Annotated in this window: 90 protein-coding genes, 4 tRNA genes and 5 pseudogenes; 42 read left to right on the forward strand and 57 right to left on the reverse strand. The window is 38.3% G+C overall.

The genetic code is table 11. The features are described from left to right. Positions 1 to 165 precede the first annotated feature (165 nt). Positions 166 to 256: transfer RNA gene (locus QL998_RS04165), tRNA-Ser, on the reverse strand. 83 nt (positions 257 to 339) lie between these two features. Next, positions 340 to 430: transfer RNA gene (locus tag QL998_RS04170), tRNA-Ser, on the reverse strand. A 251-nt stretch (positions 431 to 681) separates the two neighbouring features. On the opposite strand from QL998_RS04170, the gene QL998_RS04175 reads away from it, so the two are divergent. The 7 genes from QL998_RS04175 to QL998_RS04205 are packed head-to-tail and all read left to right on the forward strand — an operon-like array spanning position 682 to position 3821. After that, positions 682 to 1347, forward strand: coding sequence for a Bax inhibitor-1/YccA family protein (locus QL998_RS04175; RefSeq protein ID WP_008133668.1), 666 nt, complete (start codon positions 682 to 684; stop codon positions 1345 to 1347). A gap of 55 nt (positions 1348 to 1402) precedes the next feature. Next, positions 1403 to 1756 (forward strand): sulfurtransferase complex subunit TusD, encoded by a 354-nt coding sequence (gene tusD / locus QL998_RS04180; protein ID WP_024596911.1) that lies wholly within the window; start codon positions 1403 to 1405, stop codon positions 1754 to 1756. After that, positions 1753 to 2109: a sulfurtransferase complex subunit TusC gene (tusC, locus tag QL998_RS04185; RefSeq protein ID WP_002962696.1), complete on the forward strand. Its 357-nt coding sequence runs from the start codon at positions 1753 to 1755 to the stop codon at positions 2107 to 2109. The genes tusD and tusC overlap by 4 nt, the downstream gene beginning before the upstream one ends. Continuing rightward, the gene (locus QL998_RS04190) at positions 2106 to 2372 is read left to right on the forward strand and encodes a DsrH/TusB family sulfur metabolism protein (protein WP_008133664.1); all 267 of its coding nucleotides are present in this window, start codon (positions 2106 to 2108) and stop codon (positions 2370 to 2372) included. Before tusC ends, QL998_RS04190 begins: the two co-directional genes overlap by 4 nt. 3 nt (positions 2373 to 2375) lie before the next feature. Then, on the forward strand, positions 2376 to 2705 hold the full coding sequence (locus QL998_RS04195) for a TusE/DsrC/DsvC family sulfur relay protein (protein WP_007375712.1): 330 nt from the start codon (positions 2376 to 2378) through the stop codon (positions 2703 to 2705). Then, entirely contained in the window at positions 2705 to 3391 is a 687-nt protein-coding gene (locus QL998_RS04200) for a pseudouridine synthase (RefSeq protein WP_024604803.1), read from the forward strand. The genes QL998_RS04195 and QL998_RS04200 overlap by 1 nt, the downstream gene beginning before the upstream one ends. Further along, the gene (locus QL998_RS04205; protein ID WP_024600509.1) at positions 3384 to 3821 is read left to right on the forward strand and encodes an NUDIX domain-containing protein; all 438 of its coding nucleotides are present in this window, start codon (positions 3384 to 3386) and stop codon (positions 3819 to 3821) included. The genes QL998_RS04200 and QL998_RS04205 overlap by 8 nt, the downstream gene beginning before the upstream one ends. 1 nt (position 3822) lies before the next feature. Here QL998_RS04205 and QL998_RS04210 read toward each other — a convergent pair whose 3' ends face one another. Beyond that, entirely contained in the window at positions 3823 to 5094 is a 1272-nt protein-coding gene (locus QL998_RS04210; protein WP_290192194.1) for a sensor domain-containing diguanylate cyclase, read from the reverse strand. Positions 5095 to 5456: 362 nt separating this feature from the next. Here QL998_RS04210 and mnmA point away from each other — a divergent pair, with 362 nt between their 5' ends. The 5 genes from mnmA (at position 5457) to QL998_RS04235 (ending at position 10420) form a co-directional block, all read left to right on the forward strand. Continuing rightward, complete coding sequence (gene mnmA / locus QL998_RS04215; RefSeq protein WP_002962705.1) at positions 5457 to 6557, forward strand: tRNA 2-thiouridine(34) synthase MnmA; 1101 nt, start codon at positions 5457 to 5459, stop codon at positions 6555 to 6557. Beyond that, positions 6557 to 7159 (forward strand): high frequency lysogenization protein HflD, encoded by a 603-nt coding sequence (hflD, locus tag QL998_RS04220; RefSeq protein ID WP_290192195.1) that lies wholly within the window; start codon positions 6557 to 6559, stop codon positions 7157 to 7159. The genes mnmA and hflD overlap by 1 nt, the downstream gene beginning before the upstream one ends. Positions 7160 to 7190: 31 nt before the next feature. After that, positions 7191 to 8561: an adenylosuccinate lyase gene (gene purB, locus QL998_RS04225; RefSeq protein WP_024594682.1), complete on the forward strand. Its 1371-nt coding sequence runs from the start codon at positions 7191 to 7193 to the stop codon at positions 8559 to 8561. An 88-nt stretch (positions 8562 to 8649) separates the two neighbouring features. Further along, entirely contained in the window at positions 8650 to 9807 is a 1158-nt protein-coding gene (locus tag QL998_RS04230; protein ID WP_290192196.1) for a cupin domain-containing protein, read from the forward strand. Positions 9808 to 9961: 154 nt separating this feature from the next. Then, the gene (locus QL998_RS04235; protein WP_024594684.1) at positions 9962 to 10420 is read left to right on the forward strand and encodes a GNAT family N-acetyltransferase; all 459 of its coding nucleotides are present in this window, start codon (positions 9962 to 9964) and stop codon (positions 10418 to 10420) included. Positions 10421 to 10481: 61 nt separating this feature from the next. Here the strand turns inward: QL998_RS04235 and QL998_RS04240 are convergent, their stop codons facing one another. The 3 genes from QL998_RS04240 to QL998_RS04250 all read right to left on the reverse strand — a co-directional run bounded on the left by QL998_RS04240 (position 10482) and on the right by QL998_RS04250 (position 13050). Further along, positions 10482 to 10928, reverse strand: coding sequence for a DUF4826 family protein (locus QL998_RS04240; RefSeq protein WP_024594685.1), 447 nt, complete (start codon positions 10926 to 10928; stop codon positions 10482 to 10484). A 117-nt stretch (positions 10929 to 11045) separates the two neighbouring features. Then, positions 11046 to 12449: a M28 family metallopeptidase gene (locus QL998_RS04245; protein ID WP_290192197.1), complete on the reverse strand. Its 1404-nt coding sequence runs from the start codon at positions 12447 to 12449 to the stop codon at positions 11046 to 11048. Between the two features lie 187 nt (positions 12450 to 12636). Next, the gene (locus QL998_RS04250; RefSeq protein WP_002962719.1) at positions 12637 to 13050 is read right to left on the reverse strand and encodes a hypothetical protein; all 414 of its coding nucleotides are present in this window, start codon (positions 13048 to 13050) and stop codon (positions 12637 to 12639) included. 150 nt (positions 13051 to 13200) lie between these two features. Between QL998_RS04250 and QL998_RS04255 the strand changes: the two genes are divergently transcribed. Beyond that, positions 13201 to 13998, forward strand: a complete 798-nt coding sequence (locus tag QL998_RS04255; protein ID WP_290192198.1) for a hypothetical protein — start codon at positions 13201 to 13203, stop codon at positions 13996 to 13998. A 6-nt stretch (positions 13999 to 14004) separates the two neighbouring features. Here the strand turns inward: QL998_RS04255 and QL998_RS04260 are convergent, their stop codons facing one another. Continuing rightward, positions 14005 to 14472: a GFA family protein gene (locus tag QL998_RS04260; protein WP_290192199.1), complete on the reverse strand. Its 468-nt coding sequence runs from the start codon at positions 14470 to 14472 to the stop codon at positions 14005 to 14007. 452 nt (positions 14473 to 14924) lie between these two features. Here QL998_RS04260 and QL998_RS04265 point away from each other — a divergent pair, with 452 nt between their 5' ends. Both QL998_RS04265 and QL998_RS04270 read left to right on the forward strand, forming a co-directional pair. Beyond that, the gene (locus QL998_RS04265) at positions 14925 to 15761 is read left to right on the forward strand and encodes a hypothetical protein (RefSeq protein ID WP_182197908.1); all 837 of its coding nucleotides are present in this window, start codon (positions 14925 to 14927) and stop codon (positions 15759 to 15761) included. A gap of 150 nt (positions 15762 to 15911) precedes the next feature. After that, positions 15912 to 17759 carry an ABC transporter ATP-binding protein gene (locus QL998_RS04270; protein WP_182724414.1) on the forward strand — a complete coding sequence of 616 codons (1848 nt, stop codon included), beginning with the start codon at positions 15912 to 15914 and terminating at the stop codon, positions 17757 to 17759. 127 nt (positions 17760 to 17886) lie between these two features. Here QL998_RS04270 and QL998_RS04275 read toward each other — a convergent pair whose 3' ends face one another. The 4 genes from QL998_RS04275 to QL998_RS04295 form a co-directional block, all read right to left on the reverse strand. Continuing rightward, positions 17887 to 18306, reverse strand: coding sequence for an MAPEG family protein (locus tag QL998_RS04275; RefSeq protein ID WP_290192200.1), 420 nt, complete (start codon positions 18304 to 18306; stop codon positions 17887 to 17889). Between the two features lie 189 nt (positions 18307 to 18495). Then, complete coding sequence (locus QL998_RS04280; protein ID WP_356948107.1) at positions 18496 to 20133, reverse strand: tetratricopeptide repeat-containing diguanylate cyclase; 1638 nt, start codon at positions 20131 to 20133, stop codon at positions 18496 to 18498. Between the two features lie 95 nt (positions 20134 to 20228). Then, positions 20229 to 20882: a hypothetical protein gene (locus QL998_RS04290; protein WP_290192201.1), complete on the reverse strand. Its 654-nt coding sequence runs from the start codon at positions 20880 to 20882 to the stop codon at positions 20229 to 20231. Between the two features lie 177 nt (positions 20883 to 21059). Next, positions 21060 to 22163 carry an endonuclease/exonuclease/phosphatase family protein gene (locus tag QL998_RS04295; protein WP_290192228.1) on the reverse strand — a complete coding sequence of 368 codons (1104 nt, stop codon included), beginning with the start codon at positions 22161 to 22163 and terminating at the stop codon, positions 21060 to 21062. A gap of 296 nt (positions 22164 to 22459) precedes the next feature. Here QL998_RS04295 and QL998_RS04300 point away from each other — a divergent pair, with 296 nt between their 5' ends. From QL998_RS04300 to QL998_RS04315, 4 genes are all read left to right on the forward strand, one after another. Beyond that, complete coding sequence (locus QL998_RS04300) at positions 22460 to 24751, forward strand: peptidase U32 family protein (RefSeq protein ID WP_290192202.1); 2292 nt, start codon at positions 22460 to 22462, stop codon at positions 24749 to 24751. 10 nt (positions 24752 to 24761) lie between these two features. After that, on the forward strand, positions 24762 to 25421 hold the full coding sequence (locus QL998_RS04305; RefSeq protein WP_290192203.1) for a glutathione S-transferase: 660 nt from the start codon (positions 24762 to 24764) through the stop codon (positions 25419 to 25421). Between the two features lie 136 nt (positions 25422 to 25557). Further along, complete coding sequence (locus QL998_RS04310) at positions 25558 to 26820, forward strand: valine--pyruvate transaminase (RefSeq protein WP_290192204.1); 1263 nt, start codon at positions 25558 to 25560, stop codon at positions 26818 to 26820. Between the two features lie 293 nt (positions 26821 to 27113). After that, positions 27114 to 28313, forward strand: coding sequence for an Nramp family divalent metal transporter (locus tag QL998_RS04315; protein WP_290192205.1), 1200 nt, complete (start codon positions 27114 to 27116; stop codon positions 28311 to 28313). Positions 28314 to 28415: 102 nt separating this feature from the next. Here QL998_RS04315 and QL998_RS04320 read toward each other — a convergent pair whose 3' ends face one another. After that, positions 28416 to 28868 (reverse strand): hypothetical protein, encoded by a 453-nt coding sequence (locus QL998_RS04320; protein ID WP_290192206.1) that lies wholly within the window; start codon positions 28866 to 28868, stop codon positions 28416 to 28418. On the opposite strand from QL998_RS04320, the gene QL998_RS04325 reads away from it, so the two are divergent. Both QL998_RS04325 and QL998_RS04330 read left to right on the forward strand, forming a co-directional pair. After that, the gene (locus QL998_RS04325) at positions 28853 to 30043 is read left to right on the forward strand and encodes a PQQ-dependent sugar dehydrogenase (RefSeq protein WP_290192207.1); all 1191 of its coding nucleotides are present in this window, start codon (positions 28853 to 28855) and stop codon (positions 30041 to 30043) included. The two genes, QL998_RS04320 and QL998_RS04325, sit on opposite strands and share 16 nt — an antisense overlap. A gap of 376 nt (positions 30044 to 30419) precedes the next feature. Next, on the forward strand, positions 30420 to 31472 hold the full coding sequence (locus QL998_RS04330; RefSeq protein WP_290192208.1) for a hypothetical protein: 1053 nt from the start codon (positions 30420 to 30422) through the stop codon (positions 31470 to 31472). 131 nt (positions 31473 to 31603) lie between these two features. On the opposite strand, the gene serS is transcribed toward QL998_RS04330, so the two are convergent. The 6 genes from serS to lrp form a co-directional block, all read right to left on the reverse strand. Next, a complete protein-coding gene (gene serS / locus QL998_RS04335) occupies positions 31604 to 32908 on the reverse strand; it encodes a serine--tRNA ligase (RefSeq protein WP_290192209.1) in 1305 nt (434 codons plus the stop codon). A gap of 9 nt (positions 32909 to 32917) precedes the next feature. Continuing rightward, a complete protein-coding gene (gene crcB / locus QL998_RS04340; RefSeq protein WP_021032117.1) occupies positions 32918 to 33298 on the reverse strand; it encodes a fluoride efflux transporter CrcB in 381 nt (126 codons plus the stop codon). After that, on the reverse strand, positions 33291 to 34634 hold the full coding sequence (locus QL998_RS04345; RefSeq protein ID WP_290192210.1) for a replication-associated recombination protein A: 1344 nt from the start codon (positions 34632 to 34634) through the stop codon (positions 33291 to 33293). Before QL998_RS04345 ends, crcB begins: the two co-directional genes overlap by 8 nt. Beyond that, a complete protein-coding gene (lolA, locus tag QL998_RS04350; protein WP_290192211.1) occupies positions 34627 to 35253 on the reverse strand; it encodes an outer membrane lipoprotein chaperone LolA in 627 nt (208 codons plus the stop codon). The genes QL998_RS04345 and lolA overlap by 8 nt, the downstream gene beginning before the upstream one ends. Continuing rightward, positions 35253 to 37748, reverse strand: a complete 2496-nt coding sequence (locus tag QL998_RS04355) for a DNA translocase FtsK 4TM domain-containing protein (protein ID WP_290192212.1) — start codon at positions 37746 to 37748, stop codon at positions 35253 to 35255. The genes lolA and QL998_RS04355 overlap by 1 nt, the downstream gene beginning before the upstream one ends. 174 nt (positions 37749 to 37922) lie before the next feature. Next, positions 37923 to 38402, reverse strand: a complete 480-nt coding sequence (gene lrp / locus QL998_RS04360) for a leucine-responsive transcriptional regulator Lrp (protein WP_007582985.1) — start codon at positions 38400 to 38402, stop codon at positions 37923 to 37925. A 142-nt stretch (positions 38403 to 38544) separates the two neighbouring features. On the opposite strand from lrp, the gene ald reads away from it, so the two are divergent. Then, the gene (ald, locus tag QL998_RS04365) at positions 38545 to 39666 is read left to right on the forward strand and encodes an alanine dehydrogenase (protein WP_024599039.1); all 1122 of its coding nucleotides are present in this window, start codon (positions 38545 to 38547) and stop codon (positions 39664 to 39666) included. Between the two features lie 119 nt (positions 39667 to 39785). On the opposite strand, the gene pssA is transcribed toward ald, so the two are convergent. Then, entirely contained in the window at positions 39786 to 41111 is a 1326-nt protein-coding gene (pssA, locus tag QL998_RS04370; RefSeq protein WP_101217386.1) for a CDP-diacylglycerol--serine O-phosphatidyltransferase, read from the reverse strand. A gap of 287 nt (positions 41112 to 41398) precedes the next feature. On the opposite strand from pssA, the gene trxB reads away from it, so the two are divergent. From trxB to infA, 4 genes are all read left to right on the forward strand, one after another. After that, positions 41399 to 42349, forward strand: a complete 951-nt coding sequence (gene trxB / locus QL998_RS04375; RefSeq protein ID WP_182196999.1) for a thioredoxin-disulfide reductase — start codon at positions 41399 to 41401, stop codon at positions 42347 to 42349. 97 nt (positions 42350 to 42446) lie between these two features. Then, positions 42447 to 43163, forward strand: a complete 717-nt coding sequence (aat, locus tag QL998_RS04380) for a leucyl/phenylalanyl-tRNA--protein transferase (protein WP_024595507.1) — start codon at positions 42447 to 42449, stop codon at positions 43161 to 43163. After that, entirely contained in the window at positions 43156 to 43860 is a 705-nt protein-coding gene (locus QL998_RS04385) for an arginyltransferase (protein WP_182197023.1), read from the forward strand. The genes aat and QL998_RS04385 overlap by 8 nt, the downstream gene beginning before the upstream one ends. A gap of 90 nt (positions 43861 to 43950) precedes the next feature. After that, a complete protein-coding gene (gene infA / locus QL998_RS04390) occupies positions 43951 to 44169 on the forward strand; it encodes a translation initiation factor IF-1 (protein WP_002962494.1) in 219 nt (72 codons plus the stop codon). 214 nt (positions 44170 to 44383) lie between these two features. Here infA and clpA read toward each other — a convergent pair whose 3' ends face one another. After that, on the reverse strand, positions 44384 to 46645 hold the full coding sequence (gene clpA, locus QL998_RS04395) for an ATP-dependent Clp protease ATP-binding subunit ClpA (RefSeq protein ID WP_007585108.1): 2262 nt from the start codon (positions 46643 to 46645) through the stop codon (positions 44384 to 44386). Between the two features lie 68 nt (positions 46646 to 46713). Further along, positions 46714 to 47022 (reverse strand): ATP-dependent Clp protease adapter ClpS, encoded by a 309-nt coding sequence (clpS, locus tag QL998_RS04400; protein ID WP_007585109.1) that lies wholly within the window; start codon positions 47020 to 47022, stop codon positions 46714 to 46716. 209 nt (positions 47023 to 47231) lie between these two features. Between clpS and cspD the strand changes: the two genes are divergently transcribed. Together cspD and QL998_RS04410 are read left to right on the forward strand one after the other, a co-directional pair. Next, entirely contained in the window at positions 47232 to 47450 is a 219-nt protein-coding gene (gene cspD / locus QL998_RS04405; protein ID WP_002962500.1) for a cold shock domain-containing protein CspD, read from the forward strand. Between the two features lie 525 nt (positions 47451 to 47975). Then, the gene (locus QL998_RS04410) at positions 47976 to 50198 is read left to right on the forward strand and encodes an NADP-dependent isocitrate dehydrogenase (RefSeq protein WP_290192213.1); all 2223 of its coding nucleotides are present in this window, start codon (positions 47976 to 47978) and stop codon (positions 50196 to 50198) included. 116 nt (positions 50199 to 50314) lie between these two features. Here the strand turns inward: QL998_RS04410 and QL998_RS04415 are convergent, their stop codons facing one another. From QL998_RS04415 to QL998_RS04430, 4 genes are all read right to left on the reverse strand, one after another. Beyond that, positions 50315 to 51556, reverse strand: a complete 1242-nt coding sequence (locus QL998_RS04415; RefSeq protein ID WP_290192214.1) for an amidohydrolase family protein — start codon at positions 51554 to 51556, stop codon at positions 50315 to 50317. Between the two features lie 12 nt (positions 51557 to 51568). After that, on the reverse strand, positions 51569 to 52951 hold the full coding sequence (locus QL998_RS04420) for an amidohydrolase (protein WP_010552614.1): 1383 nt from the start codon (positions 52949 to 52951) through the stop codon (positions 51569 to 51571). Positions 52952 to 53051: 100 nt separating this feature from the next. Next, positions 53052 to 53837, reverse strand: a complete 786-nt coding sequence (locus QL998_RS04425; RefSeq protein ID WP_182197004.1) for a hypothetical protein — start codon at positions 53835 to 53837, stop codon at positions 53052 to 53054. A gap of 279 nt (positions 53838 to 54116) precedes the next feature. Continuing rightward, on the reverse strand, positions 54117 to 54809 hold the full coding sequence (locus tag QL998_RS04430) for a DUF445 domain-containing protein (protein WP_182197006.1): 693 nt from the start codon (positions 54807 to 54809) through the stop codon (positions 54117 to 54119). A gap of 125 nt (positions 54810 to 54934) precedes the next feature. Between QL998_RS04430 and QL998_RS04435 the strand changes: the two genes are divergently transcribed. Both QL998_RS04435 and QL998_RS04440 read left to right on the forward strand, forming a co-directional pair. Continuing rightward, a complete protein-coding gene (locus QL998_RS04435; RefSeq protein WP_182197008.1) occupies positions 54935 to 55807 on the forward strand; it encodes a fructosamine kinase family protein in 873 nt (290 codons plus the stop codon). Between the two features lie 103 nt (positions 55808 to 55910). Then, the gene (locus QL998_RS04440; protein WP_008166246.1) at positions 55911 to 56114 is read left to right on the forward strand and encodes a CPXCG motif-containing cysteine-rich protein; all 204 of its coding nucleotides are present in this window, start codon (positions 55911 to 55913) and stop codon (positions 56112 to 56114) included. 1 nt (position 56115) lies between these two features. Here the strand turns inward: QL998_RS04440 and QL998_RS04445 are convergent, their stop codons facing one another. Beyond that, the gene (locus QL998_RS04445; protein ID WP_182197010.1) at positions 56116 to 56742 is read right to left on the reverse strand and encodes a riboflavin synthase subunit alpha; all 627 of its coding nucleotides are present in this window, start codon (positions 56740 to 56742) and stop codon (positions 56116 to 56118) included. 128 nt (positions 56743 to 56870) lie between these two features. Here QL998_RS04445 and QL998_RS04450 point away from each other — a divergent pair, with 128 nt between their 5' ends. The 10 genes and pseudogenes from QL998_RS04450 (at position 56871) to QL998_RS04495 (ending at position 64977) form a co-directional block, all read left to right on the forward strand. Beyond that, positions 56871 to 58241, forward strand: a complete 1371-nt coding sequence (locus QL998_RS04450) for an MATE family efflux transporter (protein WP_182197012.1) — start codon at positions 56871 to 56873, stop codon at positions 58239 to 58241. After that, positions 58204 to 59268: a DUF3080 domain-containing protein gene (locus QL998_RS04455; protein ID WP_259365666.1), complete on the forward strand. Its 1065-nt coding sequence runs from the start codon at positions 58204 to 58206 to the stop codon at positions 59266 to 59268. Before QL998_RS04450 ends, QL998_RS04455 begins: the two co-directional genes overlap by 38 nt. A gap of 113 nt (positions 59269 to 59381) precedes the next feature. Continuing rightward, positions 59382 to 59458: transfer RNA gene (locus QL998_RS04460), tRNA-Val, on the forward strand. 26 nt (positions 59459 to 59484) lie between these two features. After that, positions 59485 to 59561: transfer RNA gene (locus QL998_RS04465), tRNA-Val, on the forward strand. Positions 59562 to 60066: 505 nt separating this feature from the next. Then, positions 60067 to 60261 (forward strand): hypothetical protein, encoded by a 195-nt coding sequence (locus QL998_RS04470; protein ID WP_225913274.1) that lies wholly within the window; start codon positions 60067 to 60069, stop codon positions 60259 to 60261. A 491-nt stretch (positions 60262 to 60752) separates the two neighbouring features. After that, positions 60753 to 61280, forward strand: coding sequence for a hypothetical protein (locus QL998_RS04475; RefSeq protein ID WP_290192215.1), 528 nt, complete (start codon positions 60753 to 60755; stop codon positions 61278 to 61280). Positions 61281 to 61801: 521 nt separating this feature from the next. Continuing rightward, complete coding sequence (gene istA / locus QL998_RS04480; RefSeq protein WP_222714675.1) at positions 61802 to 63352, forward strand: IS21 family transposase; 1551 nt, start codon at positions 61802 to 61804, stop codon at positions 63350 to 63352. 11 nt (positions 63353 to 63363) lie between these two features. Then, positions 63364 to 64119: an IS21-like element helper ATPase IstB gene (istB, locus tag QL998_RS04485; RefSeq protein WP_222714676.1), complete on the forward strand. Its 756-nt coding sequence runs from the start codon at positions 63364 to 63366 to the stop codon at positions 64117 to 64119. 84 nt (positions 64120 to 64203) lie between these two features. Then, a pseudogene (locus QL998_RS04490) lies at positions 64204 to 64509 on the forward strand (transposase); the annotation flags it as partial. Between the two features lie 174 nt (positions 64510 to 64683). Next, the gene (locus QL998_RS04495) at positions 64684 to 64977 is read left to right on the forward strand and encodes a hypothetical protein (protein WP_222714678.1); all 294 of its coding nucleotides are present in this window, start codon (positions 64684 to 64686) and stop codon (positions 64975 to 64977) included. 149 nt (positions 64978 to 65126) lie between these two features. Here QL998_RS04495 and QL998_RS04500 read toward each other — a convergent pair whose 3' ends face one another. From QL998_RS04500 to QL998_RS04645, 30 genes and pseudogenes are all read right to left on the reverse strand, one after another. Continuing rightward, complete coding sequence (locus tag QL998_RS04500; protein WP_222714679.1) at positions 65127 to 65615, reverse strand: hypothetical protein; 489 nt, start codon at positions 65613 to 65615, stop codon at positions 65127 to 65129. 35 nt (positions 65616 to 65650) lie between these two features. Next, positions 65651 to 68494, reverse strand: a complete 2844-nt coding sequence (locus tag QL998_RS04505) for a UvrD-helicase domain-containing protein (RefSeq protein WP_222714680.1) — start codon at positions 68492 to 68494, stop codon at positions 65651 to 65653. 212 nt (positions 68495 to 68706) lie between these two features. Beyond that, positions 68707 to 68850, reverse strand: coding sequence for an SEC-C metal-binding domain-containing protein (locus QL998_RS20755; RefSeq protein WP_356948108.1), 144 nt, complete (start codon positions 68848 to 68850; stop codon positions 68707 to 68709). A gap of 349 nt (positions 68851 to 69199) precedes the next feature. Then, a pseudogene (locus QL998_RS04510) lies at positions 69200 to 70680 on the reverse strand (IS66 family transposase). A gap of 172 nt (positions 70681 to 70852) precedes the next feature. Further along, a complete protein-coding gene (tnpB, locus tag QL998_RS04515) occupies positions 70853 to 71116 on the reverse strand; it encodes an IS66 family insertion sequence element accessory protein TnpB (RefSeq protein ID WP_290192216.1) in 264 nt (87 codons plus the stop codon). After that, positions 71113 to 71454 (reverse strand): IS66 family insertion sequence element accessory protein TnpB, encoded by a 342-nt coding sequence (locus QL998_RS04520; protein WP_290192217.1) that lies wholly within the window; start codon positions 71452 to 71454, stop codon positions 71113 to 71115. Before QL998_RS04520 ends, tnpB begins: the two co-directional genes overlap by 4 nt. A gap of 335 nt (positions 71455 to 71789) precedes the next feature. Next, positions 71790 to 72095, reverse strand: coding sequence for a hypothetical protein (locus QL998_RS04525; protein ID WP_069439160.1), 306 nt, complete (start codon positions 72093 to 72095; stop codon positions 71790 to 71792). Positions 72096 to 72281: 186 nt separating this feature from the next. Beyond that, a complete protein-coding gene (locus QL998_RS04530) occupies positions 72282 to 72422 on the reverse strand; it encodes a hypothetical protein (RefSeq protein WP_222714584.1) in 141 nt (46 codons plus the stop codon). A 346-nt stretch (positions 72423 to 72768) separates the two neighbouring features. After that, a complete protein-coding gene (locus QL998_RS04535; protein ID WP_010555485.1) occupies positions 72769 to 73320 on the reverse strand; it encodes a cytochrome b in 552 nt (183 codons plus the stop codon). Between the two features lie 120 nt (positions 73321 to 73440). After that, the gene (locus QL998_RS04540; protein WP_069439162.1) at positions 73441 to 73926 is read right to left on the reverse strand and encodes a hypothetical protein; all 486 of its coding nucleotides are present in this window, start codon (positions 73924 to 73926) and stop codon (positions 73441 to 73443) included. A 741-nt stretch (positions 73927 to 74667) separates the two neighbouring features. Next, positions 74668 to 75756 carry an IS91 family transposase gene (locus tag QL998_RS04545; RefSeq protein ID WP_222714585.1) on the reverse strand — a complete coding sequence of 363 codons (1089 nt, stop codon included), beginning with the start codon at positions 75754 to 75756 and terminating at the stop codon, positions 74668 to 74670. Continuing rightward, positions 75753 to 76586 (reverse strand): tyrosine-type recombinase/integrase, encoded by an 834-nt coding sequence (locus tag QL998_RS04550; protein WP_222714586.1) that lies wholly within the window; start codon positions 76584 to 76586, stop codon positions 75753 to 75755. The genes QL998_RS04545 and QL998_RS04550 overlap by 4 nt, the downstream gene beginning before the upstream one ends. 655 nt (positions 76587 to 77241) lie before the next feature. Further along, positions 77242 to 77654 (reverse strand): annotated as a pseudogene (locus QL998_RS20760) (transposase). After that, complete coding sequence (locus tag QL998_RS04565; RefSeq protein WP_264083436.1) at positions 77611 to 77745, reverse strand: hypothetical protein; 135 nt, start codon at positions 77743 to 77745, stop codon at positions 77611 to 77613. The pseudogene QL998_RS20760 and the gene QL998_RS04565 overlap by 44 nt, the downstream one beginning before the upstream one ends. A 635-nt stretch (positions 77746 to 78380) precedes the next feature. Beyond that, on the reverse strand, positions 78381 to 79115 hold the full coding sequence (locus tag QL998_RS04570) for an endonuclease (protein WP_222714587.1): 735 nt from the start codon (positions 79113 to 79115) through the stop codon (positions 78381 to 78383). 798 nt (positions 79116 to 79913) lie between these two features. After that, positions 79914 to 81410, reverse strand: a complete 1497-nt coding sequence (locus QL998_RS04575) for a kinase (protein WP_222714588.1) — start codon at positions 81408 to 81410, stop codon at positions 79914 to 79916. A 3-nt stretch (positions 81411 to 81413) separates the two neighbouring features. Next, entirely contained in the window at positions 81414 to 82883 is a 1470-nt protein-coding gene (locus QL998_RS04580; RefSeq protein WP_222714589.1) for a PP2C family serine/threonine-protein phosphatase, read from the reverse strand. Then, entirely contained in the window at positions 82883 to 83932 is a 1050-nt protein-coding gene (locus QL998_RS04585; protein WP_222714590.1) for a TerY-C metal binding domain-containing protein, read from the reverse strand. The genes QL998_RS04580 and QL998_RS04585 overlap by 1 nt, the downstream gene beginning before the upstream one ends. 9 nt (positions 83933 to 83941) lie before the next feature. Beyond that, positions 83942 to 84586: a VWA domain-containing protein gene (locus tag QL998_RS04590; protein ID WP_290192219.1), complete on the reverse strand. Its 645-nt coding sequence runs from the start codon at positions 84584 to 84586 to the stop codon at positions 83942 to 83944. 9 nt (positions 84587 to 84595) lie between these two features. After that, positions 84596 to 85246 carry a VWA domain-containing protein gene (locus tag QL998_RS04595; RefSeq protein WP_290192220.1) on the reverse strand — a complete coding sequence of 217 codons (651 nt, stop codon included), beginning with the start codon at positions 85244 to 85246 and terminating at the stop codon, positions 84596 to 84598. Between the two features lie 134 nt (positions 85247 to 85380). Then, positions 85381 to 85836 (reverse strand): TerB family tellurite resistance protein, encoded by a 456-nt coding sequence (locus QL998_RS04600; protein WP_290192221.1) that lies wholly within the window; start codon positions 85834 to 85836, stop codon positions 85381 to 85383. Between the two features lies 1 nt (position 85837). After that, a complete protein-coding gene (locus QL998_RS04605; RefSeq protein ID WP_222714593.1) occupies positions 85838 to 86458 on the reverse strand; it encodes an HAD family hydrolase in 621 nt (206 codons plus the stop codon). A gap of 2 nt (positions 86459 to 86460) precedes the next feature. After that, positions 86461 to 87549 (reverse strand): cysteine protease StiP family protein, encoded by a 1089-nt coding sequence (locus QL998_RS04610; protein WP_222714594.1) that lies wholly within the window; start codon positions 87547 to 87549, stop codon positions 86461 to 86463. Positions 87550 to 87554: 5 nt separating this feature from the next. Then, the gene (locus tag QL998_RS04615; protein WP_290192222.1) at positions 87555 to 88316 is read right to left on the reverse strand and encodes an HAD hydrolase family protein; all 762 of its coding nucleotides are present in this window, start codon (positions 88314 to 88316) and stop codon (positions 87555 to 87557) included. Then, positions 88304 to 89377, reverse strand: coding sequence for a phosphoribosyltransferase domain-containing protein (locus QL998_RS04620; RefSeq protein WP_290192223.1), 1074 nt, complete (start codon positions 89375 to 89377; stop codon positions 88304 to 88306). Before QL998_RS04620 ends, QL998_RS04615 begins: the two co-directional genes overlap by 13 nt. A gap of 319 nt (positions 89378 to 89696) precedes the next feature. After that, complete coding sequence (locus tag QL998_RS04625) at positions 89697 to 90782, reverse strand: sodium:calcium antiporter (protein ID WP_290192224.1); 1086 nt, start codon at positions 90780 to 90782, stop codon at positions 89697 to 89699. Between the two features lie 12 nt (positions 90783 to 90794). After that, complete coding sequence (locus tag QL998_RS04630) at positions 90795 to 91376, reverse strand: TerD family protein (RefSeq protein WP_350595357.1); 582 nt, start codon at positions 91374 to 91376, stop codon at positions 90795 to 90797. A 26-nt stretch (positions 91377 to 91402) separates the two neighbouring features. Continuing rightward, positions 91403 to 92005 (reverse strand): TerD family protein, encoded by a 603-nt coding sequence (locus QL998_RS04635; protein ID WP_222714599.1) that lies wholly within the window; start codon positions 92003 to 92005, stop codon positions 91403 to 91405. A gap of 83 nt (positions 92006 to 92088) precedes the next feature. Further along, positions 92089 to 92664 (reverse strand): TerD family protein, encoded by a 576-nt coding sequence (locus QL998_RS04640; protein WP_222714600.1) that lies wholly within the window; start codon positions 92662 to 92664, stop codon positions 92089 to 92091. 171 nt (positions 92665 to 92835) lie between these two features. Further along, the gene (locus tag QL998_RS04645) at positions 92836 to 93942 is read right to left on the reverse strand and encodes a TerD family protein (protein ID WP_290192225.1); all 1107 of its coding nucleotides are present in this window, start codon (positions 93940 to 93942) and stop codon (positions 92836 to 92838) included. Between the two features lie 275 nt (positions 93943 to 94217). Between QL998_RS04645 and QL998_RS04650 the strand changes: the two genes are divergently transcribed. Continuing rightward, entirely contained in the window at positions 94218 to 94730 is a 513-nt protein-coding gene (locus QL998_RS04650) for a hypothetical protein (RefSeq protein ID WP_290192226.1), read from the forward strand. A 320-nt stretch (positions 94731 to 95050) separates the two neighbouring features. On the opposite strand, the pseudogene QL998_RS04655 reads toward QL998_RS04650, so the two are convergent. Continuing rightward, positions 95051 to 95273, reverse strand: a pseudogene (locus QL998_RS04655) (transposase); the annotation flags it as partial. A gap of 155 nt (positions 95274 to 95428) precedes the next feature. On the opposite strand from QL998_RS04655, the pseudogene QL998_RS04660 reads away from it, so the two are divergent. Beyond that, positions 95429 to 95555: pseudogene (locus QL998_RS04660) on the forward strand (IS5/IS1182 family transposase); the annotation flags it as partial.

Here is a 95555-nt window from a genome sequence, read left to right on the forward strand (position 1 = left end):
TTATGGCTTCCTTCAGACCCCACCGTTGGCCAGTGACGCCCTTGCCATTCAGATTATCTTCCCCTTAGTCAGGGTGATAAGGCATCTTTCAGCCTATCGGGTTTGCCAGCTTCGCTGGGCAAACAAACAAAAAAACCCGCTAAGTTAGCGGGCTATTCTGTTATATGGTGGAGAGATAGGGATTTGAACCCTAGATGGGCTATAAACCCATGCCGGTTTTCAAGACCGGTGCATTCGACCACTCTGCCATCTCTCCGATACTGCTAAGTTAAAAGTAAGAGTGTACTAATAACTATTTAAATGAATGATATTTTAATTACCACACACTTATTAAATAAGTGGTGGAGAGATAGGGATTTGAACCCTAGATGGGCTATAAACCCATGCCGGTTTTCAAGACCGGTGCATTCGACCACTCTGCCATCTCTCCGCACGGCCTGCATAATAGGGAAACCCATCCCTTTTGTGAAGCTTTTTTTTAAATTAATTGTTTAAGTGCCTAAAAAACAATTGATTTGTTTAAAGTTAAAACAAAATGTTTTTAATTTAGCCATCAATATACTTTTATTTAAATATTTAACTCTATTGATCTACAAAGGTTTGCCCAAACATATAAGAGTTGGTAATCTAATTTTAGTTAAATTATCGAAACACACACGTTTCACTTAAAGGAGCTCTACAATGGCGTTTAATCAATCGTACAATACCGCGAAACCGGTAATGTCTACCATTGAAACAAACAAGGTACTTAAAAACACCTACTTTTTACTAGCTATGACACTTGCATTTAGTGCAGTTACAGCCGGTATTTCAATGGCACTACAATTACCTTACTTTATGGGAATTGTGTTTACACTCGTTTCGTTCGGTTTATTATTTGTTGTAAATAAAAAAGCAGATACAGCATCTGGTGTATTTTGGGTTTTTGCTTTCACAGGTTTAATGGGGGCAGGCTTAGGTCCATTGCTTAACCATTATGCTGCATTACCTAATGGCCCAATGCTTATTATGCAAGCCTTAGGTTCTACAGCGCTTATCTTTTTTGGTTTATCTGCTTATGCACTAAATACTAAAAAAGACTTCTCATTTATGGGTGGCTTTTTAACTGTTGGCTTAATCGTTGTGATTGTAGCAAGCATCGTTAATATTTTTATTGGCAGTTCATTGATGTTTATGGTGCTTAATGCAGCAGTTGTACTGATTATGTCTGGTTTGATTTTATTTGATACAAGCCGAATCATAAACGGTGGTGAAACTAACTACATTCGCGCAACAGTGTCTTTATACCTAAGCGTATATAACTTATTTACTTCTTTACTTGCTCTACTTGGCGCAAGTGATGACTAATTAAATAGTTCTGTTAAAATAGCCCCTTTATTGGGGCTTTTTTATTGGAATTGTTTTGGCACGCTTTGTTCTTTCATTACATACACCACCATCCGATCACGATACCACGCAACGCATAGTTAAATTTGCGAATGCATGTTTAGCCCAAGGGCACACCATTGATGCTATTTTTTTATACCAGCAAGGTATTTATCATGCATCTACCCACTTTGATTTATCCTCAGACGAGCTTCAAATTTCAGCACTTTGGCAGCAACTTGCTGATCAAAAACTAAATTTAATGCTGTGTGTTACCGCCGCGCAAAAGCGCGGGTTAGATATTAAAAACACAGGTGTATTTAAAGTCGCAGGGTTAGCTGAATTTGCAATGCTTGCAAGCGACGCAGATAAATGGGTGCAATTTAAATGATAAACGTATTAGTAATGAGTCAGTGCAGCCCATTTGACGATTTAAATATTCGTGATGCACTTGATATGACATTGATATTTGCTGCTGTTGACCAAAATGTAAGTTGGTTGTTTAGCGGCCCCGCCGTTTTAGCTTTAAAAAAGCATCAACAACCAAACAATATTGGCTTAAAAGACTTTTTTAAAAATATTAAAACACTCGAAATATATGATGTTGAAAACATTTTCGTGTGTGAAAAATCATTGCTTGATTATGGTTTAAATAAACATGATTTACTCATAGAAGCAAAAGCTCTTAACTTTAGTCAACAACAAACACTAATTAAAGCGCAGCAACATGTGGTGAACCTATGAGTACGTTACATATATTTTCAAAGCCGCTTAACTATTACTCGGCAAATCAGCTAGAGAACTTAATTTTATCAGGCGATAAGGTACTACTTGTTGGTGATGCCTGCTTTGCAAAAAAACAATTTAGACAATTTGCAGATACACTGTTAATACTTGAACAAGACGCGCAAGTACGTGCAATAAAATTAGCAGATAACGATAAAGCAATTAGCTATGAAGACTTTGTGGCACTCACTTTATCAACTAATCAATCAATTACGTGGTAACTCATGCTTGAATTTAACAACCAACAGATTGAAACCGACAAACAAGGCTACTTGCTCGACCATACTTTATGGTCAAAGGAGCTGGCGCCTGTAATTGCTACTCAAGAAAACATCACACTTAGTGAGCAACACTGGGAAGTCATTAATTTTGTTCGTGATTTTTACATTGAATATAACACCAGCCCAGCAATTAGAATGCTTGTAAAAGCAATGGCTAAAGCACTCGGTGAAGATAAAGGTAATAGCCTTTATTTATATAAATTATTTCCTAAAGGCCCAGCCAAGCAAGCAACAAAAATTGCCGGATTACCAAAACCAGCTAGGTGCATATAATGAGAGCTAAATCAGACAATAATCAAGCAACACAAGCCAAGCCAAAAAGAAGTACTGGGCGTACTTATTCACGCAGTGCACTTAACAAAACGCCATCTGGTAAAAGAGAAATAAAGCCGCAAATAGCATCTAAAGACAGAAAAATTGTGTTATTCAACAAGCCGTTTGATGTGCTATGCCAATTTACAGATGACGCAGACAGAAAAACGCTTGCTGAATTTATCCCTATTAAAGAAGTTTACGCAGCAGGAAGGTTAGACAGAGACAGTGAAGGTTTATTGCTTTTAACAAACTGTGGAAAATTACAAAACACCTTAACTGCTCCTGATAAAAAAACGAATAAAACCTACTGGGCACAAGTTGAGGGTGAACCAACGAGTGAATCAATTAATGATTTATGTAATGGCGTAGAACTTAAAGACGGGCTTACACTCCCCGCTAACGTTAAAATAATTGATGAGCCAACAATTTGGGCGCGTACCCCGCCTGTACGCGAGCGAAAAGCAATCCCGACCACTTGGCTAAGTATTACTATTAATGAAGGTAGAAACAGACAAGTTCGTCGAATGACCGCGCATATTGGACACCCTACACTTCGCCTCATCCGCTATAGCATTGGCAACTATACGTTGGATGATATTAATTGTGGTGAATACAAAGTAATTAAGGGCGTAGTTGATGCATAAACCGCATGTCACGGTTGCAGCAATAGTAAAAAAGCAAAACGAGTTTTTACTTGTAAAAGAGCGAGATAAATTTACAAAGCAAATTTGTTACAATCAACCTGCGGGTCATTTAGAGCAAAATGAGACACTTGCACAAGCTGCAAGCAGAGAGCTACTAGAAGAAACAGGCTTAACGCTTGAGCCTATTGGGTTTTTAGGTGTTTATAATTTGCATGCCGATAACGCAGTGCACTATTTGCGATTCTGCTTTTTATTTGAAGCGCCTAATAATATAAAAGCACCAACACCAATGGATTCCGACATCATCAGCGCTAGCTGGTATACATTAGAGCAAATAAAATCATTACCTCTTAGAAGCCCTTTAGTGCTCAAGTGCATTAACGACAGCTTGAATCGACCACCGTTAAGCTTAGAAACTATTTATAATTGATTTACTCTGAGCTTAGCGCTATACAATTACGTCCTTGTTTTTTAGCATAATAAAGGGCGTTATCAGCGGCTTTAACAAAGCTGACTTCATTACTATTTGTATAGTCACTGATGGTATTAATACCCATACTTATAGATAAAAATCCGGTAAAGCTATCCTGATGTGCAATAGCTAAGTTTTCTACAGCCTTTTGTATTTGCTCAGCTATAAACAATGCCCCTTGCCTATCGGTTTGAGGTAATAAAACAACAAATTCCTCTCCGCCATATCGAGCCACAAAATCTTCTGGGCGACTAACAGTTGAAGCAATTTTTTGAGCCACATCATATAAACACGTATCGCCGGCTACATGCCCATACCGGTCATTAAATTGTTTAAAATAGTCAATATCGATAATAATTATCGATAGCATGCCTTCGCATTCTTTTGATTGTTCATACTCTTGTGTTAGTTTTTCATCAAACCGACGCCTGTTTGCAATTTTGGTTAATGCATCCAAAAAAGCCATATCCCTAAGTATATCCTCTGCTTCTAAACGCTCTGTAGCATCATTAAAAACAGCTAAAAACTCTTCACCTATATCAATTCCTGAAATTTCCATCATCACTTGTGAGCCATCACGACAAGAAACTCGATAGTTATTTGCAGGTATATCGTTATTATTATTCAGCGCCTTTTCAAGTGAATCTTGCCACAGCTTTTTTGCAAGCTCTCTATATTGTGGATCTGGGCACGCTTTTTCCCACCACAATTTAAGATTAGGTACATGCTCTACTGTATAACCAAAAACATCTACAAAGCGTTGATTAACTTTCAAAATATCACCCGTCTTAGAACACACATTACATACCGGCATTGGCAAAACGGTAAATAACCTAGCGTAGTGACTTATCTCATGTTTGCGCATAGGGTTGAGTGTACTTTGAGGTAAGTAACTCATTGGCATATCACTTTTTTCTATACTAAGCTTTTCGTCCATTTCTAAAGCGAAATACCATTCAAGCCACCAGTGCTCTACATGATCAAGTACCTTTAGCTCAATGTTCTTTTTAGCGGTTGAGCCCTTAATTAAGCTAAATAACTCATGTACATGATTTGGTTCTTGGTAAATATGGGGTTTTTTTAGTTTTATTAACTCATAAAAAAGATTATAGGCTGATTTTTTAAACTCTGTCGTCTTGCTAGAAAGTAATTCGCTATCCACAAAATCCGGTTTTTGTGTGTAATGCTCGACTAAAGAATTTATCTTGTTTATTTGATAGGCATAATTCATATATTCATTCCATTGACTATATTTCAAGCGGCTTTAAAATGGTTTACAACCATATACTCACCACTATTTTATTTTTATTAAGTGTATATTTACCCTAGTAGTTTTAAAAGAAAAATACTATTAATAAAACTCAATAACTACATGAATTATTCTATACTCTTAATTTATTAGTAAAGATCACTTTAATATTGCTAAAGTTACAGCCTGATAATGCGTTTAAGTCTAGTTTGCTATTTGTTATACAAATAAAATAGTGACAAATTATGTCCTTTGCCGCCCTACGCTCTTTAAGCACAAACAAAATACATGCTATAATCGCGGCCTTTCCAAGTTAACAGCAATCTGTATAAGCGAAATTATTCATGAGCGAAAATAGTCACATTAAAGTCATTGTTGGCATGTCCGGCGGTGTTGATTCTTCTGTATCTGCATATTTATTACAACAACAGGGCTACCAAGTAGAAGGCCTGTTTATGAAGAACTGGGAAGAAGACGACAATGATGAATACTGTGCCGCCGCTGATGACTTAAAAGATGCACAAGCCGTGTGCGACAAATTAGGTATTGAGCTTCACACAGTAAACTTTGCTGCTGAATACTGGGATAATGTATTCGAATACTTTTTAGCAGAGTACAAAGCCGGCCGTACACCAAACCCAGATATAATGTGTAATAAAGAAATTAAATTTAAAGCCTTTTTAGAATTTGCGGCTCAAGCACTCGGTGCTGACTTTATTGCAACTGGACACTACGTTCGCCGTGAACTTCGCGATGACAAATACGTAATGTGTCGCGGACTTGATAATAATAAAGATCAAAGCTACTTCTTATATACCCTAAGCCATGAACATATTGGCCAAACGTTATTCCCTGTAGGTGATATCGAAAAACCAGAAGTACGCCGCATAGCAGAAGAACAAGACCTAATCACGCACGATAAAAAAGACAGCACCGGAATTTGCTTTATCGGTGAGCGTAAATTTAAAGATTTTTTACAAAAGTTTTTACCAGCGCAACCTGGCGTTATCGAAGACACTGACGGTAACAACGTAGGCGAGCACGAAGGCTTAATGTACCACACGCTTGGACAACGCAAAGGCTTGTTAATTGGTGGTATGAAGGAAGGTTCTGGCGAACCATGGTACGTAGTTGATAAAGATTTAGAACGTAACGTACTTGTTGTTGGTCAAGGTAAAGATCACCCTCGCCTATACAGTAATGGTCTTAATGCAAACCAATTACATTGGGTAGACCGCGTTGGCCCTAAAGGCACCACTCGCTGCACAGTTAAAACACGTTACCGCCAAGAAGACTTAAGCTGTACCCTACTTGTAGGTGAAGACGGCATGGCTCGTGTATTATTCGACGAACCACAAAAAGCAGTTACGCCAGGTCAATCTGCTGTATTTTATGCAGAAGATGTGTGTTTAGGTGGTGGTATTATTGACTCGGTGATTAAGTAATGAATGAATACCAAGTCATGGCGCTTGCCGCCATGTGCCAGGTTGCTAAACAAGTTCAAAAAATTGCTCAATACGGCAGCAACAACGAACACGATTTAGAAATCTTACTTTCAAGTATTATTCAAACATCTCCTGAATCCCCAGAGGACGTTTATCAAGGTACAGATAACCTGCGTGATGGCTATAAAACATTAATGGCGCAGCTTACTGCAGGCGCTCAAAAAGATGTTGAAATAGTAAAGTACGTAGGTGGTTTAATGCAGCTTGAGCGTGCACTCAATGCAAACGACAAGAGCTTAAACGAATTAGGCAAACGAATTGATGATATTCATCGTCGTTTAGATCATTTTGCTATTACCGACGAGAGCGTTGTTGCCGGTTTAGCAGATATATACTCGTCGGTGCTGAGCCCCCTTGGGCACCGAATACAGGTTTATGGTAAACCCGAGTTATTAAAACAGCAGCTCACTCAAAATAAAATCCGTGCCCTATTACTAGCCGGCATTAGAAGTGCAGTATTATGGCGACAAATGGGCGGTAAACGCCGTCACTTTTTCTTTTCAAAAAGAAAAATACTCGCCATTGCTAAAACAAAAATTTAACTATCGTTCAAACTAAAATTTAGGAGTTATTATGGAGCTTTCAGCGTTAACGGCTATCTCTCCGGTGGATGGTCGCTACGGCAGCAAAACCACTGAACTACGCAGTATTTTCAGCGAATTTGGCTTAATTAAATACCGCGTAATTGTTGAAGTGCGTTGGTTGCAAGCGTTAGCTGCAGCAAGCGATATAAAAGAAGTACCTGCATTTAGCGAACAAGCAAATGCACTACTTAACGCTATTGTAGATAACTTCAGTGAAGCTGATGCACAGCGCGTTAAAGATATTGAACGCACTACAAACCACGATGTTAAAGCGGTTGAATACTTATTAAAAGAAAAAGTAGCCGATAACAGTGAGCTTCATGCAATCAATGAATTTATTCACTTTGCTTGTACTTCAGAAGATATTAACAATCTATCTCATGGTTTAATGCTTAGCGAAGCACGTAACAAGGTTTTACTCCCTTATTGCGATGAACTTTTAAGCGCAATTAAAGAAAAAGCGATTGAGTACAAAGCAATCCCAATGATGACTCGTACGCACGGGCAACCAGCTACACCATCAACGATGGGTAAAGAGTTTGCTAACGTATACATGCGTTTAAAGCGTCAACGCGGGCAAATTGCACAAGTAGAGATGCTAGGTAAAGTTAACGGTGCTGTAGGTAACTACAACGCACACCTTAGCGCATACCCAGATTACGACTGGCACACACATGCAGATAAATTTGTATCAAGTTTAGGCTTAACACTAAACCCATTTACTACACAAATTGAACCGCATGACTATATTGCAGAGTTGTTTGACGCAATTGCACGTTTTAACACTATATTGTTAGATTTTGACCGTGACATGTGGGGTTACATTGCCCTTAATCACTTTAAGCAAAAAACAATTGCAGGCGAAATTGGCTCATCAACAATGCCACATAAAGTTAACCCAATTGATTTTGAAAACTCAGAAGGTAACTTAGGTTTAGCAAACGCTATTTTTGCTCATCTTGCACAAAAATTACCCGTTTCTCGCTGGCAGCGTGACCTTACTGATTCAACCGTATTACGTAACCTAGGTGTAGGTATGGGTTATGCAATTATTGCATACCAATCAACACTTAAAGGTGTAAGTAAGCTTGAAGTAAACGAGCAACGTTTAGCTGACGAGCTTGATCAAAACTGGGAATTACTAGCCGAGCCGATTCAAACGGTTATGCGTAAATATGGCATTGAAAAACCATACGAAAAACTTAAAGATTTAACACGCGGCAAACGTGTAAATCAAGAAATAATGGCTGACTTCATCGATGGTTTAGACCTTCCAGAGCACGCTAAAGTAGAAATGAAAAAACTAACACCTGCTAATTACATTGGTCGTGCTGTTGAGTTTATTGATGATTTAGTTTAAAAACTAAATTGCTCTTTTAAAAAGCGAAAGGATCATCCTTTCGCTTTTTTTGTTTTAACCCCATTGCACTAACTAGTAGGTATAATGTATGGATCAATTAAAAATAAATAATTTGTCTGAGCAAGAGTTTTTAAGCCATTTTTGGCAAAAAAAGCCGCTTTTAATCAAACAAGGTTTTGCTAATTTTCAAGACCCGCTTGATGCTAATGAACTTGCCGGCCTAGCAATGGAAGAAAGCATAGAGTCACGTATTATCACCAATCATAAAAATGACTGGCAAACGCACCAAGGTCCATTTGAAGACTTTGAGCAGTTAACAGACGAAAATGCCACCTTATTAGTGCAAGCTGTTGATCATTGGCATCCTGAAGCTGCACAACTACTAGAGCCATTTAGGTTTATTCCAAACTGGCGCATAGATGATTTAATGATTAGCTATTCAACGCCTAATGGTGGTGTTGGCCCACATTTAGACCAATATGACGTATTTATTATTCAAGGCGAAGGTAAACGTCATTGGCGCGTAGGCCTGCCCGATCCAACACTTAAGCAGTTTGCTCAAAACAAAAAATTACTGCAAGTAGAAGCATTTGAAGCCGTAATCGATTGCATATTAGAGCCTGGCGATATTTTATATATTCCACCAGGGTGCCCTCACGAAGGTTACGCTGTAGAAAATGCACTAAATTATTCAGTTGGTTTTAGGGCGCCAAACCAACAAGATTTATTGTCGAGCTTTGCCGATCATATTATTGATACCGAAAGCGGACAAAAACGTTATACCGATCACAACATCACATTAAGAAAATCAAAGGGTGAACTTACAAACCTTGAAGTTGATAAAGTTAAAACATTGATGGCGGCACTTTTAGAAAATGACGATTTATTTAAACAATGGCTAGGCTCAACGCTTAGTCAGCCCAAACATGAAATGGATTTAGCGCCAGTAGAGCCTCCATTTACGTCAGAGCAAATAAGCGATGATTTAAGTAATGAAGAAGCAGTGTTTGAACGCTTAGGTGGCACACGCGCTATTTATCAGCAACTCGATACAGAAGTTTTACTAAGTGTAAATGGCGAAAATTACGCTATGCCGTTAACCGACTTAGCGGCGGTAAAACTACTTACCGATAATACTGAGTTTGAAAGTTCAGCATTAAATTTAATAAAGCCAAGTTTAGTTTTTACTCAAACTTTTACTACACTTGTTAATGAGGGGATCTGGTTTAATATAGACCACGAGTAATAATACCAATTTTATTAATAATGATGAGCACGTTACAGCGTAAAATATTATGTATACAGGTCAGTTAAAATTTTTAATTTTCATCTGATATTGGCTTAAATAATTTTGCTGTGATTGCTTACTCATTCTAATTTGGTATCAATAGGAGTTTGCAATGGGCTATCTGGTTGATAAGGTTGAATGGGATATAAAAAAAGATATGCTACAAAAAATTCGAGAGCGAGTTTTTGTTTACGAGTTACATATCCCCAAGCATATCGAATTTGATAGCCTAGATAAAATTGCATTACATGTACTTGTTACAGACGATGCAAACTGCCCAATAGCAACAGGTAGATTATGTAAAGATGGCTTGATCGGCAGAATAGCTGTATTACCTGAGCACCGTAATCGCAAAGTGTATAAATCGCTTCTCAACTTTATTGTTGAATTAGCCTCAAACCAAGGTATTGAAGAAGTAAGCATTAATTGTATTTTAAATGAGGTAGAACGTTTTAAGCGAAATGGCTTTATTCAGCAAGGGAATGTATTTATGGAGGCGGGAATTCCTAGGCAACGTATGCAATGCCCTGTTTCGGCGTTTAATACTACTCCCTTCACACTTGTGCATTAGATAAAGAAAAGGGCGATAAATAAGCTATCACCCTCCACTTTTTACTTAACCCAAACCGTCGTTACTTTGCCTCATTTGCCCATAGCGGCTCATTATCATACATTTCGTACAAGCCATGTGCTCTATTGATAAGTAAGTTAGCAAAGTCTACCTGTGTTTTATCACGCGCGCCTGTACTCATAATCTGATCCGCTTTTAATTGCCACTGCAAAGAAAAGTAACGCATTGCATCACGAGCATCTGTAGCTGCACTTACTTCAGCATGATCTGTAGGTAACCGCCCTGTTACTACCCAATATGTTTTACCGTTCTGTGCTTTAAATTTCCACATTGCACAAAGTGGTGCTAAAAATCGACTGTCTTTATCAACTACTGATTTTGGCATAATGCCCTTTTCGGCTAAATGCTTTTGCGCTGTTTGAAAACATTCGCGTTGCCACTGCATTCTTTGCTCATCGGTTATAACTTGTTCTTTTGCTGTTAACGGCTTTTTTTCTTGTTGCTGCATTTTTATTAACCTTTTACTTCTTTTTTAACACTCTAAGGGCTTAGTAAATAAGGTGCAAGTATAAAACGGTCATTTGCACCTTAAAGCGCTCTGTTTGCTGTGTTTTTAGCCAAACTATTATTTTATATTGTGATCAAACGAACCCACATCACCCGGAAATACTACTGGCGACTCAACACCGTCTTTACTAACAGAGGCTACACCAAAGTAATAATTATCAATCACTACGTTTTTAAGTGTGTACTGTGAAACCTTACCAACGTATTTACTAAACTGCCATTGCGGCTCGCTCGTGTAACGCCAATAAATTTTATAGCCAGCAATATTTTCATCATTGCTTTGTTGCCATGAAAACGATGTATCAGCTGTAACAGCTCCTTTTATTTTAACTTCTTTTGGCGGTGCGGGCGCCCACGCCATAGATGCCATCGTTACCGCATTAAGTGAAGTCAACTTAGCTGTATAATCAAAATCAACGCCTTCAATAGTATCGCCATACTCAACGCCATTTTCAGTGCGTAAATCTTGATGCTGACGATCGTAGTGCTCGTTAGTTTCCATAATACGCACTGCTGCAAAACCTGCATCATTAAATGGACGATGATGCCCACCACGGCCAAATCTATCTAATCGATATACAAGCATTGTATCTAGGTTAGGAATGTATCTGTCAGTAATAGTATCTATGTAGCGCGCTAAATTTCGACTCGCCGAATCAACTTCACCACCCGTAAAGCGGCGAGTATTAGCTTGCTCTTTTGTTTCTACAACACGGGTACCTTCTGAAAATATACGCGCAGTTGTATTATCAGTTACCCCATTAATACCGGTAATATTGCCAATCATATCGTTGTTTAAAACGCCATGAACTTGCCAGTCATGCTTTTGTGCATAAGCCGTTAATATTTTTCCACCAAACAAACCCTGCTCTTCGCCCGAAAGCGCCGCGTAAACTACCGAACCATTAAATTTGTATTTACTTAAAACACGAGCAGCTTCAATTACTCCCGCTACACCTGATGCGTTATCATTTGCCCCAGGTGAATCACTCGTAAAGTCCATAACATCACTTACACGAGAATCTATATCACCCGACATAATCACCATGCGATTAGGTTCGCTTGACCCTCGTTGAATAGCCACAATGTTAACCACTTCAACAGGGTTAGGAATGCGTTTTTCGCCCGATATAGTGTCCTTTACTTCAATGATTTCCAAACAACCGCCACACTGCGCGGATATTTTTTCAAATTCATTTTTTATCCAGCGCCTAGCCGCACCAATGCCTCGAGTATCCGATTTAGTTTCTGAAAGCGTATGGCGGGTACCGAAATCCACCAGCGTTTGAATGTCACTACCAATACGTTCGGCTGATACTTGAGCTGCTATGTCATGTAATTTTTGCTGTTCTGTGTATTGAAGTTGTGTTTTCCCATGTGCTGATAGTGCAAGTGTGCAGGCACCTGCAATTGCAGTAAATTTAAGTAACGTTGTTGTGATTTTCAAAGGTGTTTTAAGCATCTATTAGCTCCTAATTATTATAGTTTAACCATTACTTAACTAAGATTTTATGGCAATACATTTGAGGTAGATGCAGAAAGGAGCACGCTAAAGCGCATTTACTAGAGGTTACTAGGAAAGTAAAAAGCCCACTACCTTTAATAGGTACTGGGCCAAAATTTATTATGCATACTTTTAATGAGTGGTTTTAATGAGTGGTTTTAATATCAAATTCTTTCAAAAAGGCCTCATGTCCTCCTAAGCTTGCAAGCACACCAGCAGAAAACATAAATATTAATACAAATGCTAAACAGCTCAAAAACTCCGAACTATTTTCAGGCTTAATATAGTAGTTAAGTAAAAAACCACTCAATACACCTATAAAAGCTATTTTGCTAAATAAAAAGTAACTTGGGATCTCAAATGCCCAAACTGAGGTATTGTTTACAAACTGCCTATATCCATACGTCATAAAAGCCAACATACCAACAATACTAATTGCAAAAGTAGACACTGTGGTTAACACGCTCATATTTTTATAAATAAGCACATACCCTAATCGTAAAGAATAGATAAATACCGCAAACCACGCTAAAACAGCAGGCCCTAAAATCAATCCCATTTCCAATCCTTGAATAACGTCTAAGTAATTAACCTCTAAATACAATATTATATTTAGAGGTTAAATTACAAACCTTGTTACACAATAATCTATTTAAAAATGTGTTTTTCGTGGCACACTGTCATTGTTTATATATTAATAGTTTAAGTTATGCGTCAGCTAAAAGAAGATACAATTAAAAGTAACCTTATTGAGTCGCAGCAAAGTGCATACGGCCCCGTATGCGTGTATCAAAATAAAGAATATCGTTGGTTAACGCTTGCACAAAAAACCAATGAAGACATTACAATTCAGGGCGTTATGAACCTTATACACCCTGAGCAAGTAATAGTACCTGTAAACCAGTGTATGATGTTATTTTTACTTAAACCGGTAGATACACTAAATATATTAAATTTAGGCTTGGGCACTGCAGGGTTTGAGCGAATTATGTATCACTTACAAAGTAATACGCCTTACATAAACACCATCAATACATTTAACACGGTAGAAATAAACCCAAGCATTGCCTTAATTGCTGCCCAGCACTTTAAGTTACCAATTAAGCACAGCACCTATTTACAATGCGCCGAGCAATATATTACCCAATGCTCTGATCACTTTAACGTAATCACTATCGATATTTTTAGTGGTGAATATCATCAGCCTTTTTTAACCAGCGATAGCTTTTGCCAAAATATAAATCGCTGCAGTGAGCAAAATACGCAAGTAATCATTAATTTAAACCCACAAACAGGCCAAGAGCTGCAAATGCTTTTAGTACTTTTAAGGCAACATTTTAAGTGCTTAGGGATAATAGAGTTTAACGAATACAAAAATATAGTGATCATACTAAGCCAGCAAACATTAATGCATATAAACGTTGATGAAATACAAAACTCACCGGTGTTTATAAATTTTGCACCAAACCTTTATAAAAGTATTAACAGCATTTACCACATTGAATAAAACGCGTTACCGACCAGGTTCATGTTTTTCATAGCACGGTAAGCTTGTTTCTAACTTCTCCCAGTTAGCTTTAGACGTAACAAAATTATGCGATAAAACCTGCTCAGTAATATCGCTATCAAATATTCCTAAACGAATTCGTATTCTGCTTTTGTCATCATTATTGCTACTATAAACTGGCGAGCCACACCACTTACAAAAGTAACGAGTACGCCCTACTTTAAAACTATACTCGCTAAGTAGTGCCTGCCCTTTAGTTATTGTGAAGTCATCTGTATTTACAAAGCCATTGGTTGCAAATGCAGTCCCGCTGTTTTTTCTGCACAGTGAACAATGACAATGAATAATAGTAGGGCGTGTTGTTCTTTGGTGGTTGAATTTGCAGCAGTGTGTTTGGTATTTAGGCAAGGCAGAGCCTATGATATGTGGTTGTTCCCCATACATAGGCGATAACGTAGCATAAAGACCAAACATGCGCTGCCCTTTGGGTTCTTTCTAGGGACGATTGACTCTTTGTTGCTCGGTTTTTACTTAGCCCACTAGGTTACAAACCTTGCGCCGCGATTAAATCGCCCCTAGATTGAACAAATTTCAATCCATAAAGATCAACACGCCCTAGTTATACTGCCCGACACTTCAACGTTTACCTCACCACACAAACACGAACCCGTATACATATAACATCCTAACTATTAAATTATTTTTATACTCAGTTAAAATTTGCTGAGTTGATTTAATGGATAAGTTTACTGGTTAATTTTCTGAATGGAATAATAATTTTTATATCTTCGCAGTTCCCACGCCATTACGTATTGCTTTAATGATTGACATAAAAACATTAAATTGGTTACATAACCTTTACTTTAAAGTTATAGCCAAAACAATAATTGGTTAACCAAAAAACCTAAACTTACTGAGAGCCAATTATGCATTGTAAACACATGTCACTTTTATGTTTGTTAAGCGCGTTAGCGTCGTGTTCAACCATTTCTAAAAACACGTCAAGCGATTGGCTACTTATTGATGACTTTGAAAATTCACTTAGCAAGTGGCAAAGTGTCGATACGCAAAATGAAACTAAGCCACAGGTTAAAAACCCACAAATAACAGTTATACAATCAGAACAAGCAAACTCATCAACAAATCATTATTTACTAAAAAAGCCTGCGGCTGAGAGCATTGTAGGAAATCGTAAAGCGCTTTCTTATACAAAACTTCCACAAGCGGTTGAAGTTGGTCAAACCTACACATTTTATATGCGTATAAACGTGGCTGCTTTTCCTAATAACCATGCTTTTGGATTAAGCAACCTTACGCCAGAGCTAATTAATAAACATTCGTACGATGCGTTTGAGCCTACACTTCGCGTAACCGATAAAACAGAATCAAACGGGCTTGTAAACGATGGCGCATTAATGGTTAAAACCGACAGCGGGTATAGCAACATTCAAAACTACACTACCAAACAATCGGCCAAGCCACTGCAAACAAATACCTGGTACGACGTATGGTATGTTGTTAATAACGCAGCAGCCTTAGAGCAAGGTCAGCAATATGATGTTTACGTAAAAGGTGGTGAATTTAGCAAGCAAACACTGGTGTATAAAAATGCACAATTTAGAATGAAGCGCGAACAACCTCTTATATATTTTTTAGCAAACTGTAATACAGGCCCAATTAAAAAGCCTTACGGAAATGGTGGCCTCAGATATGACGATTTATACATGAGCAAAGGTACAAACCTAAATAACCCAATGCTATAAAAGTAAGTGAAGTGTTTTTAGGTGTTCTTTTATACATAAGTTTATATTAATAACGCTCTAGCATATTCACAATTAATACCCTACAAACCTGCATTTAAAAATACTTAAATGGTATGATACTCGTCATTATTTGCCATTTAAGTTTTTAAAATGTATCGATTATTTGAAAAAATGACAAAAGCATTTCCTGAGGACCAACCCACTCAGCCGCCTTCTACTTTATTTGCTTTTTGTCGCCACTACACCAAAGGAATGGAACTGTCGTTGCTGCTTATGTCAATCAGTGCCGCCATGCTCGCTATTTTAGAGGTTTCTTTATTTAGCTACATGGGCCAACTTGTTGATTGGTTAACCGCCTACACGCCCGAAACTTTGTTTATAGAGCAAAAGTCTGAACTTATTAAAATGGCTGTCATGCTGTTATTAGTATTGCCCATTGTTGTCTTTTTCCATTCTGCTATTTTGCACCAAGCATTGCTTGGCAATTATCCTATGTCAATTCGTTGGTTAGCACATCGTTATTTACTGCGCCAAAGTGTTAGCTTTTATCAAAATGAATTTGCAGGAAGAATAGCCACTAAAGTACTACAAACTTCTTTAGCCGTTCGCGAAACAGTGACCAAACTACTCGATGTATTAATGTATATCGTGGTTTATTTTGGCTCAATGGTATTTTTAGTTGCCGAAGCTGATTGGCGCTTAATGATCCCTTTATTAGTTTGGTTGGTTTTATACATTTGCGTGCAACTTTACTTTGTACCGCGCCTTAAAAAAATTGCCAGCTCACAAGCCGATGCGCGCTCAGAAATGACTGGTCGTATTGTTGATAGTTACACTAACATTTCAACTATTAAATTGTTTTCGTATACCCAGCGTGAAGAGCAATACGCAAAACAAAGCATGGATGTATTTTTACAGCCTGTGTACAAGCAAATGCGCTTAGTAACCAGCTTAAACTTTGTTATTCAAAGCTTAAATTACATATTAGTATTTTCGGTTGCCGCTGTATCACTTTATTTATGGTCGCTTAGCGTAATTAGCGCCGGAGCTATTGCTGTTGCTGTTAGCTTAGCGCTTAGATTAAACGGTATGGCGCAGTGGATCATGTGGGAAATAAGCAGCTTGTTCGAAAACATTGGCACCGTAGCCGATGGTATGAAAACACTGTCGAACCCTATCGAAGTTGCCGATAAACCAAATGCTGATACGCTTAACGTAAGCCAAGGTGCTATTGAGTTTAACAACGTACACTTTAACTACGGCAAAGCTGCAAAAGAGACTAATCGCAGCCCTGTAATGAACGGTTTAAACTTAAATATTAAACCTGGCGAAAAAATTGGTTTAGTCGGTCGCTCTGGCGCGGGTAAATCAACACTTGTTAACTTATTACTGCGCTTTTACGATACCGACTCTGGAACAATAAAAATTGATGGGCAAAACATCACAGACGTTAGCCAAGAAAGCCTACGCCGCTACATAGCAATGGTAACGCAAGATACCTCCTTGCTTCATCGCTCAGTAAAAGACAATATTTTGTACGGTCGCCCCGATGCAACCCACGATGAGATGATCAACGCGACCAAACAAGCTAAGGCGCTTGAGTTTATAAACGACTTGGTCGACAGCAAAGGCAATAAAGGCTTTGATGCACAAGTGGGCGAACGCGGTGTTACGCTTTCAGGCGGTCAACGCCAACGTATTGCTATTGCACGTGTACTACTTAAAAATGCACCCATACTTATACTCGACGAAGCCACCAGCGCACTCGACTCAGAAGTAGAAGCCGCAATTCAGGCAAGTCTTGATGATTTAATGACAGGTAAAACAGTTATTGCCATAGCGCACAGGCTATCAACCATTGCACAAATGGATAGATTAATTGTACTTGATGACGGCGGCGTAGTTGAGCAAGGCACTCATGAACAATTAATCGCTAAGGGTGGAATATACGCAGCCCTATGGACACACCAAACAGGCGGGTTTATAGGCGTCGATTAGCCATTAATATTACCTTACGGTAGAGGTAGTTTTATTCTGCTTCTACTTTAAACAAAAAAGCGAAGATGCCTTAGAGGCTCTTCGCTTTTTTTATCGTTATAAATAAATTTTATAACTTTTTTATAAATTAAGAGATTAGTCTTAACCCTATCATTATCAGCATAACCACATTAGCAAGTACGCCGATTAAAAAAAAGTAACTACGTGGGCTTGGGTTTTTCTCCGTTGCTATAGCGTAGTACAGCGCCATGTGAATTAAACGCGCAATTAAATACACCCAAATACACATTGCAAAAATCGGGCTTTGATAATTAATTACAAACGCAAATAACACCGTACCTATAAATAATGCGCTGTTTTCAAGCGTATTATGAAACGTACGATGCGCTCTAAATATAAAGCTGTCGTGCGATAAATCCTCGTCAATTTTACCTGGTACAGCATTTGGTTCTTTAGCTTTGCTAAACGTAGCCACAGCCCACTGTACAAGCAACATAATTAAATAGAGGTAAAATGCCAAATAGGCCGTAAGTGCAACTTCAGTCATTATTAAATCCCTTGCTTTGTTTTTAACTTAGTATTGATTGCAATTTTAAAGCCTAAGTTAATACACTGATATTAAAAGGGTTAATCTAATAAGCCTAATTACATATGTAAGTAACACACAGCATTGTATAAAATTTACTTGTTATAATTTAAAAAAATAACATCAAAACTAAACTGTATACTGCTGGATTTACTCCGATCTATAAAGTTTAAACTCTTCAAGTGAAGCATCCCATAACGCTACCTGATTACGCCCCAAAGACTTAGCCTCATAAAGAGCTAAATCAGCCTGTTCAATCAACTCAGAAGGTGTTCTTGCTTTAAATTTAATAGACGTAACCCCAAAGCTACACGTAACAGGAATATCATCAAATGTCGCTTTTTCAACTTTAATACGAATAGCCTCAGCTATACGTATTGCTTGCTCTTGAGTTGTGTTGGGCAAAATAATACAAAATTCTTCGCCACCAAAACGGGCCACGCTATCACTTTTACGTATATTAGCTTGTAAAAGCTCGGCTACGCCACAAAGTACTGTGTCGCCAATGCTATGCCCATAGGTGTCGTTAACGCTTTTAAAGTGATCAATATCGACCATTAAAATACAGTACTCTTCAATCTGAGGTAAATCCAAAAAGTCGCGATTCATAACCTCAAATAAAATACGACGGTTATAACAATTGGTTAAAGGGTCTCTTGCTGCCAAATAGTCTAACTCTTCATTACGTTTTTTAGAGGCAATAAAACTCCTATAAACCAGTAGTACAATAGTTAAACAAGCGGCTAATAAAAATGCGAGCGCAATGCTGGCGTATTTATTCTTTGATAGCTCTAGCTCTGATATAACTCTAGCTTGGGCGGCGATTTCAATTTGATTATTTTTCTTTTCAAGCTCAAGCTGATGGCGTTTTTCTTTTTCTCTTAACGTCTCAAGCTCTATTTCCATTTTGTACGAATGCAAATGTGCTTTTTCAAGCGCCAACTTATCTTCACTTCTTTCATTTTGAATAATATCGGTTAGGGCTATTTCTTCTTCTGCATGACGAAGTGACTCTTCTATACGACCACGCAATTTTTCTGCTATTCGAATTTCACGATAGGCATATAGCATATGTAATTTATCATCTATTTCGGTTGATAAAGCGAGTGACCTTTTCAGTAAAGAAATCGCCTCATTTGTATCAATACCAATTAAAATGCCCGCAAGCGCAGTAAGCGACTTTATCTCATAAAGTTTACCACCTGTTTCTCTGGCAAACGACAATGACTCTTTGTAATACTCTATAGCCTTGTTGTTATTTCCTTGGGCACGATAAATATTACCAATAATACGTGCTGTTGTAGAAATGTACGATGTAAGGTTTTTGTTTTTATAAGTGATATAAGCTTTTTTAGCATATTGCATTGCTGATGCTAAGTCGCCAGATTCGAGGTTAATAACAGCCATTTCTCTTAAAGCTGAAGCGAGCGTTTTTTCCTCGACCATACCTTTTGGCAAATCGATGGTTATTTGATAGAAAAATTCGGCCTGATCAAACTGCCTTAATCGTGTATATACCAGTCCCATTTGATTTGATGTTTTAGCAATCCCAAGCATGTTATTTACTTTTTTATAATATAAATATGCCTCATTTATATGTTCAAGTGATTTTTCATAAAGATTAATATGACGATAAATAATACCCGCCCCTAGTAATGCTTTAGCAAAGCCGGCAGGATCGTCAATGTCTTTATGTATTTCTAATGCGCGAGTGGAGTAATCAAGGGCTAAAACTAAGTTATCTAAATAACGGTGTGCTTCTGCTAGTGTATTTAAAGTACGCGCCATTAGCTTTAAATCACCTAAATTAGAATATACCTCTAAAGCTTTTGTATAAAAGTGAGCCGTTTGCTCTCTATTTTTGAGGCGTTTGTACGACTGAGCTAATTTTTATACGTTTCACCTAACTGTCTTTGTATTAATTCGTCTTCATCAACAAGGTATTTTAAAGCAGATGTGTATTGCGCGTTCGCGTTATTGTACTTTTTTTGTTCATAAAACGAATCCCCCTTAGTAAGGAGCACCTGCGCTATAATAAAGTCATCGCCATACACAAGGGTTGTTGGTAATAAAGTTTCAATGCGGGTAGTAAGTTCGTCATAACGTTTTTCTTCTAATAATATATTTATATAATTAATAGACGCCTTTATTTGGTTTCGTGAATCATTTAATTTGCTGTAGTAAACAGAGGATTGTAAAAAGTGCTCGAGCGATTCATTAATATTGTTATTTTTTTTATTCGCCCTACCTAGCAAGTTATGTAGCTTTGCGCTAAGTAACATGTCATCAGCACTTTGCGCTTGTGACAACAACGCCTTACTTAGTTCAATACTTGTTATAACGTCAGTATCTATAAGTAATTCAGCTCTTTTTAGCAGCCCTGCATTAGATTCATTAGTTAAACTGTATGAGGTGGTTTCTTGTGCGTAAGCGCTGTTTAAGCTAACAAACAAAGCAAAAAGCAAAGCTTTCACTAAAAATGTAAAATTATAAATTCGCTTTACAATGAAACTATGTATTTGCGAAGGTAAATCCATATTTCGCTTATGATTCAAGTAGGTATAAAATTCCATATTTACCATTTTAGTAATTTATTATTAATACAATTCAAAAGGCTGATAATAAAATATACAAACCGGCGCAATACATCAAGTATTGCTGCTATATGAATACTTTTAATTTATAATTTTAGCATAATTATGCATAGAGCAAGCCTAGCTTCTTAGTTTTAGTGTAACTAACACAATACCATGATCGGTACTTAAATCATCACGCGCAAATTCGGGGTTAATTAAGTGACGATCATAAGTATTATACTCAATCACCTCAAAAAAACTGCCAAGGTAGCTGGCATCAAACTCACATGATAATAAAATATAATCAAGCACGGAGCTGCTCGCGCCATAATAATGTGTTGGTGCTCTTAAAGGCATAAGCTTAGTTGCATTAACATTTTTTGCTTCGTTTTCATCAGCTAAATCAAAAATGCTATTGCTTTCACTATCGCTTATTTCATCGCTAGTCATTGCCCCGCCATTTAATAGGTCATCTTCGCTTAGCTGCGACTTAACAAACAAATCCCATGAATCATTTAAACAATATTTAGCGAGGTAGGTTTTAGCATCAAATGCAGGCGCAAAGCGTAGCGTACTTGTCAGTAAATGGCTTAATACGCCACCCACAAGTTCATTATTAAAGTCCCCCATTAATAGCATGGGTTGTTGCGTAGCTTCGCGACGAGCAATCATTTGTATCATCAGTAATGTAGCTTCACTGCCACGCTGAATAGTTGAGCCCCACCCACCCGCTACATTCGCTTTTAAAATTTCAATTATGTTTTGCTCGGGTGTAAGCTCTTTATTATGCTCATCGACATTAATCATTGGGCGCTTAGATTTAAAATGCACCACGTAACAATCGGTATTACCTATATGCGGCAGCGTTATAGTTGCTCTTAGTACTTTGCGACTAAAAGTAAACTCACTATTAAGGCCAAGCGCAATTGCAAGCTCACTATCGTGCTCAACCGCTGCTACTTCAACTATGGGGTATTTAGAGGCGATTGCCACTACGGGGCGTTTATAAATAAAGTCATCAATCACCTCTGGCGTATCAACTACAGCAAAGTAATTATAACCTTGCTCGCCTACTAGCTCTTTTAATGAGTCAATGCTAAACACTTCCTGAAAACCAATCACATCAGGGGCATGTTCTGTTAAGTAATCAACAATCCAACGCTGCTTTTTAGCCCACTGCTGCGCGGTATAAATTTTCTCAAACTCATAGTATGCATTGGGCGGCTCAAGATAGTTAAACAGGTTAAATGTGGCTATTTTTAGGTGGGTGTTAATAATTACAGATTCATCACTGTTTAAATCTGTATCTAACTGTTTAAGATCTTGATTGCTGATGGGGTTCGCCTAAGTAAAGTTGAAAGTGTTGCTGGCTTATAAACTATCATTTTATTACATGTTTACGTAATAAATCAGCCAGCTTAATTGTAATTTTATACACTCTTTTATTTTAGTCTTTATTATATCTCTCAATAAATAGCATTAACGTGCTTAACCATATAAAATTCGCGGTAATTAAATATGAGCGAAGCGACATTGTAATGAGTAGAAAGATTGAACTATTAGCCCCAGGCGGTGATGTAAACGCGGTAAAAGCCGCCATTGTAGCCGGTGCTAATGCGGTTTATTGTGGGTTAGATACCTTTAATGCACGTAACCGAGCGTCTAATCTTTCGTTTGATGAGCTTAACGGCGCACTTCGCCTAGCCCATGAATACGGCTGTGAAATATTTTTAACGCTAAATGTAGTTATATTAGAGCACGAAATGGGTGCGCTCTTTAAGCTACTTAATCAACTCGTAAATACCACGCTCGATGGCATTATTGTGCAAGATTTAGGGTTGTTCAATATAGTTAAAAAGCACTTTCCTACTTTGCATATTCACGCATCAACTCAGTTAACCACACATAACGAATCACAAGTTGAATTTTTAGCGCGTATTGGCGCTACACGTGTAAATTTATCGCGAGAGCTTAACTTAACTGAAATTAAAATATTGACCGACGTAGCGCATAAATGCAACGTATTAACCGAGGTGTTTGTACATGGTGCATTGTGTATTGCGTTTTCGGGGCAATGTTATTCAAGCTCAGTAAGTGTGGGTAACTCAGGTAACCGTGGTCGCTGCTCACAAGCATGTCGTGATGAATACGAGCCAACGGCGATGGGTAACAAACATCCGTTAAACTTAAAAGACAATTCAGCCTATTTTGATTTACCGGAGTTGGTAGCCGCAGGTGTTGACTCGTTAAAAGTAGAAGGTCGCATTAAAGGTGCTAACTACGTACATACCGTTATTGATAGCTGGCGCAAACAAATAGATACCTTTGTGCAAACAGGTAACTTAATTGAAGACGATTCAAGCTTATACAAAGTATTTAACCGTAATTTTACTAATAAGTTTTTGCAAGGTGACATGACAAAAAACATGTTTACCGACAACCCGCGCGACCATAGCTTTGATCACGCTAACGAAAAGAGTAACGCGATTTCGGTTGTGCAAATTTACGATGCACAGCAAGAGCTCGCCGCAGAAAAAAATGACATTGATACGTTAGTTAAAAAGAAGATTGAGTTTTTAGATATTTCAAAACGAGAACTACACTTTGAGTTTGGGGGCCAATTAAACCAGCCATTTACAGTAACACTGACAATAAACGATAAACACGACAACACCCTAGCAGAGCAAAGCGCCCTTCAACCTCTACGCTTTGAAGTTCAATCGCAAATGCCTATGCAAACCGCCGATAAATCAGTTGTTGATATTGCTGCCATTGATAAGCGCTTTAAAACCTTTAGTAATGCCAATTTTGAAATTAAAAATATGGATTACTCAAACTTAGGCAACAACTTAAGCATTCCGTTTAAAGAGCTTGCCCGTATTAAAAAGCAAGTCGCGTTTTTATTAAACGAAGGTAAAGACGTCCTCGCCCCTGTTGAACTGCCAAAACTAGTAAACCACCCTAAAGCCGATAACAAAACAACACTCTCTATTTTAATATCGGACATAAAAGACGTTCACCTATGTGATTTAACAGGTGGCGATGTTTACTTTAAATTACCAGAGAGCTTTAGAACCGATAACGATAAATACATTAATGTATTTTTAGAGCACCCACAGTTAATTCCGTGGTTTCCAGCCGTGTTAATTGGTAAAGATTTTGAAGAAGCGGTACGTTTGCTCGAGGTTGTAAAACCTAAGCTTATTATTAGTAACAACACAGGCGTTGCATTTAAAGCAGTACAAATGGGTATTGACTGGATTGCAGGCCCGTTGTTAAACACCACAAACTCTTATGCGTTACTAACACTACAAGAAGATTTAAACGCAAAAGGCGCGTTTATTTCAAACGAAATAAACAAACCACAAATGCGTAATATTAAACGCCCTAACAACTTTAAAATGATGTACAGCATTTATCATCCAATACTAATGATGACCAGCCGACAGTGTTTTTTCCAGCAAACAGTAGGATGTAAAAAACCACGTATTGACGCAAGCTGTATGCTGAGCTGTAAAAAAGAAACCACCGTTACCAATGTTAAAGGTATTAGCTTTGCTATTGATAAACAAAAAGGCGGCTACCCAAGTATTTATAACCATGAGCAATTTTTAAACATGGATATTGTGAGTGACTTTGCCGACAAATTTGACGAGTTTATGATTGATTTAACCGACATTGGTTCAGGCGATAAAGAAAAACTAGATAAAGCCGTGTTACTTGCGCATTTTCAGGATTTAATTAGCGGGCAAACACAAGCGGTTGAACACTTAAATAGCTTGGTTAAAGTACAAACCCGCCAGCAGTATGTTGAAGGCCTAAACAGCTAAGGTAGCTAACATGACATTGCCATTATTATATTCATTACAACACTGCCCATACGCAATGCGTGCACGAATGGGTATTTTAATGGCGGAGCAACACGTGCTACTACGCGCTATAAAAACTAAAAATAAACCGCCGCATCTTTTGCAAATATCGCCAAAAGGCACGGTGCCAGTTTTATTACTGCCTAATAACCAAGTTATAGATGAAAGCCTAGATATTATGCTGTGGGCTTTAAAGCAAAACGATCCGCATAATTTACTGCATACTCAAGACCCATTAGCACTTGAGCGCATGCTTGAGTTAATTAAGCTAAACGATACGCAATTTAAACCTGTGCTCGAAAAGTACAAATTTTATGCGCGTACAAAAGACATGGCACAAATTTATTACCAAAAAGCCTGCGAAGAGTTTATTAAGCAATTTGAAGTAAAACTAACCACGCATAAATACTCAATAGGCGATGAAAAAAGTCTAGCCGATTATGCCCTGCTGCCATTTATTAGACAGTTTGCCCGCGTAGATAAACATTGGTACTTACAAAGTGAATATACGCATGTTCGCGCATGGTTAAACGAGTTTTTACACGCCCCCATGTTTACCAAAGTTATGGCCAAATTTGATTTGTATATGGACTGCGGCGAAGAGTTTTTATACGGCGTTAAAAAGCCTTAACTTAGCCTTTGTTTTATAAGGAATTACATTACTTTAACTAGCTGTAAATCTTAGCATTGAATTATTCTCATCATCGAATTTAAGCCCTTTTTTTACGCTATACTGCCCTCCCCATTACTAACAAACGCTATGCATTATGAACTACTCAAACTTTGGCACTAAATTTACACAACCCAACGGCATTACTCAGTTAATGGAAGATTTAGGCGGGGCTAAAAACAGTAATAATCCTAATATTGTTATGCTGGGTGGCGGTAACCCCGCATTAGTACCACAAGTAAATGAGGTTTTTTTAAGTGAATTACAAAATCTTGTTGCCAGCAATAAAGTATCGCAAGTATTTGGCCTTTACGATGGCCCAACCGGTAACGACGAGTTTAGGGGGGCATTAGCTGGCCAGCTAAGTAAAGAGTACGCATGGGATATTAACGCCGATAACGTAGCACTTGGTAATGGCAGTCAAGCTAACTTTTTTGTGTTGTTTAATATGTTGGCAGGAGAAATGCCTGATGGCAGCCACAAAAAGATTTTATTTCCCCTTGCGCCAGAGTATATAGGTTATGCCGATCAAGGTTTATCGGCTGATATGTTTGTTGCCATAAAGCCTGATATCGAAATTTTAAATACAGGCAGCACATCAAAACAGTTTAAATACGTCATTGATTTTAAAGCAGTTGAAAACACATTAGCAAACGACAGCAGCATAAGCGCGCTGTGCGTATCACGCCCTACCAACCCAACAGGTAATGTAATTACTGACGATGAAGTAAAACACCTTGATTTGCTTGCTAAGCAATATGGTATTCCACTCATTATTGATAACGCATACGGCGATCCGTTTCCAGGTTGTATTTACACCGATGCAAACCTAACGTGGAACTCAAACATTATTTTATGTATGTCACTTTCAAAACTGGGCCTACCGGGTTTACGCAGCGGTATTGTGGTTGCCAATAATGAGATTATTAAAGCAATTGGCCGGGTAAATGGCAGCATGGTGTTATCGCCAAATAGTATTGGTCCAAGCTTAGTGACACGCTTAATTAACGACAACGAACTACTGCCACTGTGCCGTAATGTTGTACTGCCTTTTTATCGTAATAAAGCACACATAGCGATTGAGTTGTTTGACGAAGTGTTTGCCGAACTGCCTGTTTATTTGCACAAAGTTGAAGGTGCATTTTTTATGTGGCTGTGGTTTAAAGATGCAAAAATAACAAGCGAGGTGTTGTATCAAAAGCTTAAAGAGCTAGACGTTTATGTAATTCCTGGGCATAACTTTTTTATCGGCATTGACGACAGCTGGGCGCACAAGCACGAGTGTATTCGTATTAACTATGCTACCGATGCAGATACCCTAAAAAAAGGCTTAGAAGCGATTAAAAACCTAATAAAGTAAATATACTGATGCCTATATAAATATCGGCATCAGTTATTTAACTCGCTTATATATTCGTTTGAAATTTATGCAAACGCACTGTATCCCCTTTAAATTTATATACAAGTTGGTATCCTACGCGCCCTTTTTTAACATATGCTTATAAAAAAGAACTCGTCAAGGAGCGAATACTGCTGCAAGGCACTTACTGTAAGTGACAGCTTTAACTCAACAGGCATCGCGTATAATTATTGATTTTAAACGTAAGATGTAACTTTAAATAGCAACATGCATTAGCACTATTAAGGTCAATTATGCGATTAGGACCAGGACTACTCGTCACTGCAGCCTTCATTGGGCCAGGAACAATTACTACCGCAAGCGTGGCAGGTGCAAACTTTGGTTTTGCACTTATATGGACATTACTGTTTTCAGTAGTTGCCACTATATTATTACAATCTATGGCGGCGCGACTTGGCGTTGCTACCGGGCAAGATTTAGCCCAAGCGCTCAGAGCACATATTCAAACGCCCTTATTTAAATCTTTAGCTATATTTTTAGTCATTAGCGCCATTGGTGTGGGCAGTGCAGCTTATGAAGCGGGTAACTTAAGTGGCGCTAGCATGGGGTTAATTGAAATATTTCCTCAAGTTAACTCTCAACTATGGACACCACTTATTGCTTTTTTAAGTGCAGCTTTACTTTATAGCGGTAAACATAAAGTGGTTGAAAACGCGCTAATTTTACTCGTTATTTTAATGAGCTTAGTGTTTATCTCAACACTTGTAATGGCCGCGCCTTCACTGGATGATGTATTTGCTGGTTTTATTCCTAGTATGCCTGAGGGTTCGATTACAACCATACTCGCTTTAGTTGGTACTACCATTGTGCCGTATAACCTGTTTTTGCACTCCGGCGTACTCGCTGCTAGACACGATAGTAACAGCGATATGAAAAAAGTCATTAAACAAACAAATGTTGATACAGGCCTATCAATCACTTTAGGCGGTGTCATCACGTTAGCTATTTTATCTACTGCTTCCGTTGCATTTTATGGTACCGATGCGGGGCAAATTAGTGCGGCTAACATGGCCGTGCAACTAGAGCCATTACTTGGCGACGCCGCTCATTACTTTTTTGCTATTGGCTTGTTTGCAGCAGGTTTAACAAGCGCTATTACAGCGCCACTTGCCGGTGCTTACGCCGTATGTGGCATGTTAGGTTGGTCAAACGATATGGGTAACTTACGCTTTAAAGGCGTTGCTATTGTTATTTTATTGTTTGGTGCTGCGGTGGCCTCATTAGGTTTAGACCCAGTAGCGGTGATTATATTCGCACAAGCGGCTAACGGATTATTACTCCCTATTGTTAGCACCTACCTTGTATGGCTGGTTAATCAAAAAGGGGTTATGGGAAACTACACTAACTCTTTGGCTTTAAACCTAGTCACCCTACCCGTTTTAATCCTAATTTTTGGGCTAAGTAGCTACAAACTAATTAGTTTAATTTTTTAATTAAACTCTAAAAATCATATTTAAAGGCCGCTGTTTACAATAAACAGCGGCCTTTATTTGTTAATCATCAAATAACGTATCAACCGTACTTATATTCACACATCAACACGCTTTTTGGATTTTAGCTGCCTTAACTAATTGCGAAAACGCAAAACCACCTACCGCGCCAGCGAGCAGTTGAGCATAAAAACCCCAGCCTCTTGCGCCCGCTATAATATGAATATTCATAATTGATTCAATGGCAATTAACACAATAGCAAATGCCACAATGCCAGCAATAACAAATAGCTGAGTACTGTATTTTTGAACCTTTTTATTAAGCTTTGCGGTAACAAAAAAAGCGATGGCAAGTGCTACGGCAATAATAGCGCCGTAGGTAGGTAATAGGCCTAACCAATCATCAAGCGTTAAACTAACCCGATCACTAAAGCCCACCACTACACCTACATTAACTAATTGATTGACAACGTATTGGCTATGAAACAAGCTAGCAAGTGTGAATGTAAGTAACCAAGAAACTAAAAATGAAGGCAATATACGTGTTAAAAACGACATGGTTATCTCAACTTAAAATAAAGCTTTTCTCTTATACTAGTCATGCTAGCAAAGGCTTGCCCGGTAAACAATGTATCTCTATTTTTACTCTGCTTTCGCTTTTTTCGTTTTCTGTTAATGCACAAGCCGCATTACCAAAGGAGCAATACAGTACAAAAACACTGGCTACGCAATTACAGTCTCCGTGGAGCATGGTTGAACTACCAAACGGCACATGGTTAATTACAGAGCGTGATGGTCACGTAGTTATAGTAAAAAACAATCTGCAATCAAGAGTAAAATTAAATCTGAACGGTTTATACGTTGCAGGCCAAGGTGGCTTACTCGACATTGTATTATCACCAGATTATAACGACTCAAAAGAAATTATTTTTACCTATGCCCAAGGTGATGCAAGCGCAAACAGGCTTGTTGTTGCTAAAGCCACGTTTAATGGCAATAGCTTTTCAAAGCCTGACGTTATTTATAAAGTAGCAAGTGATAAAAATACACCACAACATTACGCTGGTCGCACGCTCGTATTACCCGATAGCACATTATTAATTTCAACGGGTGATGGCTTTGACTTTAGAGAGCAAGCACAGGTTATAACAAGCCAACTTGGTAAAATATTACGTATAAACCTAGATGGCACCATCCCAAAAGATAATCCATTTATTAATCACAAAAAGCCAAATGCACATGCTGTTTACTCACTTGGTCACCGTAACCCTCAAGGCTTAGTTTATGATTACGATACGCAGCAAATTGTTAGCAACGAACACGGCCCTGCAGGCGGTGACGAGCTAAACTACTTAACCGCTGGCACTAATTACGGATGGCCGGTAATCACCTACGGTAAAGATTACTCGCAAGCGCGTATTTCACCATTTACCGAATATAAAGGCATGCAAAAACCAAGTGTTAATTGGACGCCATCAATAGCGCCATCAGGCATGGCGTATTACGGCTCTAAACATGCAGCTTTTCCTTCATTGCAACAACATGTGCTTATCACTACTCTTGTTGATAAAAAGCTCTACAGCGTTAATCTGGTAAGTGGTCAATTTACGCAGTCTCACGTATTTCCAGAAGCCGCAGGCAGGTTAAGAGATGTGTTTATAACTGATAAAGGTAACGTCGCGGTATTAACAGACGGTAAAGAGGCAAAGCTAATGTTGTTTAAAGCAAATTAATTCACAGAGGGATAAGAGCCGCTGCGCTTTTAAAGTAAGTAGCGGCTTTAGTGCATCTAAGTTCTTATGTATGAAGTCTATATTAACCTTTAAGCTATAAAAAAATAATTCTCATAAATTTTAACGATTTTTAATAACTTTAATTTATCTACTAAGATTAATACTTTAAATTAGGTACATGCCTGTTGTCTGTATAGTAGTGCGAATGCGCACTTCTTAAGTCCATCATTATCTGTTCCTTTTATTATAAAGAAGCAGTTCGTAATTAAGCTCAAGTAATCGTTCCCAAAATAATCACAATTTTAACGCGCCATTTATTTACAAATAAATCAATTGGTTTACAATTCGTACAAATTTAATTAAGAAGGAACTGAAGATGAAACAATCATTTACACTCATCGTAGTGGCTTTAGCTGTTGCCGGATGTGCTAGTACCAAAGTAGAAGATACAACTCCACTAAATCCAACTTCTGTACTGAAGGCTGAGTATGCAATTAATGGTTTATATGCACCTGACTACACAGGAAAGCAAACTGTACTAACTCGTGAATCGAAGCGAGTTATCCATGAAATAAATACATTTGATAGCTGGCTAATGCGCTGGGCAAATTCTGATAAGTCTCGTGTTTTTGATTCCCCTAAAAATAAAAGCTATTACATTGACTATGATGACGAGACATATAGCGAATGCCCTATGGCAGGTTGTGATGAAGTAAGCTTTACTGATAGCATTTTTGAGAAAGATGAAGATGCTGAAGAATATCAAACATACGAAGAAGTTGGGTGTAGTGTTAACTTGAAAGAGAATTCATTTACTGTAGAAAAAACGGGAAAAAGCCGAATAATTAATGGGTTCGATACAGAGCAGTACGTTGTTAACTGGACTACCCGCTACCACGATACCACTGGCGCAGAAGATAAAAACATAGTGACTTTTGATTTTTGGACCACAGCACAAAATGCAAAAACTAAACGTGCATTACAAGTTCATGAGAAGTTTCAAGACAGCTACCTTAAAGCTATTGGCGATGACAATGCATTAATGAACTTATTAGGTGCGCAAGCCTATAAAGCTATTGCAGGATTTACAGGTGATATAAGTAACGAAGATAATCAGTTCGTTGGTGAGATTGGCCAAAAATTAGCAACTATTAAAGGCTACCCAATTTCAGTTAAACTTGAATGGAAACAACAATTGAAAGCCTGTAAAACCGCACGTAAACCTGTTGATTACAGCGCCGGATTAGATGAAGTTGGTTCACAACTGCTTGGTGGGCTAATGGATAAAGGTAAAGAAATGGTAATGGATCACTGGCGTAAAGATCCTGTAGTGCGCTATGTTTACGAAATAAAGTCTGTTGAAATGAAAGACGTTCGCGATAGTAAATTTGTGGTACCTAAAGATTTTAAATTAATAAATCGCTCTTAACCTCTTAGCCATTAAAAGTACCGGCACTTAAGTGTCGATAAAAATTAGTACCGATATAAATTTTTACTCAATAAAAAAGCCGCTGTTTTTTAAACAGCGGCTTTTCTTTTAAAGCTTAACTAAACTGATTTTTATTGTTTACCAATCACTTCAAGTCCACCCATGTATGGGCGTAATACTTCTGGTACTACTACTATGCCATCGGCTTGTTGGTAGTTTTCTAGTATGGCTACTAGTGTACGGCCAACGGCTAAGCCTGAACCATTTAGTGTATGTAGTAACTCTGGCTTTTTAACACCTTCACGACGAAAACGTGCTTGCATTCTACGCGCCTGAAAGTCAGCCATGTTTGAACATGATGAAATTTCGCGGTATGTGTCTTGCGCAGGTAGCCATACTTCTAAATCGTATGTTTTAGCTGAACCAAAGCCCATGTCGCCCATACATAAAATTACTTTACGGTACGGAAGTTCAAGGGCTTGTAGTATTTGCTCTGCATGACCTGTTAACTCTTCAAGCGTTGCCATTGAGTCTTCTGGTTTTACAAGTTGTACAAGTTCAACTTTATCGAACTGGTGTTGACGAATTAAGCCACGTGTATCGCGACCATAACTGCCTGCTTCACTTCTGAAACACGGAGTGTGGGCAACTAAGCGAATTGGTAAATCGCTTTCGTCGTAAATTTCGTCACGGGCGCTGTTTGTAAGTGGTACTTCAGCTGTAGGAATTAAGCTAAAGCCGGCTTGTTGTTCGCCGTCGTCATTTACAAGGCCTAATGTGTGGAATAAATCGCCTGCAAATTTAGGTAATTGGCTGGTGCCATAAAGGCTTGCGCTATTTACTAGGTACGGTACATACATTTCTGTGTAGCCGTTTTTATCAGCGTGCGTATCTAGCATAAATTGCGTTAGTGCACGGTGCATACGCGCTACTTGGCCGCGCATTACGGTAAAGCGTGCACCACTAATTTTAACGCCCATTTCAAAGTCTAAGCCGTTTAAGTCTTGGCCTACATCTACGTGGTCTTTAACTTCAAAATCGAATTTTTTAGGTGTGCCCCACGTTAAAATTTCAACGTTGTCGTCTTCGTCTTTACCTGCGGGTACCGACTCGTCTGGCAAGTTTGGAATTGCTAAAGCAATGTCGTTAATTGCGGCTAATACTTCATCTTGCTCTGTTTTAGCGGCGTCTAGCTCACTGCCTAAGCTAGCCACTGCATCAAGTAGTGGCTGTGCGTCTTCGCCTTTAGCTTTGGCTTGACCAATTGCTTTTGCGCTTGTATTACGTTGACTTTGAAGTTCTTGCGTTTTTACTTGTAATGTTTTGCGTTTTTCTTCAAGTGCCGTTACCGTCGCGACATCGAGTTCGTAACCGCGAGCTGCTAAACGTGCTGCAGTTTGTTCGATGTCTTGACGTAAAAATTTAGAATCTAACATGTTAGTTTTTTAACCTTTTTGCATTACTAGCTGAAGGCCCAGCCAAGCCATAAAAATACACACCATCACGTTTAAGATGATATTGAGGGCCATTTTAATAAAGTGACCTTGTTGTAATAACAACAACGAGTCCATTGAGAATGTTGAAAAGGTGGTTAATGCACCTAAAAAGCCAATACCGATAAGGGTTTTGGCGGGGCTTGCGGTGATAATTTCTTTATCTATCAAACCGTACAAAATGCCCATTAACAATGAACCCAGAATATTAACCGTCAACGTACCAAAAGGGAATCCCCTACCGAGGAGTTTTAGCATGCTTTCGCTAATAAAAAACCGTAAACACGCACCTGAGGCTCCGCCAAGGGCGATCATCATATAAAGTTTAATCATTTTCGTACCGTTTAAGTGGGCTTTGCGCATCGCGCTCTTTTAGGTAATCGAGTTTTTGTTTAATTTTTTGCTCAAGGCCGCGCTCGCTCGGTAAGTAATATTCTTTGCCGTCCATTTCAGGTGGTAAATATTTTTCACCTGCGGCAAATGCGCCTTCTTCGTTATGCGCATAACGGTACTCAGCGCCGTAGCCTAAGTCTTTCATTAAGTTGGTTGGCGCATTACGCAGGTGCTCTGGCACGGGGTAACTTGGCTCGTTTTGAGCATCTGCTTTGGCTTGATTAAACGCCATATACACCGCATTACTTTTAGGTGCGCTGGCTAAGTACAATGTAGCTTGTGCAATTGCACGTTCGCCCTCGCTTGGGCCAACACGTTGAAATATATCCCACGCGTTTAAGGCCACTTCCATCGCACGCGGATCGGCGTTACCAATATCTTCTGTTGCAATGGCAAGTAAACGCCTTGCTACATACAAAGGGTCGCCACCACCGGCTAAAATTCGGCAATACCAATACAGCGCACCGTCAGGGGAGCTACCACGTACTGATTTATGAAAGGCTGATATTAAATCGTAAAACTCATCGCCGCCTTTATCGTATTTGGCCAAATGTGTAGGTAATACTTGGCTAAGTACGTGCTCGTCTACGTTGTATTGCCCGTTTTGCTCGGTTGTTAAGTCAACTGCTTGTTCAAGTAAATTAAGTACTTTACGCGCATCGCCGCCACTTGCTTGGCACAGTGCCTTTTTAGCATTCTCGGCAATAGTGATATGCTTTTGGTTTAGCTGCTCGTCTTGTTTAAGAGCGCGCTCTATTACGGTGTATAAGTCGGTGTCGGCAAGCGATTTCAAAACATACACGCGTGCACGCGACAATATAGCGTTATTAAGGGCAAACGATGGGTTTTCGGTGGTTGCACCTACAAATATAAAGGTGCCATCTTCTATGTGCGGTAAAAACGCATCTTGCTGAGACTTATTAAAGCGGTGAACTTCGTCAACAAACATAAGCGTGCGTTGGCCACGGCTTTCTAGGTTATCGCGCGCTTTCGTCACGCTGTCACGTATATCTTTTACACCTGCAGTTACCGCCGACATTTGAATAAGTGAAGCATCAGCATGGTTGGCAATTATTTGCGCAAGTGTTGTTTTACCTACACCCGGCGGGCCCCATAAAATTAAACTATGGCATCGCCCTGCAACAATGGCTTGATGCAGTGGTTTATCAGCACTTAATAAGTGCTGCTGACCAATGTACTCGTCAAGCGTTGTAGGGCGCATACGCGCGGCAAGTGGCCGTACATCGGGCCCAAAGTTAAAACCTAAATTACTCACCGTTACTCTGATCGTCTATTTCAACACCTTCAGGAGGCGTAAATTCAAAAGTGCTTTTATCAAGCTGCGTATTAACTTGTGCATTGTTAAACGTAAATGACGATAGCTGCCCTGAGTTGTCGGTAACGACTAGTTTAGCAAGGCCTTGCTCGTTACCTGCAAACGCTATATCAAGTTGTTCTACTTGGCTTTCTACGCCTTTATTTGGCGTTACGCTAAAACCTGTATTTGTTGCAAGTACACTGTATTTTTCCCACTGTGCTGGGTCTTTTGATGTAAGTAGCACAAATGGTGTTGAATCAATTAGGCTGCTGGTTTTCATAATCGTTACTTGCTCAGCAAAGCTGTCGAAGTAATATGTTTTATCACCGTTTGATACAAATAACGTATCGTCTGGGTTTGTTTGCTGCCAGCGAATCATCATAGGCTGTTGAAGGGCTATTGTGCCCTCGCCTTGCATAACTGCTTGGCCTTCTTTGTCTGTTACTTTTTGTGCAAACTGCGCTTTGAAACTTTTTAAAGTGGCAAGTCTGTCTTGTAATGCTTGGCTGTCGTCAGCAAAGCTTGGTGCGGCAAATACGCTGCCTAACACTAATAATAAGGCGTTAAATTTTTTCATTAATTTGCTCCATTAGGTACTAATACATCGCGAGCGCCGTTATGGCCTGGTGAACTCACGATACCCGATGTTTCCATTTGCTCTACTAAACGTGCTGCGCGGTTATAGCCAACACGTAATTTACGTTGCACTGACGATACCGATACTTTGCCAGTTTCTATTACAAACGACACAGCTTCGTCGTATAACGGATCGTTTTCTTCGTCTGCATTTTCGCTTGCTTCGCCTGGCAATAAAATATCTTCGCTAGCATCGCCATTGAGTATTTCATCAACGTAATTTGGCTTAGCACGTGCTTTCCAATCGTTTACTACAGCGTGTACTTCATGGTCGTCTACAAACGCACCGTGTACACGCTCTGGTACACTAGTACCTGGCGGTAAATAAAGCATATCGCCCATGCCCAGTAGATTTTCAGCGCCTTGTTGGTCAAGTATTGTGCGCGAATCTATTTTGCTTGATACCTGAAACGCCATACGCGTTGGTATATTTGCTTTAATTAAACCTGTAATTACATCAACCGATGGGCGCTGCGTAGCAAGCACTAAGTGAATACCTGCCGCACGTGCTTTTTGGGCAATACGTGCAATTAGCTCTTCTACTTTTTTACCTACAATCATCATCATGTCGGCAAATTCGTCTATTACTACAACAATACTTGGTAATTTACCTAGCTCATCTGGGCCTTCTTTCATGCCATCGGTGTCTTTGAATAATGGGTCTAGAATCGGGTAACCCGCTTCATTGGCATCAAGCACTTTTTGGTTGTAACCTTTTAAGTTACGCACACCCAAAGCTGACATTAATTTATAACGACGTTCCATTTCGCCTACACACCAACGCAGTGCGTTGGCGGCTTCTTTCATGTCGGTCACTACTTCACACAGTAAATGCGGAATGCCTTCGTATACTGATAGCTCAAGCATTTTAGGGTCAATCATAATCATACGTACATCATCAGGACCCGATTTATACAGCAAACTTACTATCATGACATTAACGCCCACTGATTTACCTGAACCGGTTGTACCGGCTACCAATAAGTGTGGCATTTTACCTAAATCAGCACAGACAGGCTGACCGGCAATATCTTTACCTAACACCATGGTAAGTGGCGACGGGTTTTGCTCAAATTTAGGCGCGTTTATTACTTCTGACAAACGTACTATTTCACGGTGTTTGTTGGGAAGCTCAATACCTACATACGTTTTACCTGGTATAACTTCTACAACACGTACACTAATAGCCGAAAGCGAACGCGCTAAATCTTTAGCCAAGCCTGTAATTTTAGATACTTTAATTCCGGGTGCTAAATCCAGCTCAAAACGTGTAACAACGGGGCCTGGATATACAGCAACAACTTTAGCTTGAACGTTAAAGTCGAGTAGTTTTGTCTCTACTAAGCGCGATACTGTATCGAGCTCTTCTTGCGAAATTGGGTTTTTGGCTTTGTCTGGTCTGTCGAGTAAATCAAGCGACGGTAACGGCCCCGGAGGTGGCTCTTGTGTTAATAATTGCTCAAATTTTTCTTTAGCCGTTGGCGGCGGTTGATATGCAGGTTTTGGTTTAGGCATTGGCCTAGCTGGCGATACAACCGTAGTCACTGGTTTTTCAGGCTCTATAACTGGGCTTTGGTCCAGCGCATTTAATGCAGCTTCTGTATCCATTGGCTCGTCGTCTATGGCGCTAAAGCCAATTTCTTGATCGAGTATGTCGTCAAGTTCATCAAACGGCATAAAGTCGTCACTAATTTGTGGCTCGCTAAATGGTGTTTGTGGTTTATTAATTGCTTTTTGTTTATCTGCTTTTTTAGATGATGTAGGCAGCTCTATTTGCTCTTTTATATCGTCTTCAAAATGGGCGTCTTCTTCATCGTGATTATTTACTTTGCCCGCAGCATGCTCTCGGTGCATCCAGCCTTTTGCGTACGCTACAATAAAGCGGTAAAACCTAACCATTAAATCGCCAAGGTAATCTACAAAATCAACCCACGATACACCCGTTAATAAGGTAAGCCCTGCAAAAAAGAAACACAGCAATAATATAGACGTGCCGGTAAAGTTGAATGCAGGCATCATGGCTGATGCAATAACATCGCCCACTACCCCACCAGAAGAAAAGTTATAAATATCGTCAAAATTAATACTACTAATAGCGGTAGCTGAGGTAATAAATAAAGCAAAACCAATAACACGCAGCGCTAAGGTGGTGTAATCAAGCTGTAAAATGCGGTGAGGTTGTTTAAATAACAAATAGCCAAATAGCTGAATGGCCGCAGGCACTAAGTAAGCCAACCAACCAAAGGTAAGTAATAAAATGTCGGCTATCCATGCACCGGCAGCTCCTGTAATGTTGCTTACTTCGCTAAAACTAGTTTGCGACCATGCAGCATCTGCTGGATCAAAGCTGATCAAGGCACATAAAATAAATATTGCCGTAAAGGTGCTGATAATCAGCCCTGTTTCTAATAGTCTTTGCACACCGTTTAGGCGCATAGTTCCCTATTCCTCTTTATTATTCTATTTTTATTCACACTTACTTAGCAGTGAAATACCTTAGCAGGAAATGCAATTTGTTGCACTTTATCTTAACCTTGATGGCCTGATTATGAACAAGTTTTTATAATTTGAGCTTATATAAGCAAATGGCACAGGCTAATATAAATAACCTTAAGTAATATAGGGGCGAATAATTACGCCTTCTTCACCTTTTACTTCTTCCATTACTACATAAGTTCGGCTTTCACTAACATTAGGCAATTTTAATAATATGTCGCCTAATACGCCACGGTATTCTGACATATCATTTACGCGCGTTTTAAGTAAAAAATCAAAATTACCCGATACCAAATGACATTCTATAATTTCTTCATGCTTTTTAACGGCCGCACTAAACTCATCAAATACGTCAGGAGAGGTTTTAGTAATTGTTACTTCTACATACACCGATAAACCTTGCCCAAGCTTAGCTGGATCGACCACTGCTTTATAGCCAAGTATGTAGCCTTCTCGTTCTAGCTTTTTCACTCGCTCCAGACAGGGCGTGGCGCTTAGGCCAACTCGTCTGGCCAGTTCAACATTTGAAAGGCGTCCATCGTGTTGTAATTCCATTAAAATTTTACGGTCAATTCTATCTAACAATTGATGCATAGTACCAACTAGTTTTTTATACTGTTTATTTTTATTATATAGATGATAACACTAGATTTGACTTTAAAAAAGGTGAGACACACGGGCTTATGATGAATATAATAGTGGAAAATGTTAATCCGTTCTTAATAAGGCAAATGATATGATTATTGGTGTTCCTAAAGAAATTAAAAACCATGAATACCGTGTAGGTATGGTTCCTGCAAGTGTTCGTGAATTAGTAAACCACGGTCACCAAGTGATTGTAGAAACTGATGCAGGCATGGGTATTGGTTTTACTAACGAAGATTACACGCTAGCGGGTGCTGAAATTTTAGCAACAGCTGCTGACGTTTTCGCTAAAGCAGACATGATTGTAAAAGTAAAAGAGCCACAAGCTGTTGAACGTGCAATGCTACGTGAAGACCAAATTCTTTTCACTTACTTACACCTTGCACCTGATCTTCCACAAACTGAAGACCTTGTAAAAAGCAAAGCTATTTGTATTGCATACGAAACTGTAACTGACTCTCGCGGTGGTTTACCGCTCCTAGCTCCTATGAGCGAAGTTGCTGGTCGTATGTCTATTCAAGCTGGTGCACAAGCGCTTGAAAAATCTAACCACGGTCGTGGCATGCTACTAGGTGGCGTACCAGGCGTTGAAGCTGCTAAAGTTGTTGTTATTGGCGGCGGCATGGTTGGTCGTAGCGCAGCTCAAATGGCTGTTGGCCTTGGTGCTGAAGTTGTAGTGCTTGATCGTAACATCGACGTATTACGTGCACTAGATGCGCAATTTGGTAATAAAGTAAAAGCTATTTACTCAACTGCTGATGCACTAGAAAAACACGTACTAGAAGCTGACTTAGTAATTGGTGGCGTACTAATCCCAGGTGCAGCTGCACCTAAATTAGTAACTGCTGCGCACATTAAAGCAATGAAACCTGGTTCTGCAATTGTTGACGTTGCAATCGACCAAGGTGGCTGTATTGCTACTTCTAAAGCAACGACGCATGCTGATCCTACTTTCATCGTTGATGAAGTTGTTCACTACTGTGTTGCTAACATGCCAGGTGCTGTTCCACGTACATCTACGTTTGCACTTAACAATGCAACATTGCCTTTCATCATTAACCTTGCAAACAAAGGTTATAAAAAGGCATTACTAGATGACGCTCACTTCTTAAAAGGCTTAAATGTAATTAAAGGCCAAGTAACTTACAAAGAAGTAGCTGAAGCGTTCAACATGGAATATGTTGACCCACGCACAGCGGTAGAAAACGCATAATTTAGCGTTTTGTAGTTAGGTTGGTATTAAGTAATGTAGCTACCTAACTACAACCCATAAATAAAGCAGCTAATTAGCTGCTTTTTTTGTATTTAAATTTCAGATTTATATAAACTTATTTAGATAAAACGCTTAATTATAAAATCTACTTTTACGCGCTTAGCTTGGCCAAGTAGTTTTTTAACTGGCTGCGGGTAATCATCCATCGTTTCTAAATCATCTGGGCCTGTTAAACGTCGGCAGTGTTGTAAAATTTCCTGCTTTTCGTTATCAATAGCATCCATAATTGTTTGCTCTGGATCTTCTATTAAAATACCGTTTTCGATATCAAGACCCCATGCACGCGGATTTAAGTTATGCCCGCTCAGTAAATGTTTTGTTCTATCTGAACAAATACCTTTTAAATGAAACGAATTGCTTTCATCTTTCCACAGATACACATTTAAATTACCGTTATCGATATGGCGCTTTTGCGTTTTTACAAATTTATGCAAAATAGTTTCGTATAAATAAGGTAATGCCCCTATTTTACTAAACGGCTCGCTTGGCGGTAAATAAAAATCATTTGCTGTTTTATCGCCTACAACAATAGTCACTTGCTTGCCTTGCTTTAATAATCGGCGCAGTGATCGCATAAGCGGTGCCGGAAAATTAAAGTATGGCGTATACAACACAAGCTCTTGCTCTGTTGTATCAAATAACGCTTTTATTAAACGATTTAACTCGTTATTACGACGCCCGAGTCCTAAAAACAAGCGAATACCTAATGCTTGCGTATTTAGCTGCTCTGCTGCGTTATAACTTGCGACTTTTAAATCACGCATTAATTGCTTTTGATCAAGCTTAAAGTCGTGCAAACGCTTAAGCGGTCGCGTGTCTATACGTGGCACAGCCACTGATGAAAGTAGCTTTGTCTCAATAAAATCAACCACTGAGTCACACAGTTCGTTCTGCGTTATTAAAAAGTAGCGATCGAGTCTGTAGCGTTCGTTATGCTGCAAGTAAACGTTATTTAAACTTGCGCCGCTGTAAAGTAAGGTGTCGTCAATTACAAAACCTTTTAAATGCAATACGCCAAACAATTCTTTAGCTTTTACAGGTACGCCATAAACTTGTACGTTCGATTTAAACTTTTCTAAATCGTCACAGTATAAACTTGCGTTACCGTCTGATTTATCAGCGCCAATTAATCCACGTTGCGCGCGATGAAAATCCACCAGCACTTTTATCTCAAGTGCCGGGTTTGCCAATGACACACGATGCAGCGCTTCTAAAATTTCGCGACCTGCTTCGTCATCCTGTAAATACAATGCCGTAATGTAAATTCGTTTTTTTGCGTTAGCTATCAAACGTAGCAATTGCGTTCGGTAATCTTGCGCATTGGTTAAGACGTTAACGTCTTTTGAAGTCAACCCGAATGCGGGTTTTTCCTGCCAAAATAACATAGTTGCCTATTCACTTAGGTCACATAATCTATCAGTGACAAATAAAATTAGGTAAAACATAACAAAAAAAATCAAGGGGGTCATGAATTAACGCTGTTTTATTGCCTGTTAGTCTGTTTTTTGAGCTACTTTGACATATTAACTGTAAAAGCATAGAGCTCTAGTACACAATACTGCACAGCCTTTCGATTTGAGAAAAAAAATAATCGCGGATTTTGTTTACATCTGCCTTGTTTTTCTTAGAATCGAGCGCATTAAAGACCGTATTAAACGTTTAGGAAAAAATAATGACTGAAGCAAAACATTGTAAGCTACTAATTTTAGGCTCTGGCCCAGCTGGTTATACTGCAGCAGTATATGCCGCACGTGCAAATTTAAACCCTGTTTTAATTACAGGCATTCAACAAGGTGGTCAATTAACAACCACAACTGAAGTTGAAAACTGGCCTGGTGATGCACACGGCTTAACGGGCCCTGCATTAATGGATCGTATGAAAGAGCACGCTGAGCGCTTTGAAACTGAAATCATATTCGATCACATCAATAAAGTAGATGTATCTAAGCGCCCTTTCACACTAACTGGCGACCAAGGTACTTACACATGTGATGCATTAATCATTGCAACAGGTGCTTCTGCTAAATACTTAGGCTTAGAGTCTGAAACTAATTTCCAAGGCCGTGGCGTTTCAGCCTGTGCTACATGTGATGGCTTTTTCTATAAAGGTCAGAAAGTAGCGGTTGTTGGTGGTGGTAATACAGCGGTTGAAGAAGCGCTATACTTATCTAACATTGCTGACGAAGTACATGTTATTCACCGCCGTGATAGTTTCCGTAGTGAAAAAATACTTGCAGACCGCCTTGCTGAAAAAGCAGCTAACGGTAACGTTGTTTTACATTACAACCGTACGCTTGACGAAGTATTAGGCGACCAAATGGGCGTAACTGGCATTCGTATTAAAGATGCACACTCTGATGCAACACAAGAGCTAGATTTAGCCGGTGTATTTATTGCTATTGGTCATAAGCCAAATACAGATATGTTTGTTGGTCAACTAGAAATGAAAGACGGCTACTTAGTTGTAGAGTCTGGATTGAATGGTAACGCAACTCAAACAAGTATAGAGGGCGTTTTTGCTGCAGGTGATGTGTCTGACCACATTTACCGTCAAGCAATCACATCAGCGGGTACAGGCTGTATGGCTGCCCTTGATGCAGAGCGTTTCTTAGATAATTTATAAGCAATTAAATAAATTATAATAGGGCTGATTATTCAGCCCTTTTTTTATGTCTAAAATATAGTTACACTTTTACGATCAATTATAAAATAAGTACTGTATGAGAAATCAGCTATACCAATTAAGTGAAACCGATATAGCATTCCCCAATCCGGAATACGCATTAGAATCCCCTGATGGCTTGTTAGCAATTGGCGGAGATTTAAGTTTACCTCGCCTAAGTAATGCCTACAAAAGCGGAATATTCCCTTGGTTTAGCGAAGATGAGCCTATTATGTGGTGGTCGCCGAGCGAACGCGGGATTTTTGAACTGGATGATTTTCATATAAGTAAGAGCCTGCGTAAACATTTAAAAAAGCACCCTGTAAAAGTAACCATTAATAATGCCTTTGAGGAGGTAATAGAAGCTTGTCGCGATCAACGCCTTGATACCGATGGCACTTGGATCACCTCTGACATGCTCAACGCTTATGTTAATGCACACAATGCTGGCATTGCCCATAGCTTAGAAGTGTGGAGCAACGGAGAGCTTGCAGGTGGCTTATATGGTATTATGCAAAATGGTGTTTTTTGTGGTGAATCGATGTTTCATCATCAAACCAATTGCTCAAAGCTTGCTATGTGGGCACTGGTAAATTGGCTTAAACGTCATAATGCGCATTTTATTGATTGCCAGTTAGAAAACCCTTATTTAATGACCTTAGGTGCACAAGTAATCCCCCGCTCAACATTTTTGACTAAACTAAAAGCTGCACATAACTATATTATTAATCCTATTATGTGGGAGCCACAAGAACTTGACGCAATCTATGAATGAGCAACTTCCTGCACGTGTTGGTTTAACCCAAGAGTTTGACTGTAGTTATTTACCCAACAGACAAGAGCAACTATTAGTTATTCTTGATCCTAGTTGCTACAGCACAGACAAATTTGAGTCATTATTAGGCTTAGGGTTTCGTCGCAGTGGTAACCAAATATATCGTCCACACTGCCCAATATGCAGTGCATGTAATTCTGTACGTGTATTAGCACAAGACTTTATCCCTTCAAAATCGCAAAAACGTAAACTAAACAAAGCAAAAAACCAGTTTGAAGTGAAATACTCGATGCAAGAACGCCCTGAGTATTATCCGCTCTATAGTAGATACATAACGATGCGCCATCAGGATGGAAGTATGTATCCTCCTGAAAAAGAACAGTTTCAAAGCTTTTTACTTTGCAGTTGGCTCAAAATCACATTTATTGAACTATGGCACCAAGATACTTTAGCCGCAGTTGCCGTAACTGATTGTATGAACAGCTCTATTTCTGCAATTTATACTTTTTTTGACCCCGACTTTGAACACTATAGTTTAGGCTCTGTGATGATATTAGAGCAGCTTAAATTTGCAAAAGAGCAAAATAAGCAATACGTGTACTTAGGCTATCAAATTGATGAATGCGATAAAATGAAGTACAAAACTCAGTTTTTACCAGCTCAAAAACAGCTCAATGATGAGTGGGTGGCTATTTAATTTGCAAATATAGCCCCTGCGCCTTTACTTATTGGTGTATTTTGGGCAAAATCTGCAGCGTTTAACTATTAAAGAGGTGTTACGCTAAACATGGCGAAAGAAGACGTAATCGAAATGCAAGGGACAGTCCTTGATACTTTACCAAATACAATGTTCCGAGTTGAGCTAGAAAATGGTCACGTAGTTGTGGCTCACATTTCAGGCAAAATGCGCAAAAACTATATCCGTATTTTAACCGGCGATAAAGTAACGGTAGAAATGACTCCTTACGATTTATCAAAGGGTCGTATCGTATTCCGTGCTCGCTAAGTAAGTGCGTAAACGAGATTTAGTTTTTGGCTAGTGTTTTACTAGCTTTAAGCGTTTATTAAATGTAATTGATAGACATTGACTAGCAATTACATTTAATAAACAAAAAACCCAGTTTTTACTGGGTTTTTTGTTGCCTATAAAAATGGCAAAAAAATGGCCCGCTATTATTTAGCGGGCCATTTTTATTTAACTTAGTTGTGTAATTAACGTTTTACGCTGGCGTTAAATTGCTCTCGTAATCAAAGCGGATCTTCTTGTCTTTAACCGATACTTTAACTGTACCGCCATCAACAAGTTCACCAAACAGTATTTCATTAGCTAATTGCTTTTTAAGCTCTTCTTGAATAACACGTGCCATTGGACGTGCACCCATTGCTTTATCGTAGCCTTTATCTGCCAACCACTCACGTGCTTTAGACGTAAGCTCAAGGTTAACTGATTTTTTATCAAGCTGCGCTTGCAGTTCCACAATAAACTTATCAACCACCAGTAAAATAACTTCACGTTCAAGGTGATTAAACCAAATGATGTTATCTAAACGGTTTCTAAATTCTGGTGAAAATACTTTATTAATTGCACCCATTGCATCGTGCGTATGATCTTGCTCTGTAAAACCAATCGACTTACGCGTAGTTTCTTGAACGCCCGCATTGGTAGTCATTACAACCACTACATTTCTAAAGTCAGCTTTACGGCCGTTATTATCGGTCAACGTACCGTGATCCATAACCTGTAGCAAAATGTTGTAAATGTCTGGATGCGCTTTTTCAATCTCATCTAAAAGTACAACAGCATGTGGATTTTTAATAACTGCTTCTGTTAATAAACCACCTTGCTCAAAACCAACATACCCTGGTGGAGCACCAATTAATCGACTAATTGCATGGCGTTCTACATATTCCGACATATCAAAACGAATAAACTCAACACCCATACATTTAGCAAGTTGCTTAGTTACTTCTGTTTTACCCACACCGGTAGGCCCTGCAAACAAAAACGAACCTACTGGCTTTTCTTCGCTCGATAAACCAGAGCGAGATAAACGAATAGCTGATGTAAGTGCGTCAATAGATTGATCCTGCCCAAACACGAGCATTTTAAGGTTACGGTCTAAGTTTTTAAGCGTTTCTTTATCTGTTGACGAGACGCTTTGCGCTGGGATACGTGCCATTTTAGATATAATTAGCTCTATATCAGCCACGCCAATGGTTTTTTTACGTTTAGAGCTAGGTTGTAGGCGCTGACTTGCACCGGCTTCATCAATTACATCAATTGCTTTATCTGGCAAGTGGCGCTCATTAATGTATTTAGCACTGAGTTCTGCAGCTGCTTTTAATGCTTTTTGAGTGTAACGAATGCCATGATGCTCTTCGTAACGCTCTTTTAAGCCATTTAATATTTTAGTAGTATCGGCAACACTTGGCTCAAGTACATCAATTTTTTGAAAGCGACGTACTAATGCACGGTCTTTCTCAAAAATATTTTTATACTCATTGTAAGTTGTTGAACCCATACAACGCAGCTTACCACTTGAAAGGAGTGGTTTAAGCAAGTTTGATGCGTCCATAACACCACCAGACGCCGCGCCGGCACCGATTATGGTATGTATTTCATCAATAAATAAAATAGAGCCTGGCTCAGCTTGCAGCTCTTTTAGTAAGCTTTTAAAGCGCTTTTCAAAGTCGCCACGGTATTTAGTACCCGCAAGCAATGCACCCATATCTAGCGAGTACACAACAGCATCTGCAATTACTTCTGGTACTTGCTTATTAACAATGCGATACGCTAAGCCTTCAGCAATTGCTGTTTTACCAACGCCCGCTTCACCAACAAGTAATGGGTTATTCTTTTTACGACGACACAATACTTGTACTGTGCGCTCTACTTCGCTGTCGCGTCCGATCAGTGGGTCAATGTTACCTTCACGAGCTTGAACGTTTAAGTTAGTTGTAAAGCTATCTAGCTTGCTTGCTTCTTCATTTTGAACTTCTTGCACTTCATCATGAATATCGTCGCTGTCGTTGCCTAATTCATCATCTGCTTTAGAAATACCATGCGAAATAAAGTTAACGATGTCTAAACGCGATACATCATGCTTTTTAAGTAAATATACAGCTTGGCTTTCTTGCTCAGAAAAAATAGCAACTAGCACATTCACGCCAGTGACTTCATTTTTACCTGACGATTGCACATGGAACACAGCGCGTTGTAATACACGTTGAAAGCCAAGTGTTGGCTGAGTTTCACGCTCTTCTTCTAAATCTGGAATGACGGGTGTTGTTTCGTCAATAAATTCTAATAATTCGGTTTTTAAACCAGAAATATTAACACCACACGCGTTTAGGGCTTCTCCTGCAGAAGGATTATCTAACAGCGCAAGTAAAAGGTGCTCTACGGTCATAAACTCATGACGGCGAGTGCGCGCTTCACGAAACGCGGCATTTAATGTGAGTTCTAAGTCTTTGTTTAGCATTGGCAACCCCTTACTGAGATAATAATTTATACCACAACAATCGGATGTTTGATCACCCTAATTGGTATTTATTCCTGCTCACAACTACAAAGCAGTGGATGCTCGTTATCACGCGCGTAGCGGTTAACTTGTTCAGCTTTGGTGTGGGCTACGTCGGCGCTGTAAACACCACATATACCCTTACCTTTTTCATGAACCTGAAGCATCACGTCGGTTGCTCTATCGCTATCCATATTAAAAAACGTCGTTAAAACTTCTATTACAAAGTCCATCGGCGTGTAGTCGTCGTTATTTAAAACAACTTTATATTTTCGCGGCGGCTGTAGCTTTTGCTTTTCGCTGTCGCGAACTGTATCGATAACACCTGAATCTTTCATACCACTCATAATTAAATATAGTCTTGTCTTTGTAACTCAAGCAAACTTGAATAAAAAATAAATAAAATGTTAAAAAAATAACTCAAAACACTTGACTGGTTGGCTAAATAAACTACAGTCAAACGTAGATTGATTAAACCTTAGTCAGTCTAGCAAATAATACAATTTAGAATAACTAAATTAGTCAACTTATTGAAGGATGTAGAAGTATGGCTTGCGGTAAAGTTAAATGGTTCAACAACGCTAAAGGTTTTGGTTTCATCGTAGAAGACGGCTGCGAGAATGATATTTTCGCTCATTACTCAACAATTGTAATGGACGGTTATAAAACGCTTAAAGCTGGTCAAGATGTAACATTCGAATTAGAACAAGGACCTAAAGGTCTACACGCTAAAAATATTGCCCCAGATGGTGACATTATTGAGTGACTATTGTTTTGTTCGACTAAAGCGAGTGACCTTTTAAGATCCTCGCTTAATTCCTTAAGCATACTAACTTATCTCTTCTCCCTTATTTATTGCCTCTTTTCATTCAAATTCAACCCTTTTCCTTGAATTTATTTTATATACCCCAATGTTCTAAGAGTTGATTGTTTAACTGCTTATTGGGCATGCTCAACCTCTAGCCCTTTTTATTTAAGCTTGTTACACTCTTGGTGCTAAAAATTGCGTATTAACGCAGCAACTAATCCAACTTGTCGCCTCTTTTATATGTACTAGGCTAAAGGCTGATTTATTTTTGTTAATTTTTTAGCTATAAATACAATTCCAGTTCGTCAGGTGTGACTATTCTGCTTTTATAAAAGAGCAACGCTGAGTACCAACACCTAACAAACTATTCATTACGAGCGTATGTATTCATTAACTTGTTTAATAATATGTACTCACTCATTAGTAATGATTTTCTTTGCATTGTTGAATAAGACCTTTTCGGTCTACTATCTAGGAATGATGATGACATCAAAAATTATCTATACAAAAACGGACGAAGCTCCGGCACTAGCAACTTACTCGTTGCTACCGATCATCCAAGCATATACAAATGCGGCCGGTGTTGAAGTTGAAACTCGCGATATCTCATTAGCAGGTCGTGTAATTGCCAGCTTCCCTGATTATTTAACACAAGAACAACGCATTGGTGATGCACTTGCTGAACTTGGCGAGCTTGCTAAAACACCAGAAGCAAACATCATCAAATTACCAAACATCAGTGCATCTGTACCACAGCTTCGCGCTGTAATTAAAGAGCTTCAAGCAAAAGGTTACGCTCTTCCAGAATACCCTGTTGAACCTAAAAATGATGAAGAAAAAGCAATTCAAGCTGCTTACGACAAAATCAAAGGCAGTGCAGTAAACCCAGTACTACGTGAAGGTAACTCTGATCGTCGCGCACCAGGTTCTGTAAAAGAATATGCACGTAACAACCCGCATTCAATGGGTGCGTGGAGCAAAGATTCAGAGTCTTATGTTGCAAGCATGAGCGAAGGCGACTTCTTTGGTTCAGAAAAGTCAGTAACTGTTGATACAGCCACTGATGTACGTATTGAACATGTTGCAACTAACGGCGACGTTTCTGTACTTAAACAAAGCACGCCTCTTTTAGCTGGCGAAGTTATTGATGCATCAAGCATCAGCGCTTCTAAGCTTCAAGCTTTCTTAGCTGCTGAAATTGACGCTGCTAAAGAAAAAGGTGTTTTATTCTCGCTTCACATGAAAGCGACAATGATGAAAGTATCTGATCCAATTATCTTTGGTCACGCTGTAAAAGTATTCTACAAAGATGTATTTGCTAAACACGGTGAGCTTTTTGAAGAGCTAGGTGTTGATGTAAATAATGGTTTAGGCGATGTATATTCTAAAATTCAAACATTAGACGATGCTAAGCGCGAAGAAATTGAAGCGGACATTCAAGCTGTTTACGCTAGCCGCCCTGCTATTGCTATGGTTGATTCTGACCGTGGTATTACAAACCTACACGTACCAAGTGACGTGATCATCGATGCTTCTATGCCTGCTGCAATCCGTTCAAGCGGTCAAATGTGGAATAACGATGGTAAATTACAAGACACTAGCTTTGTAATTCCAGATCGTTGTTACTCGGGTATTTACCAAGCAACTATTGATTTTTGTAAAGTAAATGGCGCGTTTGATCCAACAACTATGGGTAGCGTTCCTAACGTTGGTCTTATGGCTCAAAAAGCTGAAGAATACGGTTCACACGATAAAACGTTTGAGGCTAAAGCAGATGGTTCTATCCGTGTTGTTGATGCAAATGGTAATACATTACTTGAGCACAGTGTTGAGCAAGGCGATATTTGGCGCATGTGTCAGGTTAAAGACGCACCAATCCAAGATTGGGTTAAGCTTGCAGTAAATCGTGCACGCGCAACAGGTGTTCCTGCTATTTTCTGGTTAGATGAAAATCGTTCGCACGATGCTGAACTAATCAAAAAAGTAAACAAATACCTACCAGATCACGATACAGCTGGCCTAGATATTCAAATTTTAGCACCGCTTGAAGCAACATTGTTCTCATTAGCGCGTATTAAAAAAGGTAAAGATACTATTTCTGTAACAGGTAACGTATTACGTGATTACCTTACAGATTTATTCCCAATTTTAGAGCTAGGTACGAGTGCTAAAATGCTTTCAATTGTTCCACTTATGAACGGTGGCGGCTTATTTGAAACTGGCGCGGGTGGTTCTGCACCTAAGCATGTTCAACAATTCGAAAAAGAAAACCACTTACGTTGGGATTCTTTAGGTGAATTTTTAGCACTTGCTGCATCACTTGAGCACCTTAGCGTAACTACGGGTAACAACAAAGCACAAGTACTTGCTGATACGCTAGATAAAGCGACAGGCACTTTCTTAGCAGAAAACAAGTCTCCTTCACGTAAAGTAAAAGAAATTGATAACCGTGGTTCTCATTTCTTCCTATCTTTATTCTGGGCACAAGAACTTGCTAAGCAAAATGATGACAGTGAACTTAAAGCACAGTTTACTCAAATTGCTAGCGACCTTGAGTCTAATAAAGAGCAAATCGTAAGTGAACTTAACGATGCGCAAGGTCCTGCAGTTGATTTAGGCGGTTACTTCCAGCCTAACGATGATGCAGCCTTTAAAGCGATGCGTCCAAGCACTACATTTAACGATATTCTTGCTAAATTAGTATAAATATTGGTTTAAATTTAAAAGCCGCTTACTTGTAAAAGTAAGCGGCTTTTTTGTAACCATAAAAAAGGCTGCAGTTGCAGCCTTTTCTTTTACCTAAATAAAAATAGTAGGCAATACTATTTTGTATAGGCGCGTGGCATTTTTGAATCAGTTGTATAACGGTCACGCAGTTTATCTTGGCGAGATTGTGTAGATACCTCAACGCCATTTATAAACATTTTGCTCACGTGGCTGCTTAGTTCAAACGGGTCATTACTCCACATTACTACATCAGCGGCTTTACCTACTTCAAGACTACCGGCATTGATACCAAATACATCTGCAACGTTTGATGTAACCGCTTTTAACGCACCTTCTTGGCTCATACCATACGATACTGCATTACCAGCATCAAAACGCAGCTGATAAATATTGTGGCTTGCATCGCCACCTACCGTTAATAATACTTTAACCCCTGCTTTTTCAAGCACACCTGCATTATCTAAACTCGCATGAAGCGAATCAAAACTTGCTGGTAAGCTATCCATTGCACTAACGATCACTGGGATATTTGCTTTAGCAACTCGCTCTTTAACTACAACAGCGTCTTGTGCGCCATTAAGTACCAAGTTAATACCAAATTGCTCTTTTACTTTAATAAGCTCAATAATATCTGCCGCACGAGATACGCCAACCACTAATGGCATTTCGCCACTGAGTACTTTTGCCATTACTTTATCTTCAGTACTTGGCTTGTCGTCATCTTTTTTAGCTTTTTTACCGGCTTTAGTTTTGTGCTCATCAAGCTTATTAATAAGTGTTTGCAAAGTAAAAGCACGAGAACCTTTACTACGCTCACCTAAGTAAACAATTAAAGCCGCTTGTTTTTGCATGTCGCTGTCAAAACTACCACTTAAATCAACAACACTCGCAAGGCCTGAAAAAATGCTATCGCCGCCATGAGGGGTAATGACATCGCGTGTTACACCGCCTTTACGAGCGTAAGGGATTAAGCTTGAATGTGCGTTGTAAGCAAGACTTACGTCAAAATCAATACCGGCTTTTTCCTCGCCTGCATCGCGAGAGCCTGCAACTGCACTTACTTCAACTAAACCAAGTTGATTAATACTTGCAATAAAGCCAGGGGTTACAATTTGGCCCTTTGCATCAATAATTTGATCTACTTTAATTTCAGTTGGGTTAATCGCTGTGATTTTACCATCTGTCATTACAATGCTTGCCGCTTCTAAAACACCTTGATCAGATGACGTATACAATGTTGCATTAATAATTGCTAGCGATTGTGCGCTTACAGCACCAGATGCTAATAATCCTGCAGCAACCAGAGAAAGCGAAAACGAACGTGATAAATTTTTCATTCTGGGTGCTCCTTATTGTTGACCTAACATAAAATCACTTGTTGCTTGATACGCGCTGTCGTTTCTATCGTAAACTTTTGCACCATCAACAAACACTTGTTCAGCTTTAGCATAAACACTAAATGGGCTTTGATTCCAAATAACCACATCGCCCTGCTTACCCGCTTCTAGTGAACCTGTTTTGTCATCAATACCTAACGACTTAGCAGCGTTAGCCGTGATCCATTTAATAGCGTGTTGCTCAGAAATATCAAAACCGTTTTCGTTAGCACGGTACATAACCTTGCCAGCTTCTTGGTTTAAGCGCTGAATAGTAGTATCTGAATCTGAGTGAACAACTGCACATGAATTTTTAACAGCATCAACAATAGCTACGTTTTCTTGAACCATGTCGTAGGCTTCCATTTTAAAACCCCACCAGTCTGGCCAAAGTGCAGCACACGAGCCATTCTCAGCAAGTAGGTCAGCAATTTTATATGCTTCTACACCGTGGTGAAAAGTACCCGCGTCGTAATTAAATTCTTTTGACAGGTCAATCATCATTGCCATTTCTTCAGCTTTATAACAATGATTATGAATACGTACTTCGCCCTCAAGCACACCACGAAGCGTGTCGTGTTTAATATCACGTACTGGTGCTTCTGGGTTTAAACCTGCTTCATAATCGGCATCGTATTTATCCCACGCACGTTTGTACTCAGCGGCTTCAGCCCACGCCATACGGTAACCCGCCATATTACCCATACGGGTAGAAGGCAATACACCTTGACGACCATAAACACGTTTAGGATTTTCACCACACGCCATTTTTAAACCATAGGGTGCTTCTGGAAATTTCATGCCTTGCATAGTGTGTGCAGGTACGTTTTTAAGCGTAACGCCGCGGCCACCAAATAAGTTAGCTGAGCCTGGTAAAATTTGTAGAGAAGTAATGCCGCCTTCGCGTGCGCGATTAAAGCCAGGATCTTGTGGCCAAACAGAATGCTCAACCCACACTTCTGCAGTGTTAGGGCTTGTCATTTCGTTACCATCTTGATGCGACTCAACCGAAGGGCTTGGATAAGCACCTAAATGTGAATGTACGTCAATAATACCCGGTGTTACCCATTTGCCTTGTGCATCAATTGTAACATCAGCAGTAGCAGTTAAGTCTTTACCAACTTGTTGTACTTTGCCGTCAACAAGTAATACATCAGCTTCATCTAAACGCTCACCAGTACCTGTAAGTACTGTTGCATTTGTAATAAGTGTGCTTGATGTAGAAACGGGCTGATAAGTGCTTGGGTAAGGATTTTTGTTGATTGTTATTTTATCGTCTTGCGGGCCGTTTTCTTGGCAACCTACAAGTGCAGCAGCTAAGCCAACTGCTAATAAAGAAGGTGCAAATTTTTGCATGTTGTTTGGATCTCCTGTTTTTTTGCTACTTTAGCGAAAGCTAAGGAATAAAGCCAAAAAAACAGGTGAAAACGCAGTTAATTAAGATGAATATCTGTAATTATTTCTTTATATAATTGTTATACAACTTTTCAAGCGCACCTTCGGTTGTAAGCGAGGGGTCTTTGCTTATAAAGTGCTTTACCGTACGCGTTACAAAATCAGAGTTTTGCTTATGTAGCTTAGAAAAATCTTTAATAATTGTATTACCGTCTTTAGCCGCTGTCACTTTGTCATGACGGTGATGATACTGGCTTAGCGCTTTATTAAAATCCCCTTGGTAGTCTTCAACCAAAATTTTATAAAAGTCACTTTTTTGTACGTTTAAATCATTAATGCAGTAATTTAGCGCCTCTTTAAAGTCAGTAAATATCATGCCTTCTACATCAAACTCTTTTGTTTTTTCACGTACTGCTACTTTGGCATCTTCTGTGGCATAGCTAAAACCAGTAAACGCTAAACGCTCAGCGGCTTCTTTTCCTAATTTCATACCCGCTTGAATACTATGCGCAAACTCATCGCTCATATCGCCAAGTTCGTTTTCTTCCCACATGTTATAAACACGCAGAGGTTTTGCGTATTTAGTGGCAAGCTTTTTCTTCATTTTAGTGAAACGCTCATCAATCGTCATCAGCCTTTCGTTATGTAAAAGTGCATGACACTCATAACACGCAGGAATAGATATAAAATCAGCTTCTTCACCTAAATCAACAATGCTTTGTAGCATATGCAGCGGAGGACAATGGTCGCGCTCTGTCGCTTCACAGCCACAATAAAAACACTGGTTAAAATGCTGCTGATCGCAAGCGTATGCTTGCTGATAATAACTGGCTAACGTTTTGCTCACCGTTGCTCCTAAAAAACACGACTAAATTATGGGGGCGATAATAACAGCCTGAAAAAATAAGTCATACCAATTACATTAAATTAGTAATCTATTATTGCGCTAATAAAGTAGCGCAATAACAAGGCGAAATTATAACGTGTAGTTGCTATCACTAATTGCTCCCTGCATTGCTCTACCTCCTGCATCCATGCACTCGTACACGAACAATTTTTAACGCAGTAATTGCGCTATTTAATGCGATAAAATGATTGTTTTTTTAATTGGTATCAGTAGCTATATTTAAATCACGGCCGCTATTAAACCAAATAAACCACCAAACACACCACCCCACACAACAAGCCAGCCTAAGTGCTCGCGGATCATGGTTTGAATAATCTCTTTAACCATTTTTGGGGTAAGCTCATCTAAGCGCTCATCAACTAATTTAAGTACTGTTTTATGTAGGCTCTCTGCGCTATTACCTTGTGAGAGTGTTTGGCTTACTAATGCTTTAAAATCGTCAGTTTGGGAAATCTCACTAAGCGACAATTGCATTTTTTCAATAAACTTTTCACGCATTGGCTCTATTGCCGCTGTGCCACCAAACATCCCTAACATGCTACCAAACTGTGACTCTTCAATAACGACAAGTAAATTGTCGAATGCAGGGTTTAAATCAACATTGCTAATTATTGGCTCAAAATCGATATTGGGCTGCGCTTTATTGAGTAAATTATTAATTTTTTGCTCTGAAAAAAACTCCGTTAATATTAGGTTTCGTATAGCTACTTTAAAGCTTTCAAACTTAAGCGCTATAACGCCTGAGCCATATAAAAACGGGACCTTTTCGAACAACATATGAATCGCTAATAAATTAGTTACCGCGCCAGAAAGTGCAAATAAACCAACTGATAACACAATTGCTTGGTTAAACATAAAACCTACAACAACACATAAACCCGCTAGCAAATTGGTTATTAAACTTTTGTTCATTTTTACTCCATTACAGTAAGTGTAATTTTTATGCAATATAGTCGTTAATTTTACAACGTTTAGATTGTTAAATTAATACCTTTTTGCCATAGTTTAAGTATCTGTTTAAAAGGCGAGCAATTGTTATGTGGAAAACAGTAAATGAGCACATCAGCCAAGCCATTAATTTTGACTTTAAACACACCTATAAACGCCAATTACAAAGTACAAATACCGATAAACTATTTCATATTACCAATGGTACGCATAACTTCTTCGTTAAAATAGCATTAAAAAGCGAACTCGAGCGTTTAGAAAGTGAATTTATTGGCTTAAAGCTTTTAGCGCAAAATAGTAATTTTAAAGTCCCTGAATGTATTACAACCGGTGCAAATATAGAGTTTTCGTTTATTGTTTTACAGTGGCTTGTTTTAGATAAACAACCCCACAACACGTGGGCAACTATGGGAAGCAGCCTGGCTAAAATGCATCAAAAACACGACCAAGCCATGTTTGGTTTTGATGTAGACAACTACATAGCCACTACTATACAACCTAATCGCTGGCATAAAAAATGGGATGTATTTTACGCCGAAGAGCGTATAGGGTGGCAATTACAGTTACTCGCTGAAAAAGGCATTAACTTTATTGAACCCGAGCGCTTAATTAATGCCGTTAAAGAACAGCTGCATAGTCATCAAGTTGAACCCTCATTACTGCATGGCGATTTTTGGCGAGGAAATATGGGCTTTTTAAAAGCAGAGCCAACGGTATTTAACCCGGCTTGTTATTATGGTGATCGGGAAGTGGATATTGTAATGAGCGAACTATTTGCGCCACTGCCAAAAGACTTTTATAGCGCCTATAACCAGCACTATCCGCTTTCTCAAAATTACGAAAAACGTAAGTTAATATACCAGCTATACCCTATTTTAAATCACGCTAACATCTTTGCCGGTCACTATCTTACTGAAGCTAAACAACATATAGAAAAGCTGGTATTTGAAGGTATAAAATAAGTGTCATAAGCTGCATTTCAGCACTATATTTAATGAGTAAGTAGGCGTTCATCTGTAAGCGATTAAGTTAAATCTAACTTAATTATTTATAACTGGAGTGATTATGAAAGATTTTTTATCACAACGAATAACGTGCCCACACTGCGGACACCACATACATTTAGACTTAGACGCAAGCATGGGAGATCAAGACTACATAGAAGATTGCACTGCCTGCTGTAACCCAATTCATTTAAATATGCATATAGATCATGCTAACAATAAATTAGAGCTACACGTAGACAGTGACGACGAACAAATATTTTAACTTAAGCCTGATGGCGTAAGTAGTTTTCTACCGTATTTACAATAGTGTAAGTTTGCTGATCAACTTCAATATTAAACTTGTCACCCACTTGCGCTGCACCAATGTTTGTAATGGCGAGCGTTTCCGGAATTAGGTGTAACCAAAAACCATGTTCATCAACTTCGCCCACGGTTAAGCTTGCGCCATTTATAGCAACAAACCCTTTATATAACACATACTTTTGCCACTCTTTTGGCAAACTGAGTTGTATTTTGCAGTTGTTCTCAAGCTTCACTATTTGAGAAATTTGTGACGTACAATGAATATGCCCAGACACTATATGCCCACCTAGCTCAGTACCAAACGTAACAGAGCGTTCGTAATTAACTAAACTACCTAACTCAAGCAGTCCTAAATTAGTTAACTTTAGGGTTTCGTCAATCACATCAAAATGCACTTGCGCTACCACATCGTGATTACTTAGCTCAACTTGCACAACTGTTAAACAACAGCCATTAATAGCAATACTTGCGCCTAAATCTAAATGCTTAACGTACTCATCGCTCACCGATACAACTAAGCGTAAAACACCGTCTGTTTGAGTTTTAGAGACCACCGTAGCTTGCGTTTGCACTATTCCTGTAAACATAAAATCACTTTAAATTATTACAAAGTGCTAGTTTAACGTATCAACTCATAAAATCATTCACTACTGTGATTTTTATTTAAACCCCAATAGATTACAATTACGCCCTATTTTATCAACTAGCTGTTTTTATGACCTTTTGCAATTGGGAAGCCAAGCGTTTACTTTCCCTCGCTTTACCTGTTTTTTTAGCGCAAGTTACACTTATTTTAATGTCGGTCGTCGACACAATTATGGCAGGCCAAGTTAGCCCTACTGACTTAGCTGCACTGTCTATTGCAACAGGAATATGGAACCCATTATTACTTGGCCTTCAAGGCATTTTATTAGCGCTTACCGGTATTATTGCGCAGTTTTCGGGTAGTGATGACCGCAAAGGCATTAGCCACTATTTTCAACAAGCGCTTTATTTAACCGCTATTTTGAGCTTTACAGGCTTTGGAATTGCCCATTTAGCAGATGCTATTATTTTTAAGCTCGATACAACGCCTGCAATTGCAAACCTTGCCATTGACTACATTCACTTTGTGAAATGGGGTGTGTTTGGATTTTTAACTTTTACGGTATACAGAAACGTTACCGAAGGCATGGGAATGACCAAGCCCGCGTTTTACATAAGCCTATTAGGTTTAGCTGTTAATATTCCGGTAAATTATATTTTCATAAATGGCTTATTTGGTTTTCCTGCCTATGGCGGCGCGGGCTGTGGCATTGCCACAGCCATTGTTTTAACTGTTATGGCAATAGCGCAAGTCACTTACTGCCAAATGAGTAAAAAAGTAGATGCTAAAGGCCTGCTTTCATCATTCGAAAAACCTAATTTCACTACCATTGGTATTATTACTAAGTTAGGTATACCAATTTCACTCGCCACCTTTTTTGAAGTCACTTTATTTGCGTGTATACCGCTATTTATAGCGCATTTAGGTGCAGTAGCTATATCGGGGCATCAAATAGCAGCCAGTGTAACTACATTGCTGTTTATGATGCCGCTGAGCCTATCAATCGCTATTAGCATTCGTATAGGTAACTTATACGGCCAAAAGAACATGACTCAATTAAAAGTTGCGGTTTCTACCAGTTATATTTTAGCCATTGCTGTGGCGTTATTTTTAGCACTTATTACGTTTGCCGGTCGTGATTTAATTAGCCAACTGTATACCGACAGCCCCGCTGTTATGGCATTGGCTTCATCAATTATGATTTTAGCGTGTATTTACCAATTACCTGATGCACTCCAAGTTGCAGCAAATGGCATACTCCGTGGGTTAAAATACACCACGCCTATATCGTATATTACGTTTATATCGTATTGGTTAATCGGCTTTTGTTTAGGTTACGTATTGGCAAGAACAGACATAATTGTGCCAGCTATGGGGCCACACGGTTTCTGGACTGGGATAATAGTAGGTCTTAGTGTCGCTGCTATTTTATTAATGCTAACGGTAAAAAAACGTCTAAAATATGAATTTCTTAAAATTGATGCACTCAATCAAAACTAACAAACTCAGCCTTAAAACATTACCAGCTGCTTTGCTGGTAATGTGTTTTTTAACGATTACTGGCTGCAACAAACCACAAAGTAATATAAACGTTACTTATATTGAACGCTTAAGTAGCACAGTTGATACAAGCCCAACACAGCCTGCGCCACTCAAGCAACTCCCCTTACTGCAGCCTACCCCAATAGCACAAAGTGACTTAACACTGAGCATTGTTGAGCTTGCAGGCATTAGCCAATGTAAGCTTAACGTGCTTATAAGTGAGCACAATAACCAATTAGGAAAAACCGCCAGCGCTGCTGGGCAATTAAAATATCAAATAAACTTTATCAAAAGTGCACAAGTTTGCTTAAATACGCTTGATAAAAACAGCCCTAGCTATACAAAAATACTCGCTGCCAAAAACTATAAAGAAACACACCTAATGCACTTTTTTAACGCCATGTTATTTAAAGAGCCAGAGCTAAATCGTACCTGGCAACTCACCTCAAACGAGCTTACTACTGAACCTGCAGGTTTTAGCGATACCGTAATTGCGCTAAAGCAACTTGTATTCATTAAGCAGAAAATTAAGGCGAAAGAATTTAGTGAAATTAATAGTAATTCTATTTTTAGTGCACTCGAGCAGCTTAATAAATTTCAATTTAACCAAGCACTCATTCAATCGGCCCGTAAACAGGTAGTGTTAAATAACAGCGCCACGCAGTTTGTAAAAACACTAAACTTGAATACCCTATGCCCTCAGGGTAAAAATAATAAAAGCGCAAAAATCATAAACAACGTATTTCAAAAGTTTTACCTAAAAGAAATTCAGCCCTATCAAGCGCAATTAACTGGTTATCTGGAGGTACTACAACCGCTTTATAATGAGCTTTGGTTTAACGAAAGTATCTCAAGCCCTCAAATTAATAACTTAGTCAAAACGGACTCAGCAAGTAACTTACTGAACTTACTTAAAAGCTCAGCTAAAAAACATGTGGTTTGGTGGCAAGTATTTTATAAAACGTGTGAAATAAGCCCAATGTGAATAAAAAAACGGCAAATAAACTCAAAAACAACAAACTTGCTTGATTCACCAACCGCCACGCTATATATTAGCCGCCGTTGTTAAGCAATTAACACCTACTTAAATAAAGTAATACGACTGTAGCTCAGTTGGTTAGAGCACTACCTTGACATGGTAGGGGTCGGTGGTTCGAATCCACTCAGTCGTACCAACATTTAAGAATCCTAAAATAATTGTACGACCGTAGCTCAGCTGGTTAGAGCGCTACCTTGACATGGTAGAGGTCGGTGGTTCGAATCCACTCGGTCGTACCAATTAAACTCTATATTTCAAACAGTTAAAAACCCTATTCAATCTATTCGTTTAATTATTCAACTAAAAATTAAATTCTTAGTTTTTTATTATTTTGTATTCAAAATTTTAAAATAACGAGAGCCAAGCCTCAAAAGATCATCCTAAAAATTCCAGTTTTTATCGATTTGTGCCCAAACTTGTGCCCAAGCGCCCAAACCACTTTTTTAGCTCTTTAATCTTCCTCAAAATTAGACCCCTACCCTTGCAAATTCACAAACCTCAAATCACAAATTCCAAACCAAAAATTTCAAATCAGGTGACCACTACCCTAATATTTTCCGTGTCATTTCATGAAATATTCTATGACCCCTATTCCATAAACTGCTTCTGTGCCTTGTTTAGACATCGGTGCCCACACAAGGCACTAATACACTAATTAGTTGTTCGGTAAACGTCAAGTAATAGCAAACATGATAGCCACAGACCCAATCTTATTAAGTAAAAAAAGCACTTATAGATAAGTTTATGGACGAGCACTTACAAGGCATCCCTACCAGTGCTGACGTTGATGAAGAGTTTGAGCTTTATTGGGAAAAAGAAAAGCGTCTAGAACTTAAGAATTTTGCCCACGAGCAAAAGCTAAACCAAGAACGCTTAGAAAAGCTAGTAACACGTTATGAGCTAAGTGACGAAATGCCATTAAGAGATGACTTTGCTTGATGTACTAGAAACTAAACCCAGCCTTTTACAACACAGAAAAATACTGCCAGTAATACCGGATAAATTTAAACACTTTGTTGATACGTTTATCGCAGAGTTTTAAAAGGCTGTGGCGGTATTTATTGTAAACCGTCAACGGTTGACGGTTGACGGTTTAGCAAAATGAAGACTTTTAGCTCCTAATTAGTCGTAAGTTTGCACGCAGGTGATTATATGTATTCGTCCAAGCTAAATTTGATCATTCAATTTTAAAAACTCCAATAGTGCTCAGTATCAGAAATAAGATAGGTTAGGGTCATTGCTAACTTTTCTTTACAAAAAGTTTATACATTGAAAATACTAGTTTTTTTCACATAAATGTAGTGAAATATCTAAATGCAGTTATAATTCTTTCGTTTTTTGGGGCAGTGACATAAAACAAGGTTTTTTGGTTTGGCTCGCTCCTTTATTTTTGTGTGATTTTCAATAATTAAAAAGGATAAGGAACTTTAATGGACTTTTACAACATACTACTTGCAGCTTTATTAGTTGTTATCTTAATGGGTGTTATCAAAGGGTGTGGTGAAAATAGAAGTATAATCGTTTTTAGAGATTACGATGATTTGGGACTTACGTTTGCAGTGCCCGCCTCATTTTATTTTATTACTCTCATCATCACATGGATGGGTGGGAGTGAAAAATTTAGTTTAGTTATTGGCGGTGCTGTATCTCTTTGGCTTTTTACTATTGTGATGAAAAATACGTATTTAGATAACGATAGAAATGTAGGGAAGTTTTTATTGGCTATGATCACTAAAACTCCCTTAGCTATTATATGGATTCTTAATCTGATAAAGCTATTGAACCCAGATGGGAAAGGTGCACAACGAACACGCAACCGCTCGGAAGCGCTATTAATTTTAACATTCCTAACTCCTGTTATCGGTCTATTGGTAGTGGAAAAAACGGGAAGCTACTTTAACCCTAAAAGCTGGATTCATGGACGAAGAGTAGGATCAAAAATTAGAAATAACTTATAGCTTGTACTTTACGGGTACATTGTTGTTAATGAAACCTAGCTTTTTTTCCTTTATGTTACTTACTTTTTTATGCTTCTCATCGCTGTGCGCATCTTGCACGAAGCCTCTAATCAGCAACATTCAGTCTTTCTTAATGTTCCAGGGTAACAGTGGCGCTAGGTTATTAGTCTGCTCAGCTCGGTGCTGTTAGCAAGTAGAAATATAATCATGCACCACAAGGTCATTGGCCTTTGCGGTTTATACCGAAAGAAAAACGATGCCGAACACATGCTGCCCAACTTCATAAGTGTGCTGGTATTACATAAGCGTCTGAGCAAATGCATCTAGCCTTGATTAACATTCCAAGGTAGCTGCATATTCTCTCCAGCTTTGATCACTAAAATCACTTGTAAATGATCACTTTTATGCTCTTAATGATTTTGCCGATCAAAGCTTAATACCACTCGTAACCGAGTTCACGTTTTATCATTTTTGTAGGTGTGTTAAACCGTTATCTGAATCGTTTGATGAGGATAACAACAATGACAACAAGACCTATATCTATGAGTAAATTACATTCCATTTTACGGCTGAAGTACTCAGCACAATTATCCCATCGAGAGATTGCCAGAAGTTTAAATATTTCATCTGGTACTGTGGCTAATTACCTTAAAAAGGCCAATGAGTTAGGCTTAAATCAATGGCCAATACCAGAGGATAAACAGCAAAATACATTTTTCAACACCAAACTCAAGCGCTTCTCAACGCGTAAAAAAAGACACCCTACGCCTGACTGGTTAAATATCAATAAAGACTTAAAACAACATAAACACCTAACATTACAGCTCGTATTTGATGAGTTACTTGAAAAAGTGGGTGAGCCTTATTACAGCTACAGTCACTTCTGCCGAGCTTATAAACAATGGTTAGGTACCCAGCGACTCTCAATGCGTCAGCAGCATAAAGGGGATGAAAAGCTGTTTGTGGATTATTGTGGCCCCACAATTACCATTACTTGTCCGACGACACAGGAAAAGCGCACTGCTCAGATATTCGTTGCTGTGCTAGGTGCATCAAATTATACCTATGCTGAAGCAACGTATAGTCAGCAACTTGAAGATTGGGTAATGAGTCATGCGCGTTGCTTTGAATTTTTAGGCGGCGTTCCTGACGTTGTTATTCCCGATAATCTCAGAAGTGCTGTCAGTAAAACCTGTCGCTACGAGCCTGATTTAAATCCGACGTACCACCAGTTAGCCGAGTACTTTAACGTTGCTGTCATTCCGGCTAGACCTTATAAACCCAAAGATAAATCGAAGGCTGAAGTCGGCGTACAAATTGTTGAGCGTTGGATCATGGCACGCTTACGTAACCAAACCTTCCACAGCTTAGCGCAACTCAATCATGAAATAGCAAAGCTACTGGATATGATGAACAATAAGGTGATGAAGCAATATCAACAATCACGCAAACAGCTATTTGATATGGTGGATAAAAACGCATTAAAGCCATTGCCTGAAAAGCCCTATCAATATACACAAATCAAAACAGTACGTGTGCATATTGATTACCATGTTGAAATAGAAAAACATTACTACAGCGTGCCTTATCTGTGGGTTAAAAAACAATTACGCGCACACATATCCAATCAACTCGTGCAGCTTTATTATGACGGCACTTTAATAGCACAGCATCCTCGCTCAAACCGTTTAGGCGGACATACGACACAGACACATCATATGCCAAAGGCGCATCAAAAACAGCATGAGCAGTCACCGATAAATTTACGCTCATGGGCATTGAGTATCGGTGATTATACTCATCAAGTCGTTGAATTATTGCTTAATAGCAAACGTCATCCAGAGCAAGCTTATCGCACCTGTTTAGGGGTGTTAAGTTTAGCTAAAACGTATTCAAAGGAACGCCTCGAGCGAGCATGTTACCGAGCAATTTGCATGAATACGACCACACACAGATCTATTAAGCAAATGCTGCAAAAAGGGTTAGACCAACAACCATTACCCACACTCCAAACAGAGCCAGAAAAGCCAATTACACACAGCAACATACGTGGCACAGACTACTACCATTAAGGAATGCAAACATGATAGAAACAATTAATCAGCAACTTCAATTGCTCAAGTTATCGGGTATAAAGCAAGCACTCAAGCAGCAGCTTGAACAGCCAAACCTATATCAAGAACAAAGCTTTATAGAGCGCGTCAGTTTATTGCTAACGCATGAAATTGATACGCGTGACCAAAGAAAAATAGAGCGACTGGTGCGACAAGCAAAATTCCGCGTACCGGGTCAGTTAAATCAACTCATTTACTCGCCGAAGCGTAATCTAGATAAAGCACAAATACGCAGCCTCAGCCAAAACACCTGGCTGAGTTTACATCAGAATATATTAATTACAGGCGCCACAGGCTGTGGCAAAACCTACCTCGCGTGTGCCTTGGGTCACGAGCACTGTTTACAAGGAAAAAGTGTCTTCTATATTCGATTAAAAGAATTACTTGAAAGTCTATTTCTAGCACAGGCCGATGGCAGTTATCGAAAATTATTGGGTAAACTCATTAAATACGACTTACTTATTTTAGACGATTGGGGGCTAGAGCCACTCAGTGCTCAGCAACGAAGCGACTTACTTGAATTAATCGATGCTAGATATGGTTATAAATCACACATCATCATTAGTCAGTTACCACAGGAAAATTGGCACCAAATGATCGGCGAATCAACGCACGCTGATGCTATTTTAGATAGGCTGATTCATGGTGCAATTAAGTTGAATTTAAAAGGAGAATCGATACGAAAACAGTTAAATGAATTGACTGATGATGATCAGTTAAGTTAATTTAAAAATGGCTCTACAAAATGATAAATCAAGCGATCAAAGCTGATGAGAATCGGTGAGCAAAGTCATGAGAATACGCAGTCACTCGTAGCTAATTGCCCAACAAGTAATATGGTTGTCGCAGATAAAGGCTACGACAGTGAAAAACTGAGAGCGTTTGTTCGTGATAATAACGCTACACCCGTTATTCCACGTAAGGGCAACAGTTTAGTAGGCAATGAAGATATTGACTGGTGCATGTACAAATATCGGCACTTGGTTGAGAATGCATTTGGCCGTATTAAGCAATATAGAGGGATAGCCACGCGGTATGAAAAGCTTGAACGAAATTATCATTCAATGCTCGCTTTAGCATTTACTATGATGTGGCTACCAATGTGGGCTGATTGATATATGTACTACAAAGATCAACAGCCCCTAGGCAATCATATAAAAAAATAGCTAGTATTTTCTCAATAAAGAAGTCCATAATATAATAGGTTTAACATAGTTTAACTCTTGATAAAAATTATCTAAGGGAACCCCAGCCTGTCAGCTCAATATGAAAATAAATAAGGAAATAATATGAAATACTTTTTAGGAATATTTATACTTTTAGCATCAGGTCTTGTACAAGCTTACCAAGCAAACTGCGCTACAGATGATGGTAGGAACTTCAATATCTCCGTTAAAGATAAAGTTTTGACTGTTAATAAGAAATATCATCACCCTTATCAAGGAAGAACAGATAATGGGTCATATGAATATGCAAATACAAAATATACCTATAAGATTGGCAAGTTCAAAGGCGATATATTCCCAATTGTAGTCATTAATAATAGAGGCCAAAGCGCTGTTGGCCAATGTAGCTTTGATTAAAGTACTTTAAACAACTTCTAAGCTATTAAGTACGAAGTCTATGAAATGTGCACTTTGTAGCTAAATAGCTTAGGAAATTACTTTACCTAATACACTTAATAATTCTGTAATTGTTCTGCTACAAGTTCAGGTTAACTTGCCATATAGCTCTAAACCCCATACAGTATTTTTAGTTCATCTTTTACTATCATAGTAATATCGAACAACTCATTTTGTGCATCAAATCTATCCTCAATCGCATATGCCATTTTTTCTAACGGCGCATGTTCATACTTATAGTTTTCAAGCTCGTTAATATATTTCTCAATGAACCCTCTTACACCCAGTTGTTTCCATTGAGCTACATGAACTAGCTCATGAACATGTATAGTCAGATCATTTGCACGGTGTTCTTTTATAAAATATAGATTCTTATACGTAATTCCATCACCATCCATATTGATGAATGACTCAACATTACTATTTTCGAATGGAATGTCTGGTTTGGGTATATCATTTGTAATGATGAAATAACTATTATCAAGAAAGTCTTTACGGAAATATTGCTTTATTCTCGGATTTAACTCAGAACAACATCTAGCTTGAGGCAGATAATCTCTCACTAATTGTTCTATCCAATTAGCTATATTTTCTATCATAATGACCTCTTTGCAATTAATTTTACGAATACCACTTACTTAGCTGTATGTGTGCACTGATCGTCTTTGATGCCATAACCTGAGCATCCCCAAAACTCACCAAATTTTCCACTTCGCTTTTTCATTGGTCGCCCACACTTTTCACAAATTTTTATTGAATCTAAACAAGCTGGGTTATTACAAATACTTTCACTTCGCGTATCAATCGATGGAGCATGACATTTATTACAAACCCTAGCCTTCCCCACTTTACAGCCACGGCCTGTACTACAGGCATAAAAGTTATTAAATTTCCCCTTAATTAACCTTAGGACACCTGATTCACAATTCGGGCAGTCAAACATTTTTTTAAATTGCTCTTGGAAAGCTTTTGACGATATATTTAATTCGTACTTTGGCGCTAGCAATTCGCTTACGAATTCTGATGGTGAAGTCGGATCAGCAATGATATAGCTCTTATGCTTAGCACGAGTTAAACCGACATAAAGTAAGCGCCGTTCCTCAGAATGAGAATAACTATCTAATGATGGAAGTAATGCTTCAACTACAGCATCATCACGGTTTTCATTCGGGAAGCCTGATTTTCCTTGAAAAAATCCTATTAGAATACAGTAGTCAGCTTCAAGACCTTTAGACTTATGAAAACTCCAAAAGTGAATATTATCTTTAAGCTCATTACCCCATAACAAGGTTTTAGTGTCAGCGAGTAAATAATTATACCTAGCAATAATAGCAATGCTGGCGCTAGGTGCATTCTCTCTTATTTTTCGAACAACCTCTAAGGCTCTTTCGTATACACCATCATTATTTCCGATCTTATCATCTAAGAGGTACACCTGAGACTCTTTTACTTGCGTGTGAGTAACGATATTCTTTTGATACTGCTCAGGGTTCTCCATAACAAATTGCCCTGCCGTATTTGCGATACTGTTATTATATCGAAAAGTTTTTTGTAGCATTGTTGGGGTATAGTTGCCAACGAGCTCATCAAAACGAGTTGTCAGCTCTAATTTACCACCTGAAAAACGATATATTGACTGCCAATCATCACCAACTACTGTAAGCGATGGGTGGGGGCCTTTGTCTATGATTGCCCTAACAAAGTCCATCCTAGCCTCAGATATGTCCTGAAATTCATCTACTAATATATACTCCCATTTTGGTTTATAGCTACCGTCCTCTACTACCTGAATAGCCCTTAAAATCATATCATCAAAATCAATGGAATTTTGCCTCGCTAATTCATGTTTATATGCTGTGTGAAGGGCATCTAATAAAGTTGCATATTTTTTTGGTTGATGGATATTAAATTTTTTTAAACGGCTAACTATTTGTTCTTCGTCCAATCTTTCGACTCTTATTGCCTGAAGAGCTTTTTTCATCAACTCACTCCAACTGGAGAGCTGTTTTTGACCGTTTAACTTTTCGAAGATTTCACTCGGATGTAATGGGTTACAGCTAATACCGGAAGCTGCTAGTTTAGCTTTGAGGTTTTCTAAAAGTGTATTTTCTTTCCATTCATAATGATAAGTTTCAAGAAGTACTGTGCCACACTCTTTATGTAACAACTCCTTCTGGTGCATAGACTCGCCGTAAGATGAAGCGTCGATATCAGGTCTCGTATTGCCATTACGATCTACTCCATAATGTTCAATATAAATATCAGTGCCAACAATATGAAAGTCAGGTCTATAATCAAAACCAACCTCAATTCGGCGTTTAGTAACAAATTGGCTTTCGTATTCATACTCAATCTGATTAATATGTAAAAAGTTGGCAATCGTTAGCTCTTGATACCCTTTTACCAATTCATTATTTAATGTTCTAAATTCGTTATCTCTAAGGTGCTTTTCATATTCACCTTGGGTTTTAAAATCAAACGGATCGACTGGAGGGGTCGTCAGTTCTATCAAATCGAATACCCTTGATGGGTCAGCCCCAATATATTCATGTATCCAATTTGTTACCCACTGTTCTAGCCTGAAGGGATCTTCAGCGTAAACGCTAATGCTAACTGGTATACCTGATTCTTTAAGGATTTTTCTACCCAAAGCATGGAAAGTACTGATTTGAGGTAATGAGTCGACACTAACGTTACTATTTCTAGCTTTTTCAGTAAGGCGCTCACTTAACTCCACCGCAGCTCCTTTATTGTAAGCAAGTATAAGTATTTCTGATGGTAGTGCTAACTGTCTATCAATTAGATCAAGTGCTTTGGCAACCATTACAGACGTTTTACCTGTTCCTGCTGCTGCCAACACCATATTTCTATCATTGGAGCGAATTACCCCTAATCGCTGCTCGTGCGTAAGCGGGTTTGACTCAACTACATCATAGAAGCCTTTTCTTTTTCTAAGCTGATCGTTTTCATGACGCAGCCTTAAATGATCTATGTTTAAAGGGAAATGTTTTAGTATTTCTTGCACACGTGAAATATCATTTGGGTCAAGAAGTTCATGCCAAAGCTCAGTCTGATATGAATAGTACTGATGGAGCTGAGATATTAAGCTTTCAATTTGCGTGTAATAAGAGTCTCTTGGGTAATTTTTAATAACTAATAAATTAAACTCCGAGAATACTTTGATTAAGTAACTTTCTATAGAGTCTTTCGCTATACAGTTAAAGGCTTCTGCAAAAGCTTTCGCATTCTTTTTCGACAGAAATTTAAATGAAAGTTCCTGCTCTTCGTATTTGAAAGAAAAGCTAGCTCCAAAAAAAGACATGTGAATAAAGCCGAAGCTTCTAATATTTTTTAAATCAAAAATTGATGATTTTGATTTTTTGCTCACTGCTGAAAACTCAGTTTGATTAATAACCAGAGTATGTGAACCTAAAATACGACCAAGAAGATTAATTTTGAGAGAAGATGTATCTGACATAAATCCATTTATCATTAATATTACCCATACATCATTGTATCAGTAATCGGCACTCTCAGTTAACCAGAGAATCTGTTTTAACAAGCTAATGGAAAAAAGCTCTTATATGTACTCGCATTGTAAATAGAATAAACCCGAGGCACGATATTTATCGTGCACAGCTCAATCAATGGAACCAAGCTATAAAAACCTTAGTTTGTAAATTATCTACATCAAGCACAACACTTTTTGAACTTTAAACCAGATCCACAGTGGCAAAGAGTGTTCCTACCAAGTTTTCTAGTCGCTTCCTTGACGTTTTTGTTAGCGATGCTCTTATAAAAATACTTGTGAGCTAGTTTATGGTTTTTCCCCACAGAAGCTAACTTTTCATATAATATTGCCGACTCAAAAACCTTTCCGTCAGGATTAAAATTTAGCAGCAACTCGCCATGTTCTTTATTTATTTGTCCTAGCAAGGTTATCGCTTCATCATATTTTGCTAGCCACTTCGGAGATAGCGCACTTAATTTTCTTTTTATTTTTGTAGGTGTATGCTAAGTAGAGCCGTTGCATTGAGCGCCCTTAGCGCTCAATAAGAGTAAATCAAATTTGGTATCACCGGCTAAGATAATTGACGCTAGATACAGAGATCCGTATGAGGTCACGTTATTGTTTTTTTACACTTGTAGAATGCCAAGAAGGTGAGCGTCTAGCGAACTACACCTATGTTTTAAAATTCCAGGGTAACAAGCTGTCGATATCGGGCTCAGGCTGGCACAGTTCATCAAGGCAAGCACAGATGTAATTAAATGGGATTAGACCATTTATCTTGGCGGTTTCCACAATGCTGTAAAGGGTGGCACTAGCATGGGCCCGTTAGCCGTTTGGCTAAATAACCAATTCTTTCGGCCTATCACAAACGGTTTTACCGCGCGTTCTGCTCTATTATTATCGATGCTAAGTCGGCCATCATCAACATAGCGTATGAGCTTGTGCCATTGATTTGCTAGGTAATTAGCTGCCTCTATCAGTTTGCTGTTCCCCACTAAATTTGGCTGATCCTGCTCAAGCCATATTTTTAGCTTGCTAAGAATAGGCAGGCTAACCTCTTGTCTTGCCGTATATTTGTCATCCACACTTTTATCTTTGATGCGTGACTCAACGCCGTACAGTTTTTGGATAAGGCTCAATACCACATCCGCTTTGCCGGTTTTGTTTTTACCTTGTAGCTTTTTCGCGTCGATAAATTTACGACGAGCATGCGCCCAGCAGCCGATTAAGGTTGCCTCTGTTCTGGCATAGGCTTGATAGCCATCCACGTGCAAGTACCCTTGATATCCATCAAGATAATTGACCACGCAGGCGGCCGCGCGACTATTGTGGAAGTCGTAAAGTACGATATTAGGGATAGGATTATTCGGGTCTGGTGAATCTCGACCCGAGCAATACACCCACATGTAACTGTTTACTTTGTCCGATTTCACCACCTTTAATGGCGTTTCATCGGCAAACAGCGTGGGTTGCTTTAACAGCTCGGCTTTAAGCCGTTCAACTAATGGCGCGAAGAGTGTGGCTGATTTGTCTATCCAGCTGCTCATGGTCTGTCGACTGAGTTCAATACCGTATTGCTTAAACATCGCTTCCTGGCGATACAGCGGTAACCCGTATTGGTATTTACTGGTGATAAGCTGACTGAGCAAACTGCTGGTTGCAATGCCTTTGTTGATGGGCATGGCAGGCATTGAGGCTTGTTTAATCTGTGTCTGAGTTGAGGATTTATCACAGTGACGGCAGGCGTATTTAGCCCTAATATGCTCAATCACTTTGATTTTAGCGGGTATGAACTCAAGCTTTTCTGACTTATCTTCACCCATTTTATGTAGCTCACCGCCACAGCAATCACAGGTTTTGTCGATGATGTCGTGAATAACCTGCTCACGAGGTAAGTCTTTTGGCAGTGGCTTACTCACCGGCTTTTTACGGGTATAGCTAATGGATTGTTGCTCTGCCTCAACTTCCTCAACAATTTCTTCCACTTCATTGAATAACTCGCCTTGCCCGGCAAAGCCTTCAGCACTTTTGCCGAATTGTTTTTGTTGGGCCAAGCTCCAGCGCTCTTCCAATGCCGCAATCTGGGCATCCTTCTGCGCTAACAGTTTTTCAAGTTCAGCAATGCGCTGTTTAAGGGCGAGTTCATTTTTCATGACGCCTATTTTAAGGCATCATCAAAGGCTTTGCAGTGCTAACTGAACTCACTTTGATGATCATCAATCGATCGCAAATATTAAAGCATTTTCTTACCTGCGACATCAATTTTACTGTGTCCAATCACATCATAACCCGATAATAACCAGTGTAATTGCTGCTCGCTTAAGGTCATGGTGGGTGACATGACATGAGTTTGGGCCATTTTAACTTATGCTTATCTAATCGCTTATACCACAGTGCAAAACCGGTGTTATCCCAGTAAAGCAGTTTGAGTTTGTCACGGCCTTTATTACAAAACACAAATAGCGCACCACTGAGCACGGGTAGTTCAAGCTCTGCTTCCACCAACGCCGCCAGACCATTAATTGATTTTCGAAAATCAACGGCATCGGCACATAAATAGACGGTGGGTACATCAACGAACATCCTCATACCGTTAGCCCTTTAATAATGGCAACGATATCGGCCGTCGCTAAATCGATAGGAAACGTGAGTTGGCCGGTTAGCGTATCAAACTGCAGCGTATTTTGACGAGTTTGCGCGCAGACTTCAGTAGTTTGTTTTACCTGGACAAAACGTGATGATGTAAGGCACTGCGTGTGCACTGGCAAGGTGGAATTAGGCTGGTCTTTTGCCAGTAAAGCACGTTGTTTATAATAAGTCGTAATAGCGACATTATGGTGTTGGCAGAATTCAATATTAGTACCACTAAACGTACTGCGTTTCAGCAAAAGCTGCTGCCACTGTGCGCTTGTTCCGTAAGTTTTCATAACCTGCTCCGAATTTATCATTGAGCAGGTATTTTTAGATAATCAGAACATCGATGCTAGTGTCGGAGGACAATAAAGTATGAAACTCGACAATAAATACTAAAACCATGACAATAAAGTTCGAAACTTTTCGATGCTATTTGTCGCAGTCTGCCTTTTGTTCTAACAAGCTTTTGCCCCAAAACGAGTTAACGTAAATACTCTAAGGGCGGCTTTGAGCGAGAAGCAGACGGTCGAGTAAACTCGTTTTTGGACAAAAGTGAGTTACGCGTAACCTGGGAAACCGCTTATAAAGATTAGTAAAAGTATATTGAAGCCATAGTCGTTTGTTAGCATTATTTTTCAAACGTAATATTTGAATAATTAATAGCATTCCCATGCTTCTCGCTTAAGTGGTCAAAAACTTCAAACCAATCGAGAGACAAACCAACCCTTTTCCCCTTTTCTAACTGAACTTCACATCTGTAGGCTTCATACCCTGCAATATCAGCATAGTTCTGACACATTGATACAATAGAAGTTCGAGCGTTGTTGATGACACCATCAGTTAGCTCTCGATTTAACATATGCTTTTGAGAAATAGCGTATATGAAGCCATCTATTATGTCTGTCAGTTCAAGCTTAATGTCTTTAGATAGCACCTTTTTGGGTACACCTGCTTTGACTAAGTCTTCGTAGTAATAATAAATATTAAAGTGAGCTGTTTGACTTGAACTATCTTGATCGTAGCGTACTCCAGTAGTGAAGCTTCTGACTGGTAAAGCACTATGCTGACTATGACCACGTAAATTACGGTGTTTGTCAAACTAGTTGTCGCGATCACTACGTTATGCACTCTCAGCCTTGACACTATTTTGTTCAGGGTTTAAGTACACTTCTTTTGGTAAATCCCAATTACGGATATTACCGCTCCAGCGCTCAGGGTGAGCATCTTTAGCACCTTGATAAACTTCTTTTCTATTAGCCAATATGTCACCCGCTAATCCTGAATGCCTTTGATGTGGGCTGACGTATTTGATGCCACTATGTTTGTGGTTAAAATTATACCAGTGGCTAAATTTCAACACCCAACTACGCGCCTCATCAATTGTTGAAAACCCTTTATACGGATAATTTTATAGTGCGCGAAGGGCGGATCTTTCTGCTCCGACCACACTCATATGTATACTTTACACAGTTTTAACAAATTAGCTAAGATATTACTATCACTAAGTTTTCTATTATCTTTAAGCAGATCTAAATAGAACACTATACGCGCGTCGCACATATCCTTGAATATGTGCGAAAACAACGGGTTAACCACTTAATTAGCTGTTATTTTTTAGGCAAACGCATTCGTGCAACCGTATTATCAGATAAAACATAGTGGTGGAATAAGGCGGCGGCTGCATGTAGTCCAATCAAGTAATAACCAACTTCCCCAGCGGTTTCATGCAGCTCTTTTATGGTTTTAGCTAAGTCTAAATCTTTACTGGCCAATGGCGGCAGCTCTAGACCAAAAAACGGAATTGGTTTGCCCGCCATGCTCAAAATTAACCATCCAGCAATAGGCATAGCAAACATGAACCCATACAAAATAACATGCACTAGTTTGGCCAGGTTATTTTGCCATTTAGCTGGCTGTGGTTTTATATCAGGAGCCGAACCACCTACTATGCGAGCAATTAGCCTAACGCTTACTAAGGCTAAAACCGATAAACCAAGCATAAAATGCCACATTTTAAAGGCATCTCGGGTTGCTGTTCCTTTGTCGAATAATTCGCGCAGTTCAATGCTTGCGTAAACAGCGACTATCAATATGAACATAAGCCAATGCAAAGCAATGGAGAGTGTATTGTAATGAGTTGTTGTATTTTTTAAATTCATAGTGCCCCTCGAAAAAATTAAATCTTATATTAATCGTATAAAGTTACTGACCATTTAGCTGTTTTAGAGCTTAAAAAAGTAGCCTACCCCACTACAAAGTAACCTATCATTACTAAGCATTTAGTGATCTAAAACATAAAATTTATATTTTAAAAAACATGAGTAAATATACTTGGGATTATAACCAACTACATAATGTAAATTCGTATCATAGATGTAACTTCGATGCTCTATAATCTTTTGTTTTACCGTAGGGTCATTTGTTAACTCAAAAGAAAAACAACGTTCTTTTAAATTATTATAATGCCAGTCTAGATATAATTTGCTCAAGTTAAAAAGATTAAACGCAAGTCTATTTAATGAACTACGAATTTCATGATTCAAAATGTAGTCTGCATATGGAGAGGAAACTGACCGCAAATTCCAATAGTTAACCTTATTTTTATAATCCCAATAAGCTTCAACTATTTGATCATAAATGATTTCTAAATCGAGAGCTTTGACCAAAACCGCCCTTAATTCTAAACTGTTTCTAATTTCGTCTTCTGGAGCATCAAAGAATTGATATTCGACTTTATCAGCATTGTAAATTGCTAAATTTTTCATAAACCTCCAATAATGCTAACGCCCGCCTAACACGCAATGTGTTGGCATGGATTTTTGCGTTGTTTGCCAAAACCATGACAACTAATCATTGTCGGAGTTAAGGCTTTTGTTATGTTTACCGACTCGTTGAAATAAACATGATAGAGCAGATGCGTAAATTGTGAAGAAAAGTACAAAAGCAACGAGCAGGCTTAATTTGGCAGCCCAGTTACTTTTTGAAGACATCTCATAAATCAAATACACAGAAATAGGTAACGAAAGAAGGTAGCTAGTGCTTTGGGCACTAGATTTATCAAAAGTGGAAATCAACTTTTCAACCAAGCTTGGAGAAAAGTGTAAAACGAGTGGGACGACCAATAGGCCAACAAACAGTATATCGATTACTATTTCTTTCAATTTAGAAACTCCATATCTAAGTAAACATAACATTTTAGTATTTATGCGACACGCTGTTTGTGTTGCATAATCGCTTGTTGGACTGAGCCGCTACCTGCTCGGTGTGTCAGCGTTGGTGTTGTTTATGCTATGGGAATTTGCTTTTTGGAGGCTCTCACTTTCCTAGCTGATTTAATCAGCTTAGCGAGTGTTATGTAAGCTTTCCCTGCATTGCTCAGCGCTTATTATGTATTCATTACACCTTAATTTGCCTTAATAAGCAATTATATTTTTTACACGTACAGAGGCCGCTAGCCTGAGCAGTTAAGCAGGTTAACTCATTTATTTTAAGCAGCTACCTAGCTGCTAACTCGTTCGCTCTACTTTGGTCCTTGTTTCATATAACTGGAATACGCCAATTAACCGCAAGATACCTGCCTTACAATGCTGGCAAGGCCAATGCGGTATCAGTGTTACGTTTTCTGTCTTTAGCTTCTCCACTTTACCTCTGTGTGATTCTTGTGACCTTATTAATGCTAACTTTCGCTTGCGACACGCATTAGCTAAAAAGCCATAGTGGCGAATGCGCATAAACCCTTTGGGCAATACATGTTGTAAGTAGCGCCGTAAAAATTCATCACAACTCAGCGTCATGACTTTATCGCGGTTGTTATCTGCATAATCGCGGTATTTAAAGCTCACTGTTTCTTCAGTCGCTGACACTAATCGCGATTCTGACATCACGCCTTTTCGGGTATAACGAGCAAGGTAACTAACTAGCTTTTCACTGTACGTTAAACAGGCTTTGCTATACACGCACCATTTGGTTGGCGTGCTTACCTTCGCGAATGAACTATCGCATTCATTGAGCGCCGCCAGCATTTTCCCTCTGAACACTGTTGATAATGCTTTAACGGGGTATAAATAGCCTTTTTCTATTTCATGCCAGTGCGCTTTATCAAGCGCGCCTGCGGGTATCAAACAGTGTAAATGGATATGCTGACCTAAGTTTTGCCCCCACGTATGCAGTACACTTGTCATGCCTAACTGACCATGCCTCTTTCGTTTCGCAAATTTACTCAGCGTTTGCCATGTGGCTTTGAATAAACACTGATACAACGCGTTTGGGTTGTAGTGCGCAATGATATTCAACTCATGCGGGAGTGTAAAAACAAGGTGGAAATACCTACATGGTAATAAATCCTCCTGCTGTTTTTGCACCCATTTAGCCGTAGCCATGCCTTGGCAACGCGGGCAATGACGGTCTCGACAACTACATCCAATCTTTTGCGACTCCCCACAGCTATCACATTGCCATGCTTGATAACCGAGCTGACCCGTTCTGCATGATTGAAGGTGCTGACACACGCGCAGTTGTTGATAACTCACCGTATGATGTTGGCGATAACTCTCAAGGCTTGAGTTTAAAATATCAGCGAGGTGTAAGGCGTTCATTGTTTACTCCAGCTCGCAAGCAAATCAATGCCGCCATGACCTAACTCTGGTAACCAATGTAAGTAACTTTGTGTGGTTTTAATATCACTGTGGCCAAGCTGATGTTGCAGTTGATGAAGTGGCATACCTGATTCAAGTTGGTGTGTTGCATAAGCATGGCGTAAAGTATGTGGATTACAGTGCTTTAAGCCACACGCTTGTGCATGTTTTCTCAATGGCTTCCTGAAGGTTGATGCTGACATAGGTTTATCCATTAATAACCGTGAATAGAACATCCAACCTGTTGGGTGATACATTTTCCAATAACAACGTAATTGAGCCAGCACGCTATCTGATACAACCACATAGCGTGATTTATCCCCTTTACCTTGTTCAATTAAAATAGTTTTACGCTGTCCATCGATATCTTGCACTTTAATGCGTAGCAGTTCATTAATACGTAAGCCACACCCATAGCACACCATAATCAATGTTTTTAAGCGCATATCGGTGCAACTTTCTATAAGCCGTCGCATGTCATCGCGCGATAAATACGTGGGTGCGCGAAGTTTTACTTTTGGCAGTACAATATCTAAGTTCAATGGCCGATGTAAAATATTCTTAAACAAAAACCAAATACTGTTTATCTGTATTTTTTGGCTTGCTCTAGAAAGTTTACGAATCGCAGGATCGTTAAAAAAGGCGTTAAGTTCCTCATCAGTAATCGAATCGAGCGGTTTATTAAAATAATGACTGAGTTTTAGTAAATGTTCACAGTAGCTTTTACATGTACTTTGCGAATAACCACGATAGGCTATTTCAGTTTTGCCTTGTTCAATGAGTGTATTCATGACTTACCTCCAAGTTATGGGATAACCCCAAGGTAAGTGTGGCTCAAATGATAAGAATAGGATCTCCGCGTAGCGGCTTAGTTCAACAATTTAATAGTGCGCTCATCGCGCATATCTCTGCCGACTTAACGCTCACTTTTCTATATTATATAGTTTTAACAAATTACCTAAGGTATTACTATCACTAAATTTTCTAAAACTTTTAAGTAAAGTTAAATGGAACAATATGCGCGCGTCGCTCATTTTCATGAATATATGCGCAAAGAGCAGTTTAACCAATCTATTAACGACGATGTTTAGCCAGTCTCAATGACCGGTTATCGCTCGAAGCGGCCCGTCAACATTCCAGTTTGTAAATCGTTTTGGGGCAAAAGCTTGTTAGAACAAAAGGCAGACTGCGACAAATAGCATCGAAAAGTTTCGAACTTTATTGTCATGGTTTTAGTATTTATTGTCGAGTTTCATACTTATTGTCCTCCGACAGCTAGGTGTGGTTCGCTAGACGCTTACCCAAGAAGTCATAATCTAATCCTTCTCCTTGAATAAATTATTAGTGGGATTACTAGATAACACTATGCCGAAGCAATAATATGCAAGTATCTTTGTATTATAAGGGTCTAGCCAAGTGTGCACCCTTGCTGGTATTTGAGAACAGTCAGTTTTTTCGCCCTATCACGAAGGGTTTTATGGATCGCTTTGCGCGGTTGTTATCAATTTTAAGTCTACCATCCTCTAAGTAGCGCCGGAATTTTCCAAATTGATTTATCGCGTAGTTGATGGCTTTACCTAACGCCATTTTGGGCGGGATTTTATCTTTGTGCTTGAGCAACCATTGGTATAACTCGCCAACAATGGGTTTGGCTTTTTGCTGTCTAATATTGTACTTTTCTGTGGCTGGTTTATCTTTGATAGCTTGCCAATGAGGTTAAGCGCCACATCCGCTTTCTCTGTTTTCTTATTATTGCCTTTCGCTTCGATAAATTTACGACGCATATGAGCAAGGCATAATTGCCAGCTAATGCCTTTAGCTTGTTTTTGCGGCATAAAAAGTTGTTTTTGATAAAACATTTTGCTGACAATACTCAGTGATAGTTAAATCGCTCGATTGTTGCTCTTCTATTATATTACACCACTGCTCAAGGCTACGTGTTTTTCTCATGGCTATCTCCTAATTGAAATTCAGGGATAGCTTAATAATTTTGACGAGTTACTTGCAGGTGCACTAAGCTAGACGCTTACGTTGTACGCAGCGATATAACTTTAATAATATATGCACTATTTATAGGTATAATTGCCGTGATTAGGTGCAATTAGCCTAAGTCATCTTAATCTGCATTTAGTTTATAGTTAATCAACTCAACAGCATCACTAAACAAGCTAAAGCAATAACAAGCAACGATCCCAGAGCTTTGTCAAGAGCATGATATGGAAGCGCTGCTTTTATGAGTAGTGCGCTGAATATGAAGGCATGTATTAATTCCTGCGCCGATTACAAGAGCTTAAAATTGCAAACCCACGACTAAATAAAAAGTATAGTGTAGAACGTTTTTAAACTAATTTTATAAGGTAGCTATGTAAAGCCAAGTAGCAAAAATTAGTGCTTAGCAGCTAGTAGTTAACTATAAAACCAAGATTGACTCTACTTGATGATTGGTAACTACCAGCTTCTCGCTTAAAGCTGAATATTCTGAGTTAGAAACTTATCGATGAGAGCTAAGATATTCAATGTTTAAAAAGTCACTTAATTGATTTTTAATTATAACCTAGATTCTAATTGTAATTAAGACAATATACTTAAAGGCCTTTACTCTCACAGCGACTTTTAACCACATCATTTTGGTTCTTTTGTAGCTTTGAAATTTTCTCTGCTCTAGCACACTCCCAAGCATCAACAGGATACATTTTATCCCACGCATTCATTAGCTGGCGTTGTCCTTTACTCATGCTATATCTATTATAGGTGTTTTCCATATACAGATAAGTACGAGCAATTTTGCCTCTAGCCATTTCAGGCGGCTCAGCTTTCCTGTCGTCAATTTTCATCGCACAACCTCCAAAATCGCTTTGAGCCGCTGGAAGCATGGTAAAGTTATAATTACTTCTCAAAGCATTCACGGCACCAATGGCCGGATAAAGGTTAAACATATCGGCTTGCATAAAGCGATATTCTGTATTTACCTTTTCAGCACATCTTCGACCTTTAAATGGTTTCCCCTTACTATTTACACACTCCTTATGCCCATCTCGCCATTCGCTAAAAGTACGACCAAAGTTTTCTGCTGGAACAACATGCTCCCATTCAATTTTTTTAGCTCGTTTGAGATACTTCGTTGTAGAAAAGCCCTTTGGTGCGGTTACTTTTTTATTAACGTCAAATGTCGCACCACAATAAAGTGTAATACGATGATTATTATAAACCTGCTTTTCTAGAAGCCGTTTAGCTTTGCTAAATGAGTCGATTTCTTGGTTTGCTGAAGAGGCAGCAGAGAAAATAAGTGTTGCTAACAGTGAAATTGTAGATGCTTTCATTATGATTTTTGGTACCTATTTCGTTTAAATACATCACATATAATAAATGAGTTAATAAGCTAATCATTATTTTTGGTGACTTACAATTTTAATTTATAGAACTAAGATATTATGCTTTTTTAGCGAGGATATCTTGATCATTAAGATAGTTTCGACACGCTTTATCGCCTGTAAATTCAGATTCACCAGCAATAATGGCGTGTTTTAGGCTGAACAGCCAGTAATAAAGCTAAGCATTAGAAAAGATACAATAGGGTTTTTCATTAGTAAATTACTCCATAATTAAAATAAGCTTTGAGTAAGCTCATAATTCCTCACTAAAGCTTAACAAACCGATGGTGATTTTACTAATTGATAATAAAAAGGGCGAGTCTATCCTTTGAGCGTGAGTATTGTGTATTCTAGTCTAATTCCAACTGGCTTTAATGTATATCAATTGATTTTTCCTCAACACCTCTCTTCTGGTACTACTACCATAAAACTAATCACAGCACTCATCATATAGAATACGCATAGATTCATAACAAGAAGACCGATTGCGCCACCAATTAGTGCTACTTTAACTTTTAAATTAGGTACTATTAATGAGACAACACAGCCTGCTGCTACATTAAAAGCCAACTACTAAAGTGTAAATCAAGCATACCTGAAATATGCGCCAAAATAGCACTAGCTAAGCTAGTCCATTCCAGCGCCAGCAGCAAACAGCAAACAAACTTTTTTCTATCATTTGTCCTTTATATAAAAAGTTGCTATTTAAATTGCTATATACACTGGTATAGATTTAGTCCATAAATATTATTTACTATCAACCATTTGAATATTCAGCAATCGATCGCCTCTCTCATTACCAATTAGTAAATTAATGCCCTCAGTAATTTCAATTTGGCTGCCCAATGGGTAGCTTTCTTTGGTTGATGCATTAATTAAGTTTGCCATGCTTTCGTTTACTAAATACCAGACGTCATTATGAAAAACAAAATAACCTTGTCGCTTTTTATCACTGTTCTTCAACCTTTCGTTTGGTGTTACAAAACGATTGGTGTGCCATCTGTATAAAGACTGGTTTGTATAAACCATTAGCCTGTGATCATCAGAGACAAAGCGCCCTTTTTCTCTTTCAGAGTAAAAGTTAATAACGGGAAGCAACCCTATGTATTTAGTACTGCAAAAAGGACACGTTGGTGAGAGTGTATTATCAAAAATATACCAGCCTTGTTTGCACTCCGCATTAACGCATGGCTGAATCAAATCAATCGATTTAATTAGCGCGCTTTCCCACTCATCTGCAGTTGGTCTTTTTTGAGGTGCATGAAGTCCTTCTATAAAAGCCCTTTCAAATAACTTACTTATGTAAGGGCCGGTAATTGAGTAAGGTAGTTTATTAGTGTCTTTCCATGGCAGTTCGGTTGGTTTTACTCTTTCTACTTTTATTCTGTTATCAGCGTTTGTAGGATGCTCAACAAATAAAGCTTTTTCGCCCATTGATAACGTTTCATCTTTTTGAGGATCTAAATCTCTTACTTTATCGCCTCGTAGGGGGTGGCGCAATAATAAGTAGTTATAAATTAATACAGCAAGCGCGTGTCTGTCTGTTGATATATTGGGTAAGCACCTAGTTAGATCTGTTTTAGATAGATGTGCTGTGGCTACAACTTCTGGTGCAATAAAGTCAGGTGTGCCTACTACGTCTGGAGGGTACTTTCCTGGTACAACTAATCCATCTACATCAATAATGGTTGCAAGCCCTTCTACAGGTGAAACAAGCACATTTCTATAACTCAAATCAGAATGAGCAAGCCCTGCTGCATGTAATCTACGAACGGCTCTAGCAATAGTAAGAGATATTTTAAGATATTTAGACCAATCTCCTTTTTCACGTTCATCTAAAAAGCGATTTTGATTGTTAGCAGATGCAAACCATTTACCTTGTTTTTCTTTACCTTTAATATTTAAAAAATCATTATTGACTGAGCCATAATCAAAGAAAAAATGAGCCTGGTACGATGGCACTACAATGCCTGTAAGACCATTATGTTCAATTATTTTTTCTGGCCAACAAAAAAAACTTTTCCAGTAATCACCGGTTTCATGCTGAAAAATACTTTCACGGTAGCGACCCGTTATCATTTCAAGTCGCTCTATGCTTGCACCGTCTAATTTATCTCTATAAAAAGCGACAACATATGTTTTGCAAGGGCTAAAGTACACATCTTTCATTACTCCTGAGCCAATAATTTCGTCTACATACTCTACTTTAGAGCCATCAAGTGCATTTATTTTAACAACTGCCATAAATCACTCCTTAACGAGGCAAACAGAAATAGTACGATCGTCATGGTTACCTTTAGACCAAAAATCCATCCACTGAGTTAACCCTTGTAATCCACTTTCGCGATTTTTGTTCGTAATATGCGGTTCTAGCTCATTCCATAACTTATCCCAATGAAGTAGTGATTCTAGCTGTTTTTCTGTTTCAAACCACGCATCCGTGATCCCATCCGTAGCTAAAATAAGCGCACTCATGGACTCAACTTTATCCATTTTTACGCGCCTGTAAACACTTCCATCTTCAAATATTTTATTATCTAAAAATCGTGTTTGCCCAGCAAATTCACCACTATCTGGTTCGCCCATTAACACTACTTTTTTATTTTTATCATATATTGCAATACCACCGTCACCAATCCAAAAAGAGATAACAAGATAACCCTCTTCAACTTTTTTATGTGCGGCAAGTATTAACGTTGTAGAGAAGTCTTTTACACTGTCGCCTTGGTTTGCATCAACACTACTATGTATCGCTTTTGCAGCGCTAAAAACGGCTTTAACAATGGTATGTTGATAAGCTTCTAGTAATGACTTTTGGTTTTCTTCGCTATTCTCGTTAGAGAAGTCGTTATATGCTCTCTCAAGTTCAGTGCCATAATGACCATTTAAAGATTCTTTAAGTGAATTGGTTGCACTGTTCACCGCTACAAATGCGCCTTGGCGAGAATATTTGCACGAACCTGCTCCATCAGCAACACAGCTAATAACCCATTCAGATGAATCATCGCAGTAAAGTTTAAAATCATCATCGCGATGAATACCTTTGTGAGCATGTGAGCGACCTCTTACACTGCTCCCCATTAATAACATGCTGCTATTTTCACAATAAGCATGGTAAGTATCTGGTTTATGAAAACGGGCTGTGTCATCTGAGGGGATATTTTTCCAAAGTGACCTTGGGTCTGGCACAAAAGTTACTTTTACTCTTACAACCACACCCTGGACCTGACCATTAGCGAGTGGCGTTGAGCCGTATAAATCAAACTTATAATCGCCAATCTGGTCCGTAGTACCAAAAAACGTTAGTTTATCAGCATCAAAGTTTATGCCCTCAAATTCATCAATACTTTTAGTTTGAAAAAAGCTGACTTTTGCATCAGTTTCACTCTCAAGGGATATCGATTCTGAGAACGCGGTATTCACTCTAAGATTAGGAAGGCGTAAATTAATAACTAACGGCGGAATTTTTTTATCTACATTTAAATTATTCTGTTTTTTATCCAATTTACCGCCCTCTAATCTTGTTAAGCGACGCATACCTTTGTCATTTTCCACCAATGGCGCAAGCTCTTTAAGCAATGCATTAATATGGTGTTGTATAACAATTCGATCTAAATACTGATTAGCACGCTTTTGTACAAATGACTTCTTTGTATTTGTGAGTGAAGCTTGGTATAGAGTCTCTAATAATGTTTGTTCAAGCTTTACTTTTCTCATTAGCCCTGCCCTCGCGTAATTGAGAACTCACTATTTCCTTGGCTAAATTTAATGTTTGTTTCGCACCATGGGCACATTACGATATTCTCATCACCAATACACAACAATTTACCACAACCGCACATAGCAAAAGCTGACTGATTACCGCACTGCGGGCAAGGCGGAATGCCATCAAGAGAAGATGTATCAACTTGCTCTGCAACATAGTCATCTGAGGACCATTCAAAGTAACTTTCTTCTAATTTATATGCGCCTTCGAGATGATAATACTGATGATTTTGAATAAAACGCTCCATCCTTTCAACAACCTTTGGTTTGGCGTATTTAATTAAATAAGGACGACGGTTGCTTGAACAACGGCCTGTTAACGTTACGCAACTTGAATCAGACGCACTCGCCTCGCCTGTACTATCCATTACTGTTAAGCCAGCATTACTAACTTTTTCTAAAGATACGGGGGGATTTTTGTTATCAATCTCTATCATTTGGCTTTGTGCTTTAACAGAGGCACTGACCCATTCTATAAATTTAAAAAATTGATTTTTATCTGTCTTCTCTAGTGCTAGTACCGGATTTGCTACTTGATTTAATATATTTATATCTGCATTTAAGCCCAATGTAATAGCAATAAGACTGGCATTTGTAGCGTACTTACTTTGCCAACGTATAATTGCCTGGCTAGGATCATCTGTTGGCTTTCCATCCGTAATAAGAAAAACAATGGGCTCCCAATCACCACGTTCTTCATAGGTGGTTTTATTTACATTGGCATCTATTTCATCCATTAATACGTTTAATGCGCCACCTAAAGACGTACCACCACCAACCGGAATTTTAGGAGGGTAAAAAGAAATCAAATCAATTAAAGGCGCAATTGTTTTAGCCTTACCAGCAAATGCTATAACACTAATAAAAATAGTTTCTAATGAATGAGGGTCTTGACGTAAAGAAGAAACAATGTTTTCGATGCCTTTTTCCATCAACTCAATAGGCTCTCCAGTCATAGACTCAGATACATCTATAACAAAAAAAATAGGTAATCTACGCATGTTATTTCCTTATAATACGATTTGAAACTCCGCCGGTGGAGGTGGTAGTGAGTTTTCTAATGGTCCATCAACACCTGAACTCATAGAGCCAGCTGCAATAGAGTCACTTACCCACTTAAAAAATTGTGAAAATGCCGAACTTTCCATGTTGTCTAAGACAACAACATTACTCGTTAATTGCTTTAAAAACTCAGGGTTTGCCTTAGGGCCCGCCGCACACGCAATTATTTCAGCAAAGTTGCTTGCTTTGACTTTTGGTAGACTTTCTTTAAATACCATTAAATCTGATGGTGACCCGTCTGTCATAATAAACAGCATGGGTCTAAAGTCACCTTTAGTGGTATCAGAGGATTTAATTACATTTTTTGAAACTTTATCAACCACAAACTCAAGTGCTTCACCCATATGGGTAGCACCTGATTTGGGTAGTTCAATCTCCGAGAATTGTGCACTTTCGAGAGGTGTTAAAGGTAAAAGCTCTTTTATTTCTCGATCGAATGTAATTAAAGATATATAGACAGATTCTAGTGCATAAGGATCTTGTCGTAATGCACTAAGCATTGCGCTAATACCCACATTAACAGCATGAATTGGCTCTCCTTGCATAGAGCCAGAGCTATCTATTAAAAGGTATACAGGTAAACGTCGACTCATTAGTCACTCCTACTTCTTAGTTAAATCAACTAAGTTAATTTCAGGTGGTGGCGGAGGAAGATCCGATAGTTGTGAGGCTTCTGACTCACCATTTTCGACTTTTTGAGAGTTTGTAGAAATACTTGCAGATACCCATTCAAAAAAGGCTGAAATCGCATTGGAGTCTGCATTTTCAAGATGCACAACGTTTTCAGTAATTTTTGAAAGCTCGTCTATTTTTGCATGGTGACCTGCAGCACATGCCACTACAATACCCATTTGAGTTGCTTTTAAATCATCTATACCTTTTTGAAAGTCATCAGTTGCACCACCATCGCTAAAAACAAAAACAAGTGGGCGCCAATCACCTTTTTCGTCAAGCGTTGTTGTTTTAACTTCTTCATTCACTTTACTGGCAAGTAAGGTAAGTGCAGCGCCAAGTGATGTAGTACCTGAAGGTATTAAATCGGGTGATTGAAACGACATTAAATCAGTCAGTGGTACTGACTGGATAGCTTTAGTGTTAAATTCTATTATTGATAAGAAAGCAGTTTCAAGCGCATAAGGGTCTTGACGAAGTGAAGAAAGTAGGGTTTGTAAACCATTTTTAACTGATTCAATCGGCTCTCCATACATAGAGCCAGATGTGTCTAATAATAGGTATACAGGTAAACGTCTCATAATGAGCTCCTTATTAAGTAATAAAAATCTCATGCATAGATAAGCAATTAAACATAGAACTAATATTTGTCATTATTAATATATTCACATATTTATTAACTATCTTATCTGCACAATAATTTTCATTTACTGATTTATAAATCAAACTCAGATGCAGGAATACCTACCGCATTACAAGCGTCTTTAATTGCACGTTTTTCGTCTGCGTCAAAATCGCCATCAGCACCGCCAATAATAATACCTAACTGAATACATGCGCGTGCTTGGTCTGGCTTACCCTTTAAAACACTCAAAGCTTGAATTGCTTCTATTTTACCAAAGTCGTAATCGGCTTCTAATTTGTTGCAATAAAAATCAAACTTCTCTTTTAAATCAGAAGCAGAAAAAACTTTTAAAGATTCGTTAGATACAATAAACCCAGCTGTTTTTTTACGCTCATCTGCGTCAATATCGCCATCAGCCGCTGCAACTAAAGCACATATAGCCATTGAAGCATCTGCAAACTTTTTGTTTTTAAATTGTCCGATGTTTTTTTGTAGACTGTCGTTTGCATCGCTTATTTTTTCTTTAACGTTATTCCAAAAACTCATACTATTCTCCATTGATATTTATAAATGGACTTAATTGTCCATTTTTAACATAAAACATTTTTTCAGCAAGCTCTAACATCGGTATGTCTGCAGGCAAATTACCATAAGCCTCTTTGACTAAACACGTTAATTTTTCATCTGCTATTAACGCATTAAATCGCGCCACTTTTTCTTCAATTTGACACTCTGTACCAATTAAGCCATTAAGTACATTATCATCTTCCTTTAAGAGTGTACCTATTACTCTCTCAACTGGCCACTTCAGTTTATTGACAATGCCTTCGATAAAAAATTGCGGTGAAGCGGTAATAATCCATATTTCCACACCTTGAGCATCTAATGTCATCATACGATCTAGCACAGATTTAATCGGGGTTAATTTTTCGGCTGTATTTACACCCGCTTCAAATACCAGTTCGTTACTTTTATTGTTTAAAGAAAGTTTATAAAAATGCTGTTTAATCTCATTTTTTATAATTTCCCTAGAAATCTTTCGCTTTGCTACAATGGGTAAAAGATAAGTAAATAGAGGCCTTCTACCTAGAAAATATTTGAATAAAAAGCTCAAAGAGTTTTCTTTCACTAGTGTTTCGTCAAAATCAAATATTGCAATTTTTTTCATACCTAACCTACATCTTTAATAAGTGCGCAAGCACCAAAAGGCATATCAGGAAGTACACACACTTCAATGCTTTTTTCATTGGCTATAGTAATTAAATGTGTGGTGTTTGGGTTATTCGCATCATTCACTATCAAAAGATCTGGTACTCGGCGAAGCATTACTCGTGTTGCTTCAGCAATACCGGGTTTAATTCTATTTATATCGGTTACATTAAATTTATTCATTAGCAAACCAATATAACTTTGCGTTAGCTGATTACGCGTTTCTCTATGCTGCTCATCTGGCACAGCTGATAATTTATAATCTGTTTCTTTAAAACAATTAGATACTTCTGAAATAAACTTATTTGAATAATCGTATTGAGCTAAATGTTCATATGAAATACAGCCATGAAAGTCGTCTTTTTTAATCTGATCATTAATAACTGAGCGACTAATCAAACCACTTACGGTTGAGTTCATTAATGCACTGGGAATTGCATAATCCTCAAAAGTTACTGAGTAATCAGCAGTTCCACCGATGTCGGAGACAACATATAACGAATTGCCTATATTAACTTTACGGCTAATATTATATTCCGCAATCGCTTTTTTAAGCTCTTTGGTAATAACACCTTTAGCAGTCCAGCCATCAATAAATACAATACTTTGAGGAGGTGTTTTTAAATCAAAAATAAGGTAATCTAATGCATTAACATCAATACCTTTATCACGAACAATACTAATTGAATAATGGGTTGAATTATATTGTGAGTAATTATTTATACCTTTATTAACAAGCACGCCAATAGGTGTGCCAGCTCTAACTAGAGAAACAATACACACATCTTGCTTAATATTTTCAGAAATTAGACATGATAGATTGAGAACTTCTTTAGCCAATTTATACTTATATTTTGCTGTTAAATCATGAAATAATTTTTCATATTCAGGAGTTGGTCTATTTTCTTGGCTAACCATCTGAGAATAATGTAATTTACCTGTTTGAATTAAACGCTCTTTGTCTTCGATCGAATGAAATTCTGGTTTTATTTTTTTTAATAAAAACATGCAATCATGCTCTGGATAACTACCAATTAATGGTGTTTTCATTGATTTTATTCCCTATCAAGAATTTGTGAACCGTCAGGAACAATTAAAAAATCAGCTTCTTTCATAAAAGGTAAATCACTGATGCTGTCGCCAATACTAAACACCGTGTCATTCTCTCCAATCTGCAATTTATTTTTAATAAACTTAACAGCGACCTCTTTTCTTGCGTAAGGTGGTAACATCGCAAAATTACGTCCATTACTGTGTAATAACATGTCATTAGGAAGTATGCTTTTTAAATACAAATCAACATCTTTAGCTTTATTTTCACTGTAATCACCTTTCGATACTTTAACACATACATAAGCAGTTATACCTTGGTCAACAATAAGCCTTACCCGCACGGCATCACTTAATGCTGTAAAATGATTATGTACATGATCAAACATTTTTACTAACTCGCTTTCCCACAATGCTAGATTAAACTCTACTTTAATAAATTCATGCCATTGCTCTAACAATGTATGATTTTGATCTAATATAATGGCGCCATGTGATACCACTGCATACGGTGTGTTTTTAATAACAGGTAGGCTACAATTTAAAAACGAATTTGTTCTTCTGCCTGTCACCGGTATAAATACGCCACCTGCTGCTTCAAAAACATTAAGTAGTTTTTGCTGCTGTAGCGAAGAATACCCTTGAGATTCACCTTCGTTATTTGTTGTTGCTACAATAGATACGTCACTTTTAAGGCTTTTAAACAGTGTGTCGTCTAAATCAGTAAATACAAATAGCCTTGAAGTGTGATACGCTAGCATTTCCATTCGTGGTATTTAACCTCATCTGTAAATAGTAGTCCTTCGTAATTTCTTTCACTAACAACAAATATTGATTTGTTTTCAGGGAAGAAATTATACAAATAATGTTCACTATCATTTTCTACTGTAGCAATTCTATGCTTATTAACGATTGTATCGCACAGCAATATTGGTGATCGGTTAATTGATTGAAAAACAACTTCAACGCCTTCATTTTCAAGCCTTTCAGCTAATAGAAACGGAATGTATTGATGCTCTCCATCCGCAATAACGACCGTACTTTGAGATGTACTAATGCTGTTTATTTTTTCTTTATAAGGCATTAGTAAACCACATCTACCCGTGTCGTTTACAGATGCCCCATTAGTAAGCTTAGAGTTTACTTTATCAGGGAGTTGGGGGTTAAAGTCTGGGTCTTTATCTAAACTAATATTAGCCTTAAGTAAGGAAACATAGCGAATTGGAACATCCAAATTCAAGTCATGTAAATAGTTTTGCTCACCCATTAAATCGACAATTGACGTAACAACTATTTCTTCTAAATCGGGTAAGTAAGGAAGTATTTTTAAAAGCAAAACCTTGATAGTACGCCCAGTAGTAATTTCATCATCAACTATAACAAGTCGTTTAGATTTAATTATAGAGCTTAATAAATTTTCACTTGGTTGATAAAACATGTGATTAACTGCATGGCTATGCTCTTCATCTACAGTAAACCATAATTTTTCATCTAGTTTATGCCTTGTAGTATGCTGAAAATAAACATCATCATTTTGAATGTGGGCCAAACTGTCAGCAGCACCTGCTCCTAATCCTGTTGCAGCTTCAGCAAAACTCACAACATAGGTTTGAGGCCCCTCACCTATCTTTTCAGCTAGTTGATTGTAAGTTTGTCTCATTATTTTAGGTGAAGTTGGGGTGTAACGTCCTATCAATTTATTTACTAAAATAAAATAGCGTTTAGGATTTTCTCGACAAGCAAATGTCAAAATACGATCTAATGTTGTTTTTTCTTCAGCCGTTTTTAACGAGATTGTACCGGCTTTAATGTCGTAGATATGTTTCATATTTTCCAGTTATATTTCCGTATGCTTATAAAAACCCCAGTTACTATTATGCTCCTGTTTGACTGAATAATTTTTAATATATTTATAGGCCAATTACATTAAAGCTAGTGTGTAAGTTTTTTATTGATGTGCACGTTAATTATTTTTTTAGAGCCAACTTTAAATACTCAAGTAACAATGTGTAATGAAGGTAAATACTAAACTCCATACATATAAATTATAAATGGGCTTAAAATATAAGCCCATTTCTTAATTTATATCAACTTCACACTATTTAATATGAGGTTGATTAAATCTCTATTTAATTATTATTAAATCATTATTGAATAACGAAATACATACTTCCTGCCCAAATTACAAACATAGCAAGTAAAAAGTAAGCTATCTTTTTTGTTACTCTTTTGTAATTAAATAATAAACTTGCAGCCACTGCCGCAGTAATACCAACAATAGACCAACGTAATATTGTTAAATTGTCATCTTGCACAAGTGGTAGCGAATCTACACCATTAATTATAAACCAAGCCAGCAGCGGTAATGCAAATGCAATAGTCGTATCAAAAGTGTTAGATGCTAATGGGTTTGCAACTGCATCCTCATATTCACCTTTTTGAGCATCTTTAACTGATAAAATTAAGTCAGGTACAGACGATGCTGCAGCACCAAAAACTAAACCAGAAAAAAATTGAGGTACACCTAATACTGTTGCGCTGCCTAAAACACCTTCAACTAGTATGTGTGATGCACCTGAGATAACCGCAATAGCTAATGATAAAACAATTACTGCACTAGTTGCAGAAAATGCACGATTAGAGAAAAAAATTGCATTAAAGTTAAAAGTAAATATATTCGCAATAAATCCTTTGTCTTCTATCTCTTCATACTCATATTCTTCATCATCGTCGCCAGCTTTGTGACTTTTAGCATCAAAATATAAATGAACTGCATATAATAAATAAATTACATTTAATATAACGGCCATCAAAATTGTAAAGCTATTAAAACCAAGGCATACAATTAATGCTATTTCAGCGGTTAAAACCCAAAAAACATCACGTAAAAGTACATGTTTGTTTAGTTCAATATGTTCTACCGATTTACCACTTCCATCTTTCGCCATAATGATAGACAAAGCAGGTATAACACAACCATTAAAGATCGCAGAACCAGCAGTAACACCTAAAGCAACCATTACTAAAGACGGGTCGTTAAACCAAAATAAACAAGCAATCACAACACACATTTCAGGCATGCTAGAACCGATAGCATTCACTGTCGCGCCTTTTACCCCTGGCGGGAAATTGCGACCTAAATACCCTGCTGCCTGCTCAAAAGTGTCACATGCATACTTAAGTAAGTAACACGACAAAATAATATATATAAATGGTAATATTGTATCTAACACGTCTTTCTCCGACTAGGCAATATTAACGCCATAATTAACAGCCATAGCATGCAGACCACCTGCATACCCTTGACCAACCGCTCTAAATTTCCATTCATTATTATGTCTATACAGCTCACCAAAAATGATGGCTGTTTCAGTTGAGTAATCTTCTGATAGGTCATAACGAATTATTTCTTCATCTGACTTTTCATTAACAACGCGTATAAACGCATTCGACACTTGCCCAAAATTTTGAGAACGGGCATTCGCATCATGAATGGTTACACCAATAATAACTTTATGAACGTTATTAGGAACAGCCTCTAAATCAATTTTTATTGACTCATCATCTCCGTCACCTTCTCCGGTTAAATTATCTCCAGTATGCTCAATTGATAAGCAAGGTGAAGTTAACGCACCATAAAAAATGAAGTGTTGATCAGATATGATTTTTCCACTTTCATTCAACATAAACGCTGATGCGTCTAAATCAAAATCGGCACCATCTGATGAACGAGAATCCCAACCAAGCCCTACTAAACATTTACTGATACCAGGTGCGATTTTTTCAAGAGAAACATTTGCACCCTTTTGTAAGGATATAGCCATTATTGACTCCTTTAATATCTATAAATTCTTTACAGGTAACTACTTTCAGCCGTTTTGATAGTTTGCTCAAGCTTTTTATCGCTTGTTGTTTCACCAATTGCAGAAAATTTCCAGTTGCCATTATGCTTATACAATTTACCTAAAATCATAGAAACAGAGCCCGCAAATTTAGGGTCGTTCGCAATATCGTACACTGCGTGAATTGAGTCTACGCGACCAGGTGTACCTTCGTATAAACGAATTGATGCAAAAGGAATTGTTTTAAAATCATCGCCACTGAACGAGTTAAGTACAAATACAATTTGTTCTGCAGCAGCCGGTAATTGTCCCAAGTTAACGTTAATTACTTCGTTATCTAGTCCATCATCACCATCAGTATCACCGGTTAAGTCGTCACCAGAATGCTGAATCCCCGTTGAAGCTAGCTTCCCAAAGTATACTATGTCTAATAATTTTTTATTGGCATCAAAAACTGCACAACTTGCGTCTAAATCTACCGCAACCATTTTTTTGCCAAAGAAGCCTTTTTTCTCTATAGCTCCCCAGTTAACGCCTACACAGATGTTTGTTAAAGTAGAGCCATTAGATTTTTCAAGGCTGATTTTCTGACCTTTTTGTAATGAAATTGCCATTTTAAATCCTTTATATTAAAAAAAATCAGCTGAAACTATAATTAATTTCAACTGATTTATTGGTAAACTAATGTGGTGTGGTATTAAACCGATACGCCGTATTGGCGAGCTAAAGGTGCAAGACCACCTTCAAAACCTTGGCCAATCGCTTTAAATTTCCACTCGCTGTTATGGCGGTATAACTCACCGAAAATCAATGCTGTTTCAATTGAGTAATCTTCAGATAGGTCATAACGTGCAACTTCTTCATTCGATGAAGAATTAACAATACGGATAAATGCGTTTGATACTTGACCAAAGTTTTGTTTTCTTGTTTCAGCATCATGAATAGTTACAGCAACTACAATTTTAGTAATATCTGCAGGGATATCTTTAAGACTAACTTTGACTGATTCATCATCGCCTTCGCCTTCGCCCGTTAAGTTATCACCAGTATGCTCTACTGATTTACATTCAGAAACTAGGTTATTGAAGAAGATAAAACCGTTATCAGCTTTTACCTTGCCTTCTGCATTAAGCATAAATACTGATGCATCTAGGTCAAAATCAGCACCGTCTGTGGCGCGAGAATCCCAACCTAGACCTAATAGACAATTTGTCATCCCTGGAGCAACTTTCTCTAGAGAAACATTACCACCTTTTTGTAAAGATACTGCCATTTTAAAACTCCTTTATAATTTATGTATACGAATAAAAATAAAACACTTACGATACAGATTTAATGTATCTACTTAAAAAATAATACCATAATGAACTATCTAAATAAGAGCAAGGTAATACTGCAATATATCTCAAGCTATAAGACCTTGACTCTTCTCATTTTTAGTTCGTTATTTACTTCCTGCTGTCCATTTAAAGCCCCACCCATATGCTTTATCGCAATCAGCATGACCTTTGAAAAAACGATTAAGCCTTTTTACTGCAACTATATTATTTTCAACTGTTAGCTCTGCAATAGCACAAAAACCTGTATTACTTGACGTTTCATTTAGCTGGGTTTCAATCGGGGGCATGTCTGGCACATGCAACGTTACTACAGCATTTGCTTTATCCCAATTTGGGCTGCCTGAATAAATGAATGAAAAAATAATAATACGCTTTACGTTATTAATACTATTACCGTCTATATGTATCCACTCACCGCTTGAGCTGTCACCTGTTCTATCATCTGCTAATAACTTAATGTAAGGGCTATATTCAAAACGATTCCCTAAAGCTTGAATTATGCTCTTGTCACCGTTTTTCAGCTCAATGTATGCACCAAGATCTAGATCGATTCCTGAACTAAAAAAGCCGCTTTTGCCCTTTTCCCAGTTTAAATTAACTTTTATAAGGCCTAATAAGCCAGCCTTTTTGATTAGATCAACTTTAGGAGAGCTTTTAGTTAAATTAATTTTACTCAAATTAACTTTTGGTGCTGGTGTAGTTACAGGTGCCGCCTTAGATGATGAAGGCTCAACTACAGGTTCATCCTCAATATCAACGCCATAATGCTCAGCTAAAGGTTTTAAACCGCCGTTAAATCCTTGAGCTACTAGCTTTACCTTCCAGCTATTATTTCTATTGTAAATTTCTAATAAAATTAAAGCTGACTCAGTCCTGTTAGCTGTATTTATTTCACAAGTAAAATCGTCACATCCGAGCGTGAAGTTGGGGATTTCAGAAAAGTTCTTTTTATCAAGTGTGGCTACAACTGATAATTTTTTTATGTATGGAGGAACACGATCTAAATTTACATTTATCACAGAGGGTTGTATATGAATTGTTCCACAAACGCTCTTAGGGTTGCCATAAAAGATCATATCTTCGTCTGAAGTTACTTTCCCATCACCATCCAAGCAAAAAACAGAAATGTCTGTGCTAGCAGATAATGAGTGCTTTATATTTACTATTGATTGAGAAAGGTTAGTATTCCCACCCATTACTAACGATACCATTATAATTCCATTTATTTTCGTTATGATAATAACAACTTTAATCTAGCATAGACTCAATAGTCAATAGCCAATTGCCAATTGCCAAATAAATATGGTTTTGTTAAAATCTTATTTATCAACTAACTATTCCAAATAGAAAAAGTTTACATAAAAACTACATGGTTAATTAAAAGAGTTATATAAATGGCAATTATAAGTTCCACTAACTTTAACCATATAGTATAATTTTTAAAGAATTTAAAAGGAATTTAAAAGGAATTTAAAAGGAATTTAAAATGAAAACATTATTTCAACTTTGGTTATCCCTCACTATTATTAGCTATACTATTTTCACTCCTATATATCTATTTTCTAACTCTTCAGAAGACACTATAGAAGAATTAACTTTTGAAGAGCTATATGTAATGATGAAATTAGAAAGGCATCCATCTTCAGCAAAAGACCTTGCAAACAAGCTTGAAAAATTAGCTGATAGATTTGATTTTGATCCTAGTCTAGAGTTATTTGAGTCATTAGAGTCACAAACAAATATAGACAATATAAAAATTAGTGTTACTGAAGGTATTTTAAAATTACCTGGCGAAGCAGGGTTACTAGACAAAGTAAATGTAACTTTTGATCATAGTTCAAAAGGAAGTGTTAAACTTTCCTTCTTAACATCCGATAAAAGTTATTTTCTGCCTAATTTTTCACAATTTTACGGGCCTCTTGATGTTTTCATAAATGGTAAACAACTAAGTGTTGCATTATATGATAAGTTTTTCTATGAACTCTATTACCCTTCCTAGTATTTACTATAAAAACAATTACTTTAAATTTATTGGTCAATTAAATTTGACCAATATCTTATCTCAAAATCTCCTCATCTATTTGGCCTATTGCGATATTTTATTTGTATAAGCTAACCACTCTGTAATACCTAATTATGTATCTGTATCGACTTGCTTAGGAAAGCGTTTAAGGCAGTTCATCAATGAATTTTGACTGATAGAAGATACTAAACTGGCAAAGCGAATAATGATTTATGTTTAGCCACTGACTGCTGAGCAAGTAATTTTTCCCACTTAGCTTGACAATTTTTTCAATAAATACTTGAATAATATAGATTTTTTATAAGCTCTTCAGCATGTATTTCCTTGAGTCGTCGGTTTTCATCTTCAAGCACTGTTAACCATTCTATCAATTAAGCATCCATATTTAGCACCCCATTTATAAAAAGGAGCGCCGCTCATACTACGCTCTCGGCAAAGTTCAGGAACAGCCGTGCCTGCTTCAGATTGTTTAATGATCGAAAAGCTCTGACAACCCGTAAATTTTGATTTTTTATGCAGAATCTCCTGAACCTAGGTTATGAAAAACTCTACTTTTAGCTGCTATTATTTTTCGGAGAGATTACTAGGGCGTGTTGATCTTTGTGGTATGAAAAACAAACAGCATGAAGATAAGGTATAATTGAATTCGTCAGAAAACTTTACACCGAACCTACATGCCAAGATTAATGTTAACAGACGGGACATGGAATGTCTTATCAAAAGTAATGTACTTAAGTGGTCGAATTTATAATAAGCCCGACCATAGAAAAACGCTCGAAGGCATACTGTATAAGATGCGCA

The sequence above is a fragment of the Pseudoalteromonas sp. APC 3691 genome (assembly GCF_030408135.1).
In the GTDB taxonomy this organism is placed as follows: domain Bacteria; phylum Pseudomonadota; class Gammaproteobacteria; order Enterobacterales; family Alteromonadaceae; genus Pseudoalteromonas.

Excerpts from the sequence above, each read along its gene's own strand:
- QL998_RS04175 (WP_008133668.1), top strand. The coding sequence starts at position 682 with ATGGCGTTTAATCAATCGTACAATACCGCGAAACCGGTAATGTCTACC.
- tusC (WP_002962696.1), top strand. The coding sequence starts at position 1,753 with ATGATAAACGTATTAGTAATGAGTCAGTGCAGCCCATTTGACGATTTA.
- QL998_RS04190 (WP_008133664.1), top strand. The coding sequence starts at position 2,106 with ATGAGTACGTTACATATATTTTCAAAGCCGCTTAACTATTACTCGGCA.
- QL998_RS04195 (WP_007375712.1), top strand. The coding sequence starts at position 2,376 with ATGCTTGAATTTAACAACCAACAGATTGAAACCGACAAACAAGGCTAC.
- QL998_RS04200 (WP_024604803.1), top strand. The coding sequence starts at position 2,705 with ATGAGAGCTAAATCAGACAATAATCAAGCAACACAAGCCAAGCCAAAA.
- QL998_RS04205 (WP_024600509.1), top strand. The coding sequence starts at position 3,384 with ATGCATAAACCGCATGTCACGGTTGCAGCAATAGTAAAAAAGCAAAAC.
- QL998_RS04210 (WP_290192194.1), bottom strand. The coding sequence starts at position 5,094 with ATGAATTATGCCTATCAAATAAACAAGATAAATTCTTTAGTCGAGCAT.
- mnmA (WP_002962705.1), top strand. The coding sequence starts at position 5,457 with ATGAGCGAAAATAGTCACATTAAAGTCATTGTTGGCATGTCCGGCGGT.
- hflD (WP_290192195.1), top strand. The coding sequence starts at position 6,557 with ATGAATGAATACCAAGTCATGGCGCTTGCCGCCATGTGCCAGGTTGCT.
- purB (WP_024594682.1), top strand. The coding sequence starts at position 7,191 with ATGGAGCTTTCAGCGTTAACGGCTATCTCTCCGGTGGATGGTCGCTAC.
- QL998_RS04230 (WP_290192196.1), top strand. The coding sequence starts at position 8,650 with ATGGATCAATTAAAAATAAATAATTTGTCTGAGCAAGAGTTTTTAAGC.
- QL998_RS04235 (WP_024594684.1), top strand. The coding sequence starts at position 9,962 with ATGGGCTATCTGGTTGATAAGGTTGAATGGGATATAAAAAAAGATATG.
- QL998_RS04240 (WP_024594685.1), bottom strand. The coding sequence starts at position 10,928 with ATGCAGCAACAAGAAAAAAAGCCGTTAACAGCAAAAGAACAAGTTATA.
- QL998_RS04245 (WP_290192197.1), bottom strand. The coding sequence starts at position 12,449 with ATGCTTAAAACACCTTTGAAAATCACAACAACGTTACTTAAATTTACT.
- QL998_RS04250 (WP_002962719.1), bottom strand. The coding sequence starts at position 13,050 with ATGGGATTGATTTTAGGGCCTGCTGTTTTAGCGTGGTTTGCGGTATTT.
- QL998_RS04255 (WP_290192198.1), top strand. The coding sequence starts at position 13,201 with ATGCGTCAGCTAAAAGAAGATACAATTAAAAGTAACCTTATTGAGTCG.
- QL998_RS04260 (WP_290192199.1), bottom strand. The coding sequence starts at position 14,472 with ATGTTTGGTCTTTATGCTACGTTATCGCCTATGTATGGGGAACAACCA.
- QL998_RS04265 (WP_182197908.1), top strand. The coding sequence starts at position 14,925 with ATGCATTGTAAACACATGTCACTTTTATGTTTGTTAAGCGCGTTAGCG.
- QL998_RS04270 (WP_182724414.1), top strand. The coding sequence starts at position 15,912 with ATGTATCGATTATTTGAAAAAATGACAAAAGCATTTCCTGAGGACCAA.
- QL998_RS04275 (WP_290192200.1), bottom strand. The coding sequence starts at position 18,306 with ATGACTGAAGTTGCACTTACGGCCTATTTGGCATTTTACCTCTATTTA.
- QL998_RS04280 (WP_356948107.1), bottom strand. The coding sequence starts at position 20,133 with ATGGCGCGTACTTTAAATACACTAGCAGAAGCACACCGTTATTTAGAT.
- QL998_RS04290 (WP_290192201.1), bottom strand. The coding sequence starts at position 20,882 with ATGGATTTACCTTCGCAAATACATAGTTTCATTGTAAAGCGAATTTAT.
- QL998_RS04300 (WP_290192202.1), top strand. The coding sequence starts at position 22,460 with ATGAGTAGAAAGATTGAACTATTAGCCCCAGGCGGTGATGTAAACGCG.
- QL998_RS04305 (WP_290192203.1), top strand. The coding sequence starts at position 24,762 with ATGACATTGCCATTATTATATTCATTACAACACTGCCCATACGCAATG.
- QL998_RS04310 (WP_290192204.1), top strand. The coding sequence starts at position 25,558 with ATGAACTACTCAAACTTTGGCACTAAATTTACACAACCCAACGGCATT.
- QL998_RS04315 (WP_290192205.1), top strand. The coding sequence starts at position 27,114 with ATGCGATTAGGACCAGGACTACTCGTCACTGCAGCCTTCATTGGGCCA.
- QL998_RS04320 (WP_290192206.1), bottom strand. The coding sequence starts at position 28,868 with ATGTCGTTTTTAACACGTATATTGCCTTCATTTTTAGTTTCTTGGTTA.
- QL998_RS04330 (WP_290192208.1), top strand. The coding sequence starts at position 30,420 with ATGAAACAATCATTTACACTCATCGTAGTGGCTTTAGCTGTTGCCGGA.
- serS (WP_290192209.1), bottom strand. The coding sequence starts at position 32,908 with ATGTTAGATTCTAAATTTTTACGTCAAGACATCGAACAAACTGCAGCA.
- crcB (WP_021032117.1), bottom strand. The coding sequence starts at position 33,298 with ATGATTAAACTTTATATGATGATCGCCCTTGGCGGAGCCTCAGGTGCG.
- lolA (WP_290192211.1), bottom strand. The coding sequence starts at position 35,253 with ATGAAAAAATTTAACGCCTTATTATTAGTGTTAGGCAGCGTATTTGCC.
- QL998_RS04355 (WP_290192212.1), bottom strand. The coding sequence starts at position 37,748 with ATGCGCCTAAACGGTGTGCAAAGACTATTAGAAACAGGGCTGATTATC.
- lrp (WP_007582985.1), bottom strand. The coding sequence starts at position 38,402 with ATGCATCAATTGTTAGATAGAATTGACCGTAAAATTTTAATGGAATTA.
- ald (WP_024599039.1), top strand. The coding sequence starts at position 38,545 with ATGATTATTGGTGTTCCTAAAGAAATTAAAAACCATGAATACCGTGTA.
- pssA (WP_101217386.1), bottom strand. The coding sequence starts at position 41,111 with ATGTTATTTTGGCAGGAAAAACCCGCATTCGGGTTGACTTCAAAAGAC.
- trxB (WP_182196999.1), top strand. The coding sequence starts at position 41,399 with ATGACTGAAGCAAAACATTGTAAGCTACTAATTTTAGGCTCTGGCCCA.
- aat (WP_024595507.1), top strand. The coding sequence starts at position 42,447 with ATGAGAAATCAGCTATACCAATTAAGTGAAACCGATATAGCATTCCCC.
- QL998_RS04385 (WP_182197023.1), top strand. The coding sequence starts at position 43,156 with ATGAATGAGCAACTTCCTGCACGTGTTGGTTTAACCCAAGAGTTTGAC.
- infA (WP_002962494.1), top strand. The coding sequence starts at position 43,951 with ATGGCGAAAGAAGACGTAATCGAAATGCAAGGGACAGTCCTTGATACT.
- clpA (WP_007585108.1), bottom strand. The coding sequence starts at position 46,645 with ATGCTAAACAAAGACTTAGAACTCACATTAAATGCCGCGTTTCGTGAA.
- clpS (WP_007585109.1), bottom strand. The coding sequence starts at position 47,022 with ATGAAAGATTCAGGTGTTATCGATACAGTTCGCGACAGCGAAAAGCAA.
- cspD (WP_002962500.1), top strand. The coding sequence starts at position 47,232 with ATGGCTTGCGGTAAAGTTAAATGGTTCAACAACGCTAAAGGTTTTGGT.
- QL998_RS04410 (WP_290192213.1), top strand. The coding sequence starts at position 47,976 with ATGACATCAAAAATTATCTATACAAAAACGGACGAAGCTCCGGCACTA.
- QL998_RS04415 (WP_290192214.1), bottom strand. The coding sequence starts at position 51,556 with ATGAAAAATTTATCACGTTCGTTTTCGCTTTCTCTGGTTGCTGCAGGA.
- QL998_RS04420 (WP_010552614.1), bottom strand. The coding sequence starts at position 52,951 with ATGCAAAAATTTGCACCTTCTTTATTAGCAGTTGGCTTAGCTGCTGCA.
- QL998_RS04430 (WP_182197006.1), bottom strand. The coding sequence starts at position 54,809 with ATGAACAAAAGTTTAATAACCAATTTGCTAGCGGGTTTATGTGTTGTT.
- QL998_RS04435 (WP_182197008.1), top strand. The coding sequence starts at position 54,935 with ATGTGGAAAACAGTAAATGAGCACATCAGCCAAGCCATTAATTTTGAC.
- QL998_RS04440 (WP_008166246.1), top strand. The coding sequence starts at position 55,911 with ATGAAAGATTTTTTATCACAACGAATAACGTGCCCACACTGCGGACAC.
- QL998_RS04445 (WP_182197010.1), bottom strand. The coding sequence starts at position 56,742 with ATGTTTACAGGAATAGTGCAAACGCAAGCTACGGTGGTCTCTAAAACT.
- QL998_RS04450 (WP_182197012.1), top strand. The coding sequence starts at position 56,871 with ATGACCTTTTGCAATTGGGAAGCCAAGCGTTTACTTTCCCTCGCTTTA.
- QL998_RS04455 (WP_259365666.1), top strand. The coding sequence starts at position 58,204 with ATGAATTTCTTAAAATTGATGCACTCAATCAAAACTAACAAACTCAGC.
- QL998_RS04470 (WP_225913274.1), top strand. The coding sequence starts at position 60,067 with ATGGACGAGCACTTACAAGGCATCCCTACCAGTGCTGACGTTGATGAA.
- QL998_RS04475 (WP_290192215.1), top strand. The coding sequence starts at position 60,753 with ATGGACTTTTACAACATACTACTTGCAGCTTTATTAGTTGTTATCTTA.
- istA (WP_222714675.1), top strand. The coding sequence starts at position 61,802 with ATGACAACAAGACCTATATCTATGAGTAAATTACATTCCATTTTACGG.
- istB (WP_222714676.1), top strand. The coding sequence starts at position 63,364 with ATGATAGAAACAATTAATCAGCAACTTCAATTGCTCAAGTTATCGGGT.
- QL998_RS04495 (WP_222714678.1), top strand. The coding sequence starts at position 64,684 with ATGAAATACTTTTTAGGAATATTTATACTTTTAGCATCAGGTCTTGTA.
- QL998_RS04500 (WP_222714679.1), bottom strand. The coding sequence starts at position 65,615 with ATGATAGAAAATATAGCTAATTGGATAGAACAATTAGTGAGAGATTAT.
- QL998_RS04505 (WP_222714680.1), bottom strand. The coding sequence starts at position 68,494 with ATGTCAGATACATCTTCTCTCAAAATTAATCTTCTTGGTCGTATTTTA.
- tnpB (WP_290192216.1), bottom strand. The coding sequence starts at position 71,116 with ATGAGGATGTTCGTTGATGTACCCACCGTCTATTTATGTGCCGATGCC.
- QL998_RS04520 (WP_290192217.1), bottom strand. The coding sequence starts at position 71,454 with ATGAAAACTTACGGAACAAGCGCACAGTGGCAGCAGCTTTTGCTGAAA.
- QL998_RS04535 (WP_010555485.1), bottom strand. The coding sequence starts at position 73,320 with ATGAATTTAAAAAATACAACAACTCATTACAATACACTCTCCATTGCT.
- QL998_RS04540 (WP_069439162.1), bottom strand. The coding sequence starts at position 73,926 with ATGAAAAATTTAGCAATTTACAATGCTGATAAAGTCGAATATCAATTC.
- QL998_RS04545 (WP_222714585.1), bottom strand. The coding sequence starts at position 75,756 with ATGAACGCCTTACACCTCGCTGATATTTTAAACTCAAGCCTTGAGAGT.
- QL998_RS04550 (WP_222714586.1), bottom strand. The coding sequence starts at position 76,586 with ATGAATACACTCATTGAACAAGGCAAAACTGAAATAGCCTATCGTGGT.
- QL998_RS04565 (WP_264083436.1), bottom strand. The coding sequence starts at position 77,745 with ATGAGAAAAACACGTAGCCTTGAGCAGTGGTGTAATATAATAGAAGAG.
- QL998_RS04570 (WP_222714587.1), bottom strand. The coding sequence starts at position 79,115 with ATGAAAGCATCTACAATTTCACTGTTAGCAACACTTATTTTCTCTGCT.
- QL998_RS04575 (WP_222714588.1), bottom strand. The coding sequence starts at position 81,410 with ATGGCAGTTGTTAAAATAAATGCACTTGATGGCTCTAAAGTAGAGTAT.
- QL998_RS04580 (WP_222714589.1), bottom strand. The coding sequence starts at position 82,883 with ATGAGAAAAGTAAAGCTTGAACAAACATTATTAGAGACTCTATACCAA.
- QL998_RS04585 (WP_222714590.1), bottom strand. The coding sequence starts at position 83,932 with ATGCGTAGATTACCTATTTTTTTTGTTATAGATGTATCTGAGTCTATG.
- QL998_RS04590 (WP_290192219.1), bottom strand. The coding sequence starts at position 84,586 with ATGAGTCGACGTTTACCTGTATACCTTTTAATAGATAGCTCTGGCTCT.
- QL998_RS04595 (WP_290192220.1), bottom strand. The coding sequence starts at position 85,246 with ATGAGACGTTTACCTGTATACCTATTATTAGACACATCTGGCTCTATG.
- QL998_RS04600 (WP_290192221.1), bottom strand. The coding sequence starts at position 85,836 with ATGAGTTTTTGGAATAACGTTAAAGAAAAAATAAGCGATGCAAACGAC.
- QL998_RS04605 (WP_222714593.1), bottom strand. The coding sequence starts at position 86,458 with ATGAAAAAAATTGCAATATTTGATTTTGACGAAACACTAGTGAAAGAA.
- QL998_RS04610 (WP_222714594.1), bottom strand. The coding sequence starts at position 87,549 with ATGAAAACACCATTAATTGGTAGTTATCCAGAGCATGATTGCATGTTT.
- QL998_RS04615 (WP_290192222.1), bottom strand. The coding sequence starts at position 88,316 with ATGGAAATGCTAGCGTATCACACTTCAAGGCTATTTGTATTTACTGAT.
- QL998_RS04620 (WP_290192223.1), bottom strand. The coding sequence starts at position 89,377 with ATGAAACATATCTACGACATTAAAGCCGGTACAATCTCGTTAAAAACG.
- QL998_RS04635 (WP_222714599.1), bottom strand. The coding sequence starts at position 92,005 with ATGGCAATTTCATTACAAAAAGGTCAGAAAATCAGCCTTGAAAAATCT.
- QL998_RS04640 (WP_222714600.1), bottom strand. The coding sequence starts at position 92,664 with ATGGCAGTATCTTTACAAAAAGGTGGTAATGTTTCTCTAGAGAAAGTT.
- QL998_RS04645 (WP_290192225.1), bottom strand. The coding sequence starts at position 93,942 with ATGGTATCGTTAGTAATGGGTGGGAATACTAACCTTTCTCAATCAATA.
- QL998_RS04650 (WP_290192226.1), top strand. The coding sequence starts at position 94,218 with ATGAAAACATTATTTCAACTTTGGTTATCCCTCACTATTATTAGCTAT.